Here is a 114,819-nt window from a genome sequence, read left to right on the forward strand (position 1 = left end):
CTGCGTGAGCGCGCGCTGGCGGTGTAATGCTTGACAGGTACGGCGCCACCTCAAGGCTGGCGCCGCACCCTGGAGCGGCTTGCGCTCCCGCCTTCCGTTCAGTAAACCCTTCTCTCAGCGATCAACCAGGGCCTGCAGACTGGTCAGGATGCTGTTCGCGTCATAGGGCTTGCGGGTTACGGGCACATCCTTCAGATGCTCGGGAATGCTGATGCCGTCACCATAGCCGGTAGCGAACAGAAACGGAATTTGCCGGCGCTGCAGTTCATCGGCGACGGAAATCGACGTCCCTGTTCCCAGGTTCACATCCAGTATCGCGGCGTCCGGTGTGCGGCTGCTAATCAAACGCATGGCCTCATCCTCGGAGCTGGCGGTCATCACGTCCTTGATCTGTGCATCGTTGAGAATCTGCTCAAGGCCAACCGCGATCACCAACTGGTCCTCAAGGATCAGCACGCACAAGCCCGTCCGGGCGGCAAAGGCATCGGCTGCACGGGTAACCGGCGCGGCCGTGCTCGCAGGCTCGGCCGCTTCGGCCACGGACAGGTGTTTTGCAGGAATTCTGAACAACCCTTGCACGCCTTCGGGGTGATATTCCACTGCGCTGGTGCCACCCAGATCAAACGGAATACTGCGTTCTATCAGCACCGAGCCAAAGCCATTGCGGCTGGGCGGGCGCACCGTTGGTCCGCCGCTTTCACGCCAGGTAATGCTGCAGCCGTTGCTGGCGTCGATGGCCCAGCTCACGGCAAGCTTGCCGCTCGCCCACGACAGCGCGCCGTATTTGGCAGCATTGGTTGCCAGTTCGTGCAGCACCAAGGCCATGACCGAATAGGCGCGGGCATCCAGGATAACGTTCGGGCCTTGCAGTTCAATCACTCCGGCGGCGGTGCGGTAGGGTGAAAGCTCTGCCTCCAGCAGCTTGGCCAGTCGCCCGCCACCGTCACCGCGTACCACCTGGTCGTGAGCGAGGGAGAGCGCATGGATGCGCCCCTTCAATGTCGCCACGTAGTCCTGCAGTGTCTGGCTCTCCGAGGTCGGGTGGGCAACCAGCGCGCCAATCAACGACAGGATGTTCTTGACCCTGTGGTTGAGCTCTTCATTGAGGATGCGCTGGCGCACTTCTGCCTTCGAACGCTCGCTGGCCAGCAACTCGCTGTTATGCAGCACCACCTCGACAATCGCGGTACGGATGGCGTCGCCAAACTGGCGGTCCTGCTCGGTCCAGGGTAGTGACTGCTGGTGAACGGTTTCTTTCCAGATCGCGAAGCTCTTGCGTGGTGTCAGGCGGTCGCCCAGTGCGCCGCTGTCATAGGTCTTGTTCGGGTCCCCGGCCCAGTCGAGTGTCTCGACCACTTCCTTGCGGAAGAAGATCAGGTAATCCCTCGGCTGCTGCGACATCGGTATGATCAGCACACCCGACACATCGGTAAAGTACGCGTGGGCCGCAGGCAGTACCATCGACAGGCGGTTGGACGCCCAGGTGCGGCCAGAGCTGACGATATCTGCCAGGCGCAGCAGGTCGGGCACCGCCGAGTTGGGCGGCGTCAGCCCGCCGGATGACCAGCGGCCTTGCAGCGACATGCCGATGCCGTCGCAGGGGATCAGCGACATAAGCTGGGGCAGGCGCGCACGGAAGAACCCATCGATGTCTGCAGCCTGGTTGGCGTCAAGCAGCATACTGTCCAGCGCTTTGTGAACGTGCACGGCGGCTTCAAGCTTTTGCCGGCTGCGCAGGGTCTCGATATGCAGCGAGAAGAATTCGCCGAACATTTCCGCCGCCACACGTTGCCCCATGGCCAGTGTGCGCGGTGCGTAGTGGTGGCAGGCGATCATCCCCCATAGCTCCCCATTGACGATGACCGAAATCGACATGGAGGCCCCCACGCCCATGTTGCACAGGTATTCGCAATGGATCGGCGAGACGCTGCGCAAGTGCGCATAGGAAAGGTCTAGCGGCTCGCCCGAGGGGTCGAGCACGGGGTCGATGGCGACCGTCTTGAACTGGGCATCCGAGATCACCCGGATGGGGTTGCGCAGGTAAAGTGCGCGGGCCTGCTGGGGGATGTCGGAGGCCGGGAAGTATTGGCCCATGAAGCTTTCAAGGTCGCTGCGCCTGGCCTCTGCAACCACTTTGCCGGCGCCGTCGGTACCCAATTGGTAGATCATCACCCGGTCGTAACCGAGCACGGCCCGGACATAGCGGGCAGCATCGCGGAACAGCTTGCTGGTCTGGTCGATTTCGCGCAGTTGGGCGATCAGCGTGCGGGCCAGTTCGATCGGCTCGGCAATGCTCGCACCAGCGGGTTCGAACTCGAGGATAGCCGTGCCTTTGAACAAGTGGGCGGCAATGTCGACAGCCTCGCCGCTGGGCAGCTTCACACCGAAGCTGAGCGCCGGTCGCGAGGCCTCCCGGGTGCGGGCCAGCGCGTTGCGCAGGGTGTGCGCCACCTCATCCCCGAGCACCGCATGCAGCTTCTGGCCGTTGATGTCGCTTGCTACGCCCAGCATTTGTGAAGCATTGGCCGAATGACGCAAAACGACGGTGGCTGAGGCATCACAGGCCAGCAGGCAGCCATGGGGCTGGATACTGCCGGGTATCTGAATAGGCTCGCGGTCGCAGTTGGTCAGGTTTACTTGGGGGTTGAATGTCATTGGCCGTGCCTGTGGGGGATGAGGAGGCTGCCAGCAGGGCCGCCAACGTCAGCCTAGCAGGCAGCCGGCCTTTGGCATAGCGAAGCGAATGGGCTGGAAAGCCCAGGGTTGATGCCTACGTAGGCAGTCGCCAGGAAAGGACGAGAAGGCGGCATGTGCCGCCTTTTACCTGTGGAGTACAGATGTGCTCTTGTCGATAGGCCTTGAAGGCAAGCGGCGATCAATGGTCTCATCCGCACCTGAGCCAACTGGTATTGAACGATGACCCGCCCGCTGTTTGTTTCCATCGATGGGCCTAAAGGCACCGGCAAGACCACGCTGCTGGAGGCCGTCACCCAAGCCCTGAGGGTGGACGGGAAAAAGGTGATTCGCCTTTGCGAAAAAAAGAGCGATCCCTACCGGGGCGAAACCATGGCGCTGGTCAACAAGCTTGCCAGAACCCCGTGCCGGGATCTGGAATTCAAGGTGTGCGAGCGCTTCGCTGAAAGCCGCGCCTGGATTTCTCGGCACGTACTGCCCAAGCAGCCAGCAGACAGCATCGTCCTGATTGATCGCTGGTACCCCTCTGACGCCGCGTTTCGCCGCACGGTGCCGTTTGACCAGATCTTGCGATTGAACCTCGACCTCAGCGTGCAAGTGCCAGATTTGCATGTCGGGGTTGTCACTGCCCCTGAAACCTCGTGGGCAAGGGCTGCGGCACGCACGCGTGGCCTGGGCAGTACGGTGATACACAACCTGGATGAACAGGTGGCCTGCACCGAGGCTTTCGAGCGGGCGCTGGTAAAGCACGGCTGGGTGTTGTGCCGTAATGAAGGGGCCATGGAAGACGCAACGCGGCAGGTGGTTGGCGAGATTGACCGCGTACTGCTAACGCGTTGAGCGCTCGTGCGACCGCAAGCTGGCTTGCCGGCGCAAAGGCCGGCCTGGACAATCATGCGTGGATGATCAGGCGCCCTGGCGGTCGATATCACGGCGCAGGACGACCGACGTGGTAATGTCATCCACCGATTCGTGACGTGCCACGTTGTCGCGTACCTGATTGAGGTCGTCGATTGTCCGGGTTTCTACCTCAACCACCAGATCAAGCTGCCCACTCACCGAGGAAACCCGCCGCACGCGTGCGTCCGTCGCCAACTGGTCGAGCAGCCCCATGGCAGGGGTGCGCTGCAAGGTCACCAGCAGTATCGCGCGTATGACATTGGCGTCTATTTCGCCGATATCTGCACGGTATCCACGAATGATTCCGCTGCGCTCAAGGTTGGCCACACGTTCGGTCGTGGCGCTTCTGGAAAGGCCTATGCGGCCGGCTAACGCCTTCAGCGCAATGCGCGCGTCCTTCGAAAGTACTTCAAGAATCTCACGATCTTTTGCGTCCAGTTCACGCATTGCACCACCTGATAAGCTCGCCGTCTTTATGCCGGTCGGTACCGGCATAATGCCTGTCGATCCCGACCGTATGCAGGGTGTCGGTTTCGGCAGTGCATGACAAGCTATTGAAAAACAATTTGCTCGCTCGGAACGTGATGATATGACAGACCTTTCCCACCCGGCACCTCGGTTTTCGGCAAGCGATGCAGAGGGCCTCGCAAAAGATTTCTTCAATGTCACCGCTACGGCAACCCCCCTGGACGGGGAGCGTGACCGCAATTACCGGTTGGATACGGGCGTCGATGCGGGCTGGATACTGAAAATCGTCAATGCCAGTGAGCCCCGGGTAGAAAGCGAGTTTCAAACCGCGCTGCTCGATCATCTGGCCGTGCATGGCGCGCACCTGGGTGTGCCTCACCTTCGGGCCAGTGTGGCGGGTGACTACCTGCCATCCGTGGCCAGCGCCACAGGTGAGCAGCATGCTGTGCGCCTGGTCAGCTGGTTGGCCGGCACGCCGCTTGCCGAGGCCAAGCGCTCTTTCGCGCTGATGAGCAACTTTGGCCGGGCACTCGGTGAACTTGACCGCGCCCTGCAGGGGTTCATGCACCCGGGTGCCGTCCGTGACCTGGACTGGGACTTGCGCCATGCCGCACGCTCCCGTACGCGTTTGCACCACATTAAAAGCCCCGAGCGCCGGGCCATTGTCGAGCGTTTCATCACCCGGTTCGAACACACTGTACAGCCCAGGCTGGCATCACTCAGGGCGCAGGTGATCCACAATGACGCCAACGACTGGAACATCCTGGTCGATGCCGAAACCACCCGCCATGTGACCGGCTTCATCGACTTTGGCGATGCCGTACACACCGTGCTGATTGCCGAGGTCGCGATCGCCAGTGCGTACGCCATTCTCGACATGGACGACCCGATCGGCGCTGCCGCAGCGCTGGTGGCCGGATTCCATGAAAAGTACCCATTGCAAGCGCAAGAGCTTGACGTGCTGTTCAACCTGATTGCCATGCGCCTGGTCATCAGCGTTACTTTCTCCGCTTCCCGGCACGATCAGACAGAAGACAACCCCTACCTGGCGATCAGTGAAGCGCCAGCCTGGCGCCTGCTGGAACAGCTTGATTCGATGAATCCACGGCTGGCTACAGGCATCCTGCGCAAAGCCTGTGGTTTCGATGCCGTCGAGGGGGCGGGTGCAGTGCGCCGCTGGATCGCCGAAAACCACACATCATTTGCCGACCTGGTGCGCCCGTCAGCCGCCATCCTCAACAAGGTGATCGCGCCGTTTGGCGACGCCAGCCACGAAATGACCATCGCCTCAGCCGAGCAGCGGCCTGCCGATGCGACGCGCTGGTGGGATGCGTTCTCTACCGCGCACAACGTGCCGCTGGCCATTGGGCCATGGGGTGAGTTGCGTACCATTTATACGGACAGTGCCTTCGAGTCGCGCTTCATCAAGGGGCGGCGCCGTACCCTGCATGTGGGGGTCGATCTGGTGATGCCTGCCGGTACGCCGTTGTACGCTCCGGTCGCCGGTACCGTCAAAAGCGTTGAGGTTGAACCCGACCCGCTGGGCTATGGTGGGCTGGTGATGATCGAGCACAGCCCGCCAGGTTGCCCGCCATTTCTGACCCTGTGGGGGCACATGGCCCACGAGGCGCTCGACCGCTTGAAGGCCGGTGACAAGCTCGAAGCCGGCGACCTGGTGGGCTACATGGGCACCGATACTGAAAACGGCGGCTGGATTCCCCACCTGCACCTGCAGATGACCACCGATACGCAGCTGAGCGCGAGTGAGGTCATTGGCGTTGGAGAGCCCGAATACCGCGAGGTGTGGGCTGACCTGTTCCCTGATGCCTCGACCTTGGCCGGCATCCCGCCAGAAACCTACAACCAGCAGGGAATGACCAAGGCCCAGATCATTGCCAAGCGTAAAGCGCTGCTGCTACCGAATTTGTCAATTTCGTACACTGACCCGATCAAGTTCGTCCGCGGCGATGGCGTATGGCTGATCGACAACTTCGGGCGGGCCTACCTGGACTGCTTCAACAACGTGTGCCACCTGGGCCATAGCCATCCCGACGTGGTCGACGCCTTGACCCGCCAGGCTGCACTGCTTAACACCAACACCCGATACCTGCACGACAACATCGTCGAGTACGCCGAGCGGCTGACCGGCACGTTGCCCGAGGGCCTTTGTGTGGCGTCATTCGGCTGCTCGGGCAGTGAAGCCAACAGCCTCATGCTGCGCATGGCACGCAACTACACCGGTAGCGACCAGGCGATCGTGCTGGACTGGGCTTACCATGGCACCACGCAAGAGCTCATCGACCTGAGCCCTTACAAGTACAAGCGCAAAGCCGGCAAGGGCAGGGCGGCGCACGTATACGAGGCGATGGTTCCAGACAGCTACTACGCGCCCGAGCACTGGCCATTGGAGGAACACGGCAAACGGTTTGCCGAGTCGGTAGCAGAGCAGCTGGACGCCATGCGCAAAGCCGGCAAGGGCCCCGGCTACTTCCTTGCCGAGTCGATCCCCAGCGTGGCGGGGCAGGTGTTTCTGCCCGAGCATTACCTCAAGGAGGTATACGCCATGGTTCGCGCCGAAGGTGGGCTGTGCCTGGCCGATGAGGTACAGGTCGGGTTTGGCCGCGTCGGTAGCCACTGGTGGGCGTTCGAGACCCAAGGGGTAGTGCCAGATGCTGTCACCATGGGCAAACCGATTGGTAACGGCCACCCGATGTCGGCGGTGGTGACCACGCGTGAAGTTGCCGATGCTTTCAACAACGGCATGGAGTATTTCAATACGTTCGCCGGCAACCCCGTGTCGTGTGCGGTGGGCCTGGCGGTGCTCAATGCCATCGAGCGCGACCAGCTGAAAGAGAACGCCTTGAGCATCGGCAATTACCTGCTTGAGGGTTTCCGCAAGCTTCAGCAGCAATTCGATGTGATTGGTGATGTACGCGGGTTGGGCCTGTTCCTCGGCATTGTGTTGGTCACGGACCGCTCCTCGAAGGCTCCGGCCACGGCCTTGGCCAGAAAAGTTGCCGATGGCGCCAGAGAACGCGGCGTGTTGATCGGTACCGAAGGCCCGCATGACAACGTGCTGAAAATGCGTCCTTCCATGATTTTCAGCCGGGCCAATGCGGACTTCCTGCTTGATGTGCTGCAAGACAGCTTCACTGCGGCGCTGAAGTAACGCGTTTCAACCGGGCAGGGCGTGCCGATCGGCAAGTCCTGCCCGTGCGTTCAGGCTTTTTGGCGGTCGATATCGCGCCGCAGCACCACTGCAGTCGTGATGTCATCCACTGAATCGTGGCACGCCACGGCGTCGCGCACCCGGTTCAAGTCATCAATCGTTCGTGCCTCGACCTCTACAACCAGGTCGAGTTGGCCGCTGACCGAGGATACCCGTTTCACTTGGGCGTTCTGTGCCAGCAGGTCCAGCAGGCCAAGCGCCGGTGTGCGTTTCAGCGAGACCAGAATGATTGCCCGTATTACGTTGGCATCAATTTCGCCAATGTCCGCGCGATATCCCCGAATGATTCCGCTGCGCTCCAGGTGTAAAACCCGTTCGCTGGTCGCGCTTCTTGACAGGCCGATTCTTGCCGCAAGTGCCTTGAGTGCGACACGTGCTTCCTTGGAGAGTATTTCGAGGATTTCCCGATCTTTGACGTCTAATTCGCGCAATGCTGACACTCCTGTCTGATCGCCGGTAAAGGGCCGTCCGCCCCAATAAAGAGCAGGGAATAGTTAGCCATTTGCTCCTTTTTTGTGCATTGGAAGACACTACTCCAGTTTCTCCCAGGATCGAAGTGGCGCCGGCATTATGTCGGTCGATTCCGGCAATGTGCCAGTCCGACACGCACTTTGCAGGGTGATTTCAAGGTTTCAGTGTGCAAAGCTTTCTGTGAAGGATGGGGCCTAAGAGCCCGGAACAATAAGAAATACAAACTTCCAAGGAGTGCCTCGATGCTGGCAAGAAAAACCAGAATGCTACTGGCTTCCACCGCAGTAGCGGCTGTCGCCTTGTGCTCTAAAGGTGTGGCATACGCCGACGACTTGCAGGCTGTTCAAGCGTCGAACGTGTTACGGGTGGCAATGAGCGGGCAGTATTCTCCCTTTAGTTTTGCTAATGAAAAGAATGAAATTGTCGGTTTCGACGCCTCCATCGGAGAAGCACTTGCCCAGCGCCTGGGCGTGAATATAAAAATCATCACCACACCGTTTGACGGCATTATTGCAGGGTTACTGGCCAAGAAGTATGACGCTGTCATCGCCTCGATGACCATTACCCCCGAGCGCCTTAGAGCCGTTGACTTCGTCGGACCGTATTACCATGCGGGCCGTACCATTGGTGTCAAGGAAAGCTCTCCGATTAAAGAACTTGATGACCTCAAGGATGTTACCGTCGGCGTCACGTTGGGTGATTCGCATGACAAATGGGCGCGTGCGCGCGGCAATCTCAAAGTGCGCACTTATAAAGGCCTGCCTGAAATGCTGGTCGACCTGGATGCCGGCCGTATCGATGCGGTGGTGATGGACAGCATCCCGGTCATGGTTGCGGTAAAGGAAACCGGGCAAAAAGTGCGGATCATCAGTTTGCCGGACGAGCAGGGTGGCCGCGAGGGTCTGGGCATCGCCATTCGCAGAAACAACCCTGAATTCAAGGCCCAGTTGCAGAAGGCTCTGGACGAGATTCTGGCAGATGGCACGTACAAGGAAATTTCAATGAAATGGGTGGGCAGCGACATTCGCTGAAGCGCACCAGGAATGGCCTGGCCGGCAGGCTGGGCCGGGTTGGCAGACTTTTTGTGAGTGGTTTCATGGACCTGTCATTAATCCATCGCACTTACCCCTTTTTTCTGGAAGCCGCTTGGGTCACCGTGCAGATCTCATTGCTTTCATTACTACTTGGCCTGGTTATCGCCATTGCGCTGGTGACCTGCAGGTTATCGCCGTTCATTATCCTGCGGTGGGCGGCAAGTCTGTACGTCAGCGTGTTTCGCGGCACACCCTGCCTGGTGCAGTTGTTCATCATCTATTTTGGCGGACCACAAATAGGCATAGAACTGGAGCCGTTCGCTGCTGCGGTAATCGGTTTGGGCATGAACATCGCGGCCTATATGTCAGAGTCCATTCGAGGTGCAATCGTCAACGTTGATCCAGGCCAGGAGGAGGGTGCACGGTCGATTGGATTCAGCCGTAGGCAAACATTGTTATTCATCATCGTTCCCCAGGCACTGAAACTCATGATCCGGCCGCTTGGCGTCAATGCCATTGGCCTGATCAAAGGCTCCGCCTTGGTGTCGGCCATTTCGGTGGTTGAACTGACATACACCGCACAGCGCTTCATCAGTTCAACGTACAAACCATTCGAAATATTCATGGTGTCGGCGTTGCTTTATATCGTCATGGTCTACGCGGTCAAGTATCTGGTGGAAGTGCTGGACAAGCGATACGCGACCAAGTGAGGGGTTGGCAGTGGAAGGATTAAACCTGAGTGTCATCGCACCTTATTACGACATGCTGGCGACCGGGCTGTGGTGGACGGTTGTCATGTTTCTCTGCAGCAGTGTCATCAGCCTGGTCGTGGGTGTGCTAATTGCGCTGATCGACTTGTATGCGCCTCACGTCATGGCGCTGCCTGTGCGTTTCATGACCTGGCTGTTGATGGGCACGCCATTGCTGTTGCAACTCTATTTGATCTACTACGGGCTGGTTCAGGTGGGTATCGATATTCCGGCGCTGGCTGCGGGAATCATCGGGCTCAGCCTGCATTTTGCCGTGTACAACGCCGACGTGATCAAGTCCGGTATCGAGGCGGTTGACCCGGGCCAGATAGAAGGCGCGCGTTCAATCGGCCTGAGCAAGGCCATGACCCAGCGCTACATTATTGTCCCGCAGGCGCTCAGAAAAACCATCGCGCCATTGGGAAACAACCTCATCGTGTTGCTGAAGGACACGTCGCTGGTATCGATCATCGGTATTGCCGAACTCGTCTACAGCGCCCAGCTGGCCGTCAGCGAAACGTACAGCCCGTTTGAGTTCTACATCGCCGTCGCGGTGATCTACTACATGGCCAACCTGGCGCTCGAAGCCGGGTTGCATCTTATTGAAGCAAAGGTCGAGATGTCACGATGAACAACAACGCTATGGTAGAAGTGAAGGGCGCTCGTAAAGCCTACGGTACCCTTGAGGTACTCAAGGGGATCGATCTGTCGGTATCGCGTGGGCAGATTTTCGCCATCATCGGCCCAAGCGGTTCGGGCAAAAGTACCTTGCTACGCTCGATCAATCATCTCGAAGTGCTTAATGGTGGTGAAATCTGGCTTGACGGCGCTCAGGTCAATCAACCCTTGAAAGGCCGCGCCTTTGAGCAGCATATCAACAAGGTGCGCCAGCAGATGGGCATGGTGTTTCAGCACTTCAATCTGTTTCCGCACCTCACGGTCTGTGAAAACATCGCGATAGGGCCTGTGAAGCTCAAAGGCTATTCGAAACGTGCGGCCAGGGAGCTGGCCCTGGAGTACCTGCAGAAAGTCGGGCTGGGCAACAAGATCGACGAGTTCCCGTCCCGGTTGTCCGGCGGGCAAAAACAGCGCGTGGCCATTGCCCGGGCCTTGGCCATGCAACCCAAAGTGATGTTGTTCGATGAAGCAACCTCGGCACTGGACCCTGAGCTTGTGGAAGAAGTGAACCTGGTAATGAAACAGCTGGCGGCCGAACACATGACCATGCTGATCGTCACGCATGAAATGCGCTTTGCCGGTGAAGTGGCCGATCAGATCGTGTTCATGGATGGCGGGGTTGTTGTAGAGCAAGGTGCACCCAGTGAGATGCTGAGAAATCCCGTTCAAGACCGCACCCGGGCTTTTCTGAAAAAGCACCTGCATAACGACTGATGTTCAGGTGCTGACGTGCATTTCAGGCGGAGGTTAGCGCCGGCGAAGTGTTACAGAGCGGAAGCATAATATATTATTTAACAAGTGGGCGATGTCATATGTTCATAACACGCTCGCACACCCATCACGGCCGGCTCAAAAAGCTCAAAATGAATGTGCTTGTTTATCGATTAATGTTCACGAGGTTTTCCGCTCGTCTGGTCGATTCGACTTTTGGCAGCTACCTAAGCGATGGCTGGCGGCTAGGGCCTGAACGGCGGCCCTTTTCTATAACGTGCGAGCAGCCTTAGCCAAGTACGTGATCCAGGCGTTTCGCGCAGCAGTTGATCCGGGGCGGGAGCGAGCACCAGAATATGTGCTTATGCTGCAGCAGCCTGTTGACTTGCCCGTAGGCGCGCAGTGGAGGAGCGAGGGGCAGAGCGCCCCGTCGTTCGACGAGAGTGATCGTCCAATCGCCTGTTAAGCCTTTGACCCCGCCGGGTACCTCAGTGCTAATACTCCAATTGGACACTGTGGCAGATCTCAGTGAGGGTCGTAGTCAAAGCGGCAAGCAGCTAGTGATTCGGTCGGACCATACTCACCATAACGTCCTCTGCTTCGCCCCTTTTCCGAGATCAGATGCAGGTGCTTACGAGCGCGAGAGCTCAATACATACAGGAGCTTGTTCGCCGCAATTTGTCCATTCGGGTCATTGAAGTGCGGCACCATACCTTCCAGCAGTCCAAACGCGATGACAACGTCGAACTCGGCACCTTTGACACCATGGATGGTGGAAACCGTGATACCAGTTCGTTCACGAAACACTTTCTTGAAGAATGAAACGTGGTTGATAAAGCTCGCTCCGTCCTTCTGAAGCCTCTCTATTCTAGCGGCCGAACTACTGAAAAATGCCTCTCGGTGAGTCGAGAGCGCAGGGAAGGCGTACTGAGAAATATCGAGTCTCTTGAGCAGATCGGTGAAAGCCTGGTCCAGATAGCGAAGTCCATCCGTTTCATCAACTGAGAGCGCATTGCTTTCCCGCAGCAAGGCGCGTGGTGTTAGCCGTGTGGTGTCGACGCCAAAGCTATCGAGGTCTTTGATTACGTCGCTTGCCCAGCGCAATCGCCTAATGAGCAGGCTCGGAGAGGACTCCGTCAGCACGATCTTGGAGAGCTTGAACCAGAAGTTATCGATGTTGTTGCTGAAAGGGACAAGACCTGGGCCGTCGAACTGCTGGTCGGGTAGCATCGCCACCAGCTTGCGCGTCGTTGAGGCCAGCAAGACCCATTGTGGAGCGAGAACGCAAATATTTTCGGGTGTGTTGCCGTCGGAGAGGCTTGCCTGAATCAACCTGACAATCTCGTCATGCACGTCGCTTCGTGTCGCATCCTGATTGTAGGTCACCTGGCTGCGAAACGTGGCATGTTTGCCTGCGCCGTTGATACTTGTCTCATGCACCTTAAAGTTCGAAAAGTAGTTGATGATTCGATTGCTGGACCGGTAATTGAGGCTGAGAGCCAACTCCTTGATCGGGATCCCAGCTCGGGTACGGAACTCCTCCACCGGCATCGCGTAGCCACCCAGTGTGCCGTAGATGGCCTGATTCGGATCGCCTACGATGAGCGTCTTGGTATGTCCGCAGCCTGCACGAAGAATGGACGCCACGAGACTGTACTGGATCTGTTTGGTGTCCTGATATTCATCCACGAGGATGTGGGAAAACACTCGTGACAGCAGAACTGCGATATGGGTTCTGTCCCGCACCAAGGTGTAGGCGTGCCAAAGAATCAGTTCGAAGTCGATCTGTCGATTCGCTGAAAGCTCATCGAAGTATGCATTCAGAACCTGTTGAATAATAGGGTGCTTTCGACTGTCTGGACAGCCAAGCTGATACCCCGTCTCGGTGACGTAATAATCGCAATCCCAGTGAGTGACACCTTTATATGGTGCGCATAGCCTCTCCAGTAGGCGCTCGCGATCATGCGTGTCGATCACGCGATAACCCTGAGCCAGGTCGGATGAATAGATGCCGTATGGTTTGAGGATCCACTCGAGGCAGAACGCATGGATCGTACCGATCCATAGGCCCGAGGTGTCGACTCCCAGGTCCTCGATACGTTCTTGTATCTCATCGGCGGCGCGATGGGTGTAGGTAATGGCTACAACGATGCGCTTGTCAGTACGGCGAGATAGCTCGTAGGCAATCTTGTAGGTCAGGGTGCGTGTTTTACCGCTGCCAGGGCATGCAATCAGGAAGATGCTCGACGGCTCGATCACAGCCGCCGCCTGCTCAGGATTGAGGTCCTTCGGATCCCAAGTGAACATCACTGCATTCCCGCAAGGAAGTCGTTGACGGCATCCCCAGGTAGCATGAGGTTGATCGACGCTTTGAGTGTTTCCAAGTTTATATGCCCGTGTACAAAGCGATCCACATCATACAGAAATGCCTTTTTCATCGAAGGATCCACTGGGTTGGATCCGAACCGACACTCCGCGCGATATTGGAAGACTCGGCCAAGAAGGGGGAGGGGGAACGTTCCATGTGCGAAATGAATGGCTTGCAGGATGTAGCCCGGGATCTGGACTTCGGGAGTAATGTATTCAGCGAGCAAGAGAGCGAACCATCCTTTGCCCTCCTGTTTGGCCATTGTCAACGTCCGGCTGCCCATTTGGCTCAACTGCCCTGATTGGAGCTGCTGCTTCGCTAGCGCCCTGGTGTCATCGTCTTTGTAGACTTCTGGAAGGGTTTGAACGACGGCTTCATGGTTACCGGCAGCGACAAAGTCGACCTCGAAGGTGTGTTTGGCGTAAAAGGTTTCGAGCCATGGATTTCCCGCAGTGAATGCCGTCAAATCGGCCTGCCGTTCTAAACCGGCTTTCTGTGATCCAGCGGCTTTGGCTTTTCTCTTCGTCATGGCCTCTGTATCAGTTGCCTGAATGGTGATGTCGAAGAACGCCTGGTCCAGGTCCGTGACGATGGCGCATCGCTTTCGAATGCGCAGGTTGTGGAACAGGACGGCTACGTTTTTGAAGCCTGTACTACGAATGTTGATGACGCTAATGCCCAACTCGTCAACGCTTACCCCCAGCACTTGCTTAAGGAGGATTGGTATCAGAATTTCCTCCACATCACCTTCGACGAGTATCACGCTTTTGGCGAAGAGCAGGTTGCTACGCACCGCATCCAGGTAGCGGTGGATGCTGTTGATCTGAGCGGGCTCCAGCCCTTTGGCAGGCTGGTAGGCCTCACAGAGCGCACCATGACGTCCCAGGATGTTGACGTTGCTGACATTGCACACTTCGGAGATGTGAGTGGAGTGGGTGGTGTAGATGATCTGCGCGTCGCTGTACGCGATGCGGTCGAACAGAGTTTTCTGGATGTGGGTATGGATGTGCGCTTCTGGTTCCTCGATCAGGAGGAAGTTAGCCATAGCCATCTTTTCGCGCTGGTATTTGAACTCGAGCAGCTTGAGCGTCAGGTAGATGAGGTTGGCACCGCCCAGGCTCAACTCATGAATCGCGCCCTCATACCCCTCTTCTGATTCGCCCACGAAAAGCCGAAGAGACTGGAAAAGCTTGTCGGCTTCTTCCGGCAGGTCGGATTTGATCGAGAGTGACGCTGGTGAGTAGGTTTCACCCGCGGCGTCCTTGATGGTCTCGCGAATATGATTACGAACCGACTGAACGTCCTCCAGATCCTCGATGGAGGTGTTGAGTTCGCGGACCATCTCGGTGATGGGCTCCATCGAGGCGGGGTTGATCTGCCCACTCTTGCTCTTGAGCAGGGTAAGCAACGGGTTCGTACGGTTGTTGTGGAACTCGGCAACCACGTCTCGCAAAGCCTGGATGAAGGTCAGCGATACCTCTTTGGTAACGGAGAGAAAGCCCGGCACCTTCGACCCGATTTCCGGAAACTCCGTTTCTGATGAGAAGTCACACAGCTCGAAATCGCCAACGAGTTCTTTGTAGACTTTGGGGTCGCTGAAGTCCGCCTCGCTTCGTCCTGTGAAAAGCGTTTCGTAGTCGTTGGTCGTAATCGTGCTGCGGATTTGCGCTAGCTCGTCTTTATCCCAGATATTGAGCGCAGCGAACTTCGATCGTATTTCTTTCTTCGGGCGGAAAATGAGGTTGTAGGTCGCCTTACGAACGGTGGGCTCGTCCAGCACTGCTGCACCGTGGAGGAACAGCGCCTGCACGGACTCGTCGGTACTGATCTCCTCAAACTCCACACTAATAATGATCCAGTGACCCTGCCATTGGCCAAGGGAGCGGCTGAAATCAGACTCTTCCAGACGGTAGGCAGCCCGCACCATCGTGTCGTCTAGCAGGAGGCGGATTGCCCTCAGGATGTTCGACTTACCGGAGCCATTCTCTCCGATGATGGTGTTCACTCCCTTGTGAAACCGGAGAGACGTGTTCTTGAAGTTCCTGTAGTTGACCAGGGTTAGTTTGGAAATGTGCATGTTTCTCCGGCCTGCCGCTCCTTGAGCAGCCATGGTTAATTGCTGGCGATCATAGCGCACTGGATCCAATGCCACGACTGGTGTGATGACTTGGGTGGCCTACGCTTGGATCGGAATAGGGCGGGACGGTTTGGTAATCTGCTTCAACTCTTGCAAGCCATCACGTCATCTGGTGATGAGCTTCACTAATGAGGTCTGTGTCTTGTCCGTCGGGCGGCTACACTGTTTTGAACCAAGAGAGTTCAAAGGCGGAGGAAAAGCGCTACACAGCAAGCTTGGAGAGTGTCTAGAAAGCCCGGGGCGATTCAGGTCACGGGTGTGCGGATCTATCGGTGGCAGAGATGCCGTTGCAGTTGTGCCGATTCGGGCGACCAGATTATCCGCCTGGCGACCGCTTTGGAGCCAGAGGGTGTAACCGTCCAGCAGTGCCAAAATCGTCTCGAAGTGACAGGCCATGATGGCCTCATCGATATCAAGCTCCCGGCTTTCGGCATAGGTGTAGAAAGCCTGGATCGCACGCAGGTGCGCTGCGACGGTGTTGTAGGCACGATGCTTGAATCTGAGCTGGACGTAGATAAATGGGACCAGCTTGGGCAAGGGCGCCGCTGAACCATCCTGCACAAGCACTGGCACGCGCTGGCCTGACGAGAAATGAGACTGAACCAGCTTCATTGGCAGACACCTCATTCAAGGTCTCGCCATGAACAAGAAATACATGGCCCGTTGCAAGACTAGTCATCCAAACCGAATTCGTCGAATCAGTACCTTACAAGGCTCATGAACATTTATCACATAGCCTGTCGTTTAACATAATATGCATTATGGGGCTATTTGATATTTCAAGCGGCACCGTGGAGTGCCAGATGCTAAGCCAGCTCAAGCGCCTGGATTATCCTTGCCGGCGAATTCGTTGACCCAGGTTAAGGTTGGGTACCTGTGCCTTGATTAAAATCCGGGCTACGCACCCTTACGGGGAATCTGGCATGACGATTATCGTAACCGGCGCTGCAGGCTTCATCGGCAGCAATCTCGTCCAGGCACTTAACCGGCGTAACGAAACGGAGATCATCGCCGTCGACGACCTGACCGATGGCGACAAATTCCGTAACCTGGCCGACAGTGAAATCGCTGATTACCTGGACAAGGACGATTTTCTCGATCGTTTTGCCCGTGGTCAGTTTGGCAAGGTTCGCGCGGTGCTGCACCAAGGCGCATGTTCGAGCACCGTCGAGGCTGATGGTCGTTTCATGATGGACAACAACTACCGGTACAGCCACGAATTGCTTGTATCTGCGCAGCACCAGCAAACGCCGTTCTTATATGCGTCGTCGGCAGCTGTGTACGGTGCAGGACGAGATTTTCGCGAACAGCGCGAATGCGAGCGACCGCTGAACGTTTATGGCTATTCCAAATTCCTGTTCGATCAACAGGTACGCCGTCAATTGACTACAGCACGCAGCCAGATCGTCGGTTTGCGTTATTTCAACGTGTACGGCCCCCAGGAACAGCATAAAGGCGCCATGGCGTCAGTGGCCCTGCACTGCTTCAACCAGTACCAGGCCCAAGGAAAAGTGACGCTGTTTGGCCGTTATGGTGATTATCCCAGCAGTGGCCACCTGCGTGATTTCGTCTCGGTGGATGATGTGGTCAAGGTCAACATGTTCTTCCTTGATCACCCGCAATCAAGCGGCATCTTCAATGTCGGCAGCGGTCGCGCCCAGCCTTTCAATGACGTTGCGTTGGCTGTAATCAATCGGCTGCGTGAGCAACAAGACCAACCCCCGTTGTCACTTGAGACGGCCTTGCTCGAAGGTGTACTGGAGTACTGCGAGTTTCCGGATCATTTGCGTGGCAAATACCAGTGTTTTACCTGTGCCGACCTCGAGCGCTTGCGCGCTGCCGGGTACAAGGCACAAACGTTGACAGTCCAGCAAGGCGTGGCCCGCTACTGCGACTGGTTGTTGGGTGTCCAGCGCCCGCCGCCTGCTCCATTCAAGCAAGCGGCGGAAGCTTAACATTGCGAGAAAGTTGGATTGGGCGGCGATTTCTTCTAATGTATAGGTAGAAATTGGCTGGTAATGACCGTTAACTACACTAAATAGTCATTTAGCGTAGTTATATAAAAGGGCGCATAACTGCCCTCTCTTTGCCCTTACGCCAATCCACCAAAACGCTTGTAAAAGCTTTCGTTAACATCCGGCAATGGTCCGTCTGCCGTCTCCAACGCTGCATTCAGCCATTCCTCTGCTTTGGCAAACACCAACCGGTAGAGGTTACGGCACAGCTGTCGTGCGGCCCTTCCCTCCCAGTCCCCTGGCAGTAACTCCTCTGGCAGTTGCGGGTCGCGCAACAGCAACCGGCGGTACTCGTGAATCAGCAGCGTGCGTGCCAGGAAGCAATCTTGCGCATCAAGCACCGTCTGCTCTTTCAACCCCTGCCACAGCGGCCTGAACAGCTGGATGAATTCGCTGTACTGCTGCCCCAGCTCTTCGATACGCCAGCTCTCCCGCACCTGGGCGCGCATGGCTTTTGACGCGAGTACTTCCTGTGTGTGGGTTTCAAAGACGATGCTGTCGTCGCTGGCCTCGAGTTCGCGCAACGTGGCAGCCAGGTCGGCACGGTCTGCCCGTGGGCAACCCAACAGGTTCGGCGCCATTACGCCAAACCCCTGCCACTCCAGTTCTTCACGCAAGGCCTTGCGTTTACCTGCCTCCAGTTGCGACAGCAGCACCAGCGTCCACGCCCCGTCCCAAGCGGGTTGGCTTGGGCTGTAGACGCGTTTGAAGGCTTTCTCGAAGCGCCTGCGACCCGTGCCCGTCAGGCTGTAGTAGCTGCGCCGGCCAACCTTTTCAGCCTTGAGCCAGCCTTCTTTGGTCAGGCGAAAGATCGATGTGCGAATCAGCCGTTCATTGATGCCGATTGGCTCCAGCAGGTTGATCAGGCTACCTAGCCAAACGGTACCGCCGTGGGGCTCGATGGCATCGCCATACAAGGTGATGATCAGGGAACTGGCGCGGATCGGCGTCTGCTCCTGGAAGCGAGTGATCAAGTTGTTCAGTGGGGCGAGATTGCTCATGGGCGAACTGTGCGCGGATAAAGCACCGACTATACCTGTGCGGCGGGCCGCCTGGCCATTGCGTGACGCAACCAGGCTCATGCCGTCGCCTGGCCTTTGGGCCTGATACCTGTGTCTTCCATACGCAGCCGCCCTGCTTCAACCTCGGCCAGTGGCGGGCATTCGACCATGGTGTTCATGCAACGCTGCGCCAGTTGCTGGTATTGCGCAGTGCCGCGCTGCTTCCAGGCCAGCTCCTGCTCGCTCAGGCGCCGTTTCATCTGGGCTGGCGAGCCCATTACAAGGCTTTGAGCTTCGCACTCGAAGCCGGCTTTGACGAAGCTGGTAGCCGCTACGATGCAGCGTGGTGCGATATGTGCACCATCCATCACCACCGCATTCATCCCGATCAAGGTGTCCTGGCCCACTCGGCACCCGTGCAACACGGCGCCATGTCCGATATGCCCGTTGCGTTCTACCACGGTATCGCCGCCCGGAAAGCCATGCATTACGCAGGTGTCCTGCAGGTTGGCACCCTCCTCCAGCACGATACGGCCGAAATCACCCCGTAGCGATGCCAATGGGCCTATGTAGCAACCAGGGCCGACGATGACATCGCCGATCAGCACTGCACTGGGGTGTACGTAGGCTGATGGATGCACCACGGGCGTCAGGCCGTCCAGTCGATAGCAAGGCATGGGAAAACTCCTGAAATTATTTGAAATGCTGTTAGAGCTTGTATCACAAGCAGCTTGGTCGTCAATCGTGTATCGGTTCTCTGATGGGTGGAAAATTGGGGGTAACCTAGGCGATAACGATGACCAATAGTCAGATGAAACGTTTTACCGGAAGGTTATCGATGCCCGTTTTTGAGCTTTAGAAACGAGCAAAGAGATACATAATAGTATTTTTGCCGTTGCACATCGGTATCGCATTATGCATATACTGGCTGCACCTGGTCGTGATCCAGCATCACGCCTTGCAAAAAATAATTCCAAGAAATGCCGGCGCCACGATGTGCCGTGCGTGTAGCCAGAGGAACCCGACATGCCGCGATATCTCGATGTGCAGGCGCCCGAACGTGGCGTTCAGCTCATCACCTTGCAACGGCCTGAGGCCCTGAATGCCCTGTGCACCGAGCTACTGGCAGAACTGGCTGCGGCCTTGCAGCTTGCCGAGGGCGACGAGCAGATACGCGCCGTAGTGATTACCGGCAGCCCCAAGGCATTTGCCGCAGGGGCCGACATCCGTGAGATGGCCGAGCGCAATCTGGTCGGCATTCTCAACGACCCTCGTGTAGCCCATTGGCAAACGATCGCCGCATTCGCCAAGCCGCTGATTGCCGCCGTGAACGGCTATGCACTGGGTGGCGGTTGCGAGCTGGTGATGTGTGCCGACATCGTCATTGCCGGTACCGACGCCCGTTTCGGTCAGCCGGAAATCAACCTCGGCATCATCCCCGGCGCCGGCGGCACTCAGCGGCTGTTGCGCGCTGTCGGCAAGCCGTTGGCCATGCAGATGGTGTTGACAGGTGAAGCGATCACCGCCCGCCACGCCCAGCAGGCCGGCCTGGTCAGCGAAACCACTCAACCGGAATTCACCGTGGAGCGCGCCCTGCAGGTTGCCCGCAGCATTGCCGCCAAGGCGCCCCTGGCTGTGCGCCTGGGCAAGGAGGCGTTACTGAAAGCCGGCGACACCGACCTGGCCAGCGGCCTGCGTTTCGAACGGCATGCGTTCACCCTGCTTGCCGGTACCGCCGACCGCGATGAAGGCATCCGGGCATTCCAGGAAAAGCGCCAGGCCCGCTTCCAGGGCCGCTGACCATTTTTCCCTCGACTGACGGAGTGAGTCTGTCATGACTTACCAGCACATCCTGTTTTCCATCGAGGACGGCGTCGCCCTCCTCTCGCTTAACCGCCCCGAGCAACTGAACAGCTTCAACACCGCCATGCACCTGGAAGTGCGCGAGGCACTTAAGCAAGTACGCCAGAGCAGTGATGCGCGAGTACTGCTGCTGACAGGCGAAGGCCGTGGCTTCTGCGCCGGCCAGGACCTGTCCGACCGCAACGTTGCCCCAGGTGCCGAAATGCCAGACCTGGGCGAGTCCATCGACAAGTTTTACAACCCGCTGGTGCGCACATTGCGCGACCTGCCGCTGCCGGTGATCTGTGCGGTCAACGGCGTGGCCGCTGGCGCCGGTGCCAACATACCGCTGGCCTGCGACCTGGTACTGGCTGCCCGCTCTGCAAGCTTCATTCAGGCGTTCTGCAAGATCGGCCTGGTGCCAGACTCTGGTGGTACCTGGCTGCTGCCGCGCCTGGTCGGCATGGCACGGGCCAAGGCCCTGGCCATGCTGGGCGAACGCCTTGGCGCCGAGCAGGCCCTGCAGTGGGGGCTGATCCATCGCGTAGTGGACGATGCCGCACTGCGTGATGAGGCCCTCACCCTCGCCCGCCAGCTTGCCACCCAGCCCACTTACGGTCTGGCCCTGATCAAACGCGGCCTCAATGCCAGCTTCGACAATGGCTTCGATGAACAGCTGGAGCTGGAACGCGATCTGCAGCGCCTGGCCGGGCGCAGCGAAGACTACCGCGAAGGTGTGAGCGCCTTCATGAACAAGCGCACGCCAGATTTCAAGGGGTGCTGAACATGAGTGCACTCGCAAGCGATGTGCAGGTGGCGGTGATCGGTGCGGGTGCCATGGGGGCCGGCATCGCCCAGGTCGCGGCCCAGGCCGGTCACCCGGTGAAACTGTACGATAACCGCCCAGGCGCTGCTGCCCACGCGGTGGCGGGCATTGATCGGCAACTCACCCGGCTGGTGGAAAAAGGCAAGTTGCAGGCAGCCGAGCACGAAATGATCCGCCTGCGGCTATGCCCGGTCGACACCCTTGAAGCATTGGCTGATGCCGGCTTGGTGATCGAAGCCATCGTCGAGAACCTGCAGGTCAAGCAGACGCTATTGCGTCAGCTCGAAGCCCTGTGCGCCGACGATTGCATACTCGCCAGCAACACCTCGTCGTTGTCCATCACCAGCCTGGCCGCCGGCCTTGCACGCCCGCAACAGGTAGTTGGCATGCATTTCTTCAATCCGGCGCCGCTGATGGCGTTAGTCGAAGTGGTGTCGGGCCTGGCAACCGAACCGGCAGTGGCCTCCTGCATCTACGATACCGCCCAGGCCTGGGGTAAACAGCCAGTGCACACGCGCTCGACACCGGGTTTTATCGTCAACCGTGTGGCGCGGCCTTTCTATGCCGAAAGCCTGCGCCTGTTGCAGGAAGGTGCAGCCGACTGCGCCAGCCTCGATGCACTGTTGCGCGATGCGGGTGGTTTCCGCATGGGGGCGTTCGAGCTCACCGACCTGATAGGGCACGACGTCAACTACGCCGTCACCTGCTCGGTGTTCGATGCGTTCTATGGAGATTTCCGCTTCCAGCCTTCGCTGGTGCAAAAAGAACTCGTGGATGCCGGACGCCTTGGCCGCAAGACTGGCGAAGGCTTTTATAGCTACGTCGAAGGCGCCGAACGGCCAGCACCTGCTGAACTGTGCAGCCTCACCAGCGCCGAAGCCTGCGTCATCGAGGGACACTTGGGTGTCATGCAGCCACTGGTCGAGCGCCTGAGCCTCAACGGCATCGCCGTCACCCGGCGTGCAGGTAGCGGTGTGATCCGGGTCGGCGATGCCACCCTGGCACTGTCCGATGGCCGGCTCGCCAGCCAGCGCGCCCGTGAAGATGGCCTGCGCAACCTGGTTCTGCTCGACCTCGCACTGGACTACAGCACTGCCACGCGAATAGCCATCAGCTGGTCGGCGGACATCACCGAAAGCGCACGCGACCACGCCGTGGCCCTGCTGCAGCGCGCCGGGCTCAAGGTCACGGCGGTCGCCGACCTGCCTGGCCTGGTGGTGCTGCGCACCGTGGCAATGCTTGCGAACGAAGCCGCCGATGCCGTGCTGCAAGGTGTCGGCAGCGCCGCCGACATCGACCTCGCCATGCGCGCCGGCGTCAATTACCCCTGCGGCCCGCTGGCTTGGGCCGGGAATATAGGTATTGCCCACACCCTGCGCGTGCTCGACAACCTGCAGCGAAGCTACGGCGAGAGCCGTTACCGCCCTTCCCTGTTGTTACGCCGCTGCGAAGCCAAAGGAGGCACCCTGCATGACTGAAGTGGAACTGGCACACGCCTGTGCCGACGCCATGTACGCCCGCGACCAAGCCACCCAGAGCCTGGGCATCACCCTGCTGGATGCCGGCCCAGGCAGCGCCAGCCTGCGCATGCCGGTACGTGCCGACATGATCCAGGGTCATGGCACCTGCCATGGCGGCTTCCTGTTCGCGCTGGCCGACTCGGCATTTGCCTTCGCCTGTAACAGCTACGATGAGGCCACCGTGGCGCTGGGCTGCAGCATCGACTACCTGGCCCCGGCGTTGCGCGATGACGTGCTCACCGCCAACGCCAGCGAGGTCAGCCGCAAGGGCCGTACTGGCCTGTACGACGTGCGCATCGATAACCAGCGCGGTGAGCTGGTGGCGATGTTCCATGGCAAATCCTACAAAGTGCGCGGCACCGTGCTCGCGCAGGAGACGCAAGATGAATGAACACAGTCTGCCCGATGCCTTGATCATCGACGCCGTGCGCACCCCTATTGGCCGCTACGCCGGCGCCTTGAGCGGCGTGCGGGCCGATGACCTCGCCGCAATCCCGCTCAAGGCGTTGATCCAGCGTCACCCCGAACTGGACTGGAAAGCCGTCGATGACGTCATGCTCGGGTGCGCCAACCAGGCCGGTGAAGACAACCGCAACGTGGCGCACATGGCCAGCCTGCTGGCCGGGCTGCCACTTGAAGTGCCTGGGACCACCATCAACCGCCTGTGCGGTTCCGGCCTGGATGCCATCGGCAATGCAGCCCGCGCCCTGCGCTGTGGTGAAGCCGGGCTGATGCTGGCGGGTGGCGTGGAATCAATGTCCCGTGCGCCATTTGTGATGGGCAAGTCAGAGCAGGCATTCGGTCGTGCCGCCGAGCTGTTCGACACCACCATCGGCTGGCGTTTCGTCAACCCGCTCATGAATGCTGCCTACGGTACCGATTCGATGCCGGAAACGGCCGAGAATGTGGCGGAACAGTTCGGTATTTCGCGCACCGACCAGGATGCTTTCGCCCTGCGTAGCCAGCACAAGGCAGCGCAGGCTCAGGCCCGCGGCCGCCTGGCCCGGGAAATCGTGCCGGTCGAAATCCCGCAGCGCAAAGGCCCGCCCAAAATGATCGAGCACGACGAGCACCCTCGTGGCGATACCACGCTCGAGCAACTGGCCCGGCTCGGGACGCCTTTCCGTGAAGGCGGCAGCGTAACAGCGGGCAACGCCTCCGGGGTCAATGACGGCGCCTGCGCCCTGCTGCTGGCCAGTAGCGCGGCTGCCCGCCAACACGGCCTCAAGGCGCGCGGCCGTATCGTCGGCATGGCCGTGGCCGGGGTCGAGCCCCGGCTGATGGGCATCGGTCCGGTACCGGCAACCCGCAAGGTGCTGGAATTGACGGGTTTGTCGCTGTCCGACCTCGACGTCATCGAGCTTAACGAGGCCTTTGCGGCCCAGGGCCTGGCGGTGTTGCGCGAACTGGGCCTGGCCGATGACGACCCGAGGGTGAACCGCAACGGCGGTGCCATTGCGCTGGGTCACCCGCTGGGCATGAGCGGTGCACGCCTGGTGACCACTGCCTTGCATGAGCTGGAAGAAACCGCCGGCCGCTACGCCCTGTGCACCATGTGCATCGGCGTTGGCCAGGGCATTGCGATGGTCATCGAGCGCCTCTGAGCGGATCAGACCATCTGCCTGTTACCCAACCGAACGCAGCCGTATATGCTGCGCTCATGACACTCACCGCGCGGCCTGCAACCGGTGCCGCGCGGCGTACAAGAACAATTCGAGTGAAGCCATGAACATGTACCATGATGCCGATCGTGCCCTGCTGGACCCGATGGAAACCGCCAGCGTCGATGCCCTGCGTCAGCACCAGCTGGAGCGGCTGCGCTGGAGCCTGAAGCACGCCTACGACAATGTGCCGTTGTACCGCAAGCGTTTTGCCGAGTGCGGCGCCCACCCCGACGACCTCAAAAGCCTTGAAGACCTGGCGAAGTTCCCCTTCACCGGCAAGAACGACCTGCGTGACAACTACCCCTACGGGATGTTCGCCGTGCCTCAGGAAGAGGTGGTGCGCCTGCACGCCTCAAGCGGCACTACAGGCAAGCCGACGGTGGTTGGCTATACGCAGAATGACATCGACACCTGGGCCAATGTCGTCGCCCGCTCGATCCGCGCGGCCGGAGGGCGTAAAGGTGACAAGGTGCATGTTTCCTACGGCTATGGCCTTTTCACGGGTGGCCTTGGCGCGCATTACGGCGCCGAGCGCCTGGGTTGCACGGTAATCCCGATGTCTGGCGGCCAGACCGAGAAGCAGGTGCAGCTGATTCGCGACTTCCAGCCTGACATCATCATGGTCACCCCCTCCTACATGCTCAACCTGGCTGACGAGATCGAGCGCCAGGGTATCGACCCGCACGACCTCAAGCTGCGGCTGGGCATTTTCGGTGCTGAACCCTGGACCGACGAGCTGCGCCGCTCCATCGAAGGGCGGCTGGGCATCAATGCCCTCGACATCTATGGTCTGTCGGAAATCATGGGCCCTGGGGTGGCGATGGAGTGCATCGAAACCAAGGACGGCCCGACCATCTGGGAGGACCACTTCTACCCCGAGATCATCGACCCGGTCACCGGCGCAGTGCTGCCAGACGGCCAGCTCGGCGAGCTGGTGTTCACCTCGCTGAGCAAAGAGGCGTTGCCGATGGTGCGCTACCGCACCCGCGACCTCACCCGGCTGCTACCGGGCACCGCTCGCCCTATGCGGCGGATCGGCAAGATTACCGGTCGCAGCGACGACATGCTGATCATTCGCGGGGTCAACGTGTTCCCGACCCAAATCGAGGAGCAGGTACTTAAAATAAAACAACTCTCAGAGCTCTATGAGATCCATATGTATCGTAATGGGAACTTGGACAGTGTCGAGGTGCACGTGGAGTTGCGCGGGGAGTGCCAGCACCTTGATGACGGCCAGCGCAAGCAGGTGATCGGTGAGCTGAGCAAGCAGATCAAGACCTACATTGGCATCAGCACCCAGGTGCACCTGCAGCCTTGCGGCACGCTAAAGCGCTCCGAGGGCAAGGCCTGCCACGTGTTTGATAAACGGTTGGCCAGCTGATTCATTCGGCTGCCTTTTCGGCCCCGGCTCAGTCCGGGGCTTTTTTTTGCGTGTTGCACGCCCTCACAGGGGCTGCAAGATCCCTTCGGGGACGGTTTTGCCCGCGAAGAGGCCTGAAAGCGATACAGAAATCTTATTTGATACACACAAAACAGTTTGACGTTATGTTTTGTATCGCTTACAAATGACTCATGCCTTAGCAGGAGTCGCAGCACATGTACGCACAGCTAGTGGAAACCGGAGTCAAGCGCGTCAAGTCGCTGGAAGAGATGTCGCCCGAAGAGCGCAACTTCCAGGAAAAGATCGATGCAGAAATCAAGATCGAAGCCAAGAACTGGATGCCCGAGGCCTACCGCCAGACCTTGATCCGGCAGATCTCCCAGCACGCCCATTCGGAAATCGTCGGCATGCTGCCCGAAGGCAACTGGGTCACCCGCGCCCCCAGCCTCAAGCGCAAGCTGCAACTGATGGCCAAGATCCAGGACGAAGCCGGCCACGGCCTCTACCTGTACAGCGCCATGGAAACCCTGGGCGCCGACCGCGATGAAGAAATCGCCAAGCTGCACAGCGGCAAGGCCAAGTATTCGAGCATCTTCAACTACCCCACGCTCAGCTGGGCCGACATGGGCGCAGTGGGCTGGCTGGTGGATGGCGCCGCCATCGTCAACCAGGTGGTCTTGCAGCGCACCTCCTACGGCCCCTACTCCCGCGCGATGATCCGTATCTGCAAGGAAGAAAGCTTCCACCAGCGCCAGGGCTACGAAATTCTCCTGACCATGATGCGCCACGGTACCCAGGCCCAGCGCGACATGGTGCAGGACGCCATCAACCGCTTGTGGTGGCCCTCGCTGATGATGTTTGGCCCCAGCGACGAACATTCCCCGAACAGCGCCCAGTCCATGGCCTGGAAGATCAAGCGCCAGACCAACGATGAGCTGCGCCAGCGCTTCATCGACCAGACCGTGCCGCAGCTCGAACTGCTCGGCTGCACCGCCCCCGACCCGGAGCTGAAGTGGAACGCCGAACGGGGTCACTACGACTTTGGCGAAATCCAGTGGGACGAGTTCTACGAAGTGATCAAGGGCAATGGCCCGTGCAACCAGGAACGTGTCGCCACCCGGCGCAAGGCCATCGAGGACGGTGCCTGGGTACGCGAGGCTGCCGTGGCCTACGCGCGCAAGCAACAGAACAAGAACGCCGCCTGAGCGGCGATTGATGCGGAGATCGAAAATGTCTGTCTGGACCCTCTACGAAGTGTTCGTGCGCAGCAAGCACGGCCTTAACCACAAGCACGTCGGCAGTGTGCATGCCGCCGATGCCGCCATGGCCATCGAGAACGCCCGCGAGCTTTACACCCGCCGCAGCGAAGGCGTCAGCCTGTGGGTGGTGCCCTCGGCGCTGATCACCGCATCGTCCCCCGACGAGAAAGACCCGCTGTTCGCCCCTTCGGACGACAAGGTCTACCGCCATGCCAGCTTTTACGAACTGCCCGACGAAGTCGGACACATGTGAGGTTGGCCATGCACAACGAAGCCCTTATCCCCTACCTGCTGCTGCTTGGCGACAGTGCCCTGGTACAAGGCCAGCGCCTTTGCGAGTGGTGTGGCCACGCCCCGGCCATCGAAGAAGAACTGGCCCTGATGAACGTCGGCCTCGACCTGGTCGGCCAGGCGCGCAATTGGCTGGAGTACGCCGCTGAGCTGCTGGATGACGGCCTCGACGCCGATGCCCTGGCCTTCCGCCGTGACGAGCGAGCCTACCGCAACCTGCTGCTGGTCGAGCAGCCTAACGGCGATTACGCCGTGACCATGACCAAACAGTTTCTCTACGACGCCTGGCACTTCGCCCTGCTGAAAGGGTTGGCTGGCTCCAGCGATGAACGTATCGCCGGTATCGCCGCCAAGGCCTTGAAGGAGGTTACCTACCACCTGCGCCGCTCCAGTGAGTGGGTACAGCGTTTGGGTGGCGGCACGGAAGAAAGCCGCCAGCGCATGCTCGCCGCCATTGCGGCACTGTGGCGTTTCACGGTCGAGCTGACGGCTGGCAGTGACAATGAAGTGCAGCTGGCCAAAGCGGGTATCGCTGCCGACACCGTTGCCGTGGGTGCTGCCTGGCTCAAGCAGGTGAGCGAAACCTTCAGCTCGGTCGACCTGCCGCTGCCAAAGCCTGCCAGCCACTTCTACCTAGACGGTCGCAAAGGCTTGCACACCGAGCACCTGGGCCTGCTGCTGGCCGAAATGCAGTTCCTGCCAAGGGCCTACCCCGATGCAACCTGGTGAGCTGATTGCCGGCGACCGGGGTGCACGGGCGCTGCAAGGTGACGACCTGGCCCGGGCATGGGCGGTGCTTGGCCAGGTCATGGACCCGGAAGTACCCGTGGTCAGCGTGGTCGACCTGGGGATCGTTCGCGACCTCGACTGGCGCGCCGGCCACCTGCACCTGGTGGTTACCCCGACCTACTCCGGTTGCCCGGCCACCGAGGTGATCGAAGGTGATATCCGCCAGGCGCTGGAACAGGCCGGTTTTGCCGCGCCAGACCTTGAGCGCCGGCTGACACCGGCATGGAGCACTGACTGGATCAGCGAACTGGGCCGCGAGCGCCTGCGGGCTTACGGCATCGCGCCCCCCCAAGGCAGCGCCAGCAAGCGCAGCCTGCTGGGCGAGGTGCCCCAAGTGTGCTGCCCACAATGCGGCAGCGCCCATACCGAATTGCTCAGCCAGTTCGGCTCCACCGCGTGCAAGGCGCTGTACCGCTGCCGCGAGTGCCTGGAGCCGTTCGACTATTTCAAATGCATTTGAGCCGTGGAGAATGCCATGAGCCAGTTTCACAGCCTGACCATCAAGCAAGTGCGCAACGAGACCCGTGACGCGGTGTCGATTGCCTTCGACGTGCCCGAGCACCTGCAGGCGCAGTTCCGTTTCACCCAGGGCCAATACCTGGTCATGCGTACCCGGCTGGACAACGAAGAAGTCCGCCGTTCCTACTCCATCTGCAGCGCTGTCCAGGACGGTGAGCTGCGCGTGGCCGTAAAACGCGTGCCAGGCGGGCGTTTCTCGGCGTTTGCCAATGATGTACTCAAAGCCGGCCAGCAACTGGACGTGATGCCGCCGTCGGGCAGCTTCTTCGTGCCGCTGGACCCTGCCCGCCACGGCAATTACCTGGGCGTGGCCGCCGGCAGCGGCATAACCCCGATCCTGTCGATCATTGGCACCACCCTGGACCGTGAGCCGCACAGCCGCTTCACCTTGCTGTACGGCAACCGCTCCAGCTCTGGCGCGCTGTTCCGCGACAAGCTCGAAGACCTGAAAAACCGGTACCTCGACCGCCTGAACCTGATTTTCGTGTTCAGCCGCGAGCAGCAGGATGTCGACCTGTACAACGGTCGCATCGACGCTGACAAGTGCGGCCAGCTGTTTTCGCGCTGGCTGGACGTTCCTGGCTTGAACGCGGCCTTCATCTGTGGCCCCCAAGCGATGACCGAGACCGTACGCGACAGCTTGCAGGCCAACGGCCTGGGCAAGGAGCGCATCCATTTCGAGCTGTTCGCCGCTGCCGGGAACGAAGCACGACGTGAAGCCCGCGAAGCGGCGCGCCAGGTGGACGCGGCGCTCAGCCACATCACCGTGATCAGCGACGGCCGCGCGCTCACCTTCGACTTGCCACGCAACACCCAGAACGTGCTGGACGCCGGCAATGCCATCGGCGCCGAGCTGCCCTACTCCTGCAAGGCCGGTGTGTGCTCTACCTGCAAGTGCCGGGTGATCGAAGGCGAAGTGGAAATGGACAGCAACCACGCACTGGAAGACTACGAAGTGGCGGCCGGGTATGTGCTGTCGTGCCAGACCTACCCGGTGAGCGACAAAGTGGTCCTCGATTTCGACCAGCTTTGAGACCAAGTCGCTTGCTTCGCGGGCAAGCCCGCGAAGAGGCCATCAGCGACACCGCAACACCCGCGTGACCTCAACAAAACAATTACAACACCCAGAGATCGCAACCCATGACACCCGAACGCATAGAAAGCATCGCCAACCACCCCGACTTCCAGCACCTGGTACGGCGCAAACGCCGCCTCAACGGCAGCCTGACCTTGGCCATGCTGGTAATTTACTACGGCTTCGTCCTGCTGGTGGCGTTCTCGCCCACCACCCTCGGCCAGTCCCTCAGCGGCGGCGTAACCACCGTGGGCATGCTGGTGGGTGTGCTGATGGTGCTGCTGTCCTTCGCCCTGACCGGCATCTACGTGCACCGCGCCAACAATGTGCTCGACCCGCTCAACGATAAGGTCAAGCAGGAGTGCGCACAATGAACTGGACTGCCATCTCGATGTTCATGGTGTTCGTCTGCTTCACCCTGCTGGTCACCCGCTGGGCGGCCCTGCGCACCCGTTCGGCCAGCGACTTCTATACCGCTGGCGGGGGGCTGACCGGCATGCAGAACGGCCTGGCGATCGCTGGCGACATGATCAGTGCCGCTTCCTTCCTGGGCATCTCGGCCATGATGTTCATGAACGGCTACGACGGCCTGCTGTATGCCCTTGGCGTGCTGGCCGGCTGGCCAATCATCCTGTTCCTGATCGCCGAGCGCCTGCGCAACCTGGGCAAGTACACGTTCGCCGACGTGGTCAGCTACCGCCTGGCACAAACGCCGGTACGCCTCACATCGGCGTTCGGCACCTTGGTCGTCGCATTGATGTATCTGGTCGCGCAGATGGTCGGCGCTGGCAAGCTGATCGAGCTGCTGTTCGGCATCAGCTACCTGTACGCGGTCATGCTGGTTGGCGTGTTGATGGTGGCCTACGTCACCTTCGGCGGCATGCTCGCCACCACCTGGGTGCAGATCATCAAGGCCGTCATGCTGCTGTCGGGCACCAGCTTCATGGCCTTCATGGTGCTCAGGCATTTTGGCTTCAGCACCGAAGCCATGTTCGCCAGCGCCGTGGCCGTGCATGCCAAGGGGCAGGCGATCATGGCCCCGGGTGGCTTGCTGTCCAACCCGATTGATGCCATTTCCCTTGGCCTGGGCATGATGTTCGGCACCGCTGGCCTGCCGCATATCCTGATGCGCTTCTTCACCGTGAGCGACGCCAAGGAAGCACGCAAGAGCGTGTTCTATGCCACCGGCTTTATCGGCTACTTCTACCTGCTGCTGATCGTCATTGGCTTTGGCGCCATCGTCATGGTCGGTACCGAGCCGTCCTACCGCGATGCCACCGGCGCCATCATCGGCGGCGGCAACATGGTCGCCGTGCACCTGGCCCAGGCCGTGGGCGGCAACCTGTTCCTTGGTTTCATCTCTGCCGTGGCCTTCGCCACCATCCTGGCCGTGGTTGCCGGCCTGGCGCTGTCTGGCGCATCGGCCGTGTCCCACGATCTGTACGCCTGCGTGTTCCGTCAAGGCAAGGCCACCGAGCAGGAAGAAATGCGTGTGTCGCGTATCGCCACCCTGCTGATCGGCCTGCTGGCGGTGATCCTCGGCCTGATGTTCGAGTCGCAGAACATCGCCTTCCTCTCCGGCCTGGTACTGGCAGTGGCGGCCTCGGTCAATTTCCCGGTGCTGCTGCTCTCGATGTTCTGGAAGGGGCTGACCACCCGTGGCGCGGTATGCGGCAGCATGGCTGGCCTGGTTTCGGCCGTGCTGCTGGTGGTGCTTGGCCCGGCGGTGTGGGTCAACGTGCTGCACAATGAAGCAGCAGTGTTCCCTTACAGAAACCCGGCGTTGTTCTCCATGAGCCTGGCGTTCCTTAGCGCCTGGGTGTTCTCGGTCACCGACAGCTCCGAGCGTGCCACTGAAGAGCGTGGCCGCTACCTGGCCCAGTTCATCCGCTCCATGACCGGTATCGGCGCCGCCGGCGCTAGCAAGCACTGACTTCAAGGACGAACAACCATGTCGGGTAAAACAACAACAATGAACCGCACGCACTTCATGTCAGCTGCCTGGCTGGCCACCCTCGCATTACCATTGCCAGCGATGGCAGACTTTATCAGCGACAGCCACGCACGGTTGGAGCTGCGTAACCACTACATCAACCGCGACTTCCGCCAAAGCAATGCCCCGCAGGCCAAGGCCGAGGAATGGGGCCAGGGCTTGACCGCGAAGCTGGAGTCGGGCTTCACCGAAGGCCCGGTCGGTTTTGGTGTTGATGCCATGGACCAGCTGGGTATCAAACTCGACTCCAGTCGCGATCGCCGCAACACCGGCCTGCTGCCCTTTGGCCCGAACAGCCATGAACCGGTCGACGACTACAGCGAACTGGGCCTGACCGGCAAAGTACGCGTGTCCAAAAGCACACTGCGCCTGGGCACGCTGCAACCCATCTTGCCGGTGGTGGTCTACAACGACACCCGCCTGTTGGCGTCCACCTTCCAGGGTGGCCTGTTGACCAGCCAGGACCTTGATGGCCTCACCTTCAACGCCGGCCGCCTGACCAAGGCCAACCTGCGCGATTCCTCGGGCCGGGACGACATCGGCTATGGCGCTGCCACCAGCGATCACCTGGACTTCGGCGGTGGCAGCTATGCCATCACCCCGCAAACCAGCGTCAGCTACTACTACGCCAAACTCGAAGACATCTACCGCCAGCAATTCGTGGGCCTGATCGATACACGCCCATTGAGCGAAGGTGTGAGCCTGCGCAGCGACCTGCGGTACTTCGACAGCCGCAACGACGGCGCCGAGCGTGCCGGCAACATCGACAACCGCAACTTCAACGCCATGTTCACCCTCGGTGTGCGGGCGCACAAGTTCACCACCACCTGGCAGCAGATGTCCGGCAACAGCGCTTTCCCGTTCGTCAACGGCGGCGACCCGTTCACGGTCAACCTGGTCACCTACAACACCTTCACCCGTGCCGGGCTGGACTCATGGCAAGTGCGCTATGACTACGACTTTGTGGCGATGGGTATCCCCGGCCTGAGTTTCATGACCCGCTACACCGACGGCCGCCACGCCGAAACCGCCACCGTCAGCAATGGCCGCGAGCGCGAACGCGACACCGACATCACCTACGTCATCCAGAGCGGCCCGTTCAAGGACGTGAGCCTGCGCTGGCGCAATGTCACTTTCCGTTCCGGCAACGGCCTGACCAATGCCGTGGACGAAAACCGCCTGATCATCGGCTACACCCTGGCGCTGTGGTAACAGCGCGCCCCTACATTTGAACAGCATGGAGAACAGCATGTCTGCCGCCCCTACCCTGCAAAGCTTCATTGCCGGCCGTTGGCTGGGCCAGCATGGCGCTCAGGCCTTGCGCAGTGCCCTCGACGGCCACGTGCTTGCCTACAGCCATGAAGAGCGCCCGGACTTCGCCGAAGCCGTGGACTATGCCCGAGCCCGTGGCCTTTCCAGCTTGATGTCCATGGACTTCCAGCAACGCGCCCAGCGCCTCAAAGCCCTGGCCTTGTACCTGGCCGAACGCAAAGAACAGCTTTACGCCCTGTCCCACCACAGCGGCGCTACCCGTGCCGACAGCTGGATCGACATCGAGGGCGGTAACGCCACGTTGTTCTCGTACGCGGGCATTGGCAGCCGTGAGTTGCCGTCGGGCAACCTGGTGCACGAAGGCCCTGCCATTGCGCTGGGGAAACAAGGCCACTTCGCCGGCAGCCACATCCTGGTGCCGCGTGCAGGCGTTGCGGTGCACATCAACGCGTTCAACTTCCCCATCTGGGGCATGCTGGAAAAATTCGCGCCGACCTTCCTGGCCGGCATGCCTTGTATCGTCAAGCCTGCGACCTCCACCAGCTACCTGACCGAAGCCGTCGTACGCCTGATGAACGCCTCCGGCCTGCTGCCGGAAGGTAGCCTGCAACTGGTGATCGGCAGCACAGGCGACTTGCTCGACCGCCTGCAAGGTCAGGATGTGGTGACCTTCACCGGCTCTGCCGATACCGCTGCCAAATTGCGCGTCACGCCGAACCTGATACGTAACTCGGTACCTTTCACCGCAGAGGCGGACTCGCTGAACTGTGCCATCCTCGGGCCGGACGTCAGCCCGGACAGCGAAGAGTTCGATCTGTATATCAAAGAGGTGGTACGTGAAATGACCACCAAGGCCGGGCAGAAATGCACGGCCATCCGCCGGGCCATTGTGCCGGCCAGGCACATCGACGCCGTTGCAACACGCTTGCGCGAGCGCCTGAGCAAAGTCGTGGTTGGCGACCCCTCGCTGGAAGGTGTGCGCATGGGTGCCCTGGCCTCCCACGACCAGCAGCACGACGTGGCCGAGCGGGTACGCAGCCTGCTGCAAAGCTGTGACCAGCTGTTCGGCGCCAGCGATGGCTTTGCCCCGCGCGGCGAAGGTGTGGCCGAGGGCGCGTTCTTCGCACCGACCCTGCTGCAAGCCCGCGACCCGCACGCCGAAGGCGGCGCGCACGACATCGAAGCGTTTGGCCCGGTCAGCACGCTGATGGCCTACGATGACCTTGACGAAGCCTTGGCGCTGGCCGCTCGGGGCAAAGGCAGCCTGGTGGCAACCCTGGTCACCGCCGACCGTAGCGTGGCTGCCAAGGCCATTCCGGTGGCGGCTGCCTGGCATGGTCGCCTGCTGGTGCTCGACAGCGAGGCCGCAAAGGAGTCCACCGGCCACGGTTCGCCACTGCCGCAACTCAAGCACGGCGGCCCTGGCCGGGCCGGTGGTGGTGAAGAGCTGGGTGGCCTGCGTGCGGTCAAGCACTACCTGCAGCGTGCCGCTGTCCAGGGCTCGCCGAGCATGCTCACGGCAATCACCGGCGAATACGTACGCGGTGGCGAAGTGATCGAAACCGAAGTCCACCCGTTCCGCCGCTACTTCCAGCAGCTGCGCATCGGCGAGTCGCTGCTGACCCACCGCCGCACGGTGACCGAAGCCGACCTGGTCAACTTCGGCTGCCTCTCGGGTGACCACTTCTACATGCATTTCGACGAAATCGCGGCCAAGGAATCGCAGTTTGGCAAGCGCATTGCCCATGGCTACTTCGTGCTGTCGGCGGCAGCCGGCCTGTTCGTGTCGCCAGGTGCCGGGCCGGTGTTGGCCAACTATGGCCTGGACACCCTGCGCTTCATCAACCCAGTGGGCATCGGCGACACCATCCAGGCGCGCTTGACCTGCAAGCGCAAGATCGACCAGGGCAAGACCAGCCCGCTGGGCCAGCCGCAGGGTGTGGTGGCGTGGGATGTTGAAGTCACGAACCAGCTGGGTGAGCTGGTGGCCAGTTATGACATCCTGACCCTGGTGTTGAAGCAGCCGGAGTGATGGCTTGACCTCCCCGGCCACTTCACCGGTTCAACCGCGAAGTGGCCGGCAGCTTCAGGTGTGGCCTCAACGCATTGCCGCCGGGTCGACCACCGACGGGTTCGGCTTGCTCCCCGAAATCCGCCACGTCACGGCGGTAATGCCGTAGCGCTCGGCCATGGGTCGGCTGATCTTTCTGATCTTCTCGCGGCCGAACTTGGGAATGATGCCAATGCCCGCATCGCAACTTGCCCAATGCCAGGCCTCGGCATTGTCCAACCGCTCCAGACGAATGATGAAACTGCGCGGCTGGCCATGCAGTTGGTAATCGATGATGTACAGTTGTGGGCTAGGCATCGCAGGGGGCCTCCTCTTCTCCATGGATGACAACCTGATTGATTCGGGCAGGGCCAGATAATTCAAAAAATTGTCGAACAATTAGAACCCGTTACCCTACGGTGGGGATATTCAGTCACTGGCTGCGGCTACGCCCATGACTGTTCTGCCCCCCTTTGCGGCCCGCTTCCGATGCCCGCTGGCGGTCATTGGCAAAATTGCCGCCAGAAGCCTGCCCTCCCTTTTGTCCGGCGCGGGAGGCGCGCTCCCTGTCGTTGGCGAAGTTGCCTGGGTTGGTTTCCTTGGTGCCACCACGTTGGCCGGTTTGCGCTTGATCCAGTGCCATGTCATTACTCCTTGCGAGGAATTGGCGGTTGCATGGCCTGTACCATGCCCTACTTCCGAGCCGCCAATTGCAAGGTCTGCTCAATCGTTTTGCCCGCAGGTGACGAGCGGCACGAAACTCCCACGGGCAAAATTTTTGCGCGGCAAAGCTGCCGGCTTTTGACCGTCAAGCATGAACACTCCACTGGACCGCATCCACATCGATCGGCATTTCATCAATGGCATGGATCATCCCGTTCTCCAGCGCCTCCCGTGGCCCCAAGATGCGCGGATAGGCCATCAGATACCGCGGCACATCCAGTACCTCAGCGGCGCCTTCGGTTCGTTCGGCGACGATCTGCGCATACAAGCGCAAATCGTAATCCAGGCTCATGGCATATTCTGCCATCCGTGAATGGTCCACCGAGCCATGCAAGGTCCAATGAAACGGGTGGAACAGGAACTTGCTGTAACTGCATGCCGTACGCCGCTCCCCGGCCAAGAACAGAATATTACCCATGGACTCCACCGTGCCCAGGTTGTGCGTCTGCACCTGGACCGGTAACGCCCGCAGGAAGTTGTACAGGGTAAACCCGTAGCTGCACTCGCCCCCCATGGTGGCGATGTTCAATTGCAGTACATCGGCCCCCTGCTGCAACGCCCGTGAACAGGTATTGACCAGGTTGCCGCAGGTTGACGAGTTGATAGGCCCGGTGAAATGGATGATATGTCGTGCCATGTTTGCCTCCAGGGTTGGCAGGTCACTCCTTGGACTTGGCGTGTATGCGGTGGAAACGTCAACCGCCGCAAAGTTCAACCCGACCTCACCCTGTTGGTGCAACGCCCTGCAGCGGCCGTCTGGCCTGGCGTTGCGACGCAGGTCACACGCGGCTGAACAACACCCGCTTGAACGCCTCAGCCGCCAGATGCACCTGCACCGCCCAGTCATCTGCAGCTTCGCTGCCGGCATCGTCGGAAATGTACTTAAGGCATACAAACGGAATGCGTTCGTCGCGTGCGATCAACGCCAGCACATAGGCTTCCATGTCGACCACGTCATAAGGCGCATCGCCATGGTTTATCTCGAAGTTGTCACCGCTACCACAGGTTTCCAGCGTCAGGCCCGGGATTGCGGTGCCGTGCTCCAGAACCACCGGGATGTCCGACAGCGGTGTTTCATAACGGGCAAAGCCCAGTGGGGTCACGTCCATATCGCGTTGCACGAAGCGGTTACAGCACACCACTTCGCCCTTGCCATGGCGCTGGCTGCCCGCCGAGCCCAGGTTCACGATCAGCTTTGGGCGGTGCGCGGCAATGGCTTTGGTCAGGGCGATGGCAGCATTCACTTTGCCAATACCGGTGAATACGGTACGCACCTCGCTGAATACATTGCCAGCCTCGGCCTCGAGGGCGAAGACGAATAGCGTGTCATCCAGTGAAATGTCAGGGAATTGCTTGATCAGCATCATGGAGCAGATGATTCCGGGTGGCTGCAAAGGGCGCCGCCATTGTCGGCCAACCCTGGCTAATTGCAAACCCCCGGTTCATTGCAGTGCCAGGTCGCCCCGGCACTGCCATCAGGTCACTTACGAGCGGCCGCCCTTACGGCCCGACTCGCTATCGTGGGGCATGTTGCCGCCCGAAGACTGGCCGCCCTTGCGCCCGGCTTCGGAAGCCTTTTCACGGTCGTTGGCGAAGTTGCCCGGGTTCTTGCTACCACCCTGACTGCCTTGTTGATTGCCAGTACGGCTGTTTTCTTTGTTGGCCATGGTCTTGAAACCTCGTATGACTTGGATGTGCACGGCACGTTGCCGTACACAGGTTGTGAGTACGGCCCCCTCGGGGGATTCGGTTTATTGCGAAGGGTTCGGACCGGTGGCGTTAAATAAGCGACAACGCCATATTTGGGGCGCCTGTCAGTCGTGCGGCGGGCTATCCAGGCGTGCTTGTCGGCGGCCAAGCCAGCCGCCGGTCACTGCCCAGCCTAGGGCAATCAATGCGCCGGTCAGCATCGCCAGTTGCGGGTGCTCGCCCATCACGTCCAGTGCCCGCTTGACCCATCCGCTCAAGGCATCGCCACCCCGGTAGACCACCGTATCGATGAAGTTCTTGGCCTTGTACTTGTCCTCGGCCGGCAGCACCGTGAACAGCATCTCCCGCCCAGGCCGCACCAGTGCGTATTCGCCAGCTCGGCGCACCACCATGACCACCACGAATACTGCGAACACCGGTGCCAGCGCCAGCCACACAAAGCCCACAGCCATCACCAGCGGCACCGCTACCAGCAATACCCCCACGCCCAACCGACGCGCCAGGCGGCCCGTGAGGAATACCTGGGTAAGGATGGCCAATGCCTGCACGACGGTGTCGATCACGCCGAATACCTGGGTTTGCCGGGTGCGATCGGCAAATGTTTCGCTGACGATGCGTGCCTGCTCGAAATACAAGAAGGTGCTGACGCTGGCCAGCAACACGACGAACAGTGCGATACCCAGCAGATACGGCGAGCACAGTACCGCGGTGGCACCGGCAAACGGGTTACCGCCCAAAGGTCGCGATCCCGAGCGTTGGGGTTGTTCCGGAAGACGTTGGCGTGCTCGCCAGCGTTGCAGGAACAGGGCCGCGCCACTGCTGCCCAGCAACAATACCGCCGCCAGCACCAGCAGCCCGGCATGGCCTAGCGGCGCCACCAGCAACGTGCTCAGCAGGGGGCCACTCAGCCCGCCCAGGCTGGCCCCAGCGGCCAACAGGCCGAACAAACGCTTGCCCTGGGCGGTGGAAAACAGATCAGCAAGTACGCTCCAGGCCAGGGAGATGGTCAGCAGGTTGAATACCGACAGCCAGATGTAGAAGCCCCGAGCCGCCCACAAGTCGTCAGGGGCGACTGCGAACAGGACGGCGAACAGCAGCAGGTTGCTGGCAAAGAAGCCATAGGTCCACGGCAGGATGAGCCTGCGTTGCACCCTGGACGCCAGCCAGCCGAACAGTGGCAGGCACGCCAGGGTGGCGATGAAGGTGCCGGTGAACAGCCACTGCAGGTTGTCCACCCCACCGGCAATACCCATGGTTTCGCGCACAGGGCGCAGCATGAAGTAGCCGGTGAACAGCAGGTAGAACAGCAGCAAGCCGGCGATGACCGCCGGCCCTTCGCCGGGCTTGATGTTCAGGCCTTGATCGAGCCGCCGCCGCCACGCTTGCATGGAGTCAGGCAAACTGCTTGATCAGCGCCTGTTGCTGCGCCTGGCTAAGCAGGGGTTCATGCCCGGCCTTGAGTTGGTCGAGCTGGCGTTCGGGCCGGCCGGTGGCAGGGATGACCGTGGTCACCGCAGGATGGCTGATGGCAAATTTCAGAAACAGCTGCGCCCAGCTACCGATGCCTGCTTCTGCGGACCAGCCGGGCAACGCCCGGTCCTTGACCCTGGCAAACAGGCGGCCATCGTCGAAAGCGCGGTTGATCAGCACCGCAATACCTTTGTCCTGGCAAAGCGGCAGCAGTTCGCGGGCTGCGTCGGGGGCGTTGACCGAGTAGTTGATCTGGATGAAGTCCAGCGGCTCGCTTCGCACGATGTGGGCGACTTCGTCCTGGCCACTGTTCAGGTAATGGGTGATGCCGACGTAACGGGTCTTGCCCTGCTGCTTCAGCTCACGGGCATAGGGCAGCTGGGTCTGCCACTCACGCAGATTGTGAATTTGCAGCAAGTCGACTTTGTCGGTACGCAGGCTCTTCAGGCTGCCGGCCCACTGTGCTCCGGCCTCGGACCGGCTGTTGGCCGCGATTTTGGTGGCTATGAAGCACTGCCGGTGCCAGCCACCCTCCTCGAGCAACTGGCCAAGTACGCTGTCGGCACCCCCATAATTGGGCGACGTATCGATCACCCGGCCACCGCCTTCGAAAAAGGCCTTGAGCACGATTTTGAGCTGCTCGTACTGAGCCGAGCCAGCGTGCACTTCGAAGCTGCCCGAGGTACCGGCACCGATCACCGGCAACGCTTCACCGGAGGACGGCACTTTACGGGTCAGCAAGCCGGCCGGGCTGGCAGCATGCAGCCAAGGGGCCGCCGCCAGCAAGCTCAAGGCGGCACTGGCGCGTAGGACATCACGACGTGCGTACATGGAAAGCTCCCGTCATGAATCGGAAACTTTCAAGGCTAGTCGCTCTGCTCCGCGCCAGCGGGTGTTTCTGTATCTGGATGTTTAGTGATTAGGCCTGCAGCAGCTGGCTCAGGTCGACACCCGCGTCACCCATCGGCGGGCACCAGTAATAGCCACCGGTCAGTGGCCGGCTGAAGCGGTACAGGCCGTCGATGATGCCGTCCTCCAGGCCGCTCATGCGCCGCAGTTGTACCTCGAATGCATCGAAGCTGTGGCCCAGGGCGACAAAGGCCAGGCCGGCACCGCGCTGGTCGGCCCAGGCGACCGAGCGACGCACCATGAACGCCTCGGGCTCGAAGCTTTCCTGGGCGGTGCGCTTGACGTGTGCGGACTCGGGCGCATCGTCGAGCTCTTCGTTGTCGCTCAGGCGGCGGCCGATAATGTTGTCCTGGTCGGCCTGGGGCAGCGACTTGAAGTAGTCAAGGTCGTGCTTCCACAGCTGGAACGCGGCAAAGCTGGAACCATCGCTGGTAATGGCCGCCTGCACCGCATCTTCGTCCACCGGGTTTTCGGTGCCGTCTTCGTAGCCTGTCAGGTCATGGCCGCCACGGTGCAGGAAGCCATCAACGCTGTCCGCCAGGCGCAGGGCCGGTGCCAGCACCTGCTCCAGGGCGTTGGCGCGCAGCAGCAGGTCGCCGCGCTCGTTCCCGCGCAACCACAGCCACAGGGCGTGCTGAGTGCTCGGGTTTTCAACGGCGGCGTCCAGCAGCGGGAAGGCGCGCAGGCCCGGCACTTCGCGGCCCAGGGCCTTGGCCAGCGGGGCGCCGACACCGAGCAGCAGCTGTTCGCCATCGACCTGCGGCAGCAAGGCATCGAGCGCAGCTGGCAACGCTTCGGGCGACTGCAGGGTGAAGAACAGGTGACGGGCATGGGCCGGCACAGGGTTGGCAAGCAGACCTTGCTGGAACGGCATGACAGGCTAATCCTTGGTAAAAACAGGAATGCTACTGCGCCTGCAGGCCTACTGCAACGCGGCATGCAGCCCGGCCAGCCGCTGCGCTTGGTAACAAATGGTTACCAATAGCGGGCCCTTTGCGATTAGCTATCAATCCGCGCCTGCCTACACTCCTCGAGATCCTTCGCCCAAGAGATTGCCCATGACAGCCTCGCCCTTGCTCACCGCCGTTCTGCCGCTCGCCTTGGGCATCATCATGCTCGGCCTTGGGTTGTCGTTGACCCTGGCGGACTTCGCTCGCGTCGTGAAGTACCCCAAACCGGTGATGGTGGGCCTGGCCTGCCAGATCCTGCTGCTGCCGCTGGTGTGTTTCCTGATCGCCAACGGTTTTGGCCTGGAGTCGGCCCTGGCGGTAGGGCTGATGCTGTTGGCGGCCTCGCCAGGCGGCACCACGGCCAACCTGTTCAGCCACCTTGCCCATGGCGATGTGGCGCTGAACATCACCCTCACGGCGGTCAATTCGCTGATCGCAATCCTGACCATGCCATTGCTCGTGAACCTGTCGTTGAGCTGGTTCATGGCTTCGGATCAAGCCATTCCGCTGCAGTTTGCCAAAGTGATGCAGGTGTTTGCCATTGTGCTGCTGCCGGTGGCACTGGGCATGCTGATTCGCCATTTCGCCCCGGTTTTCGCCGCGCGTATGGAAAAACCGATGAAGCTGGTGGCCGCGCTGTTCCTCGCCTTCACCATCGTCCTGGCCCTGGCCAAGGACTGGCAGACCGTGGTCGAGTATGCGCCGGTGGTGGGCCTGGCGGCGCTGCTGTTCAACCTGTTGAGCCTGGCAGTGGGTTACTGGGTGCCGCGCCTGTTGAATATTCCCAAACGCCAGGCCATTGCCATTGGCATGGAAATCGGCATCCATAACGGGACCTTGGCCATTGCCTTGGCGTTGAGCCCTTCGCTGCTGAACAACGCGACCATGGCGGTACCGGCGGCGCTGTATAGCCTGATCATGTTCTTTACGGCAGCGGGGTTTGGCTGGTGGGTAAGCCGTGGGCATGTGGCGGCTCAACCCGAAGGCGAAACGGTGAATTGAGGCCCGTTCAGGTAGTTACCGCTGGTTGCGTTTGCTGCGCAGCTGCTGCTTCAACACCTTCAATGGGGGCGCATAGAAGAAACCGAACGAGACACTTCCCGTGCGCCCCTTCACCGCATGGTGCAACCGATGCGCCCGGTGCAAGCGTTTGAGGTAGCGGTTGACCGGCCGAGGCTTGCGCGGCCAGTGCCGGTGATAAAAACCGTCATGGGCCACCACGTACAGCACCCCGTACCCTGCCACCCCACCGCCCACCCACTGCAACGGTGCATAACCGCTTTTGCCCAGCGCTACCAGTCCCGTGGCGATCAGGCTCAGGGCCACGAGGTACAGGTCATTGGTTTCAAGCATGCCCAGCTGAGGCTCATGGTGTGAACGGTGCAGCCACCAGCCCCAGCCATGCATGATGTACTTGTGAGCCAGCGTGCCAACGCCCTCCATGGCCACCAGGGTGCCGAACAGTACGGCGAGATTGAACAGCATGGAACGGTCCGGGTGATGGCAAAGAGAGGCGCAAGGTTAACGGCTGCCCAAGTTTTTTTCCATGCGGGCGTGACCGGCTGCAGGCCATTCAAGGATGAAGCCCTTGTCATGTTTTCGCCCTTGACCTGCTCTGCCCCGGGGCGTATGGTCCGCGACGCAATTTTGCCTTCCTCAACAGGAGACCTGCCTTGGACAGTAGCCCCAGTCGCTTGCGACAGGCCCGCGTGGCGCACTAGCCCGGCAGTGTCCTGCACTGTCTGGCCGCCCTGGCAAGACGGTGGTTTCCTGTAACCCCCGCTTTTCCTCCCTTCCTCGTGGTCCTGCGCATTGTTCTGGTTTTTCAACCGCGCCAACTGATGGCGTTCATGCGGGTGTATGCCTGCGCAAGAGGTTTGCTATGGATTGGAAAGTATTTCTGCTGCGCGTCAGCATTGCCTTGCTGTTGGGGGCGTTGATCGGTGCCGAACGGCAATTGCGCCAACGCCTGACCGGGCTGCGCACCAATGCGCTGGTCAGCACCGGTGCTTGCCTGTTCGTGCTGATGACCCAGGCGGTGCCAGGCATGGCTCCTACCGATGCATCGCGCGTCGCCGCCTATGTGGTGTCGGGCATCGGCTTTCTCGGGGGTGGAGTGATCATGCGTGACGGCTTCAACGTACGAGGCCTGAACACTGCAGCCACCTTGTGGTGCACGGCGGCAGTGGGTGTGCTGTGCAGCCTTGGGCTGCTGTTGGAGGCGGCATTGGGTAGCCTGGTGGTGCTATGTGCCAATATCCTGCTGCGTGATATCGCCCAGCGCCTGGACCGTCAGGACGTGGTGCCGGCCAGCGAGGTGGAGCAGCACTTCGAAGTGCGAATCGTCTGCCGTGCCGAGGACGAAATCCAGGTGCGCAGCCTGATGCTGCATAGCCTGGGCGATCCGCAACTGCGGCTGCAGTCACTGCAAAGCCAGGACCTGGACAGCCCGCCGCGCCTGGAAGTACGCGCCGAGCTGTTGGGCACCGCGCAGGCACCCGCGCAACTGGAGCGGCTGGTCAGCCGGGTGAGCCTGGAGAAAGGTGTAAGCTCGGTGCGCTGGCAATTACAGCCGCAGGCACTGGCGGCGGATTACTGAAACAGGAGTGATTCATGCGTATCCGCCCTACCCTCAAGCGCGATATTCAACACCTGCCGGACGTAGAGCGTTCGGCAGCCCAGGCGTTTGCCGGCTGGCCAACGCTGGCCTGGCTGGCGCAAGGTGATGTGATGGATTGCGTTGCGCACAGGGCTTTCGTCGACGCGGGCGGTAGCTGGGTGGCCGAGGACGATAATGGGTGGCTTGCCGGTTTTGCTTGTGCCCGGCGTGAAGGGCAGGCTCTGCACCTTTATGAAATATCGGTGCGCCAGGAGGTTCAAGGGCAAGGCGTGGGGCGGCGTTTGCTGCAGCAAGTGGCTGATGCCGCGCGTGACGCAGGCCTGCGCGAGCTCACGTTGACCACCTTTGCCAAGGTGCCCTGGAATGCGCCCTTCTATGCACGGTTCGGGTTCGAGGTGCTCGATGAGCGGCTGCTGAGCCCCCGGTTACGGGAAATCCTGGCCAATGAACGTGCGCACGGCCTCACTGAGCGTTGTGCAATGCGCCGTTACGTCGAACATTAGACGGCCCGTCACTCTGCATGTGCCGGCAGCTGTGCCCTGCATTGCGCCAACGCCGCATCGCGTTCTTTTAACTGCTCTTCATACCGCAGCAACTGCCGCGCCTGTTCCGCGCACACGTCGCGCCTGGTTTCCAGGTGCTGCGCTTGCATATCCAGCTGCCGGCGCATTTCTTCGCTGGCACCTTGTGCCTGGGCCAGGATCGTCCGCAAGCCCTGGATCTGCGCATCGCGTTGCTCCAGCAACTCGTCCTGCGCCCGGCACTCGCTGGCGGCCTGGCGGTGCTCACCCAGCAAACGCTCATTATCGCGGTGCAAGCGGGTCAGCTCGTCCTGCTTGACGATCATGCCCTGCTGCAGTTGGCGCACTTCCACCTGCATCTGCTGCAGTTGTGCTTCATGACGGCGCTGTTCCTGCTCGCGCTGTTCACGGCTGGCATTGCGGTAATGCTCCAGAGCATCGCGGGCATGGCAGTGTTTGTCCTCCAGTGACTTCACCTGTTCGTCCTTGTCGGCAAGGCGCACCTGCAACTCACCCAGTGACTGGTTGAGGCTGGCGCTGCGCAGCTGTTCGGCTTGCAGCGTGCTTTGCGTGGTCAACCGCTTTTCCGTCTCGTCGGCCAAGGCCGCTGCATCGATCTGATGCTGCTGCTGCGCTGCCGCCAGGGCCTGACGGACGATTTCCAGCTGGGCCTCAAGCTGCTCTCGCTGTTGGGTGAAGGTGCTTTCGGCCTGTTCGATCTTCAGGTCGGCCTCATCTTGTAGCTGCGTGGCCAATTGCCCGACCAGGCGGCTTAGCACATCGCTTAGCGCCGCGCCGCCTTCGGATGCCACGGGTTGCTGGCCGTTCAATTCCTTCAGGTAGCGGTGAATCGTGGTTTTCGAGCCGGTATTGCCCAGCTCGATACGTATGGCATCGATGCTGGGGTTCTCGCCGCGGGCAATCAACGCCTGACGTGCCTGCTGAACCACCACCTTGTTGATACCGCCCCGGGCCATGCGTGCTCCTACGATTTTGTACTGTGTTATGTAGCATGTAATTACGTACTGATTATGTCCATAACAACGCTCACCTGCAAACGTTTCCTAAGGAAGAATAATCACGGCTTATCGAATGTGATAGATGAAACAGCCGCCAATCAGCTGTACGCAGGCACCTGTCATTTCTGCCAGTTGTGCGAACCCATACCACTTGCTCAAATCCAGTTTCGTGCAAGTCAACTGGGCAGGAGGTAGTAAATGAAGCACACCATTGAAAACGAGCAAGACCCTGATGGGGCGGCGGATCACCAATCGCTCAGCAATCCGCCGTTTTTTGGTTTGTTCAGCAAGGAAACGCTCAACCTTCACTGGGACCGCTATCACAGCAGTCACACCGGCAAGGTCAGTGACAAGGTCAGTTATGAGGAAGCCACCGAAAACGGCTACTGGAAATTTGGGGCCATCGACCTCGGCAGTGCCTCGATGCGTTTTCAGGAGCGTGATCTGCTCGTCAACGTGCCTGTGCTCTATGATTTAGGTTTTAAAACCCGCAGGCAGCCTGGTTCTTCCAGTCAGCGCGTGTGGGACGCTCACCAACGTTACCCTTCGACGGATGCGCAACTGACCGTCAAACTGCCGTTTTTTGATAATCCTGCTCAATTCCATATTGCCGATGACGGCAAACTCATGCTGCGGCTGTCCAAGGGCACCTGTATTGAAACCGTGGGCAGTGGCTACGACAGCGCGCTGCTTCTAGAAGAGCTGACAAAGCGAAATGGGGTTCGCCTGCCTGATACTTCCCCCCCAAGAGGAACGCTGCGCGGCGAGCTGACCGGTCAGTTCTCAGACGCAGGTAGCGCCGTGATGTACACCGCAGCCGAATCGTCGATGGCCGACGGTGCCAAAGCACACCCCATTGCCAGCGAGCCAGTGCCTTTCGCCATCTATTTTCACGACACGGCGTTCCCTGAGGTCGCTCAAAGCAAGCCTCCCCAGGACATGAACTGCGTGGTGTCCCTATTTGCGCCAAATGAAACCGTTACATTCCGGTACGGGGTTTACGACTCGCAAAGCGGTTACTATGGCGCTCAGTTCGGCATGGCCAGCGTATTCAGCGCCCCAGTTTCTGTCTCTCTGGCGGCACAAAAACCATCGATTACACCCTTGCTGCGGCAGGTAAATCCAGGCGACGAGAAGCAGGCACTCACCCTTGAACCCTCGAGCGCCAACGCACAATGGGCATTCGAGGGCTCACCCGTAGGTAAGCTTGAGAACGAGAGCGGCAACCGGTTCTATTACCCGCCGCCCCGGTTAACGCCAGCTGTCACGCTTAACGAAAACAACAAAACCAATGTACCTGCGGCATTGAAGGCAGATCTGGAGCACCCTCTTTATGCCGACGTGATCAATGCTACTGCAGCCGGTCAAACGGCAACGTCGACATTCCTGACCCAGTACGCTCCTGAAACGCACTTTTTCAAGGCGCACCTGGCTTCAGGCAAAGTGCGCCTGGCAATGTGGTATACCAAATGGGGCGCTACCACGCCCGTCGAGGTGAGTGCCGCGAAAACCCAGTGGGTTCGCATTGCGGGCAATGGCAATATTGATAGCAACGGTGTGTTCTCTCCGGCCTCAAGCCAGCCAACTCCGTTCACTGTCCTGCTGGCTAAAGATGTGACGGAAGACGACGGGTACTACTATTGGGCCTACATCGTATTACCGCTGCCGACACTGGAGCCCGAAAAGGTGCTGGAGTTGATCAACGGCTGACTCAAACCCTCGAGCGGATTGCTCGGCCCAGCACCCTGGGCCGAGGCTGAAGCAACGTCAGAGAAAACGTTGCACTTGCGCCGGCGTGCGCCGCATCAGTACCTTGCCATTGCGCACAGACACCAGCGCATGCCCCTGGCTACGCACCATTTCGTAGTCGTCAGGCGCCGACAGCAGTAACAGGTTGGCCGGCCGCCCCACCTCAATTCCGTAGCGTTCGCCCAGGTTCAGCGTGCGGGCGCTGTTGTCAGTGATCAGGTCCAGGCAGCGCTGCAGGTCTTCGTAACCGAGCATGTGGCAGATGTGCAGCCCGGCTTCGAGAATGCGCAGGATGTTGCCATTACCGAGCGGGTACCAAGGGTCGACGATGGAGTCCTGGCCAAAGCACACGTTCATGCCGGCGCGGTCGATCTCGGCCACGCGAGTGACGCCGCGGCGTTTCGGGTAGTTGTCGAAGCGCCCTTGCAGGTGAATGCTCTCGGTCGGGCAAGACACGAAGTTGATGCCCGACAGTTTCAGCAGGCGGAACAGCTTGTAGCAGTAGGCATTGTCATACGAACCCATGGCCACGGTATGGCTGGCGGTTACCCGGGCGCCCATACCGCGCACCCTGGCTTCTTCGGCCAGCACTTCAAGGAAGCGCGACTGCGGGTCGTCGGTCTCGTCGCAGTGCACGTCCACCAGGCAGCCGGTACGTTCGGCCAGGTCCATCAGGAACTTCACCGACGACACGCCCTGGTCGCGGGTGTTCTCGAAATGCGGAATGCCGCCCACCACATCGGCACCGATGGCCACGGCTTCTGTCATCAGCGCCCGCCCATTGGCATACGACTCGATACCCTCCTGAGGGAAGGCGACGATCTGCAAGTCGATCAACTCGCGCACGTCGTCACGCACCTCGACCATGGCCTTAAGTGCGGTAAGGCTCGGGTCGGTGACATCGACATGGGTCCGTACATGCTGGATTCCGTGGTCCACCAGCATGCCGATGGTTTTTCTCGCGCGGACCTTGATGTCGTCGTGGGTGGTGATTTCCTTACGCTCGGCCCAACGCTCGATGCCTTCGAACAACGTGCCGCTCATATTCCACTTCGGCTCGCCGGCGGTCAGGGTGGCATCCAGATGAATGTGCGGTTCCACAAAGGGTGCCACCACCAGGTTTTGACCGGCATCAAGGTCATCGATAGAAACGGGTGCCACCACCTCGGCCTGGGGCACGATGGTGGCAATGCGCTCGCCGCTCAGTTCGATGCGGTACAAACCGGGCTTGCCGCGCAAGCGTGCATTGATAATGTTCATGCTGTTACTCCTTGGGCTCGCTTATCGCCGCTACCTGCATAGTGGTCGAGCCCAAGGGGATCCGCCAGTGCCTGGCGCAGGTATCGATTTACTGGCTGTCCAGCCCCATCTGCCAGAAATCAGCCTCCAGGCTGGAAGCTTGCCCAAAAATCCCCGCCAGGTCTGCGAAGCGCTGTTCGGTCATGCTCCGCGCTGCCAGTTCATCCAGGTGCTTACGCGCTGCCGCCGCCACGCCTTGATAGCCTTCCCCGGCATATTCACCAATCCACTCGCGGTACGGGTGGTTGCTCAAATCGCCGATCCGTTCCGCCAGGGTCCGGCCGATTTCGGCATAGCCGATCACGCAAGGCGCCAGCGCCACATGCAGTTCCAGCAGGTCGCCGGCGGCACCGCAGTCCAGTACATAGCGGGTATAGGCCACCGTGGCCTGGTGCTCGGGCGCAGCTTCGATATCGGCCTGGGTCAACCCCCAGCGCGCGCACAGGCGCAGGTGCAGTTCGGTTTCATCCAGGATCGCTGCCAGCCCGGCCTGCGCGGCGCGTATGTCCGCCGGGCGGCGGCTTTTATAGGCGGCCAACGCCCAGGCACGGGCGAACTGGATAAGGAACAGGTAATCCTGCACCAGGTAAGTCCGGAACGCGTCCTCACTCAACGTGCCCTCGCCCATCTGCCGCACAAAGTCATGGTCGACGTAGCTGTTCCACTGTTGGGTCGCGACAGCCTTGAGGCGCTCGAAGATATCCATGCTCACTTGCCCTCCGGGTAGACGGCATCGAAGAATGCCAGCTCCAGCTCGACGGTGCGTTGGTAGAAATCACTGGCCAGTGCGGCTTCCTGCGGGCCAACGCGGTCCAGCTCGGCTTGCAGGAAGGCAACGAAGGCCTGGAAGTCCGGGTTGTCGTGAAGGGTGATCCACTCGGCATGAACGAAGTTGTCCGGCATCGGTTTCGGCGCCTTCAGTGCCCAGTCCAGGTACAGGCCTTCGGCAACATTGAGCACCGCCAGCGCCGCCGCATAGGAGCGGGTAGCTGCCGCTTCGCGCATGATCGCCTTGAAACCTGCGGTTGGCGCAGTGTCGGCAGGTTCAGTGCGCTGCGCCGGGCTTACCTCCAGGGCCTCGAAGGCGCGCAGGAAGTAGGTATTCTCATCACTGGAGATCATCCCGGCGAAACGGCCGAAGCGCAGGCGGGCCTCGAACGTGTCGGCGGTGGCGATGGCCGCGCCCAGCAAGGTCAGGAAGCTGTCGAGGAAACGGTGGTCCTGCACCAGGTAGTCGACCATGATCGGGGCCGGCAGGCTGCCGTCGCACAATTGGGTCACGAAACGGTGGCCAACGGCCGCCGACCAAGTCGGCTCGCTTTGGCGGCGCAGGTACTGGCTGAAACGTTCGGTCATGTTGCTGTCCTTGACGGGGGTGACAGCGAGACCTTGGTGGTGAGCATGGACGGGCCTCGCAGTGAGGCCGGCAAAAAGGCAGGTTACGAATCCCATCCCTTCGCCGGCATGATCCGGATCAGGTTCGAAGGGTCACCGCGCTGCAACGTTCAGCGGTTTCTCAGCCCGTTGCCGGGCTCCCCTTGGTGGCGTTCAGGTATACCCCAGTGAGTCGGTGCTGTCACTACCCAACCCCCAAAGCCTGGGCACCGGGTGACCCGCTAGTGGGGACATATCCCCATCTTTGACGCCCTGTTATTTAGCGCACATCAGACGCCACAAGGATTTGTTTAACAAAGCATTACTGAAATAGATGTTGGCACAGCCGTTGCTCAGGGCATTTTACCGGGCAAAACGCCTTTGATGGCTCTAAGCCATACAGCCGCGAGCGAGGCATAAGGCAATGAAAACACCTGTCGTGATCCACCCAGCCAGGCATGCATTCCAGCTGTCCACCGTCACCGCGCTGATGCTCAGCCTCGGGCTGATCACGGCTACAGCGGCCCCCCTCGACGATAACAGCCCGCCGCCGCCAACCGATCCCTCCGCCTACACCGACCAACCGGCTGATCCGACCCCGGCCTTGTTGAACCTCAATACATTGCCTGAAGCCAACCAAGGTTCGCTGGAGCTGACCAATGGTGTGTATGGCGACCGCGATACGGTGCGCACCGACAACGTACTACCGCCTGCCCTGCAAACGTCGGACAGGTACCCTACCAACGGCAAGCCCAGCCCGCTGTTTGGTGCGCAGCCGTTCACCCAGCAGCTGTTGCTGTTTGAAGAATTCGGCACAGAAAAGCTCGACCCCACCCTGCCACCGCCCAGCCTGACCTTCCCGGTTCCCACCCTGGGGGCCGCCCCGGCGCAGGACCCCAATGTCGTAGCCCGCAGCAGCCCCAGTGGCACTGCGCTGGAGGCTTTCCTCAAGCAACCCGGGCTTTACCCGTTCCCGACCCAGTACGCCAACGTGCTCGACCGCAACCCGTGGAAGGCGCAGATCGAGATGTTCCTGAACCGCCAGCCGGTCGGCTCCCCGGCTGAAGGCCGTCCACCAGGAAAAAGCTGGTCACACCAGCGCTGGAACGAGTTTTACCCGCAAGCTGCGTTCAAGACCGCGCAAGCCGGTGCGCGCATCAACCAGGGCCTGCGCGACCGCAATCAACTGCACAACTATGCGGTCGGTGAATTTGCCCCGGGCGGGCTGTACTACCAGACCTCCGACATCCCGACCACGCTGGGCACCACCAAGGGTATCGACACCCGCTTCCACCCGAATATGCCGCTGCAGAACCACAAGTCGCTGTGGACGTTCGATGGCACCTTCCCGGTCAAATTGCTGATGGTGCGCTATGGCCAGCCGGTGCTGATGCGTCATTACAACGCCCTGCCGATCGACCCTTCGGCCAACGGCGGTTTTGGCTTGCACACCATCTCGACCCACGAGCACAACGGCCACTCCCCGGCCGAAAGCGACGGCTTTGCCAACGCTTACTTCTTCCCCGGCCAGTACTATGACTACCGTTGGCCGGTGCAGCTGGCCGGCTACGACACCATCAACACCCGCGCACAAGACCCGCGTGCCGCGTTCCCTTGCTCACCGGGTGAAACCCTGTTCGTCAATGACGGCTCGCCAGGGCTGAAAACCTGTCAGAACGGCAGCATAAAGATCCGTGGCGACTGGCGCGAAACCATGAGTACCCACTGGTTCCACGACCACATGATGGATTTCACGGCGCAGAACGTCTACAAGGGCAACGCCGTGATGATGAACTACTACAGCGCCCTGGACCGCGGCAACGAGGCCCTGCAGGATGGCGTGAACCTGCGCTTCCCCAGCGGTTCGGGCATGCCTTGGGGCAACCGCGACTACGACGTCAACCTGGTGATGGCCGACAAGGCCTGGGATGCCAACGGCCAGCTGTGGTTCAACCCGTTCAACACCGATGGCTTCCTTGGCGACCAGATGCTGGTCAACTGGCAGTACCAGCCCAAGCTCAAGGTGCGCGCGCGCAGTTACCGCTTCCGTCTGCTCAATGGCTCGGTATCCCGCTACTTCAAGTTCGCCGTCGTGCGTGAAATCGCCGGGACCAGCGGCGAATTCAAGGGGCCATCCGGCTCCAACGTCTCCTATGCGCGGGTGCCGTTCCACATGATCGCCAACGACGGCAACATCATGGAGCACGCCGTGCCATTCGACGGCACCATGGACCTCAACGGTGACGGCAACCTGCAGGACAACAACGGTATCCTGCCGCTGCAAGGTATCGCCGAGCGCTACGACATCATCATCAACTTCGCCAAGAACGGCATCAAGGTGGGCGACAAGCTGTACTTCGTCAACCTGGAGGAACACCGCACCGGCAAGGGCCCGGAAGGTGCCATTTCGCTGGCCGACGTGCTGTCGGAGAAATACAAGGCCGTCATCAAGCAGACCAGCAAAGGCCCACAGTGGGATAACGGCGACCCGCTGGTCGGCAAGTTCCTGCAGTTGATCGTGCAGCCCTATAGCGGCCAGGACGTGAGCATGGACCCGGTGGTTTATGAGCCGGCAAAACCGGGCAAAGCCGAAGGCCTGAAGATGCTGCCGCTGCCCATTGACCGCAACTCGACCGCCGACCAGGCCAAGATCAAGGATGCCCGCCACCGCGAGTTCATCTTTGGTCGCTCCGACGGCACCGACACCACCCCCTGGACCATCAAGACCGATGGTGGCTTCGGCTACAGCATGGACCCACGGCGCATCAGTGCTGCGCCACAACTGGCCCAGCAGTCCACCGATGGCGGCTTCAGCGGCGACGGCACGCTGGAAGTGTGGAAGATCGTCAACGGCGGCAATGGCTGGAGCCATCCGGTGCATGTGCACTTCGAGGAAGGTGTGATTCTTAGCCGCGACGGCAAGGCGCCGCCAGAATGGGAGAAATGGGCACGCAAGGACGTCTACCGCATCGGGCCAGATGCCGATTCGTCGGAAGAAGTGGAAATGGCTATTCGCTTGCGCGAGTTCGCCGGTACCTACATGGAGCACTGCCACAACACCCAGCACGAAGACTCCTCGATGCTGCTGCGCTGGGACATTGAACACCCAGGGCAGTTCCAGGTGATGCCGACCCCGCTGCCAGGTTGGGATGGCGTGCAATACATGGCGTCGGTGGGCCTGCCGACCTTCCGCACCAAAGGCAAGGACGACAACGATGATGCTGCCAACAAGCCACCGGTCGCGGCCAACGACAGTGCGGCAACCACAGCGGGCAAGCCGATCACCCTGAACGTGCTGGCCAACGACACCGACCCGGAAGGTAACCTGCCATTGACTGTCGTTGGCCTCAGCCAGCCAGACTCCGGTCAGGGTAGCGTCAGCACCAATGGCACCACGGTGACCTACACCCCGCCGGCCACGGTCGCCACACCGTTCACCGCCAGCTTCAACTACACGGCGCGGGATTCCAAAGGGGCCGAGTCGGTGAACCCGGCCACGGTCAACATCGCGGTGAGCCAGGCGGCAGCGGTCGATCAGGTCCAGGTCGCCAGTGCTTCGGTCCAGGTACGCAGTGGCAACCGCTACACCTGGGAAGTGGCGGGCGCCACCACGGTGGCGACCGGCAACAGCATTACCGTGACCGCTGCCTCTACCAGCGGCCCGCTGAGCCTGGGCAATGCCACCCTGACTGCGGCCACCACCGGCGCTCGCTGGAAGCTGTCGGTGACCACTACCGGTACTGGCCCGGCAACACCGGCCACAGTAACCGTGAAATCGGCGTTGGGGCAGAGTGTGACCGTGCCCATCAGTATCAAGTGACTGCAAAGCGGGGCCGCCTCGCGGCCCCAGCCAGCCAACCGACGAGGACTGCATCATGCCCGGCTCATGGCGTTTCCTGCTGGTGCTCGCGCTGTTCGCCGCCAGCATCCCGTTGTGGCCGTTGCAGCCGCAACAACCGGTGGCCAAAGAAGCTGAAAGCCCTTGGGGTGCCGACTACTTTCCCAACATCCCCCTGCTCACCCAGGACGGTGAGCAAGTGCATTTCTTCGATGACCTGATCAAAGACAAGGTTGTCGCCATCAACTTCATCTTCACCGGCTGTTCCGATTCCTGTCCGGTAGAGACCGCACGCCTGCGCCAGGTGCAGAAGATTCTTGGTGACCGGGTCGGCAAGGACATTTTCCTGTACTCCATCAGCATCGACCCTTACAACGACACGCCCGCCACCCTCGAACGTTACGCTGAAAAGTTCGGTATCGGCCCCGGCTGGACACTGCTCACCGGTGAACCTGACGACATCGAACGGTTGCGCCGCAGCCTGGGGCTGTGGATTGACGGCCTGGAAAACGGCCGTTCCAAGGACCACAACCTGAGCCTGATCATCGGTAACCAAGCCACCGGCCGCTGGATGAAGGCTTCACCCTTCGAAAGCCCGTACATCCTCGCCGATCGCCTGGGCAACAGCCTGCACAACTGGAAGCAGGCCAGTGCCCTGAACAATGACTACGCCCAAGCCCCGGAAGTACGCCCGCCAAGCAGTGGCGAGCAGATCTTCCGCACCCGTTGCTCATCCTGCCACACGCTGGGCAATACCGAGTTGGGGCAACCCGGTATAGGTCCCGACCTGCTGGGCGTGACCCGCCAGCGTGATGCCAACTGGCTGACCCGCTGGTTGAAAGAACCCGACCGCATGCTGGCAGAAAAAGACCCCCTGGCCATGCTGCTGTACGAGCAGTACAACCGCCTGGCGATGCCCAACATGCGCCTGGGTGATGCCGAAGTCAGCGCCTTGATGACCTACATGGAAGAGGAAACCGCACGCCTTCAGGCGCCCTTGGCGGATACGGGAAACCCTTAACGGCGATTAGCTATCAGTCATCAGCCTGTCACCTTATTGTCGTATTTTTCGAGCATCACCCAGGGTCGGGAACTATCAGCAGTGATTCGCCGTTCGCTTTCATCCACCCGCCTTCTGCGGCTGCTGATCCTGATGCTGTGTGCAGCCACTTTGGCCTTTCTTTGGGGGCTGCACATCCTCTCCGTAACCGCCGCCCACCCGGCGTGCGGCCTTGGCCTGTATACACCCTCGGCATTGCCCTATTCGCGGCAGTTCTGGCTGAACCTGGGCATGACCCTGCTGATCCTCGGCAGTTTGTTGTGCACCTTGCGCCTGCTGCGCAAGCACCAGGAGGCTTTCAACGCACTGGAGCAGGCCCAACAGGTCAACCAGCAACTGATCGGGCGCCTTGAGGACGAACACCGGCGCAGCAGCCACGCCGCCGCCACCGACCACCTCAGCGGGTTGCACAACCGTCGCCAGTTTGTCGAGGTGGCGGGCCACGCGCTTACCCGGCAACGGGGCAAGCGCCGGCTGATGGCGATACTGTTCATCGACATGGACCGCTTCAAGTCGATCAACGACTCGCTCGGGCACAAGATCGGCGACCTGCTGCTGCAGGCTGTGGCCGGGCGCATCCAGCGCCTTCTGGACCCCGGCGACGAGGCTTCGCGCTTTGGCGGCGACGAATTCGTGGTGCTGCTGGCAGGCGAACGCAGCGAGGAACAGATCAATACCTGGGTTCGCGAACTGGTCCAGCGGTTGTCGGCCACCTATGCCCTGGATGGCCAGGAGGTCAATACCAGCCCCAGCGTGGGCGTAAGCATCTGCCCTCGCGACGGCCAGGACATCGACAGCCTGATCCGCAGTGCCGACGCGGCGATGTATTCGGCCAAACAGGCCGGGCGCGCGCAATATCGCTTCTTCGACCCCTCACTGAACCTGGCCGACATTCAGGCCTTCACCCTCGAACAGGCGTTCGGCAGTGCCTTGGCCGAGCGCCAGTTCGTGCTGCACTACCAGCCACAGATTCGCCTCGACACCCAGCAAGTGATGGGCTACGAAGCGCTGGTGCGCTGGGATCACCCCGAATTCGGCCTGCTGTACCCGGACCGCTTCATCGACCTGGCCGAACGCAGTGGCTTCATTGTCGAGCTGGGTTGGGAGGTGTTGCGCCTGGCGTGCGAGGCATTATCGGGGTGGGATGCCCTGGGCCGAGAGACGCGGCTGGCGGTCAATGTCTCCGCCCTGCAACTGCGCCAGGACGACTTCGCTACGCGGTTGCTGAACGAACTGCAACAGTATGCAATTGCGCCGCAGCGGCTTGAGCTGGAAATCACTGAAACCACCATCCTCGACCCGGAAAGTACCGCCGTGGCGCACTTGCACACCCTGCGCAGCGCGGGCCTGGGCATCAGCCTGGACGATTTCGGCCGCGGTTACGCCGGCTTCGCCCACCTGCATTCGCTGCCGCTAAGCAAGCTGAAAATCGACCGCTCGCTGATCGCCCCCTTGTCCAACAGCCATGACGACAGCCCGATCGTGACCTCCACCATCATCCTGGCCAAACGGCTGGGCCTTGAAGTGGTGGCCGAAGGTGTGGAAACCCGTGAGCAGGTGGTGTGCCTGAAACTGGCGGGTTGCGATATTGCCCAGGGCTATCACTTCAGCCGACCGCTGTCGCCGGCACAGTTGCGCGACTACCCGCACTTCAACGGCATCGAGGCCTCGCACGATACCATGGGGCTGGTGCCGGCCCGGCAGGATGGTGTTGCCCCGACGCCGCATTAGGTGCTTGTCCTGGGATTTCGGTTTATCGTGTGCCCATCACCCACCGACAGCCGCACCATGACCGATATCGAGCGCTACCTTCGCGCCGCCACCCGTGACAACACCCGGCGCAGCTACCAGGCCGCCATCGAGCACTTCGAAAGCCACTGGGGCGGCTTTCTCCCGGCCACCGCCGAGAGCATCGCCCGCTACCTGGTCGAACATGCCGAACACCACGCCGTCAGTACCCTGCGTCAGCGCCTGGCCGCGCTCAGTCAATGGCACGTCGCCCAAGGTTTCCCCGACCCGACCAAGGCACCGCTGGTACGTCAGGTTCTACGCGGCATCCGCACCCTGCACCCGACGCCGCCCAGGCAGGCCGCCCCGCTGTTGCTGCAACACCTGCAAACCGCCGTGGCATGTTTTGAAGAGGAGGCTCGCCAGGCCCGCGAACACCACGACCTGGCCGCCCTGCGCCGGGCACGCCGCGACACTGCGTTGCTGTTGCTGGGCTTCTGGCGAGGTTTTCGCGGTGATGAACTGGCACGCTTGCGCATCGAACATATCCAGGCCGAAGCCGGTGTCGGCATCACGCTGTTCCTGCCGCGCAGCAAAGGTGACCGCGAAGCCTTGGGCGTGCAGCACCGCACCCCTGCCCTCAAGGCCCTGTGCCCGGTAACGGCCTACCTGCAATGGCTGGAAGTTGCCGGCATTGCCCATGGGCCGGTGTTTCGCAAGCTTGACCGCTGGGGCAACCTCGGTGAAAGCGCGCTCAACAGCAACAGCCTGGTCGGCCTGTTGCGGCGCATGCTGGAACGTGCCGGGGTACCGGCGGCGCTGTATACCGGCCACTCGCTACGGCGTGGCTTTGCCACCTGGGCCACAGCCAATGGCTGGGAACTAAAATCACTGATGAGCTACGTGGGCTGGAAAGACGCCAAGTCGGCGCTGCGCTACATCGACTCGGCGCAGCGTTTTGGCGAGCTGGCCGTGTTGCCGGCCAGCCAGGCCCAAGCGCTTATTCCTTGAAGCTGTGCCGGGCGACACCGCCAATTGTCGGGTGGACGGCATACAGGTCGCCAGCATCCGGATAATGGAGCAGGTCTTCAGGGCTCATGTCGAAACGCGCGGTGCTGATGAACAAGGTATTCATGCCGGGCCCGCCAAAGCAGCAACTGGTGGGGCACGGTACCGGCATCAGTACCTGATCGGTCAGGTGGCCGTGGCGGTCGTAGCGCAGCAGGCAGCTGCCATGGTACTGGCACACCCACAGCCCGCCTTCGCGGTCCAGCGCCAGGCCATCTGGCCGCCCCAGTTCGGCAGGGGTTTCGGCAAACAGCGTAACAGCGCCCAGCCGGCCCTCCATGAGGTACTCGGCACGGTAGATGGCGCGCGCCGCCGAATCGACGAAGTATACCGTCTGGCCGTCTTGCGACCAGGCAACCCCAGTGGGCAAGGCCATGTCATCGTGGATGACCTCGTCGCTCAACTGCCCGTCAAAACGGAACAGCGCCCCGGTATTGCCGCTAAGGGCATCGTCCATCAAGCCGGTAACGAAGCGCCCTTGCGGGTCACAGGCGCCGTCGTTGAAGCGGAAGGTGGAGCGTGGATGGACCGATGCCGAATGCTGGCATACCTTGCGCGCCGCCACATCGAAGATGGCCACGCTGGCATCTTCGGTGAAAATCAGGTTGCCCCGGTCGGTCAGCGCAAGGGCGCCAATGCGCGCGGCTGACGCGTAAAGGTTCTCGACTTCGCCGTTTGGCGTCAGGCAGTTGATGCGCCCGCCAGAAATATCGATGAAGTACAACGCGCCGTTACGCTCATCCCAGACCAGGCTTTCGCCCAGGTCGGCGCGGGTATTGGCGACCTTGACTGGCACGCCGCTGCATTCCTTGATGCGGGGCGATCGTCCGGCCTGCCCCATGCCATAGACCAAGCCCAGGCCCTGTGCGGCATCGGTGACGGCCGCACCTTCGTTGTGGAAAGGCTCTGTAACGGGCATTTCTGGCTACCTTCGATTCTCCTTTTTACGATAACAACAAAAAATTCAATGACTTAATATTAAAAGCATGCAACTTTGATATCTCAGGGATATCACCACCGAGTCGCCACGCTGAAGGAATGCTTGATTGATCGAAACACGCTTGCTCAGGCAGTTCATCGCCGTGGCCGAAGAGCTTCATTTTCACAAGGCTGCCGAGCGCCTGCACATGGCACAGCCGCCGCTGAGCCAGGCGATCAGCCGCCTGGAAGAAAAACTCGGTTTCAGCTTGTTCTTGCGCAATACGCGCGGGGTGCGTCTGACCCCGGCTGGCACAGCCTTTCGCGATACGGCTTACCGCGTGCTTGCCGAGCTGGAACAGGGCATCGAGTACGCCCGTAATGTCTCTGCGGGTGTCAGCGGGAAACTGACCATCACGGCCATTTCCATCGCCTATTACGACTCGCTGCTCAACCGCTTGCGGCGCTATCGTGAGACTTACCCGAACGTGCAGCTGACCCTGCGCGAGATGCCATCGGCGACGCAGGCCAAGGCGCTGCTGGCCGGCGAGGCGGATATCGGCTTCATGCGCAGGCTACCGCTGCCGGTGGGTACGCTGGAGTCACGGCTGCTGCTTGACGAGCAGATAGTCATGGCGCTGCCCGCCAGCCATGTGAAAGCGCAGCAAGGCGATGTCGACCTGCGCGAGTTTGCCAATGAGGACTTTGTGTTTACCCCGCAAGCGTTGGGCGGCGGCTACCATGCCCAGCTGGTTGCCCTGTGCGAGTCGGCCGGCTTCTACCCTCGGGTGGTGCAGGAAGCCGCACAGATTCATACCCTGCTGGGACTGGTCGCCTGTGGTTTCGGTGTGGCCCTGGTGCCGGCTTCATTCGCCCGATCGACTCCGCGCGAGCGCGTACAGTTCTGTGCGATCCGCCCGATAGACGAGCAATCCACCCCAGGCATCGGCCTGTACATGAAATGGAACGCCCAGAATGCCTCGCCTGCGCTGGCCAATTTCATCGCCCTGTTCGAAGACGCAAAAACGCGTTGATCAGGCGCGCGCGGCGCAGCGCCATAACCGGCCCACGTCACAAGCCCGAGCCTGCAGCAGTTCTGCCGCGTTGGCACACGCTTGCTCCAGGCTCATCGGCCCGCTGGCCAACGCAAATGCAGCATCGACCCCATGGGCATACAACTGCTGGTAGCCCTCACCCAGTGTCCCGGCCAGCACCACCACCGGCACACCGTGGCGCTTGGCGACCCGGGCAACCCCCATCGGCGTCTTGCCGCGCAGTGTCTGGGCATCGAAACGCCCCTCACCCGTCACCACCAGGTCCGCGCCCTGCACCAAGGCGTCAAGGCCGGCCAGTTCGGCCACCACATCTACCCCCGGGCGGAACTGTGCCCCCATGAACGCACGGGCGGCGAAGCCCATACCACCGGCAGCGCCGCACCCAGGGTAGTCGCGCACATCGTCGCCCAGCAGCTGTGCACAATGGTCGGCAAAATGCCCCAGCGCCTGGTCCAACGCCTGCACCTGCTGCGGGTTAGCGCCCTTCTGCGGGCCGAAAATCGCCGATGCGCCGTTGGCGCCGCACAGCGGGTTGTCGACGTCCGCCGCGACTTCGAATTGCACCTCGGCCAGGCGCGGGTCGAGGTGACTGGCGTCGATCCGCGCCAGCTTCGCCAGTGCCAGGCCACCTTCCTCCAGCGCTTGCCCCTCGGCATCCAGCAGGCGCAGGCCCAGCGCGCGCAGCATGCCGCTGCCTGCATCGTTGGTGGCGCTACCACCGATGGCCAGTACCACCCGCTGTGCGCCGGCGGCCAAGGCGGCGGCAATCAGCTCGCCGGTGCCCCAGGTGCTGCTGCGGCACGCATCACGCTGGTCGGTTGGCACCAGCTGCAAGCCACTGGCCTGGGCCATTTCGATGATGGCCGTGCGGCTTTGTGGCAGCCACCCCCAACCGGCTTCGACGCTGTGCCCCAGTGGCCCACGTACCGCTTGGAGGCGCAGTTCGCCGTGGCTGGCCGCCAGGATCGCCTCCATGGTGCCTTCGCCGCCGTCGGCCATTGGGCACTCGACCAAGGCTGCGTCCGGCCACGCCCGGCTCAGGCCAGCAGCGATGGCACGGGCGACACCGGCAGCATCGAGGCTGTCCTTGAACGAGTCGGGGGCAATGACGATCTTCATGGGGATTCTCCTGTCCTGATGAGCGGCATGCTGACAGGTGCCCGCCAGGCTGGCCTCGGTCAAATGCACAAACCGCCGGGCGGGTTGTTTGGGCAGATGCCTTCGTGGCGGCGCCTGCAGGCGCCGCGTCAGTCAGCAGGCAACAGCTGCAACCCCAGGTACAAGCTCAGCATCCCCTCCATGCGCAGCGGGTCGACCTCACCCAGTTCGGCAATCCGTTCCAGCCGATAGCGCAGGCTGTTGCGGTGGATGCCCAAGGCATCGGCACAGGCCTGGCTCTGGCCGTCATGGGCACACCACGCGCGCAGGGTGGTGAGCAACTGCCCACTGTTGTCCTTGGCGCGAATGCGCTGCAACGGTTCCAGCAGTTCATCCAGCGCATCGTCGTTGCGATGCCGCCACAGCAGTGCCGGTAGCCGGTAGCGATGCAGGCTCAGCAAGCGCTCGGCGGGGAGTACCTCGCGCCCGTAGGCCAGCAAGTCTCGCACTCGGCGATAACCTCGGCGCAGTTGTTCCAAGCTCTGCGCGGTACTGCCCAAAGCCAGGCGCTCCACGCCCCAGCCATGGCGTTGCAGCCGCTCGAGCAGGCGTGGCTCATCCAGCTTCACACCTGCGGGCCGACACCACAGCAACGACCGCCGCGCCGGGCTGACACACCAGCTGTCCGGGTAGCGGCTCAGCAACCACGCGGCAAGCGCCTCGGCGGGCGGCCCCGAGGCCAGCTCGAACAGGCAAGGCACCCGTGGCAACTGCGGCTTCAGGCCCAGTTGCCGGGCTTCGTCGAGCAAGCGTGGCGAGTCGCCGCTGCCGCCTAGCAACAGCGCCAGCAGGTCATCACAACGCTGGCGTCGCCATTGCTGGTCGGCTTGCAAATGGCGCTGGGCCAGCAGCATCTCGGCGGTCATCCGTACCAGTTCACCATAGGTGCGCACCTGTTGCGGGTCACCCGTCAGGCCCAGTACGCCCATCAGCCGGCCATCGAGCATCAGCGGCAGGTTCACCCCGGGCTGCACGCCCTTCAGGCATTTGGCCGCATCAGTATCCAGCTCGACGATACGGCCATTGGCCAGGACCAGTTGCGCGCCTTCATGGCGGGTGTTGATACGCTCCGGTTCACCGCTGCCCAGGATCAACCCCTGGCTGTCCATGACATTGACGTTGCACGGCAGAATGGCCATCGCCCGGTCAACGATATCCTGCGCCAGGTCATGGTCGAGTTCGAACATTGCGGGGTCCTTTAGGTGTCAGGCTTTTGGGCTCGGGCACAGCAGCCTGGGCCAGGCACTGTGCAAAAGCACAAAGACAGGCCGACTGCAGTCCCCGAGACTCGTCAGGGCGAGCGCCGGCACAGGCGACGCGGCGACAACCATAACAACAGAGAACCCGATCATGGCACACAGCCTCGCCCCTGACCAAGGCACGGACACCACCCGCAACGCGCTGTATCGGCGCATCACCCTGCGGCTGATTCCGTTCATTTTCATCTGCTACCTGTTCAACTACCTGGACCGCGTCAACGTCGGCTTTGCCAAGTTGCAGATGCTCGACGCCCTGAAGTTCAGCGAAACGGTGTACGGCCTAGGCGCCGGCATCTTCTTCATCGGTTACGTACTGTGCGGTTTGCCAAGCAACCTGGCGCTCAACCGGTTTGGCCCTCGGCGCTGGATTGCACTGATGATGATCGCCTGGGGCAGCCTCTCCACCTGCCTGCTGTTCGTCACCACCCCCACCGAGTTCTACACCTTGCGCCTGTTCACCGGCGCCGCCGAAGCCGGCTTCTTCCCAGGTGTGGTGCTGTACCTCTCGCGCTGGTTCCCGGCGGCCCGTCGCGGGCGCATCATGGCCCTGTTCATGTCGGCGATCCCGGTGTCGGGCTTGCTCGGTGGGCCGTTCTCCGGCTGGATCCTGCAGCACTTCGCCGCTGGCCAACACGGCCTGGCCGGCTGGCAGTGGATGTTCCTGATCCAGGGCCTGCCGACCGTTGCCCTGGGCATACTGGCGGTGTTTTTGCTCAGTGACGGCTACCAGAAAGCGCCTTGGCTGAGTACGGCGGAACGCCAGCTGATCGCAACCGACCTGGAAGCCGATGCTGCCAGCAAACCAAGCACTGCCGGCGACAGCGTACTGGCCGTTTTGACCAACCCGCTGATCTGGACCTTCGGTTTCGTCTACTTCTGCATCCAGAGCGGTGTGTACGCGATCAACTTCTGGCTGCCATCGATCATCAAGAACATGGGCTTCGACAACCCGCTGCTGATCGGCTGGCTCAGCGCCGTTCCGTACCTGCTGGCGGGTGTGTTCATGATCCTGTGCGGGCGCTCGGCCGACCTGCGCAACGAACGGCGCTGGCACCTTGTGGTGCCGATGCTGATGGGTGCGATCGGCCTGCTGATTGCGGTGAACTTCGCGGGTAACCCGACCATTGCCATTCTTGGCCTGTCGATTGCCACCATGGGCGCGCTCACCGGCCTGCCGATGTTCTGGCCAATGCCCACCGCGCTGCTCAGTGCCGGTGCCGCTGTGGCCGGTTTGGCCATCATCAACTCGGTGGGCCAGATGGCGGGGTTCCTCAGCCCGTACTTGGTGGGGTTCATTAAGGACCAGACCGGTTCCACCGATGCCGCACTGTATTCGCTGGCGGCGCTGATCGTGCTGGGTAGCCTGGTAGCCTTGCGGGTAACGCGGGCAGGTGCGCTGAGTACTGCAAAGGCCAGTTGAGCCCATTCGCGGGCTCGCCCGCTCCCACAGGACCGCCACAGTGTTCGAGCTCGTGGTGATCCTGTGGAAGCGGGCAAGCCCGCGAAAAGGCCAGCCCAGGCCACGCACAATCCACACCCTCCACCGATCGTCAGCTCAACGCATCCCCTGCCCGACCCAGGCGTCAAATGGTTCCAAAGACCCCTTTGGAGAACCTCATGACCCAGCACGCCGTCGCCCTCCTGAGCGAGCTCGACGAACACCGTCCTCTGCGTGTTCAGGCCGGTAGCGAAGAACTTGTCCTCATCCGCCAGGGCGACCAGGTTCGGGCCTACCAAGGCCATTGCCCCCACGCAGGCGCCCCGCTCGACGAAGGTGTGGTTTGCGGTGGCCTGTTGGTGTGCCCTTGGCATAAAGCGGCCTTCGCGGTTGACGATGGCGTGGTCTGCGAGCCCCCGGCGCTGGCCGACCTGCGTCGCTACAAAGCCTGGGTCAAGGGCGATGAAGTCTGGGTCGATGACCAGCCCCTGCCAGCCATCGAGCCGCCACGCCACAGCGATGCCCGCTGCTTCGTCGTGGTGGGTGCTGGCGCCGCTGGCAGCGCTGCAGTCGCTACGTTGCTGGCCCACGGCTTCGCCGGCCGGCTGGTGTGGGTCGATCAGGAACGCCAGCCCGCCTACGACCGCACGGCCCTGAGCAAATTCGTGATTGCCGGGCAGATGCCGCCCGATGAAGTCCCCGCCCTGCTTGATGCCGACGCCTTGCGCAAGGGCCAGTTGGAGCGCAAGCACGGCAAGGTGCGCACACTCAACAGCCAGAAACGCCAGCTGACGCTCGCCGACGGCCAACAGATCGATTACGACGCCTGCCTGCTGGCCACCGGCGGGAAAGCACTGCGCCCGGACATCCCCGGCGCCGAGCTGCCCGGGGTGTTCACCCTGCGCTCACGGGAGGATGCCGCCCAGTTGCTCGATGCCGCCGAACCCGGCCAACCGGTGGTCATCATCGGTGACGGTTTCATCGGCCTCGAAGCCGCCTCGGCATTGCGCAAGTACGGCCTACAGGTGCACGTGGTCACCCGCCACGAAGTCCCCCTGGCCCGGCAGCTGGGTGAACGCATCGGCCGCAGCATCCGTGAGCTGCATGAGCGCAAGGGTGTTACCTTCCACGGCCCTACTGAAGTTCAGCGCATCGAGGGGCAGGACAACGTCGAAGCCGTGCAACTGGCCAACGGAGAACGGCTTCAAACACCCTTGGTGCTGCTCGGCACGGGGGTAAAACCGGCCACTGCCTTCCTCCAGGGCGTGCCGCTGACCGAGGACAAGTCCGTGAGGGTCGACGCAGAACTGCGCGCTGCCGATGGCCTGTGGGCGGCGGGGGATATCGCCACCTTCCCGCTCACCGGTCGACCTGTGCGCATCGAGCACTGGCGTCTGGCCCAGCAACACGGGGTGATCGCTGCAGCCAACATGCTTGGCGAGCAGCGCCGCTATGCCGATGTGCCGTTCTTCTGGACTTTCCAGCACGGCCGCACTTACGAAGTGCTTGGCCACCCCCGGGACTGGAACCGGATCGAGTTCGTCGGTGAGCCGGAAAAAGGCGATTTCATTGCGCTGCAGTGTGTGGATGAACGGGTTGAAGCCGTGGTCGCCAAGGGTTATTCCGATGCCATGGCAACGCTGTCGCAACGCATGAAACGCCCGTTAAGCCTACAAGAGGCTTTGGCGCTAATTGGCTGAGGTCCGCCTTTCAATGCGCCCCGGTTGTGTGTAAAACAGCGGGATCAGCCGACTGAAAAGGACCCAAGCGCATGATCTACCGCCCCCTCGGCCGCAGTGGCCTGCAGGTATCCGCCCTCACCCTGGGTAGCATGATGTTCGGCGAGCAGACCAGTACCGAAGACGCCCTGCGCATCATCGACAAGGCCTGGGACCAGGGCATCAATTTCATCGACACTGCGGACGTTTACAACGCCGGGCGCTCGGAAGAAATCGTCGGTGAAGCGGTGGCACGCCACCGTCAGGACTGGATCGTCGCCAGCAAGGTCGGCTTCGGCCCGGCCGATGGCCTGCCCAACCGCAGCGGGCTGTCGCGCAAACACATCTTCAATGCCCTGCAGGCCACCCTCACCCGCATGGGCATGGACTACCTGGACATCTACTACCTGCACCGTGAAGACCACAAGGTGCCGCTGGAAGAGACCGTGCTGGCCATCGGCGACTTGCTGCGCCAGGGCAAGATCCGCTACTGGGGCGTGTCCAACTTCCGTGGCTGGCGCATTGCCGAGGTCTGCCACATTGCCGAGCGCCTCGGGGTGCCCAGGCCGGTGGTGAGCCAGCCGCTGTACAACATCGTCAACCGTCAGGCCGAGCCCGAGCAACTCACTGCCGCCGCCGCCCATGGCCTGGGCGTCGTGCCGTTCAGCCCGTTGGCGCGTGGCGTACTCAGTGGCAAGTACGCGCCGGGGGCGGTGCCGGATGCCGGCAGCCGCGCAGGGCGCCAGGACAAGCGCATCATGGAAGTGGAGTGGCGCCAGGAGTCGCTGGCCATCGCCCGGCAGATCCAGGCTTACGTTGAGGCCAAGGGCGTGGGAATGGTTGAGTTCGCCATTGCCTGGGTGCTGAATAACCAGCTGGTGAGCTCGGCGATTGTCGGGCCGCGTACCGAAGCGCAGTGGGACACCTATGGCGGTGCATTGGCGGTGAAGATCACGGCGGAGGATGAAGCGTTCATCGACTCGCTGGTAACGCCGGGGCATGCATCCACGCCGGGGTTCAATGATGTGGCGCATTATGTGAGCGGGCGCTTGGCGCGCAGCTGACGCATTGGGGAGCCCTGCGCCGGGCTCCCGGTCCTCCCTTTCCCCAATCACCCCGGTATTGTGCGATGGCGGCCACAGCGAGGTCACGCGCTGCTGCCAGGCCACCGTGCGGGTCAACAACTGTGAGTCTTCCTTGGGTGCGCCAATAGGCACCGCAACGTCTACGCCCTCCTCGACCAGGTCGACGAAGCGGTCGGTGAAACGATGAGTCATCGAACCGGCATAAATGGGGCCGAAGCCAGCTAATGCAAGGCCACAGGCTGGCTAGGGCGTGTTCGGGGCTTGCCTCATGTACGCGTCTGTCCAGGCGGCCAACGGCAGTGGTGGCTGCTGGTCGACAATACGCCGCCAGATCAAACGCAGGTCATTACCGTTGAACATCGAGCCAGGCCCACTGCCTTGCCACCGCGAAGGTACGTCGGCAACCCAGTGCCCCTGGCGGTCACGGTGGGCCATGTTGAAACGGAAGGTGTAGTTGCCAGGGATGCCCATGCGCAAGTCGGTCACCACCAGCGCGTCGCCCACCTGGTCGTAGCGCAGCCAGTCATCGGTAAACCAGCGCAAACGCTGGTGCAAAGGGCTTCCTGCCAGTGCTTTCGCCAGCTGCAGATTACGCGGCAAACGCTGCATTTCAGGCGCTTGCCGGTCAAACCCGCTGCTGATGCCCTCGTAGTAATCACCTTCCTGGGTCTTGGCCAGTACGCGCCAGACCAGACTGTTGAAAGCGAACGGCACGGCGCGCACTTCACTGGCGACAATGCCTTGCTGATCCAGTGCCGCCTGGAAGCGCTGCTCTGCCGCCATACGCCCGGCAAGGCCGAAACCCAGGTAAGCGGTACTGAACACCAGCGCCAAGGTCAGCAGACGTGTCGCCTTTGCAGTCACTCCCTTGAAGATGGCGTAGATAACCGCCGCCAGCAGCGGCAAGGTGTAGACCGGGTCGATGATGAACACCGCCGCCCAGCTTTGCGGGGTGGCCTGCAAAGGCCAGAACAACTGCGTACCGTAGACCGTGAAGGCATCTAGCAACGGATGAGTAACCAGTACCAGCCAGAACGCCACAAACAACCTGGACAAGGTGTAACCCTTGCCAGGCCAGCATTTGTGGACCAGCCAGGCCAGTAGCAAGGCCAGCCCGGTAAGCACGAACAGCGAGTGGGAGAACCCGCGGTGGTAGGTCATCTGCGACACCGGGTCGGCGTAGCGGATGATCACGTCCAGGTCGGGCAGCGTGCCCAGCGCAGCGCCATACAGCAACGCGCGCCGCCCCTGGATGCGGCCAAGCACGGTACCCTGCAGGGCCGCGCCGAGTAAGGCTTGGGTGATGGAGTCCAAGGGTCGCGCTCCTGAAAGGGATATTTGCGCAAGCTACCTTCATACGACCTCGGTGCACAATTCCCTTGGCTGGCTCAGAACAGCTGCCAGGTGTACACCAACGTCAGGCGGTTTTCGTCGATGTCACTGCGGTAATTGGAGCGCGCCATGGCGTTCCTCACCCGAATCCCCAGCCCCTTCAGCACGCCGCTCTGCACCGCATAGCCAATGTCCAGGTCACGTTCGCGATCCCGCCCTTCGTAACCCAGCCCGGTATCGACATTGTTACCGGTTATGTACCGCACAGTCGCCGTCAGGCCCGGTACGCCCAGGGCGGCGAAGTTGTAGTCGTAGCGCACCTGGTACGAGCGCTCATCGGTGTAGGCAAACTCATACGTCGGCACCTCGTTACCCAACGGCGAAATGTTGGCGAATACCCGAGGGAACGGGCTGTCGCCATAGATGCCCTGGTAGCCGGCATGGAAGCTGTGCCCGCCATGCCGGGCGGTGAACATCGAGAAGAATGCCTGGTTGTCGATATTGCCCAGCAGCGCATCGCCATCCTCACGCGCGGTGAAATAGCCCAGGTTTGCGCTAAGCACCCAGTCCCCTACTGGCTTGCTGTGCTTCAGGCCGACAAAGCCTTGTTCATAGATGTCTTCCAACTGCCCGTACCACAGGCTGACGCTGCTCTGGTTGGCGTTGAACGCATAGTCCCCGCCCACGTAGTTGAAGGCATCGCTTTCAGCCTGGCGCATCGGCACATGGCCGAGCATGGCGTTCATCTTGCCGTCGCCGCCTTCGTTACGCAGGTGAGTGCTTTTCAGGTGGCCGGCCTGCAAGGTCAGCCCGTCGATTTCCGACGAACTCAAACTGGCGCCCTGGTAAGTCGGCGGCAACAGGCGGATATCACTGAATGTCAGTACCGGCAGGTTGGGTTGCAGTTCACCGATGCGCACTTCGGTCTTCGACAGGCGGGCCTTGAAGGTAGGCGCCAGGCGGCTGTACTCGTCGGCGGCACGGCCATCGCCATGCACCGGCAGCAGGCCGGTATTGGCCCGGTCGGGGCTGCTGTCGAGCTTAATACCCAGCAGGCCCAGCGCGTCCACGCCAAAACCGACGGTACCGGGGGTGTAGCCCGACTTGAAGTCGAGGATGAAGCCCTGGGCCCACTCCTCGGCCTTGGACTGCTTGTTGGCCCCGACGATGTCAGAGAAATCGCGGCTGAAATAGTAGTTGCGGGCACTCAGGGTGGCCTTCGAGTCCTCGAAAAAGCCGCCTTCGGCAGCCAGCAGTGGTTGGCTGAGCAAAGTCAGGCCCAGGGCGACACAAGGGGTGTGATTCATTCCGAAGCTCTCTTGATCTTGTTTTTATGGGTAAAGCGTTGGGAACACTGCAGTTCATGGGGTACGGCGCAGCACCTCCCGGGCACGTGGCCGATGCAACCTGAGCAGCGCATGGGCCAGCAGGCCGAACAGCAGCCCCCAGAACGCCGCCGACAACCCCAGGAACGCCACCCCCGAAGCGGTGACCAGGAAGGTGAACAGCCCGGCGTCGCGCTCGGCCGGCTCTGCCAGGCTGCGGGCCAGGGCCTCGCTGATGGCACCATACAGGGCCAAGCCGGCCAGGGCAGCGATCAGCGCAGCAGGAAAGGCGGCGAACAGCGACATCAACGTGGCGCCGGCAATGCCCAGCAGCAGGTACAGCGCACTGCCAGCCACCGCCGCCACATAACGCCGCCGCGGGTTTTCATGGGCTTCATGGCCGGTGCACAGGCTGGCGGTAACCGCCGCCAGGTTCAGCCCGTGGCAGCCGAACGGCGCCAGCAGCGCTCCAGCCAGGGCACTGGCGCTGATCAACGGGCTGGCGGGTGTGGCGTACCCGGCGTTGCGCAGTACCGCCATGCCTGGCATGAACTGCCCGGTGAGCGCCACCAGCACCATTGGCAAGGCCAGGCTGAATACCGCCGAAAGGCTGAACTGCGGCGTGACCCACTGTGGCGAAGCCAGTTCCAGCACCAGCGCCTCACTGCGAAACGCCCCGCTGGCAACGGTCACCAGGGTTCCCACGCACAGCACCGCCGCCACCGCATAGCGTGGCTGTAGCCGGCGCATCAGCACGTAGGTAACGAACATCGCCAGCACCAGTAGCGGCTGCACTGGCAGGGCGCGGAACACGTCGATGCCGAAGCTGAACAGAATGCCCGCCTGCACGCCGGCAGCGATGGACCCCGGCAGGCGCCCGATAATGCGGTCGAAGGCCCCGCTGATGCCGATCATCAGCAGAACCAGATTGGCCACCAGGTAAGCCCCCACGGCTTGCTCCAGGCCGAGTTGCGGCAAGGCGGTGACCAACAGCGCGGAACCTGGAATCGACCAGGCGATCACCACAGGTACCCGGTAGTGCAGGCTGAGCAGCGCACCGAGCACGGCACTGCCCATGGACACGGCCCAGACCCAGGATGACAACTGCTGGTGGGACAGGCCGGCGGCTTCGGCGGCGTGGAAGATGATCACCAACGGGCCTGCGTAGGAGATCATCGTGGCGATGCAGCCAGCGACGATGGCGGACAGCGAGCTGTCCTTGATCAGGGTTTTCATGGCACCTCTGGCGCGGCATTGGCCGGGCGCGGTGCCCGGCGCTTGTTCTTCGGGTCACGCCTGCGTCGCAAGGGCCTGGGCGTGCCGACGGCCACTGGCCAGGTGCACGGCCATGGCCAGCGCAGCGATTGCGCCAGGGATGGCGAACGCGATGAAGTTAAGTTGCAGCGGCAGGTTGATGCCCATCAGCGCGCCGCCCAGCAGCGGGCCGACGATGGCGCCGTTACGCCCAATGCCCGAGGCCCAGCCCAGGCCGGTGGAGCGCACCGACAGCCCATACATCTGCGCGGCGCCGGCATACAGCAGGATCTGCGTGCCGATGGTGGTGGCGCCGGCAATGAAGATCAGCAGGTAAAGCACCGGCATCGGGCTGTTCACCCCCAGCAGGCTGATCGACAGCGCAGCGGCAATGAAGAACGCCATCTTCACCTTGACCAGGTTGTAGCGGTCGCCCAGCCAGCCGCCCAGAATTGCCCCGGCCATGCCGCCAAAGTTCAGCGCCAGCAGGAACGACAGGCTCGAACCCAGGCTGTAGCCCGCGTTGGCCATCAGTTTCGGCAGCCAGGAACTGAGTGCATAGACCATCAGCAGGCAGCAGAAGAACGCCAGCCACAGCGCCAGTGTCCGTATGGCCAGGCCATTACGGAACAGCTCCAGCACCGATGCCCCGCTGCCTTTGCGGTCAGCGGCCTGCAACACGTCATCCGCCTGTACATCGCATTCCGGGTCCAGCCGCTTCAACAGTTTGCGAGCTTCTTCGGTGCGGCCCTGGTGCACCAGGAAGCCGATCGACTCAGGCAGGTAGTAGAGGATCACCGGCAACAGCAGCAGTGGCACGGCAGCGGCGAAGAACATCGACTCCCAGCCAAAGCGCGGCAGCATGAAGATACCCACACCTGCCGACAGCATGCCGCCCAGCGAATAGCCGCTGAACATGATTGCCACCAGCGTGCTGCGCAAGCGCTTGGGCGCATATTCGTTCATCAGTGCCACAGCGTTGGGCATCAGGCCGCCACAGCCCAGGCCGGCAATGAAACGGTAGATGCCGAACTCGCTCGGGCTGCTGGCAAAGCCATTGAGAATGGTTGCCCCCGAGAACAAGGCGAAACAGATGGCAATGCCCTTCTTGCGCCCGATACGGTCGGCCAGGCTGCCGAATGCCAAGGCGCCGAACATCATGCCGAACAGCGCGTAGCTGCCCAGCGCACCGGCCTGCAACGGGGTAAGCCCCCACTCTTTCATGATGACCGGCAGTACCACGCCGTAGATGAACAGGTCATAGCCGTCGAAGATCAGCAGCAGGCCGCACCAGGCCATGACCATCCAGTGGAACGGGGTAAAGCGCGCGTTATCGATGATCGGGTGTACGTCAAGGGTTCGCATGGCATCTGTCGCTCTTGTTTTTGTTGTGAGGGAAAACTGTTGCCTGGAAGTTGCTGCTCAGCCGAGGTCGCCGCCTCCTACCGGCAAGGTCACGCCGGTGATGTATGAGGCTTCGTCAGAGGCAAGGAACAGAATCGCGCCCACTTGCTCGTCGATGCTGCCGTAGCGGTGCATCAGGCTGCTGTCGAGGGTCTGGTCGACGATCTGCTGGTACCAGTGTTTTTCCTGTTCGCTTTGCTCGGCGCTGTTGCGTGGCACGCGACGGGGTGGCGCTTCGGTGCCGCCGGGTGCGGTGGCGTTGACGCGGATACCACGGCCAGCGGTTTCAAAGGCCAGGCACGCGGTGAGCGCGTTGACGCCGCCTTTGGCCGCGCCATAAGGCACGCGGTTGACGCCACGGGTGGCGATGGACGAGACGTTGACGATGGCGCCGCTACCGCGCTCGAGCATGTAGGGCAGCGCGGCATGGCAGCACCACAGGGTGGGGAACAGCGAGCGGCGCACCTCGGCTTCGATCTGCGCCACCTCATAGTGTTCAAAAGGCTTGGCCCAGATGGTGCCGCCGACGTTGTTGACCAGGATGTCGAGGCGGCCGAAGGTTTCCACTGCACTGGCCATGACACGGGCGCAGTCGGCGTGTTGTTCGAGGTCGGCGGTGAGGGTGAGCATGCCCTCGCCGGCCAGCTCGTGGACCAGTTCGGAACGGTCTACCGCGACCACTTGCGCGCCTTCGGCCTTCAGCCGCCAGCACACGCCCCGTCCGATGCCCTGTGCGGCACCGGTGACCAGGGCGACCTTGCCTTGGAATCGGTTGTTCATACGCAAATCTCCGGTTCGCAATAGCCCCTGAGGGAGCAACTGTCTTGCTCCAATCTGAAGCCCGCGCGATCATTGTGGGAGCGGGCTCGTCCGCGAACACGGGCAGAGCCCGTGCCATCCACCGCGCTGCCTGCTTCGCGGGCAAGCCCGCTCCCGCAGGGTCGGCGTATTGCTTGGAATAATTGGGAGTTGTCAGGCCGCTGCCGCGAACTTCTCGTAGTAGAAATTGGCCGGGGTAATGCCCTGCTCGCGCACGTACTGGCTCACCGCCTCGACCATCGGTGGCGGCCCGCACAGGTACAGGTCCACATCGCCATCGTTCAGGTGGCGCGGCTCGATGTGCTGGGTCACATAGCCCTTCTGCGGGTACTGGCTGTCCGGGTTGGCTACGCAGGCGCTGAAGGTGAAGTTGGGGATACGCGCTGCAAAGTCTTGCAGCCGATCCAGCTCGACCAGGTCGAAGTCATTGGTCACGCCATAGATCAGATGCAGCGGGTGTTCACTGCCCTGCTCGGCGATCTTTTCCAGCATCGCGGTGAACGGGGCCAGACCAGTGCCGCCAGCCAGCAGCAACAGCGGGCGCTGGATAGGCCGCAGGTAGAAGCTGCCCAACGGCCCCGCCAGGCTCATGCTGTCGCCGGCCTTGGCCAGGTTGGTGAGGAAGCTGCTCATCAAACCGCCCGGCACGTTGCGGATCAGGAAGCTGACTTCGCCGTCCTTCTGCAACGAACTGAACGAATAGGCACGGCTCTGCTCGCTGCCCGGCACCTTGAGGTTGACGTACTGCCCCGGCAGGAAGGCCAGGCGGCTGAGGGCCTCGCCCTTGATCGACAGGGCGATGGTGCTGGCCGACAGCTGGCGTACATCGCTGATGGCCGCCTCGAAGCTGGCCTGTTCGGTCTTGCACAGCTGCGACGAAGCCGGAATGCGGATCACGCAGTCGCTTTCGGCGCGCATCTGGCAGGTGAGCACATAGCCTTCAGCGATTTCGTCTTCGCTCAGGGCGTCTTCGATGAAGTTGTCGCCCAGCTCGTAACGCCCGGATTCGGCCTTGCATTTGCAGGTACCGCAGGCGCCATCGCGGCAGTCCAGCGGGATGTTGATGCCTTGGCGGTAGGCCGCGTCGGCCACGGTTTCATAGCCGGTGGCTTCAATGAAACGGGTAACCCCGTCTTCGAAATTCAGTGCGATCTGGTAGCTCATGTTGCACCTCGCGGGCGAGCCGGCCCACGGCGCGTCGCAGGACGCACCGGGCAATGCTCGTAAAACCCTGTATCAGATGTGGTAGATGTCGATGACCTGGCGCACGTAGTCGTTCTTCAGCACCACCTTCTTGGCCTTGATCAGCGGCTGCTCGCCGCGCAGGTCGAGGGTGTAGAAGCTGGTACCGAAGTAACTGTCGGTGGTCTTGTAGCGGAAGCTCAGGGTGTGCCAGTTGAAACGCACCTGGCAGCTGCCCTCGCCTTGCTCGACGATCTCGATGTTGCTGATGTTGTGCGAGGTGCGGGTGTCGGGCACGGTCGCACTGGAGCGCTCGGTCTTGATACGGAACACGCGGTCTTCCAGGCCGCCACGGTTGCCGTACCAGATCAGCGAGATTTCGCTTTGTGGGTCTTCGGTGAGGGCGTCATCGTCATCCCAGCTCGGCATCCAGAAGCTGGCGTCGCTGGCGTACAGCTCCAGCCACTCGTCCCACTGGGCGTCATCCAGGTAGCGCGCTTCGCGGTAGAGGAAGTCGCGCACGGTTTCATACAGGCTCATTGCACGGCCTCCACAGGGATCAGCTGCTGCTCGTCCTTCAGGGCCTGGATCATGGTGTCCTGCCAGTATTTGTGTTGCAGCACGAACAGGCCTTCGTCCTCGGTGCGCACGCCAGACAGCAGCGGATGGAGCTCGATCTCTTTAGCCGCTTCATCGGCGCCTTCGACCCAGTGCTTCGCGCCACGGGACATGTCGTTCCAGCCAGAGCCGCCGCCGTAGCCGGTCTGGCAGGAGCGGAACTCTTCCAGGTCGTCCGGGGTGGCCATGCCGCTGACGTTGAAGAAGTCTTCGTACTGGCGAATGCGCTTGGCGCGGGCATCGGCGCTCTCGCCTTTGGGCGCGATGCAGTAGATGGTGATTTCAGTCTTGTTCACCGAAATCGGCCGGGCAACGCGGATCTGCGAGCTGAACTGGTCCATCAGGTACACGTTCGGGTACAGGCACAGGTTGCGCGAGTTCTCGATCATCCAGTCGGCACGGGCCTGGCCGAAGTCGGCAGCCAGCTGGTCACGGCGCTCGTAGGCGGGGCGGTCTTCCGGGTTGGCCCAGCGGGTCCAGAGCAGCAGGTGGCCATGGTCGAAGGAATAGAAGCCCCCGCCCTGCTTGGCCCAGGAGCCGGCGCTCATGGTCTTGATCTCGTCACCGGCCTCACGCTGCTTGCGCTGGTTCTGGGTGGCGGCGTAGTTCCAGTGCACAGAGCTGACGTGGTAGCCGTCGGCGCCGTTTTCGGCGGTGAGCTTCCAGTTGCCTTCGTAGATGTACGAGCTGGCACCGCGCAGCACTTCCAGGCCTTCTGGCGACTGGTCGACGATCATGTCGATGATTTTGGCCGACTCGCCCAGGTGCTCGACCAGCGGTTTCACATCGGCATTCAGGCTGCCGAACAAAAAGCCCCGGTACGACTCGAAGCGCGCCACCTTGGTCAGGTCGTGGGAGCCGTCGCAGTTGAAGCTGTCGGGGTAGCCGGCGTTGCTTGGGTCTTTCACCTTCAGCAGTTTGCCGCTGTTGTTGAACGTCCAGCCGTGGAACGGGCAGGTGTAGCTGGACCGGTTGCCGCGCTTGTGCCGGCACAGCATGGCGCCTCGGTGGCTGCAGGCATTGAGGAAGGCATTGAGCTCACCGTCCTTGTTACGCGCGATGAAAATCGGCTGGCGCCCCATGGTCAGGGTGAGGAAGTCGTTTTTTTCGGGGATCTGGCTTTCGTGCGCCAGGTAGATCCAGTTGCCCTCGAAGATGTGTTTCATCTCCAGGTCGAACAGGCGTGGGTCGGTGAACATCTCCCGCTTGCAGCGGTAGATGCCCTTTTCACGGTCGTCCTCGAGCATGGCATTGAGGTAGTCGAATCCCAGGGACATGGCCAGGGTCTCCCTTGTTATTGTTTAGACCTGGTCAGTTTGGGCGCTGGTATTAGGCGGGAGTATCCGGTTTGTGCGCAGTGATATCCGTTTTGTGCATGTTGAGGCGTCTGGCTTGAGAGCCTCTTCGCGGGCTTGCCCGCTGCCACAGGATTACCACTGTCCCCAAGCTTGTGGAATACCTGTGGGAGCGGTCGAGCCCGCGAAGAGGCCGGCGCGGTTCAGCGCCGATTGCGGAAGGTTTCGGAAGGCAATTCGCCAAACTGCTGCCGGTACACCTCGGAAAACCGCCCAAGGTGCAGGAAGCCATAATCCATGGCCAGTTCCGTCACACTGCGCACCGCGCAACTGGAGTCGCCCAGGCAGGCACGCACCTGCTCCAGCTTGCGCTGGCGCACATACTGCTTGGGTGTGATGCCCAGATGCCGGTCAAACAGGGCATATAACGAACGCAGGCTCATGCACGCTTGTTCCGCCAGCGCCTCGGCCGTCAGTTCAAGCTTCAGGTTACGGTCGATGTGGTCAATGATTCGCTCAAGGTTTGCCCCTGGCGAACCCAGGCTTTCACGACGAATATTGGTATTCATCAGGGTCAACAGCTTGCTGGCGACAATCTGGCTGTAGTGCCCCTGCACGCGCGGCAGCGAATCACTCACTTCCGCTTCGTGGCAAACCATGGCCAGCAGGTTGACGAACCCTTCCAGTTCATCCAGCCGGTAATGGTTGCGCAAGAACCGCACGCCACCTTCTGGCCGGTGCCAGCGCTGCTCATCGCAAATCGAGTCCAGCAACCGGGTGGGCACCTTGAGGATGAACTTCTCGCAGTCTTCCGAATAGGTCAGGTCAACCGGGTCATCCGGGTTGATCAGCAGCAACTCGCCCGGTACCAGGTGCTGCTCGCGCTTATGCCCCCGCCAAAGGCAGTTGCCGTTGAGCAACACTTGCAGGTGGTAGATGGTTTCCAGCGCTGGCGAGGTAACGCGCACACTGCCACCGTAGCTGATGCGGCACAGGTCGAGTTCGGCAAATTTGCGATGGCTGAGGCTGGCCTGAGGGTGCGTGGTGCGCGACAGTCCGATGCAATGCTGGCCTACATGCTGGTTCACATAATCGGACACAGCATAAGGGTCGGCGTGATGAAACACGCTACTGCGCTCGCTCAGCAGGCGGCTTTCCATAGGCAAGGCACTCGGTATCGTTATTGTTCTGGTCGCCGCTTCCTACACCCTTGTGGGCAGTGGTTGCGGTCGTCACGGTCATTCTATCGGGCCGGTTGTGGGGTGATGAGGGCAGGTGACAACCGGCGGATAGGCACACTACAGCAAAAAGGCGGGGGTTGGGCAATGCGGCTTTGGCAATGGATGGGCGGATACAGGACAAGAATGATGATTCACATGTTCGGTGATCGAACAGTTGTTCCTATGCTGGCCTCTTCGCGGTTAAACCTGCTCGTACACCGGCCTATGGTGCTCCTTCGATCAGTGTTGGAGCGGGTTTACCCGCGAAGAGGCCGGCATAGGCAGTAACGAATGCAGCGTACAACCGCTTCCTGTCGCCCTACCCATCCTTGGCTCCGCGCCCGGAATTGGCGCGGGGCAATGGAAAACAGCTCACGAAAGCGCCGACAAAAATGCGGGAAGCTAACAAACCCGCTGGCCACAGCCACCTCGGTCAACGACGTGCTGGTGTGCTGCAGCAACTGCCGCGCATGGGACAATCGCAGCTCCAGATAATACCGTGGCGGCGTGGCCTGTACATGGCGGCGGAACAACCTTTCCAGGTACCGACGGGACAACCCTGCGTGCTTGGCGATTTCATCGATGCCAATCGGGTCTTCTATATTGGCGTGCATCAGCTCCAGCGCTAGGCGCAGCGGCGCGCCGCCGCAGTGTTCGAGCAGCGCCAGCATCATGTTCAGCGCACTGCTGGCACCTGCGCAGCTAATGCGGCGACAGTCAAGCACGTGGGCCTGGCGGCTAGGCAGCCAAGGGGTGGCGTTGGGCTGCTGGTGCGGCCTGTGGAGCAAGAACTGGTGTTGAAAGATACCTTCCACTTCCTGGCGTTCAATGAAGACAAGAAACATGACTCCACTTGCCGGCGGTTGCGGGACTGGTTGCTGGACGAGTTTCAGCCGCTGCTGGAGTCGTTGCGTAATCAATGAACGCGCTGACGGTGTTGCCTTGGTCACTGCACGGGCAGAAAGTTCATTAGCAGCAGGCTTTGAGCGTAGTTCAAACCAATCCGCCGATAACGTTCATCCAGCAACTCCGCCAGCAGATCCAGCCGCGCAACGATTTTGCCGAACTCCACGGCAAAACTCAGGTTACTGCCCTCTTCCGAGATCTCGTTGGAGAACAGCAACAGCACCCCATTGGCGTCCTGCCGCTGGCTGAGCATCCAAGTAGCCTTCTCGATATTACGCGCTGCGTTGTTGACGAACAGCGGGTCGATGGTATCGGTCATGTAGAACTCGGTACGCCCACCATGCGCGGTAATCAGCATGCTGCCGATGGCGTAAATGAAGGCACCAACGCGATCACCGCGAAACTCCGGGCTCAGGGCGTAGCTCAATGCCGCCAGGTCGCGGCGGTTGCCCAGTTGCGGCAATGGCTGGCGTTGCTCGATGGCCATGCGAATCTGTCGCTCGGCGGTGGCGGCGTCGATGTAGCCAGACATTTTCCACTGGTTGGGATTGCGCTGGTACAGTTTGTTCATCAGCAGGTACAGGCTTTGCAAGTTGTCGCGCATGGACAGCGTGGCCATGCGGTCGACGCTGGTCTGGAACAGCTCGCTGGGCTTGCCGTTGCCGAACTGATTAACGATGTCACGGCCTTGCTCCTGGGTGCAGGCGCACAGGCATGTGAGGGCGCCTGCCAGTAGCAGGCGGGAGAAGAAACTTGGGTAGCTTGCAACCATCGGCACCGGGTCGATATTCGGCGGCTGCATTGGGGATCAGAGCAGCCTAGCCAAGCATAGAGCCCGGAAATCGGAAAAAGTGCGGAGGCTGGGATTAGCGGCAACCTGTGCGGGCCTCTTCGCGGGCAAGCCCGCTCCCACAGGAGTACCGCAGACTCTGATAACTGTACAGTACCTGTGGGCGCGGGCTTGCCCGCGAAGAGGCCCGCACAGGCGACGCATCAATCACAGGGCGTGGCGCAACATCTCCACCACCTGCGCATGCAGCGCCGGGTCCCCACATGCCACCACGCAACCACCATTCTGCGCCGAGCTGCCATCCCACGCAGTGATCACACCACCCGCCCCTTCAATGATCGGCATCAGTGCCTGCACGTCATACGGCTGCAGGCTGGCCTCCACGATCACATCGACAAAGCCCGAAGCCAGCATGCAGTAGGCATAGCAATCACCGCCATAACGCATCAACCGCGCCTGACCGGCAACGGCCTCGAACGCAGCCTTGCGCTCGGCGGTATCGAACATGTCGGGAGTGGTGCACATCAGCGTGGCCGAGGCCAGGTCGGCGCAGGCACGGGTTTGCAACGGCGTACCGCTGCGCCAGGCACCTTCAGGGGTGCCGACAAAGCGTTCGCCGGTGAATGGCTGGTTCATCACACCTACAACCGGCCGTTCGCCGTCATTCAGGGCGATCAACGTCCCCCACAACGGCAGGCCGGTGATGAAGGCACGGGTGCCATCAATCGGGTCAAGCACCCAGGTCAGCGGGCTGCTGCCGACCGCGACACCCGCTTCCTCACCCAGAATACCGTGGTCGGGGTAGCGGGCCTGGATCAGCTCGCGCATGGTGTCCTCGGCCGCCTTGTCAGCCACGGTGACCGGGTCGTACAACCGCCCCCCCTTGTCCTCGACAGCCAGGCTGGCACGGAAATAAGGCTTGATCGCCACCGCGGCGGCATCGGCCAGCTGCTCGGCGAAGGTGCGGAATTCACCGATCTGTTCAGCACTCAGGGACATGGGACGGCCTCAGGACAATGATTAGGGGCAGCATCATACCCGACACAACGAGCATCGCCAGCCTGCCGCTCATGCAGCCTGAGGCGAACTAGACTGAACAAGACCAGATCACCGGGGGGCTGCCACACGTGGAGGTGTGAGATGAGCCAGTTCAAGCGTTTGTTCGTCATGCTTGGCCCGCAAATGCGCCATACACCCGCGCTGCAGCGCGCAGCGGGCCGCGTTCAACCGCCTGGGTGACCATCATCAGATTCCGCTGGAGCGCAGGCACTTCCTGGAAGGGGCAGCGATCAGGGCGATAGCCCAGTTTGTCGGCCACAGCCGGGCCGATGTGATTGTCATGGGCAGCCACCGGCATGACGCGATGCAGACGTTCCTGGGCGGAACCACGGCCCATGTACTGGAGCATCCGTTGTGTAATGTGCTGGCGATCAAGGCCGTTCACTGAGCTCTGGCATACCTGAACCGGCCGCTTCGTGGGCAAACCCGCTCCGTCAGGGATATCAACGGTGGGAGCGGGTTACCCGCGTAGAGGTCGGTGTGTATTTCACTGGTTGATATTTGGTACACCAGTACCATACAAAAAGAATGCATTTGATAATGATTCGTAGTAATTTCGCGACGCTTACCCACCCGCTCCCTCAGCGCCTTACTCCAGGATCGTACCGTCGATGCGTCGCACGTTCGTTTCGCTTTGTGTGCTTCATGCTGTCTCCCCGCTGGCCTTTGCCGAGCCCGAACCGCTCAGCGACCCTGCCCAGATTGAACTCCAGGCTTTAAACATCACCAGCAACGCCGACAGCGAACGCGCCGATGGCCCGGTCTTTGGCTACAAGGCCACCCGCTCGTCCAGCGCCACCCGCACCGACACGGCGCTGCACGAAACGCCGCAGTCGGTCAGCGTGGTGCCCAAGGATGTGTTGACCGATACGGCCAGCACCCGCCTGCAAGACGCCCTGGATTATGCCGGTGGTGTGGGCCGCGCCAACAACTTTGGCGGGCAGGGCCTGACCACGGTCACTGTCCGCGGTTTCACCACTGGCGAGTACTACCGCAACGGCTTCCCGATGAACCGCGGTTACCCGAATGCGCCTGATGCCAACAACGTCGAGCGTCTGGAAGTGATCCGCGGCCCGGCCAGCAGCCTGTACGGCCGTGGCGACCCCGGCGGCACCTTCAATGTGGTTACCAAGCAGCCGCAGGCTGAACAACAGGTCACCCTGGGTAGCCAGTTCGACGATCAAGGCATGCACCGCGCCACCCTCGACGCCACCGGTGCCTTGAACCAGGACGGCAGCCTGGCCTATCGCCTGAATGTGTTGGGCGAAGGTGGCGACAGCTTCCGCGACAACATCGAAAGCGAACGCTACAACGTCGCGCCGGTGCTGAGCTGGCAGGTGAACGATGCGACCAAAATCGTCTTTGAAGGCGACTTCATGCGTAACAACCACCCGCTTGACCGCGGGCTGACGCGTTACACCAACCAAGCTGGGAGCGCCTCGCGCGATACCAACATCTGGGGCAAAGGCAGCGACAACAGGCTGCACAACGATAACAACATGGCGCAGTTGCGTTTCGAGCATGCGCTCAATGATGACTGGACCTTGGGCGGCGGCATGCAGTGGCTGGACGGTACCCTCAAGGGCAACGCCATCGAAGCCAACACCCTGCAGGCCGATGGCCGTACCCTGGGGCGTAACTTCAACTACCGCAAGCTGGAATGGCGTGACCGCGACTACCAGTTGAACCTGACCGGACACTTCGACACCGGCGGTTTCAGCCATACCCTGCTGACCGGTGTCGAGTATGAAGACTACGATTACAATTCGATCATCCAGCGCTCAGGCGGCAGCGCGACTGATTACACCATCGACTTGTTCGACCCGGTGTACAACCAGGCGCGCCCGGCCCTGAACCGCACCACCACGCATGACAAGGAAAACCTCAAGACCTGGGCATTCTTCGTTCAGGACCAAGTTGCCTTGACCGAGCGCCTTAAAGCCTTGGCGGGCGTGCGCTTCGAACGCTTTGAACATGACTACGTCAACAAGCTCAACAGTGCGGGGGACTTCGATAAAGGCGAGAACGGTGTAACCCCGCGGTTCGGCCTGCTGTATGACCTGACCGATACCGTCGCGGTCTATGCCAACACCGCACGCTCATTCAAGCCCAATAGTGGCGCTCCTGCCGGTGCAACAGGGCGTGGTTTCGACCCCGAGAAAGGCAAGTCCTACGAGCTGGGTGTGAAATGGGAGGCACTTGATCGCCAGTTGAGCGTTGACGCGGCGATCTACCACATCGTCAAGGAAAACGTGCTGACTCGCGACCCGAACAATCTGAACTACAGCATTGCCGCCGGTGAGGTGCGCAGCCGCGGAGTGGATATCAACGTCGCCGGCAACATCACGCCTGAATGGCGCGTCATCGGTGGCTACTCGTATGTCGATGCCGAAGTTACCAAGGACAACCGCCTGCCCACCGGCACGCGCCTGGCCAACATTCCGCGCAACAGCTTCAGCTTGCTCAATACCTACGAGTTCCAGGACGGCTTCGCGAAGGGGCTGGGGTTGGGGGTAGGCGTCAAGTACGTGGATGACCGTAGCGGTCAGACTGAAGCAGTCACCTACAACATGGACAATTACACCGTGGTTGACCTGCTCAGCTTCTACCAGCTCAACGAGCATGTGCGCCTCAATCTAGATGTGAAGAATGTCTTCAACAAGGAGTACGACGAAGGGGCATTCAACACCTATGCCTACCCAGGCAACCCTCGCACGGTACAGGCAGGGGTTTCCTACACATTCTGAGTAGCCGGGGCTGCTTTGCAGCCCTTCGCCGGCAAGCCAGCTCCCACAGGTACTGCATATGACTTCAGTGCAGTCCACGGCGTGGGAGCTGGCTTGCCGGCGAAGGGCCGCACAGCGGCCGCTTGCGTCAGAATCCCTTGCTGTAGAACAGCGAGTACGACTCGATCCCGTCGTTAGGCTGCTTGATGCCCGCATTGGAGTAATGCATCGCACGGATCCCCACCCTCTGCTCCCCCGGCAACTTCAAGCCAAAACCGATGCGGTCTTCGAAGTTGACCGAAGAACCCAGACGCTGATCGCCCACGTCGGTCTTGGAAAACGCCGCCAGGCCAATGCCGGCCTCGATGTACGGCGTGTAGGTGAAACCGCTGAACTCATAGGTGAACACCGGGCTGAACGACAGCGAATGTGCGCCACTGGCGTCCCCGCCCTCCCAGTAGGTGTACGCAGCGTCCCAATACCCGCTCAGATAACCGGTGTTGCTTTCCAGCCATTTCTTGTCCCAGTCGAACGACATGCCAATACGGTAGGTCATGTCACCTTGGCCTGTGGCGCCAACGGCACCGGACACCTGCGCGGCCTGGGCCAGATTGGCCCCTGCAAAGGCCAGCACTGCGGCGGCCAGCGATGCTGCCAGACGGGTTTTCATCAACGACTCTCCTGATGGTCTACACGGCAAGTGGGGGCTTGAGCCCCTCGATTTTATGCGGTGCCCGGCACTTCCAGGCCGGTCACACGAAGTAATAGTTTTTGATTATTGTCCAGATAATCAGAAAGTTGAAAGTGAATTGCCACTATTGGCTAATTCGCTTCTTCAAGATGTGCCTTGCCGTGCGCAGGGCTTCAGTCGTATTCCGCCTCAGGGGTTCGAGCACATCCCGGACCAATACCTAACCCTGCTCGTCCAACATCTCCAGTTGAAGGCTCAGGCTCATGGCGATGTGCTCCGACTCGGCAGGAGTACATGCGTACTCCCGCCCGTTATCCATTAACGCCAGTTAAGGCTCACCGTCGCAGGGGCCTTTCCGTTAACAGTCACCATTTGCTGCACTGTCTGCCCTTGAGCGTTACCGGTGACTTCGTATTTGCCAGGCGGCAACTGCACATACAGCAGTGGCCCGGCATCCATGACGCTGAGCACGGGCTGCCCCTGGGCGCTCTGGATATCGACATTGGCACCGCTCTGGAACTTGCCTTCCGGCCCTGTAGAAAGCTCTACGTGCAAGTCGTAACCCGCGGTCTTGCGCAGGGCGTTGGCCTCATCCTGGCCGATGCCTCCCTGGAGAAAGCGCACGCCGTTCTGTTCCTGTGGTTGTAACTGAACGGCCTGTATATCGATGGGGGCATTGAGGTTGGCGGCGACTGCCAAGGTCCATGGCATGGCCAAAGCGACCAGCAGTGCCGCACCGAGGGCATAGTGATGGTTACGCATGGTACGACCCTCCTTCAGAGGATGGCTTACCTAGTATCTGATCCTTCAGGCGTACCGGTGTTCGTGCCGATGTCTGGTTACCGTCGTGATATTCGGCACTAACGCATGAAACGAACGTAAATTTATATGAATATCAGGATGTTGTGCGTGCTTCTTCAAGCAGCTTCACAAACATGCTCAAGCTGCGCGATACCGTGCCCCGACGCCACACCAGCCAGGTTTTCAGGTAGCGGAAATCCTCCGACATCGGCCACGCACTGACGGTGCTGCACCCGGGCATATTGTCGAGCATGCTGCGCGGCATCATGGCCAGGCCTGCGCCAGCGCTGACGCAGGCCAGCATGCCGTGGTAAGACTCCATCTCGTGGATCTTGCCCGGCACCGCCTGGTCCTGCACGAACCAGTTTTCAAAGTGATGGCGGTAGGAGCAGTTGGCGCGGAAGGCGTAGATGCTCTCCCCGTTCACGTCCTGTGCACGGGTGACCGGGGCATGGTTGAGCGGCGCGATCACCATCATCTCTTCCTCGAACACGGGCATGCCCTCCAGTGTCGGGTGCAGCACCGGGCCATCGACGAACGCTGCCACCAGGCGACCCGACAACACGCCTTCCAACATCGTGCCCGAAGGGCCGGTAGACAGGTCCAGGTCGACCTTGGGATAGCGCTGGTTGTAGGCCGCCAGCAGTGCCGGGATGCGCACGGCTGCGGTGCTTTCCAGTGAGCCCAGGGCGAAGGTGCCCTGCGGGTCTTCACCGGCCACGGTCAACCGGGCCTCGTGAACCAGGTCGAGAATGCGCCGGGTGTATTCGAGAAAATTCCAACCCGCAGGCGACAGGCGCAGGCGGCTCTTTTCGCGAATGAACAGTTCAACGCCGAGGTCTTCCTCCAGCTGCTTGATGCGCGTGGTCAGGTTCGACGGCACCCGATGGATGTGCTGCGCGGCGGCACTGATGCTGCCCTGCTCTGCCACGGCCTTGAAGATCTCCAGTTGCACCAGGTCCACAGCCTTTCTCCAAACGTGAATGTTTCGCTCATTATTATTCAGTTTTCATTAAAGCCATAGCCCACTAGTCTGGCGTCACTGATTAACAACAACGAGAGTGTCCGCCATGAGCGCGATCAGCAGCCTGACCCACGCCATCTCCCTCGACCCGTACAGCGGCGAGCAGATCGGCGCCTACCCGTTCGACACCGACGCCGCACTGGAAGCGGCGCTGCAACGTGCCAAGGTTGGCTACCGCCAGTGGCGCCAAGTGTCGCTGGGGCAGCGCAGCGAGTACCTGCTCGCTCTGGCCGGCACCCTCGAAGCCAAGGCCGAAGCCTTCGCCCAGATGATCAGCCGCGAAATCGGCAAGCCAGTCGCCCAGGCCCGTGGCGAAGTCAGCAAGTGCGTTGGCCTGTGCCGCTGGTACGCCGAGCACGGTCCGGCCATGCTCGCGCCGGAGCCGACCCAGGTTGAAAAAGCCCGTATCGAATACCGCCCGCTTGGCCCGATCCTGGCCGTGATGCCCTGGAACTTCCCGGTCTGGCAGGTATTGCGCGGCGCCGTGCCGGCGATCCTTGCGGGTAACACGTATGTACTCAAGCATGCGCCGAACGTGATGGGCAGCGCCTACCTGCTGGGCGAGCTGTTCAAGGATGCCGGGCTGCCAGAGGGCGTGTTCGAAGTGCTGAACGTGACCCCGGATGGCGTCACCCGCGCCATCAACGACACGCGCATTGCTGCCGTGACCTTGACCGGCAGCGTACGTGCCGGCATGGCGATAGGTGCCCAGGCCGGTGCCGCGCTGAAGAAGTGCGTGCTGGAGCTGGGTGGTTCCGACCCGTTCATCGTGTTGGCCGACGCTGACCTGGATGCCGCCGTCAAGGCTGCGGTCATCGGCCGCTACCAGAACACCGGCCAGGTCTGCGCCGCGGCCAAGCGCCTGATCGTCGAAGAAAGCATCGTTGACGAATTCACCCGCAAGTTCGTTGAAGCCACCCGTGAACTGAAAGTGGGCAACCCACTGGACGACGACACCTACATTGGCCCGATGGCCCGTTACGACCTGCGCGATGAGCTGGACGGCCAGGTGCAAGCGACCCTCGCCGAAGGCGCCACCCTGCTGCTGGGCGGCAACAAGGTCGAGGGTGTGGCCAACTTCTACGCGCCGACCGTGTTCGCCAACGTCACGCCGGACATGACGGCGTTCAAGCAGGAGCTGTTCGGGCCGGTGGCCGCAATCATCACTGCCCGTGATGCCGACCATGCGGTGGAGCTGGCCAACGACAGCGAGTTCGGCCTGGCCGCAACGATCTATACCGCCGACTATGCGCTGGCCGAGCGCATGACCACAGCACTGGATACCGGTGGCGTGTTCATCAACGGTTACTGCGCTTCCGACCCCCGTGTGGCGTTTGGCGGCGTGAAGAAGAGCGGTTTCGGGCGTGAGCTGTCGCACTTTGGTGTGCGCGAGTTCACCAATGCCCAGACTGTCTGGCTGGACCGCAACTGATTCAGAACCTTTGGGGCTGCTTAGCAGCCCCAAAGGCTTCAATCGCGAACCTGGTCCTTGACCCAGTCCAGCATCCCTCCCGGCACGATCAATTCATGCCGCGCCCGCGAACAGGCGGTGTACAACCCCGCCAGCATCCGCGCACGCTCATTGCGGTTGCCCGCCACCTGAGGCGCCACCATCAGCTCCGGTGACACCATCACCCGGGCGAATTCCATGTTCTTTACATCCCTTACCCGCCCCAGGAACAACTTGGGTGCCTTGTCCCAACGGTAACGGCTCTTGGCCTTGGCAAAGTGCTCCGGCGTGTAGCCCTTGCGCAGCATGTTGGCCACGGCAACGAACGCCTTGTCATCGCCCTTGTCCTGCTCCAACGCCTGCCAGCTGGCATAGCGGAACAGCATCGGGTGCCGGGGCCGTGTGCCGTAACGGTACAACTCGATGCAGTCTTCGACGAACAATTCGAAGTCCTTGCGCGCGCTTTTGAGCAGCACGAACGGCACGCCCTGGTGAGTCAGACGCTGGAACCAGCCAAACAGGCCCCATTCGTCATCGACGATCAGCGCCGTGGGTTGTTCCGGCACCGTCACGGCATCGAAGAAACTGACCCGCGTGTAGTGCTCGGCACTGCCACTGAAAGCGGCCTGAATCGCGGCCGGGTGCGCCTGAATCAGCGGGTTCAGCACGTTGTCCATCGCCGGCCCGGCACGCAGCGAATGGTCGATACAGCGCTGGCGAATGAAACCGCCATGGTGCGGGCTGAGGCCGTTGAGGTTCTGCAGCTCGTCCCCCAGGGCAATGATCGACTGCGGGCTGCGATCAAGCACGGCAAGCATCGGTGCGGACAACTCATGGGCTTCGTCGACGATGACGTGGGTATAACGGCTGTCGATCACATAGTCGGTCAGCGACAGCAGCTTTACCCGGTGGTAGTCGCGCACCGGTAGCTGGATTTCTCGTGCCGACGGGCGAATCAGTTCCTGCCAGTACGACCTCGCCTTTTCCAGCAGCACCTCCTGGTCCAGCGGCGAGGTGCCCGGCCCGGCCCAGGGCAAATGGTGCAATTGCAGCTGGGTGTCGGCACTGTGGCAGAACGTGCGCACGGCGCGCACGCACAAGGCAACCACATCGCGTGCGGCAACCGGGCCGATGTCGGGAATGGCCAGCCAGCGCACCACCTGCGCGTCCTGCGGGCGCCACGACAGCTTGGTACGGTACGGGTCGCGCAAGCGCCAGCCATTGCTGGTGAGGTCGCGGTTCAGCAGCTCGTCCGCCAGCTGGCCGAAGGTCATAGCGGTGTAGGCGGCAGGGTCCTTCACCCGCGCTTGCAGGGCGCGCAACTGGCCCTCGGTCAATGCCAGCAGCAACGTGCGCTGTGGCTCCAGCAGCCGGGCGAACTGGTGAATCAGGAAGGTCTTGCCGGTGCCGGCGAAGCCCTGCACGGCCACCGACTCGTCTATGCCACTGAGAAACTCGCGCAGCAGGCGGTTTTGCTGATCGCTGAGCATCAGGTCACTGGCCAGGGACGGCAAGTACACCGGGTGCAGCGGTGTGGCCCGCTGGCGGTAGGTGTCGGCGAACAGGAAGCTCCACTGGCCTTCGGCATCCAGCAGCTCGTCTACGGTGTACTCCACCTCGGCCGACAACAGGGCAATGCCGTTTTCACCCAGCATGCCAAGGCCCATGGCAAAGGCTTCGCGATCGAAGTGCTGCGCCACCTGGCCCTGGAAACGCCCGGGCGCAGCGCTTTCGACTTCGTTGGCGATGCGCACGATTTCGGCGAAACGGCGCTCTTGTGCGTCGGCCGATGCGGTGCCGGGCTGGCGTGGGAGGTTTTGCACGAACAACACTGCGGCGGCGTCGAGCACGCTGGCAGTGGTGAAAAATTCGGTGTTGAGTTTGCTGGCGAGGCGGTCGGCCTGGTCGCTGGGCAAAGGCAGGTAAAACATCGGTACCTCGGGTGGAAACAGGGCGGCACGATAGCAACTTTCAGTAGGGAATGCTGGGTTTAACCCCTGCCCCGCTTCAATGTCTCGCTGGGAAACTCTTGGAACAACTGTTTGTAACGCTCTGAAAACCTTCCCAAATGCCAGAATGACCAGCGCATCGCTACTTCGGCGACCGTCACGCCACCACCGCGCAACAAGTCGCGCCGCGCACCGTTCAGCCTGCGCAAACGCAGCCACTGCGCCGGTGGCATGCCGGTAAATGCCTTGAACGCCTGCTGCAACTGGCGCAGGGAAACCCCGGCAACCCCTGCCAACTCCACCAGGTTCAGCGTCTCTTCCGGGCAGTCGGCTGCCCACTCGCTCACCCGGCGCATGATCGCCCGCTCTTCGTCACGGCGCCCCAGCGCCACACCCTGCAAGCGTTGGCAGGCATTGTCGAGTATAAACAGGCAGTCCTCCAGCAATTGCTCCGCCAGGGCCTGCCCTTGCAGCGGGCAATCCGCCTCGCCCAGGCGCGTCAGCGTGGCGCTCAGCCAGCTACCGAACAGGGCATTCTGCCCGCTGCCCAACGGCACCATGAACAAACCCTCGAGGCGCTGTGGGTCCAGCCCGTGCTGGGCCAGAAAGGCCTGGTCGAACACCACCGCCACTTCCTGGTAGTTCTCCGGCGTGATCCAGATATTGCGGCTTTGCTCGTTGAGCAGGTACAGGCTGTTCTCGCTGCGGTCGAAGCAGAACGCCAGCGAACCGCTCGGTGCGCGGAAAAACTGCTCCACCCGGGTGTTCAGCCGCTCTTCGTACACCTCCACACCATCGAGCCCCAGGCAGCGCAGTTCACCGCTGAAATGCCCGGGTGACATCTGCCGATACTGTTGCTGCCAGCCAGGGGTGGCGCGCACTTGCTCGGTAACGTCGGTGGTATGAAAAGCCTGGACCTGCAACGCATTGGCGGTTGTCACGCATTGTCCTGTATGCACTCTTTTGGTGCATTCATTACTGAAGAAAGTGGATAGATTGCCCCGGGGGGCTACGACCAAGATAGTCTCCAGCGCGTCACCTGGGAAGCGTGATGCCCCGCAAACCCTGCGACGGCTTTCTCGGGCTTACACGTTCCCACACTAAAACCCAACCAAGAGGTCTGTATGAACGCCCCCTTCGATCAGCTGTACACCTGGCTGAAAGAACACCGCATCACCGAAGTCGAATGCGTGATCAGCGACTTGACCGGCATTGCCCGTGGCAAGATCGCGCCCACCGCCAAGTTCCTCCACGAACGTGGCATGCGCCTGCCGGAAAGCGTGCTGCTGCAGACGGTCACCGGCGACTACGTTGACGATGACATCTACTACAACCTGCTCGACGCCGCCGACATCGACATGGTCTGCCGCCCCGACCCGAGCGCTGTGTACCAGATCCCGTGGGCGATCGAGCCGACTGCGATCGTGATCCACGACACCTTCGACAAACAAGGCAACCCCATTGAGCTGTCGCCGCGCAACGTGCTGAAGAAGGTGCTCAAGCTGTACGCCGACAAAGGCTGGCAGCCGATCGTCGCACCGGAAATGGAGTTTTACCTGACCAAGCGCTGCGAAGACCCGGACTTGCCGCTGCAGGTACCGCTGGGGCGCTCAGGCCGTGCCGAAAGCGGCCGTCAGTCGTTCTCGATCGATGCCGCCAACGAATTCGACCCGCTGTTCGAAGACGTCTACGACTGGTGCGAGATCCAGGGCCTGGACCTGGATACGCTGATTCACGAAGACGGCCCGGCGCAGATGGAGATCAACTTCCGCCACGGAGACGCGCTGGACCTGGCCGACCAGATCACCGTGTTCAAACGCACCATGCGTGAGGCAGCCCTCAAGCACAACGTCGCCGCTACCTTCATGGCCAAGCCGATCACCGACGAGCCGGGCAGCGCCATGCACCTGCACCAAAGCGTGGTGGACATCGCCACCGGCAAGCCGATTTTCGCCAATGAAGACGGCAGCATGAGCCCGCTGTTCCTGCACCACATCGGCGGCTTGCAGAAGTACATCCCCAAGCTGCTGCCGATGTTCGCCCCCAACGTCAACTCGTTCCGCCGCTTCCTGCCGGACACTTCGGCGCCAGTGAACGTCGAGTGGGGGGAAGAAAACCGTACCGCCGGCCTGCGTGTGCCTACTTCCGGCCCCGAGGCGATGCGCGTGGAAAACCGCCTGCCGGGTGCAGATGCCAACCCGTACCTGGCGATTGCCGCCAGCCTGCTGTGCGGCTACCTGGGCATGGTCGAGCAAATCGACCCCAGCGCACCGGTACAAGGCCGTGCCTACGAACGGCGCAACCTGCGCTTGCCGATCACCATCGAGGATGCGCTGCAGCACATGGAAGACTGCGAAACCGTGCAGCAGTACCTGGGCAAGCAGTTCGTCCAGGGCTACGTGGCGGTCAAGCGGGCCGAGCACGAGAACTACAAGCGCGTGATCAGCTCGTGGGAGCGCGAGTTCCTGATGCTCAGCGTCTGACCCACCTTGGGGGGCTTAAAGCCCCCTGCACCGAACTCGAAGAACAAGACCTACGAGGTGTCCCATGCGTCATCTGCAAGCCCTGATACCCGCTGCATTCACCCTGCTGTTCGCCACCACCGCCCACGCCACCCCTTCGGTCAGCGTGTACAACTGGACCGACTACATTGGTGACACCACCCTGGCCGATTTTCAGGCCAGCAGCGGGATCAAGGTGGTGTATGACGTGTTCGACTCCAACGAAACCCTCGAAGGCAAACTGCTGGCCGGGCGCACCGGTTATGACGTGGTAGTGCCGTCGAACCACTTCCTCGCCCGCCAGGCCCAGGCTGGTGCTTTCCTGCCGCTGGACCGCAGCAAGCTGCCGAACTGGCAGCACCTTGACCCCAAGCTGCTCAAGCAGCTTGAACAGAACGACCCCGGTAACCAGTACGCGGTGCCGTACCTGTGGGGTACCAATGGCATCGGCTACAATGTCGACAAGGTCAAGGCGGCACTGGGCGTGGACCATATCGACTCGTGGGCGGTGCTGTTCGAGCCGGAAAACCTGAAAAAGCTCAAACAGTGCGGCGTGGCCTTCATGGACTCGCCCGATGAACTGTTCCCGGCTGTCCTCAATTACCTGGGCATGGACCCGCGCAGCGAAAAGCCGGCCGACTACGCCAAGGCCGAAGCCCGCCTGCTGGAGCTGCGCCCCTACATCACCTACTTCCATTCATCCAAATACGTCTCCGACCTGGCCAATGGCGATGTCTGCGTGGCCTTCGGCTACTCCGGCGACGTGTTCCAGGCCGCCAACCGTGCCGTGGAAGCGAAGAACGGCGTAAAAGTGGCCTACAGCATTCCCAAGGAAGGCAGCAACCTGTGGTTCGACCTGCTGGCCATCCCCAAGGACGCCAGCAACCCCGAGCAGGCTCTGGCATTCATCAACTACCTGCTCGACCCCAAAGTGATCGCCAAGGTCAGCGCAACCGTCGGCTATGCCAATGCCAACCCGGACGCCAAGGCCTACATGGATGCATCGCTGGTCAACAACCCTGAGATCTACCCACCCCAGGACGTGCTGGACAAACTGTACATCTCCAGCACCCCGAGCCCGAAGATCATGCGCGTCATGACCCGCTCCTGGAGCAAGATCAAGTCCAACCGCTGAGTCGAGAACGCCCATGTCTTTCAATACTCAACACGCCGCTTCGTACTACGCCGCCACGGCGCGCGATGCGGCACCCTACCCCAGCCTGGACGGCGAACTGACGGCTGACGTGTGCGTGGTCGGCGGCGGGCTGACCGGGGTCAATACCGCCCTGGAGCTGGCCGAACGTGGCCTTTCGGTGGTGCTGCTGGAAGGCCGGCGCATCGGCTGGGGCGCCAGTGGGCGCAATGGCGGCCAGCTGATTCGCGGTATTGGCCACGATGTCAGCGGATTCGCCCGGCATGTGGGCCAGGACGGCGTGCGTTACCTGAAGCAGGCCGGCATCGATTCAGTGGCGCTGGTGGCCGAGCGTATCGCCCGCTACGGTATTGCCTGCGACCTGCGTTGGGGTTTCTGCGAACTGGCCAATACACCGGCCCAGTTCGCTGCTTTCAAGGATGAACAGGACGACCTCGCTGCGCTGGGTTATCGCCATGCAACACGCCTGGTCGGTGCCGGGCAGTTGAACGAGATTGTCGCCAGCGACCAGTACGCCGGCGGTCTGGTCGACATGGGCTCGGGCCACTTGCACCCGCTCGACCTGGTGCAGGGCGAGGCCCGTGCCGCGCACGGCCTGGGTGTGCGCATTTTCGAGCAAAGCCCGGTAGTGCGCATCGAGCACGGGCCTTGCGTCACCCTGCACACGGCTCGCGGCAAGGTGCGGGCCAGTAGCCTGGTACTCGGGTGCAACGCTCACCTCGACGAGCTGGAGCCACGCCTGAGCGGCAAGGTGCTACCAGCCGGCAGTTACGTGGTGGCCACCGAACCATTGCCCGAAGCACTGGCCAGCAGCCTGATTCCGCAGAGCATGGCGCTGTGCGACCAGAAGGTCGGCCTGGACTACTACCGCCTCACCGCCGACCGCCGCCTGCTGTTTGGCGGCGCCTGCCACTATTCCGGGCGCGACCCCAAGGACATCGCGGCCTATATGCGGCCCAAGGTACTGAAGGTATTCCCCCAGCTGGCCAATGTACGCATCGATTTCCAGTGGGGCGGCATGATCGGCATCACCGCCAACCGCTTCCCCCAGGTTGGGCGCCTGAGCCAGTACCCGAACGTGTACTACGCCCAAGGCTACTCCGGGCATGGGCTGAACGTGACTCACTGGACGGCGAAGCTGCTGGCCGAGAGCATTGCCCTCGGCCATAGCCATGGCCTGGATGTGTTCAGCGCCGTGCCGCACTTGACCTTCCCCGGCGGCAAGGCTTTGCGCTCGCCACTGCTCGCTCTTGGCATGCTGTGGTACCGGTTGCGCGAAGCACTGGGGTGATGAAGATACGAAGGCATGAAGATTTTACTTAAAGAATAACCTGCAAACCTTTGTTTTTGATTAGGTTCAACAACTTCAGAGCCGGTCCTGAGGGGTGGGTTTCGCCCTGCTCCCATTTACGCACCGTTGACGCACTAGTATGCAGATGCATCGCGAAGACCGGCTGGCTGAAATTGAGTGCCTCACGCAAGCGACGTATCTCTAGTGCACTGAAGTCCAGCACCGGCGCGGGGCACAGTGCTTCGTAGTCCCGAAGGGTTATCTTGCCGACTGCCCCTGCCTCATGAAGGGCAACAAGATCCTCACGTAATGATTCAACCAGCTTGCTGCTCACAACAGATCTCCATTAATACCCCCGCGCGCAGCGCACGGCAAAGCTCCAGTGGTGATAAATTCAGAAGAACCTTACCTGCAAATCGCAACGCATTCTGTTCTTCAAGCGTGATGTTTGCCTTGTCGCTCTTGGCAAAACCATGCAAGAAAACACATCGATTGCCGATTCGGGCGGAAAGCAAGGTTCGATAACCACCGCGTTTTCCCATGCCCTGCGCCGCTACGCGCTTCTTGTACAATGCACCACCCAGGTTTGCATCGACCAAGCCTCTTTGCATCTCGTCTACTGCCTGACACAACAACTCATCATCAAGTCTTTGGGCCGCCTGCAAGCGCGCGAAGTCCTTGCGCTTGAAAATCTCCATGATCCACCTCTAACCATACCCGTAGCGGGCATAGTTTTCCAAGAGTGGTTGCAGATTCAAAGCCAGCCACTTCCGATGGCACTGTAGGAATTCGCACTGTTACCAGTACCCGCTATCACGGTGCTGCCACCACAGATTGATTACTCCACTGGCCAACTGCCTCGCACCTGCTAGCGTTGTTCTGACCGACCTCTCATGGACGCGTCTCCATCATGAAATCACTGCCTCGCATTACCCTGTTGTGCGCCGCGCTGCTTGCCGTGGCCGCCTGCTCCAGCAAAAGCGTGGACCCCAAGGATTATTCCGGCTTCCTCAAGGACTACAGCCGCCTGCAGGAAGCCAAGAGCCCTTCGGGTGACCCGGTGATGCGCTGGATCGACCCCAACGTTAACATCAACCAGTACAGTCAGGTGTTCATCGAGCCCAGCCAGTATTACCCCAAACCACAGCCAACGGCGGTGATTTCGCAGCAGACGCTGCAAGAAATCACGCGGTACTTCAATGAAGCCTTGCGCCGTGAAATGGGCAGCGTGATGCCGCTGGCCAAGGGGCCAGGCCCGGGAGTGATCGTGGTGCGCCCCGCCATTACAGCGGTGTCGACCAGCAACGAAGGCCTGAAGCCTTACGAAGTCATCCCTATCGCACTGATTTCGGCGGGTGTGAACACTGCCATGGGCGGCCGTGATCAAGAAGTGGATGTCGGCGTGGAGGCAGCGTTCCTTGATGGTGCCAGCCAGAAGGTGCTGGCCCAGGTGGTGCGCAAAGGCACGGGGCAGGAACTGGAGAACGATACCCAGAAGCTGACCTTGAATGACGTAAAGCCAGTGCTGGATGGTTGGGCCAAGGACATGCGCGCCAGTTTTACTTCTGTTAAGCAGAAATCGCGCTAGTGCTTGCCGTGTTGAAGGAAACGCTAATTGTCAGTTTGACCGCTTCGCAGAGCACGCACGGCTGACGGTGACAACGGAGGGGCGCTGGGAGTGGCAGGTTCGCGAATTGCATCGCCACTTCCAGCCGGCTGTGATAGCCAAGAAGGAGCACTGGGCGACACGGGTACGTAGTTAGCCTTAGTGCCGGTTACATGGTGACTTGAACTCACCATTTCTGCCGGCGTAAACCTGTAGCGATTGCCCCTGTAGGTGAAGGTATTACTTTCATCCTTTCTAGCCGGCACGATAATTAGCGAGGGAGAATTGGCTCTTCCACTCGCGAATTCCGACGATAGATCATGCATCAAAGAGTCCCTGACAGATCGCTTCGATAGCGTGGGGAGATCGTTTGCTCTCAATGCCTTACCTAATCCTGATGAAACCCTCAAAGGTAGCTTGACGCCTAAAATTTTGACATGCGCTTCCCCGGAAGGATCATGGAAGTTGATGGGATCTGCAGAGCAGTAGCAATAGGCATTCATACCCCCACGGTCAAAAGGGCTCTGCGAGTCAGGAGCAAGGAACCGCATGAGCCTTGGCCTATAAAGACGTTTACCTTGACCCAGCGGGTAACTGTCCATCAACACGTCGCGCCACTGCCCATTGAACCCCACCGGCGTCAGCGCTTGTCCCGACGACGACGCACCATATGGGGAATAAGCCTCCCGAGTTAAAATGCCTGACTCCCATACAGCGACCACAGAATTGCGCCCGATGGTTTGAACCAGCCCTGCTCTCTCTCGCTGCTGCGACAACAGCCGATCGTTTGCGTAGAGCAGCCGTGTGTGAGCAGTACCGACCTGACACACCAAAGACCGCCCCTCATAAAAAAGCTTTTCGACGTATTTCTTCATTTGTGTAATTCCCATACACAGCAATCCGAATGTCTGTTGCTTCATTATCCGGATATACTTGAGCATGTGGAACTAGCAGTTTTATCAGGCCCACTAACACTCTACGAATGCAACCGCCAAACCGCCGCGCGAAGTTTCCTTGTAATTGGCATGCATGTCCGCCCCGGTATCACGCATGGTGCGGATTACCCGGTCAAGTGAGATGAAGTGCTCGCCATCCCCACGCAACGCCATCTGTACGGCATTGATCGCCTTTACCGCAGCAATCGCATTGCGCTCGATGCACGGCACTTGCACCAGGCCACCGACCGGGTCGCAGGTCAGCCCGAGGTTGTGCTCCAGCGCAATCTCGGCGGCGTTCTCAAGTTGTGGCGGTGTTGCACCCAGCACTTGCGCCAGGCCGGCAGCGGCCATCGAACACGCTGAGCCCACCTCGCCCTGGCAACCGACTTCGGCCCCCGAAATCGACGCGTTTTTCTTGCACAAAATACCGACCGCTGCGGCGCCGAGCAGGAAGTCCACCACATCCGCGTCATTGGCACTGGGGTTGAACTTCATATAGTAGTGCAGCACCGCCGGGATAATACCGGCCGCACCGTTGGTTGGTGCAGTGACCATGCGCCCACCGGCAGCATTCTCTTCATTGACCGCCAGGGCGAACAGGTTCACCCACTCCATGGCGCTGAGGGTCGAGCCAATCACGTTGGGCTTGCCCAGTTCCTGCAAGCTGCGGTGCAGCCGCGCGGCGCGGCGTTTGACGTGCAGCCCACCCGGCAGGATGCCTTCGTTGCGCAGGCCGTTCTGAACGCACGCCTGCATGGCGGCCCAGATACGCAGCAAACCTTCACGCACTTCGGCTTCCGGGCGCCAGGCACGTTCGTTGGCCATCATCAGTTGCGCAACGCTCAAACCGTGCGTTTTGCACAAGGCCAGCAGCTGGGCCGCACTGTCGAATTCGTAGGCCAGGACCACTGCGTTGCTTTCGGCGGCAGGGGCATCGATTTCGGCCTGCTCGACGATAAATCCACCGCCCACTGAATAGTAGGTCTGGCACAGCAGGCTGCCCTGCCCGTCCAGCGCCTCCAGGCTCATGGCATTGGGGTGATAAGGCAGGTTTTCGTCGAGCAGCAACATGTCACGGCCATACTCGAAGGTCATCGGGTGGCTGCCATCCAATATCAGGCAATGCTCCTGCAGCACCTGGCTGATACGCGAATCGATGGTGGTCGGATCGATCCGGTCTGGCCATTGGCCCATCAGGCCCAGCAGGCAGGCGCGATCGGTGGCATGGCCAACCCCGGTAGCCGACAGCGAGCCATACAACCGCACTTCAACGCGCGTGACCCGCGTCAGCACCCCCAGCTCACGCAGGGCCTGGGCGAACGTCGCGGCTGCCCGCATCGGGCCGACGGTGTGAGAGCTGGACGGCCCGATGCCGATTTTGAAAAGGTCGAAAACACTGATAGCCATGCTAATGCCTGACCATGCCCTGAGATGAATCCACGGCACGGTTATCTGAAGAAATTGAGCGGTATTGCGATTTTGCGCGATACTGACGCGCTCATTCACGAATGACCAACGAATCTTTCTAAGCAAGGCTTTAGTGGTGCTAAACGATGCGACGACAACTCAATGGTCAGGTGTTCGTCTGGCTGCATGTATTCGCCTGCGCAGCCCGGCACCTGTCCTTCACCCGCTGCGCCGAAGAGCTGCACATTACCCCAGGTGCTGTCAGCCAGCAGATGCGCCAGCTGGAAGAACGCCTGGGTTACCGGCTGTTCCTGCGTCGGGCACGCGGTGTGGAGCTGAGTGCCGAAGGGCAACGCCTGGCCCAGACGGTGGCAGAAGCCTACGGCAGCATCGAGGCCGAATTGTTGCGCCTGGATGCCGGTGAAATCCGCGGCACTTTGCGCGTGCGCTCGATCCCGTCTTTTTTGGCCAAATGGCTCACCCCGCGCCTGCCGCGTTTTCAGCAGCGTTACCCGGACATCGAGCTGCGCCTGGTGGCCGAGGACAGTGCCCAGGCATTGACCCCAGGCGATTTCGACCTGGCTATCGACCTGAACGATGGCAGCTACCCAGGCATGCTCTCGACACCGCTGCTGGACGAGCAGATCTTTCCGGTGTGCTCACCTACCCTGCTACGCGGGCGCCCGCCGCTGCATGGGCCGGCGGACCTGGCGCACTACCCGCTGCTGCACGACATCACGGCATGGCGTGGCAGTTCGGAGTATGCGGAGTGGGAGTTCTACCTGGAGGGTATTGGCGCCGCCGGCCTGGATGTGCGGCGTGGGCACACCTTCAACCGCAACCACCTGACCATCGAAGCGGCCATCGCCGGCATCGGCGTAGCGATCGCCCGTCGCACACTGTTGAATGACGAACTGGAGCGCGGCGCATTGATCGTGCCGTTCGGCGTGCCGATCGCCAACCACAAACGCTACGTGGTGCATTACCCGCCAGGCGGGTTGAACCAGCCTGGGGCCCGGGCGGTGCATGACTGGCTGGTGGAGGAAGCGCGAGGATTCCGGGAATTGCACCCGCTGAACAAGGAATAGCAGCCTGTACACGGCCGCTCCTACAGGGATCTCGCCAGCTTTCAATAACTAGTAAGCCTGCTTGCCGGTAAAGGCATTAAGGGTGCGCACCAGAATCACGAAGTCCAGCCACAGCGACCAGTTGTTGATGTACTCGATGTCAGAGTCCACCCGCTGGATCATCTGCTCGATATCCTTGGTCTCTCCCCTGAAGCCACGTACCTGGGCCAAGCCGGTCATGCCCGGCTTGATGTTGTGGCGGGCAAAGTAATCAACGATGTCCTGGGAATACAAGGTGTCATGCTGCAGCGCATGCGGTCGCGGCCCGACCAGCGACATTTCCCCGGTCAGCACATTGAACAGCTGTGGCAATTCATCCAGGCTGGTGCGACGAATGAAGGCGCCAATCCGGGTAAGCCGCGGGTCATTCTTCTGTGCCTGCTTGACCACATCACCTTCGGGCTGGTGGACATGCATGCTCCTGAATTTCCAGATCCTGAACGACTCCCCGGTCCAGCCCGTGCGTTCCTGGCGGAAGAACACCGGGCCGGGGCTGGTGAGTTTGATGGCCAGCGCAACCGTCAGCAATACAGGCGAAGCGCACAGTAGAATGACTGCTGCCAGCACCCTGTCCTCAAGGTTTTTTAGAAAAAGGCTCATGCCCGTCAGGGGTGTTTCCGACAAGGTCAGCACAGGAATCCCGGCAATTTCCCGCACACTGTGGTTGATCAGGCGCAACGAAAAGATATCCGGCACCCAGTTCACCGCGATGCACTTGTCGAGCAACTTGAAGTACACATCGTTGATGACCTCGGAGCCACCGAGCGGCGTAACCAGGTAGACGGTGCGTATACCATGCTGGGCGACGATTTCATCCAGGTCTGCAATGTGCCCCAGCACAGGCAGGCGCTGCTTGCCCTCGCCGTTGTCACGCCCCTGCCCATCGCCCTTGCCGAGCAGTACGCACCCCAATACCCGTTCACCAAACCAGGGGTTGTTGCTGATTTTCTGATAAAGAAAATTCGCCAGGTCGCCGTCGCCGATAATCAGCGCGTTATCCAGGCGTGCATGGGCAGTAAAACGCTTTTGCAATTCACGAACGGCAAAGTGCAGGAACAACTGCGCGATGTAGCCAATGATGAACAACTGCACCACCAACAACCGCGAGTACGTTTCACTCTGCTTGGTCAGGAAGGCCATGACCACGAGAAAACAGAACGTTGCCGACCAGGCCTTGAACAGGCGGAAGGCTTTGATCGAAAGCCCGACATTGGTGCGGTAGATCGCATAATGGTCGTAAATGACGGCCAGTGCGCCAATCAGCAACAGCAGCATGATTACATAATCGGAGGTAATGTAACCAAACTGATCGTAGATGAGATACCAGGCAATACTGGTGACTGCAATGCCATCGAGCCCTGCCTGAATGGCGTTACTTACGCTGCTTCTTCTTTGGAGTAAGGAACGACTGCTTCTGGGTTCGAAAACCATTTCAGACCTCATGTGTGTGAGCGTAGCCAGTGCCTTCCATCAAGCATCAAGTCTTGAAAACAGCGTGTACAACGGCAGATAAGCAAGATCGTGCAGCCCCCAAGCCACTGCTCTCACTGTAGCAGCCACCCGCCATCAGCGCGGATTTTGGCCGATTCACACAGTGCCACTGGCCGAATCGGCGGCCTTGCGGTAAAGCAGGGTGCGCAGCAGGAACAGCGGGTTGCCCACCACATAGCGCATGAACAGGCGTTTTGGCTCGCGCAACAGCCGGTACGCCCACTCTCCCCCCAGCCGCCTTAGCCAATGCGGTGCCCGGCTGACCTTGCCGCCGAGAAAGTCCAGGATTGCCCCACCACACACGATCAGGCACGGCCCGCCAACGGCTGCCAACCTGGCCGCCACCGCCTCCTGCTTGGGCATGCCCATGCCCAGCACGATCAGTTCGGGCTGCTGTTCACGGGCCAGCTGCAGGTAGGTTTCGAGGCTGGCGAAACCGTCATGTACCGACACGGGTACTACACCAAACTCGGCTTCACACCGCTGCACGGCCTGGTTCAGGTAAGGTTGTCGGGTGCCCCAGAATGCGACCTTGCGCCCACGGTATGCGGCCATGAGCCTGGGAATGAAGTCAGTCCCGTTCATGTTAAGCCCGGGTGCTAGGCCCAGGCGCCGATACAGGATGGCCATGCCGGAGCCGTCCCGCAGCAGCACGTCGGCCGCCGACAGTGCCTGGCAGTAGGCGCCGTCACGGACCACCAGGTTCATCGCATGGGCATTGACGAAGCCCAGCACGGTCGCGGCTTGCGGGGCAGCCAGCCTGTCGAGCAGGCGCTGTGCCGCGCCGCTGTCGGGCACCACCTCTAGCGCGTCGATTATGCGTTGCCAGCGATTCTGCCATTGCCACAGTGCCATCACTCGTCATCCCGTTTTGAGCGCACCCACTCGACCTGGCGCTTGATCAGGAACCCCAGGTACAAAGGGATTTTCTTTGCTGCGTAGAACGGTGCGTAAAGCAAGACGGAAAACGGGATCAACTCACGGCAGAAGCGCGCCCAGGCCAGCAATACCGCAAGGCTGAGCATGGCCAACGCTATCAGGGCGATCCACGCTGGCGCGGCAACATCGAACAGCAAGTACGCAAGCCAGGCCACCATATTGAGCCCCAGCAGGGTCAGTACCAACAACGCCAAAGGCGGTACCAGCAAGTCGAGGGTCATCGCCAGCAAGCTGCCATTGCCTTGGCTCACGGCGGCCAACGCACGCTTGGGTGCATCGGCCAGCATCAAGCCCAGGTGACCATGCTCCCAGCGGGTGCGCTGGCTGTTCAGGCCTTGCTGGCTGGCAGGAAACTGGCTGGTGACCAATGCCTCAGGGCAGAACACGGGAGGCTTGCCCTGCTGACACAGGTCCAGGCCCAGTTTCACGTCCTCTACCAGGTGCCCATTGGCAAGGTTGATCAAGCTCAGGTCGTGCCAACCGAATGCCATGCCCGCACCCATCAATTGGCAGGGTAACCCCAGCCGCGCCCAGCCACGCGGGCGCACCAGGTTTTTTACCCGCCAGGCAAACTCGGCGACCTGCACTTTCAGCCCGGCCCCCCCGGGCGCACGCATCAGGTACAGCGCCTGTACCGGGCGCTGGGTCTGGTGATAGCGACGCGCGAGGCAGTCAATCGCCCCCTCACCCACCTGGCAATCGGCATCCACCACTATCACCACCTCGGGAGGCTGTTCAGCCAGGTGACGCACGCCGAAGTCCAGCGCATAGCCTTTGCCACGCAACACCGAGTCGAAGCGTTCCACCACCTCGGCGCCGGCGTCGCGGGCCAGCTGCGCGGTGTCATCGGTGCAGTTGTCTGCCACCACCAGCAAGCGGTCACCCTCAAGCAATTGCGGGGCAATGCTCGCCAGCGTTGCGCGAATGATCGCAGCCTCATCGTGGGCAGGTACCAGCACCGCTACCCGGGGGCGCCGACTATGACCCAGATACTGCGAGCGTGGTGGCAGACATGCCAGCAGCATCTGTACAAAAAAAATCGACACAGGCACAAGGACGATGACCGTCAGCAGGCCCAGTAACCAACTCAATACACTTATCATGCGGATGCCTTGAAGTAAGCGGCCAGCCGGGCTGCTTCGGTGTCGATATCATGCCGCTGCAGCACACGCTGGTAGGCGGCCTCGCCCATGCGCTGCAGCACGTCGGCCGGTTGGCACAGGCAATCCGCCATGGCTTCAGCCAGCTCGTCGACAGCGCCAGCGGGGAACAGCCAGCCGTTCTCACCCGGGCGCACCAGTTCGGGGATGCCCGCCACATAGGTGGTCAGCACGGGCCGGCGCAAGGCCATGGCCTCCATGATCACTACCGGCAGGCCTTCGGCGAAGCTGGGCAATACCAGCGCGCGGGCGCCAAGGATTTCTTCGCGCACCTGTGCACTGCTGATCCAGCCAGTGATGCGTACGCGCTGCTGCAGGCCATGCCGGGCAATCAGGGCCTCGATCTGCTGGCGCATTTCACCGTCACCCGCCAACACCAGTTCGAAGTCAATCGACTGTGCAGCAAGCTGACGCGCCGCCTCAAGCAACAGCAGCTGGCCTTTCTGCTCACACAGGCGCCCCACGCAAACAAGCCGTGGTACCGACGGCACATCGACCGGCGCCACCTCATGGAAACCCCGCTCCAGGCCGCAATGCACCACCTTTACCTTGGGCCAATGCTCGTGCGCCACCCAGCGGAACAGTTGGCTGCGCCCGTACGAACTGACCGCTGCGACAAAGGCGGCTCGCCGCACCTTTTCACCCATGTGCAGGAACTGTGGTTTGTCGAACTCTTCCGGCCCATGCACGGTAAAACTGTAAGCCGGCCCGCCCAGTTGGTTGGTCAGCATGACCACCTCGGTGGAGTTGGTGCCGAAATGGGCATGCACGTGTTTCGCCTCACTGGCCTGCAGCCACTGCAGCACCTGGCAAGCTTCGGCCAGGTAGACCAAGTGGTAGGGCCAGGCGCGGTCGGCGCGAAGGCCAAGGCGCATGGCCAGCCACAGGGCCTGGAAAAACCGCCCGGGCTGTGCTCGCAGCACCTGTAACGTGGGCCTGAGCAAGCCCTTTACACCAGCCCGCAGCACATAACGGGTCTTTTCGCGCTCGGCCGTATCCTCGGCATCCTGCAACTCGGCGTCCCATCCCCGCAGGGCGATGCGTTGCACCTCTACACCCTGACGCTCCAGCGCCAGGATCTCGCGGCGGATGAAACTGTGGCTGACCTTCGGGTACTGATTGATGAAGTAAGCAATGCGCATACGAATCCAGATCCCAACCCGCTTGATGACCGGCCTCCCCTGGCAACCTTCACTTCAGGCTGTCGACTACGGGTGGTCTGTCTACTGCCGATGCACTCACAGCAAATGCATCCCCCTGTTTTCCTTGTAGTCCAAGGTTGTGACTGCTGCCCGGCAATGCGGCCTGCAGGCGGATAAAAACATCGTCGAGCAGCGCCTGGCGGCGGCGGTACATCGCACGCTTTTTGGCCGGGATGTCTTGCTCGGCCCGTTGTGCCGGTGCCAGGGTGATAGTGAAGAAGTCGTCGCGGTTCGACGCCGTAGCGCCATTTTCCTGCCAGATGACGTCGTAGTTGGCCGCCAGATCGTGGGCCTTGTCGCTGCCAAAGTACGGGTGGCGATGGTGCCGGCAGGCATCGCTGACGGCATACAGGTGCGCAACGCCCAGCATGCGGGCCAGGCATTTCAACGCTTCGAGCAGCAGGCTGCGCGGGCGCAGCCCTTCAAAGTCCTTGGTCAGGTCACGGTAGATGGCCAGCGAGGTTTCACTGTCGATGCCCTTGTGAATGCCCTGGACGGCACCGATGAACATCGACAGCACCCCCTGATCGCGGCACAGGGTAAACGCCAACGATGCCACGCGCAGGTCGCCCTGGAACAGATTCAGTACCAGTTCACCTTCGCGCTTGAACCAGATCGGCCGGTCCAGCACCAGGCGGCAGCCCGGCGAATAACTAGCCAGTTCGCACAGCGTCAGGCTTTCGTCTCGCCCCAGTAGCAACAGCGCCGGAAACTGCCCGGCCAGCACTTCGAAGTGCGAAGCCACCACCTCCATGCGCTGCGGGGCCTCCCAGCATTTGCTGAGGTAAGGCCACTGCACCACGCCGATGCAATCCACACCCAGCCGCTGCAGCCCCTGCTGACCCAGCGCCGCCGTCATGCGCTGCATGAAGGCGTTCAGCTCAGGCCATTGTCTGACAATCTCTCGGGTCAACTTGTACTTGTTGTTCAATGCCCGCAACGAGTAGCCCGGTTGCAGGGTAAACACGCTTTTCACGAGGGCGCCGAGCATCATGGGTCTCTCTCACTTGTACTCGATCAAAGCCGATTTGCCAGCCGCGAAGCGGTGGCGCATGAATTTCAGCTGGCCGAGCATTTCCGGGAACTTGCCCAGCACCAGGAATACCGCCTGCAGCCAGTTCTCGCGCGCCGATTTGCCACCACGCCGGGCCAGGCGCACAGCCTGCAGCGGATAAATCAATAGCAAAAGCAGGCACCAGCCACCCAACAGCAGGCAAGCCAGCACTATCACCACAGGAATGCCCAAGCCCCACAACCAGGCCCGGCGTGACTCGCGTAACCAGTGCTGCTCTGGCGGCTGCCCATGCAGGTAGGCCCCTTCGGCATAGGCATGGCCGGCACGCAGGCTGCGCCGCCACCATTGGCTGAAACGGGTCATGGCCGCGTCGTGCAGGGTCATCTCGGCGTCCAGGCGCCAGACTTTCCAGCCATGGCCTCGCAAGCGCACGCACAGCTCGGGCTCCTCGCCAGCGATCAGGTCAGCGTGGAAGCCGCCCGCGGCAGCGAAGGTATCTGCGCGCATCAACGCATCGCCGCCACAGGCCTTGGCTTCACCGATGGGGGTGTCCCATTCCAGATCGCACAACAGGTTGTACACCGATCGTTCCGGGAAGCGCTCACGGCGGCGGCCGCACACCACTGCCACCTCGGGGTGCTGATCGAGAAATGCCTGCGCCGTGGCCAGCCAGCGGGCATCCACCTCGCAGTCACCATCGACGAACTGTACCAGCTGCATCGACGGCAACAGCCGCTGCAAGGCGCTAAAGCCTTCGTTGCGGGCGCGCGCGGCAGTGAACGGAACACGCATGTCCAACGCCAGTACCTCCACACCCAGGCTGCGGGCCAGCTGCGGCGAACCGTCGGTGGAACCCGAGTCGACGTACACGACCTTGCCCACACCTTGCATCAGCGAACGCAGGCATCGCTCCAGGCGTACGCCTTCGTTGCGGCCGATGACCACCACACCGATTACCGTTGCCATAAGCCTCACTCAACGGGCGCCGTGCCAGCCGGCTGCCTGGTCTTGATGGTGGCCGGCACCCCTACCGCCAACGCGTTGTCCGGCACATCCACCAGTACCACGGCATTGGCGCCGATGATCACGTTGTTGCCTATGCGAATACTGCCCAGCACCTTGGCCCCGGTGCCGATATCGACGTTGTTGCCGAACACCGGGGCAATCGGCTCGTCGACATTCTTCAGGCCCACCACCACGCCGTTGCGGATGCGGCAGTCATCGCCAAAGCGGGCATAGCCGCTGACAACGATGCCGCCAAAATGGTCGATGACGAAGTTGCGGCCAATCACCACTTCGCACGGCAGTTCGATGCCGGTGATGATTTGCACGAATTTGAACAGCACCTTATAGATCAACGAGCACAGCTTGCGCAGCAGCGCCGGGCGCACGGTATAGCGCCAGCGGCCAAAGCGATACACCAGCAGTACCCAGAACCCCTGGGCGCCCCAGTCACCGCCGTGGGCCCGCAGGTCAGCACGAATATTCTCGAACATGGCTCCACCTACCTTGTCGCCTGGCTGGCGTACCGGGTCTTGAACAACAATGACCAGGTTGCCTGGCAATGACGCCAGCAGGCCTGTATCGCGCCCCAGCCGCGTCGTTTCAACAGCGCCTTGAGTGCCAGCACCAGGTCACCCAAGGTGACCAGCAGCATGTGCAGGGCCAGCCCCGCCACGCCGTGGTGCTTGCGGAAGTACAGCAACTCGCTTTCGATCTGGTACGCTGAGATCTGTCGGCTTGCCGCCTCCAGCTCGGCCACCGATTTGGAGCTTTCACCGCCGATGTGCACCACGGTTGTATGCGGATAGAACACCACCTTCCAGCCCGCCGCCTTCACCCGCTTGCAGTGGTCCACCTCTTCGTAATAAAGGAAGTAGCGAGGGTCGAACAGGCCCACCTTGTCCAGCACTTCGCGGCGTACCAGGTAGAAGCAGCCGGGCAACCAGTCACATTCGCGAACCGATGCGTGGTCCCAGTTCATTTCGTCGACCATTTTCAGCCCCGGGAAAAACCGCCCCAACCCGGTACGCCCGACAAAAACATTGAGCGGCGTGGGGAAGTAGCGGCAACTGGGCTGCAGGTCACCGTCTCGGCCCTCAAGGCGCACTCCCAGCACGCCGCACTCCGGGTGGGCCTCCATGTAGTCCAGGGTTTTCTGCAAGGAGTCGGCGGCGACAAAGGCATCGGTATTGAGCAGCAACGCGTACTTGCCCTTCAGGTGTGCCAGCAGCTGGTTGTTGGCCCGGCCGAACCCCACATTCTGTTGGTTGCTCAGCAGCAGTGCTTCGGGACACACCTGGGCCATGCGCTGCACCGAGTCATCGCGTGATGCGTTGTCCACCACCAGGTAGCTGGCCAGCCGCTCGCCGTCGGCGCGGCGCAGGGCATCGAACATCGGCTGCAGCAGCCCGGCGGTATTGAAGTTGACCACCATGACATCCACAGGTTTGCTAGCCATTTTTGCTGTCTCCGAAGAAATACTGACGCCTTTGCGCCATCAGCAGCGGCTCCACTTCCGGGTCGTAGGCGCCATTGCGCTGCTTGACCAGGTCGATCCACGGGTAGGCTTCGCAACGCGCTTCCACCCGTTGGATCAGCTGTTCGGTGGTACAGATGAATTCAGCCGGGTTGCCGCCGTAGACAGTGCCTGGCGGTACATCCTTAGTCACTACCGCGCCGGCAGCCACGATCGATTCCGGCCCGATGGTCACACGGGGCATGATGATCGCACCGTGGCCGATGAAGCAGTTGTCCTTGATATCGATGAACCCGACTGAATCCAGGTGCTTGCCGAAGCGATGCTCGATCAGCAATACCACCCCGTCATGACCGATCAGCGTGCAGTCGGAAAGGCCCACACTATTGCCAATGCGTACCAGCGACGGGTCGAGGAACTTGCAGCCTGTATTGACAAAGAAGTTGGTGCCGACCGAGTGAAAGTTGCCCCAGCGGGCGAGGTAAGCGCCCCATTCAAGCCCTGAAGGCCTGCAGAACCGCCTGTAGAACGTGCCGCCCCGCCCGGTTGCATGGGCATAATGCGCCACTGCCTTGCGTATCCATCCCTTCATACTGCCTGGCCTCGCAATCAAATCCGTCTGGAATGTCCCTGAGGCGTTCCGGTCTCGTTCTTCTGGTTGCTGACCGCAGCGCTCTCAACCCGTGTACAACTAGCGTCACGCCACGGCGCCTCTGGCCGCCGTCATCTTGGCATTGAGGTGGTCGGCCAGCCGCACGGCAAACTGCAGCAGCGGCATGGTCGGGTTGGAGGCGCCGCCCTTGGCGAAAATACTGCTGCCGGCGATGTACAGGTTTTCGGTACCGAACACCTTGCAGTTGGTATCGACCACACCGTACTGCGGCGACGCGGCCATGCGCGTGGTGCCCATGTGATGGGCATGCGGGGCCATTTTCAGCGCGATCGACGTGTCGTAGACAAAGTCGTTGAGCTTGACGAAGCCCAGGTCCATGTCGGCGAACTGCTTGGCCAGCTCGCTGCCAATGCACTTGATGGTGTGCCGGTCATCGGCAGTCAGTGCCCAGTTGACATTGACCTTGGCAACGCCCAGTGCGTCCTTCTCGTCCAGCAGCGAAATACGGCTGTGCAGGTTGGGGAATTGCTCGATCATCGTACTGATCACGCCATCACCGGGGCAGCTGAACTTGGCAACGAACGCTACCTTGCTGGCGAAGCCCCAGTCACAGGCCAGGTTTTCGAGAAAATGTTTAACCTCGGCGGTACGCCCATAGGTTTGCACATCGGCCAGCAAGGCGGCGGTGACGTTGCCTTTGCCGGCCTTGTACTCATCGACGAAGGCATCGGTGGTGTAGTACTGGCGTGGCTCCGGGTCCTGCCCGGACTTGAGGATGAAGGTCCCCAGGTCGATGTTCAGGTGCTCCATGAAGCACCCACCAACCAGCCCGTCCTTGTTCACCACGCCCGCGCCCACCAAGGTTTCACTGTTGAGCAACTGCCGGGCATTCTCGATGGCACCGGTGGCCAGAATGAAGTTGCTTGCCACCAGGCGCTGCCGATTGCGTTCGTAGTCGGACAGGATCACGGCGGCCAGGTGCCCGGACCCCTTGTCGAACTCCAGGTCCACGCAGTTGCAATTGATGAACACGTCCAGGCCTTTGGTCTGTTCAAGGGCCGTGGCGTATTTCTGCGCAAAGCGCGTGGGTGTGCTCAGCAGGAAACGATCGGGTTCGAAATCGCCACCGTTGAGGCCGGTATTCATGGCACGAAAATCCGCCCCGGCCGGCAGGTCGACGATATCCATGGCCGCAGGCAGGTAGCCTTCGATCTCCGAATAGGCGATGGGCCAGCCAGGCAGGTCGCCTGGCGGGGGGATAGAAAAGTCGGAGGGCGTAAAAGGACGACAGCGGCCAGCCCAATGGTTGGATGTACCGCCCAGGTAACGCAGGCGGGTTTCCTCGGCGTACAGTTCAAGGCCCGTGGACGCGCAGGCATACAAGCCTTGCGAGTGCGGCGCATACTCACGCCCGCCGCCCTCGGCGAGCAACACGCTCCAGCCCGCGGCGGCCAGGCGCAGGCCCAGGGTAATACCTGCCGGGCCGGCGCCGATGATGCAAAAATCGTAATGATCGCGCAGCACCTTCTGCTGCTGATAGTCCTTGATCATGCTGGCTCGTTCCGGAAGTAACGGGACGGCAATACCCAGCCGTTGATCACCACGAACCCCGGCTTTTCGACAGGTTTGCCAGCAACGGCTGCAGAAGCGCCGAATACGGCGCCACCGACGCCCAGCAAGACACAACTCTGGAGAAAGCCCCTACGCCCCAGTTGCGCATTACAAAAAATAAGCTTCCCCATGATCCCGTGACCTGTACCCATTGAATTTACATCCAGCACGCTGCATCACAGCCAGTTGAAAAAGGCCGTCAACAGCGCCCCGCACAGTGCCCCGACCAGTAGCATCGGCAGCACCACCAGCTCACGTTTGAGACTGAAGATACCTAGCTTGCAATTCACGTACACAACCAGCACCAGCGTGGGCACGGTATGTAGGGCAACACCCCAGATGGCCCATTCCACACCGCCAATCGCCAACAGCAACGGTAGCAGCCCCCACAGCGAGACTAGGCGGATGATGTTGTCCATGGCCTGATACTTGGTCAGGCCCAAGGCGATCCACACCTGATGAGCCAAGGTATAGCGCAATACGATGAACGACAGCGAAAGAATCGCCAGCATCGAGCCTGCCTCACTGTATCGCTCGTCGTACATCCAGCCGATCAGCAGAGGGCTGGCGGTCAGGAAGCCACCGCAGATGAACAGCACCAGCAGGTCGACCAGCAGGCGGAAGCGGTGATACAGCGCTTTAAGCCGCTCTTTGTCAGCGGCCCGGGCCGCTTCGCTGAAGGCAGGAAGCGCCACGGCGCCGACAATCTTCATCAGTGCGGTCTGCACCGCGCCCAGGATCAGCACGGCAATCGAATACACCCCCAGCTGCGCCGCCGACATGCTCGCACCAAACAGGATGCGGTCGCCGTACATGGCCAGCACGCCCACCATCGACGACAGCAGGATCCAGCGGCCAAACACGATCAGTTCGGTAAGCGCCGTACGGTCCCAGCGCAGGTGGTTGTTCGGCCCCTCCAACGCCGTGTGCCCCAGCACGGTCCAGGCCACGGCAGACACCAGGCCGGCAATGACCAACGCCCAGATGGAATGGGTCAGCAAGCCCAGCACCAGCATCACCACCAAGCCGGCTGCTTGGGACGCCAGGTCTACCAGTACCACACGCTTCTGTTGGAAAGTGCGTACCGCCACGTCTATCTTGGTGGACTGGAACCCCCAGATGACCGCCGACAGCCCGGTAACCGCCAGCACCATCGGCAACACGGGCGCGGCATAGGTGGAATCTGCCGGCCACAGTTCTTCGACCTGCGCCACCCAGGCACACAAAGCCAGCAACAGGGTCAGGCCGAACAGTACGAAGCCGCGGATGATCTGCACGGTCCATGCGGTATTGAGAAAGTCCGGGTCGTCACCCCGTTGGCTCTGGATGATGTTCTGGCGCAGGCCGACATCGGACAGCAGGTGCAGCAGTACCGAAACGGTGGTGGCAATGACCATCACCCCGAACATTTCCGGCAGCAGCAAGCGGGCCATGATCAGGTTGCCGCCAAGACGCATGACCTGTGACGCCACCTGCGACACCAGGTTCCAGGACCCGGCCCTCATGGCCCGCTGACGCAGGCTTGCGGTGGCTGACACATCAATCGACGGCATGACTTCAATCTCTGACTGATTGGCTAAAAGTCACTATAGTTTCAATTAGCCACGATGCTAGCCGTTGCCCACCGAGGGAAAGGTGTACATAGCCGATGCCTGAACATTTTCGTGCGTTGATCGTCATCCTGTTTTTGGCGAGCGTGGTCTTCCTGCTTGCGCGGCGCCCTGCCACCGACCTGATTCCGCTCGCGGATTTCAAGCGCCGGCGCAACTTGTGGTTCCTGCTGACTGTGCTGGCTTTCGTCTCGCACAGCTTCTGGCTGTATTTGGGCGCGGGCGCGGTCATCCTGCTGATTGCCGGGCGCCGCGAACACAACCCCATGGCACTGTTCTACATGCTGTTGTTCCTCATCCCGCCTGCGTCAGTGCAGGTGCCCGGATTCGGCGTGGTCAACTACCTGGTCGACCTGAACCACATCCGCCTGCTCACCCTGTGCGTGCTGCTGCCCGCCGCGCTGCAGCTAAGCCGCCAGGCAGGCACCCTGCGCTTTGGCCGCACCTGGGCCGACAAGCTGCTGGCGGCTGGCCTGGTGCTGATGAGCGTGCTGTATTTGCGCGAAACCACCCCCACCGACACCCTGCGCCAGGCGCTGTACTTGTATGTCGACGTCCTCCTGCCGTATTACGTGGCCAGCCGCGGCCTGCGCCAGATAAGCGACTTCAAGGACGCCATGCTGGCCTTCGTGCTCACGTCCTTCGTCATGGCACTGATCGCCGTGGCCGAATATGTACGCCACTGGCTGCTGTACAGCGCCCTGGTCGATGCCATGGGCGTGCCTTGGAGCATGTCGGGTTACCTCAGCCGCGGCGGCGCACTGCGGGCCAGCGTCACCACCGGCCAGGCGATTGCCCTGGGCTATGTGATGAGTGTGGCGATCGGCCTGTTCCTGTTCGTCCAGGGCTATGTGCAACGCCCGCTGCACAAAGCCATGGGCGCCCTGCTACTGGCCGCCGGGCTGTTCGCACCGTTGTCACGCGGCCCGTGGATCGGCGTCGTGGTCATCGTGGTGGTGTTCATTGCCCTGGGCAAAGGTGCCGTCAAGCGCCTGGCGCTACTGGGCGCAGCCGGCATGCTGGCCCTGCCCTTGCTCACCATCGTGCCCGGCGGCGAAAAGGTGCTGGACTTGCTGCCCTTCATTGGCAACCTGGAAAAAGAAAACATCACCTACCGCGAGCGGCTGATGGACAACGCCTGGATCGTTATCCAGCGCAACCCGCTGTTCGGCTCGTTCGACTTCCGCAACACCCCGGAAATGCAGTCGATGATCCAGGGCGAAGGCATCATCGACATCGTCAACACCTACATCAACCTGGCGCTGCGGGTCGGGCTGGTGGGGCTCGGGCTGTTCGTGGCGTTCTTTGCCGTGGTACTGCGCGGGATCCGCAGGGCCATGCTCAGCTTCGCCGACAAGGATGATGAACGACGACAGCTCGGCCGGGTGTTGCTGGCGACACTGATCGGCATTCTGGTGATCATCTTCACCGTCAGCAGCATCACCTTCATCCCGGTGGTGTACTGGTCCATCGCCGGGCTGGGCGTGGCTTACATCCAGATGGTTCGCCGGCTGCACGACAGCCAGGCCATGGAACTGGCCGAACCCGGCCTACAACCCAGGTAATGTTCATGAACGTGCTTTCCCTGCGTCCTATCGTACGCCTTTCTGCCATTGCCGGCCTGGTCTTGCTGCCATTGGCCGGCTGGGGCTCCGGCTGGCAGGTCAGTGTCGACGAACAGAATGGGCTGCCCACCGTGACACACGGCGGTGGCCCGGTGATGAAGGCCAAGTTCGACTTCTGGGCCGCCAACTGGAGCTGGACCGGCTTCTATACCGACTTCAAGGTCAGTGGCCCCTATCAGTACACGCTGCGGGGCAAGAACAAAGAGCTGGACTTCGACCTGGCGGCTGATATCCGCAAGGAGCAAGCACAAACCCTGAGCTGGGCCTTCGACCTGGATGCCCATAGCCGGCAGACCGGGGTGATGGGTGGCGGCATGGTGTTCCAGTTCGACCCGGCGCAAATCGCCGGCGATATGGGTGCGCCCCAACTGCTGGCCGACAACCGCGGCTGGTCCTGGGGCAAGGCTGACCAAGGCCGGCGCATCGAGATGCGCTTCGACCCGCCGCTGGCCAAGGTGTATTTCGAGCGTGGCAACCCGTCCGAATTGCGTGCGTTCCTGTACAAAGACCTGATCAGCGCCGGCAAGCAACAACTCAAGGCTGTACTCAACGTGACCGGCGACATCGAGCTGGGGCCCACGCCCACTGAGCGCTTCGGCCTGGCCGACCCTGCCAGTTGGCCGGATGACCAGCTGGACTGGCGCACCTCGCCGGTGGACCTGTCGTTCCTCAACGCGGCGGAAAAACCCGCAGGCAAACATGGGTTCGTCAAGGCCGTGGGTGAACAACTGATGTTCGAAGACAACACCCCCGTGCGTTTCTGGGGCACCAACCTGTCTGCCTATTCGCTGTTCAAAAGCCCCGACGACGAAATTCGCCAACAGGCCAAGCGCCTGTCCGCCCTGGGGTTCAACCTGGTGCGCCTGCACCACCACGACTCGCCCTGGGTCAGCCCGAACGTGTTCGGCGACGGCACCCTGGTGCGCGACACCCAGCAGCTCAGCGCCGAGTCACTGCGCAAGCTCGACCTGTGGATCAAGGCGCTCAAGGACGAAGGCATCTACATCTGGCTGGACATGCACGTACAGCGCGCACTTACCGCCAACGACAACATTGACGATTTCGATGAGCTGCCCAAGAAGGATGACCGCGTCGACCTGAAGGGCTATGCCTATGTGAACAACAGTATTCAAGCGGCGATGAAGCGCTTTGCCGAGCAGTACCTGACCCATGTGAACGCGTACACGGGCCTTGCCTACAAGGACGACCCGGCCATCGCCGCCGTGCTGATCACCAACGAGAACGACCTTACCCAACACTACGGCAACGCCCTGATGCCGAACAAGGATGTACCGCGCCACAGCGAGCGCTACATGGCAGCGGCCAAAGCCTTCGCCAGGCAGTACAACCTGCCCGTCGACCAAACCTGGCACGCGTGGGAGCACGGCCCGTCGAAGCTGCTCCTCAACGACCTGGAACAGCGCTTCAACGCCGACATGATCGCTCACCTGCGCAGTGTGGGGGTAAAGGTGCCGATCGCCACCACCAGCACCTGGGGCGGCAATGGCCTGAGCGCATTGCCGGCCCTGACCGCAGGCGACGTCGTCGATGCCCACAGCTACGGCGCCATCGGCCAACTGGAGAAGAACCCGTTGACCAGCGACGGCATGATCGACTGGATCGCCGCCGCCCAGGTCGTGGGCAAACCACTGACCGTCACCGAATGGAACGCCGAGCCTTTCCCACTGCCCGACCGCCACTCGCTGCCGCTGTACGTGGCCGGCACTGCCAGCCACCAGGGCTGGGACGCGCTGATGCAATATGCCTACAGCCAGCAGGCCTTCAACCCGGGCTGGCGCACAGCGGACAACTGGCACGCCTACAACGACCCCGCGATGATCGCCACGCTGCCCGCTGCCGCCCTGCTCTATCGCCGTGCCGATGTGAAGCCTGCCACCACCCATTACGTATTCGCCCCGACGCCCGCCACCCTTTACAACCAAGAGATCACCCCACGAAACTCGCCTTTGTTGCGCACAGCCATGGAGAAGGGCCAACTGCAGATTGCCCTGCCGCAAACCCCGGAGTTGCCGTGGTTGAAACCGGCCGCAATTCCCGCAGGTGCGCAAGTGCTGCAAGACCCGGGTCAATCGCTGCTGGCCACCGATGCTACCGAGTCGGTAACCGACACCGGCGAGCTCAAGCGCAACTGGCAACAAGGCATCTACACCATCGATACACCACTGACCCAGGCCGCCACCGGCTGGCTGGGTGGCCGCTCGATCAGCCTGGGGGCCATTCAGGTGCAAACGAAAACGCCTTACGCCAGCGTCGCGGTACAGAGCCTGGACGGCAAACCGCTGGGCCAGTCACGGGAGCTGCTGCTGTCATTGGGTACCCGCGCCATGCCCAAGGCCGATGACAAGACGCCATTCAATGTCGAACCCTTCGAGGGCAGCCTGACCATCAAGGCGCCCGCCGGGCTGAAGCTGTTCGCGCATGATGCGCAGATCCAACTCAAGCCGCTGCCGGCAACGTACAACGACGGGCATTACGTCATTACGCTCGACGGCAACTACATGTCCAACTGGCTGTTCTTGAAATAGGGCATCTGGCCATCTACGCTCAAGTCACCTGTAGCTGGCCAATTCACCTGTACTGTTCAGGGACGGTTCACTGCGTCTGTAAATCAGCGGGTCACAGGAGGTGCGGATGAAGTTCCTGGTTGTCGGTGGCGCCGGCTACATTGGCTCGCACATGGTCAAGCACTTGATCGCTGCAGGCCACGAGGTGGTGGTGGCTGACCTGGTTGCACCTGCACCTGGCGTCCAATGGGCCAAGCTGGATATCGCCGACGAGGCCGCACTGGATGTGTTGTTTGGCGTGTGCCGCTTTGATGCTGTCTTTCACTTTGCCTCGTTCATCCAGGTAGGTGAGTCGGTCAGCGCGCCTGGCAAGTACTACCAGAATAATGTCGCGGCCACCCTTAGCCTGCTGCAGGCCATGGTGAATGCCGGCATCAAGCATCTGGTGTTTTCTTCCAGCGCGGCCGTTTACGGTAACCCGCTCTATATTCCAATCGATGAAGCGCATACCAAGGGACCAATCAACCCGTATGGGCTGAGCAAATGGATGGTCGAGCAGATTCTCGAGGACTTCGACCGGGCCTATGGCTTGAAATCGGTTTGCCTGCGCTATTTCAATGCGGCAGGCGCTGACCCGGAGGGCCAGCTGGGAGAGCGCCACGAACCGGAAACCCACCTGATCCCGCTGATCCTTCAGGCTGCCTCAGGCCGACGTGAGGCGGTGACAGTGTTTGGCCGGGATTACGACACGCCGGATGGCACCTGTATACGCGACTACATCCATGTGGCCGACCTGGCGACGGCGCATGCACTGGCGGTGGACTATCTATTGGCGGGTGGCGATCGTACGGCGTTCAACCTCGGCAATGGCCATGGTTTTTCAGTGCAGGAAGTGATCGATACTGCCCGTGCGGTGACTGGGCGTGAAATCCACGTAATAGACGCCCCGCGTCGCGCCGGCGACCCGCCCCGGCTGGTGGCGGATGCCAGCAAGGCAATGAACGTATTGGGTTGGCGGCCGGAGTTTGTATCGCTGGAGCAGATTGTGCGGCATGCGTGGCAGTGGGAGTTGCAGC

General features: G+C 61.3%; 97 protein-coding genes, 6 pseudogenes and 1 riboswitch (1 of these 104 only partly in view). Of the genes and pseudogenes, 46 read left to right on the top strand and 57 right to left on the bottom strand.

The window, feature by feature from the left end; all coding sequences use genetic code 11:
* Nucleotides 1-114: 114 nt before the first annotated feature.
* Nucleotides 115-2,655, bottom strand: coding sequence for an HWE histidine kinase domain-containing protein (locus tag ACF8MI_RS16285; protein WP_060499924.1), 2,541 nt, complete (start codon nucleotides 2,653-2,655; stop codon nucleotides 115-117).
* Nucleotides 2,656-2,916: 261 nt separating this feature from the next.
* Here ACF8MI_RS16285 and ACF8MI_RS16290 point away from each other — a divergent pair, with 261 nt between their 5' ends.
* Entirely contained in the window at nucleotides 2,917-3,534 is a 618-nt protein-coding gene (locus ACF8MI_RS16290; protein ID WP_060499925.1) for a dTMP kinase, read from the top strand.
* A gap of 66 nt (nucleotides 3,535-3,600) precedes the next feature.
* Here the strand turns inward: ACF8MI_RS16290 and ACF8MI_RS16295 are convergent, their stop codons facing one another.
* On the bottom strand, nucleotides 3,601-4,041 hold the full coding sequence (locus ACF8MI_RS16295; protein ID WP_016714074.1) for an Lrp/AsnC family transcriptional regulator: 441 nt from the start codon (nucleotides 4,039-4,041) through the stop codon (nucleotides 3,601-3,603).
* Nucleotides 4,042-4,183: 142 nt separating this feature from the next.
* Here ACF8MI_RS16295 and ACF8MI_RS16300 point away from each other — a divergent pair, with 142 nt between their 5' ends.
* The gene (locus tag ACF8MI_RS16300; protein ID WP_200929368.1) at nucleotides 4,184-7,231 is read left to right on the top strand and encodes an aminotransferase class III-fold pyridoxal phosphate-dependent enzyme; all 3,048 of its coding nucleotides are present in this window, start codon (nucleotides 4,184-4,186) and stop codon (nucleotides 7,229-7,231) included.
* 50 nt (nucleotides 7,232-7,281) lie between these two features.
* On the opposite strand, the gene ACF8MI_RS16305 is transcribed toward ACF8MI_RS16300, so the two are convergent.
* Complete coding sequence (locus ACF8MI_RS16305) at nucleotides 7,282-7,722, bottom strand: Lrp/AsnC family transcriptional regulator (RefSeq protein WP_060499927.1); 441 nt, start codon at nucleotides 7,720-7,722, stop codon at nucleotides 7,282-7,284.
* 282 nt (nucleotides 7,723-8,004) lie between these two features.
* Here ACF8MI_RS16305 and ACF8MI_RS16310 point away from each other — a divergent pair, with 282 nt between their 5' ends.
* From ACF8MI_RS16310 to ACF8MI_RS16325, 4 genes are all read left to right on the top strand, one after another.
* Nucleotides 8,005-8,793, top strand: coding sequence for an ABC transporter substrate-binding protein (locus ACF8MI_RS16310; protein ID WP_060499928.1), 789 nt, complete (start codon nucleotides 8,005-8,007; stop codon nucleotides 8,791-8,793).
* Nucleotides 8,794-8,858: 65 nt separating this feature from the next.
* The gene (locus ACF8MI_RS16315; RefSeq protein ID WP_060499942.1) at nucleotides 8,859-9,506 is read left to right on the top strand and encodes an amino acid ABC transporter permease; all 648 of its coding nucleotides are present in this window, start codon (nucleotides 8,859-8,861) and stop codon (nucleotides 9,504-9,506) included.
* Nucleotides 9,507-9,516: 10 nt separating this feature from the next.
* Entirely contained in the window at nucleotides 9,517-10,176 is a 660-nt protein-coding gene (locus ACF8MI_RS16320) for an amino acid ABC transporter permease (protein ID WP_060499929.1), read from the top strand.
* A gap of 11 nt (nucleotides 10,177-10,187) precedes the next feature.
* On the top strand, nucleotides 10,188-10,937 hold the full coding sequence (locus ACF8MI_RS16325; protein WP_082426424.1) for an amino acid ABC transporter ATP-binding protein: 750 nt from the start codon (nucleotides 10,188-10,190) through the stop codon (nucleotides 10,935-10,937).
* 522 nt (nucleotides 10,938-11,459) lie between these two features.
* On the opposite strand, the gene ACF8MI_RS16330 is transcribed toward ACF8MI_RS16325, so the two are convergent.
* The 3 genes from ACF8MI_RS16330 to ACF8MI_RS16340 all read right to left on the bottom strand — a co-directional run bounded on the left by ACF8MI_RS16330 (nucleotide 11,460) and on the right by ACF8MI_RS16340 (nucleotide 16,051).
* Nucleotides 11,460-13,241, bottom strand: coding sequence for a UvrD-helicase domain-containing protein (locus tag ACF8MI_RS16330; RefSeq protein WP_200929367.1), 1,782 nt, complete (start codon nucleotides 13,239-13,241; stop codon nucleotides 11,460-11,462).
* Nucleotides 13,241-15,379, bottom strand: a complete 2,139-nt coding sequence (locus ACF8MI_RS16335) for an AAA family ATPase (RefSeq protein WP_200929366.1) — start codon at nucleotides 15,377-15,379, stop codon at nucleotides 13,241-13,243. The genes ACF8MI_RS16330 and ACF8MI_RS16335 overlap by 1 nt, the downstream gene beginning before the upstream one ends.
* Before the next feature lie 165 nt (nucleotides 15,380-15,544).
* Complete coding sequence (locus ACF8MI_RS16340; RefSeq protein WP_233458222.1) at nucleotides 15,545-16,051, bottom strand: hypothetical protein; 507 nt, start codon at nucleotides 16,049-16,051, stop codon at nucleotides 15,545-15,547.
* Between the two features lie 311 nt (nucleotides 16,052-16,362).
* On the opposite strand from ACF8MI_RS16340, the gene rfaD reads away from it, so the two are divergent.
* Nucleotides 16,363-17,394 (top strand): ADP-glyceromanno-heptose 6-epimerase, encoded by a 1,032-nt coding sequence (rfaD, locus tag ACF8MI_RS16345; protein WP_200929365.1) that lies wholly within the window; start codon nucleotides 16,363-16,365, stop codon nucleotides 17,392-17,394.
* 137 nt (nucleotides 17,395-17,531) lie between these two features.
* Here rfaD and paaX read toward each other — a convergent pair whose 3' ends face one another.
* Entirely contained in the window at nucleotides 17,532-18,455 is a 924-nt protein-coding gene (gene paaX / locus ACF8MI_RS16350; RefSeq protein WP_200929364.1) for a phenylacetic acid degradation operon negative regulatory protein PaaX, read from the bottom strand.
* Between the two features lie 77 nt (nucleotides 18,456-18,532).
* Entirely contained in the window at nucleotides 18,533-19,132 is a 600-nt protein-coding gene (gene paaY, locus ACF8MI_RS16355) for a phenylacetic acid degradation protein PaaY (RefSeq protein ID WP_060499418.1), read from the bottom strand.
* A gap of 349 nt (nucleotides 19,133-19,481) precedes the next feature.
* Between paaY and paaF the strand changes: the two genes are divergently transcribed.
* The 15 genes and pseudogenes from paaF (at nucleotide 19,482) to paaZ (ending at nucleotide 34,918) form a co-directional block, all read left to right on the top strand.
* Nucleotides 19,482-20,255: a 2,3-dehydroadipyl-CoA hydratase PaaF gene (gene paaF / locus ACF8MI_RS16360; RefSeq protein WP_060499417.1), complete on the top strand. Its 774-nt coding sequence runs from the start codon at nucleotides 19,482-19,484 to the stop codon at nucleotides 20,253-20,255.
* 34 nt (nucleotides 20,256-20,289) lie between these two features.
* Nucleotides 20,290-21,081, top strand: coding sequence for a 2-(1,2-epoxy-1,2-dihydrophenyl)acetyl-CoA isomerase PaaG (paaG, locus tag ACF8MI_RS16365; protein ID WP_060499416.1), 792 nt, complete (start codon nucleotides 20,290-20,292; stop codon nucleotides 21,079-21,081).
* Nucleotides 21,082-21,083: 2 nt separating this feature from the next.
* Nucleotides 21,084-22,601, top strand: a complete 1,518-nt coding sequence (gene paaH / locus ACF8MI_RS16370) for a 3-hydroxyacyl-CoA dehydrogenase PaaH (RefSeq protein ID WP_200929363.1) — start codon at nucleotides 21,084-21,086, stop codon at nucleotides 22,599-22,601.
* Nucleotides 22,594-23,034 (top strand): hydroxyphenylacetyl-CoA thioesterase PaaI, encoded by a 441-nt coding sequence (gene paaI / locus ACF8MI_RS16375; protein ID WP_060499414.1) that lies wholly within the window; start codon nucleotides 22,594-22,596, stop codon nucleotides 23,032-23,034. The genes paaH and paaI overlap by 8 nt, the downstream gene beginning before the upstream one ends.
* The gene (pcaF, locus tag ACF8MI_RS16380) at nucleotides 23,027-24,247 is read left to right on the top strand and encodes a 3-oxoadipyl-CoA thiolase (protein WP_200929362.1); all 1,221 of its coding nucleotides are present in this window, start codon (nucleotides 23,027-23,029) and stop codon (nucleotides 24,245-24,247) included. The genes paaI and pcaF overlap by 8 nt, the downstream gene beginning before the upstream one ends.
* 121 nt (nucleotides 24,248-24,368) lie before the next feature.
* Nucleotides 24,369-25,688 (top strand): phenylacetate--CoA ligase PaaK, encoded by a 1,320-nt coding sequence (gene paaK / locus ACF8MI_RS16385; RefSeq protein WP_200929361.1) that lies wholly within the window; start codon nucleotides 24,369-24,371, stop codon nucleotides 25,686-25,688.
* Nucleotides 25,689-25,903: 215 nt separating this feature from the next.
* Nucleotides 25,904-26,893 (top strand): 1,2-phenylacetyl-CoA epoxidase subunit PaaA, encoded by a 990-nt coding sequence (gene paaA, locus ACF8MI_RS16390; protein WP_025754119.1) that lies wholly within the window; start codon nucleotides 25,904-25,906, stop codon nucleotides 26,891-26,893.
* A 25-nt stretch (nucleotides 26,894-26,918) separates the two neighbouring features.
* Nucleotides 26,919-27,200, top strand: coding sequence for a 1,2-phenylacetyl-CoA epoxidase subunit PaaB (gene paaB, locus ACF8MI_RS16395; protein WP_004374528.1), 282 nt, complete (start codon nucleotides 26,919-26,921; stop codon nucleotides 27,198-27,200).
* A gap of 8 nt (nucleotides 27,201-27,208) precedes the next feature.
* Complete coding sequence (gene paaC / locus ACF8MI_RS16400; RefSeq protein ID WP_200929360.1) at nucleotides 27,209-27,967, top strand: 1,2-phenylacetyl-CoA epoxidase subunit PaaC; 759 nt, start codon at nucleotides 27,209-27,211, stop codon at nucleotides 27,965-27,967.
* The gene (gene paaD, locus ACF8MI_RS16405; protein WP_016715219.1) at nucleotides 27,954-28,487 is read left to right on the top strand and encodes a 1,2-phenylacetyl-CoA epoxidase subunit PaaD; all 534 of its coding nucleotides are present in this window, start codon (nucleotides 27,954-27,956) and stop codon (nucleotides 28,485-28,487) included. The genes paaC and paaD overlap by 14 nt, the downstream gene beginning before the upstream one ends.
* A gap of 15 nt (nucleotides 28,488-28,502) precedes the next feature.
* Complete coding sequence (gene paaE, locus ACF8MI_RS16410; RefSeq protein ID WP_200929359.1) at nucleotides 28,503-29,579, top strand: 1,2-phenylacetyl-CoA epoxidase subunit PaaE; 1,077 nt, start codon at nucleotides 28,503-28,505, stop codon at nucleotides 29,577-29,579.
* 107 nt (nucleotides 29,580-29,686) lie between these two features.
* Nucleotides 29,687-29,995, top strand: a complete 309-nt coding sequence (locus ACF8MI_RS16415) for a DUF485 domain-containing protein (RefSeq protein WP_104834710.1) — start codon at nucleotides 29,687-29,689, stop codon at nucleotides 29,993-29,995.
* Nucleotides 29,986-31,554: pseudogene (locus ACF8MI_RS16420) on the top strand (cation acetate symporter); the annotation flags it as partial. The gene ACF8MI_RS16415 and the pseudogene ACF8MI_RS16420, both read left to right, overlap by 10 nt.
* 39 nt (nucleotides 31,555-31,593) lie before the next feature.
* Complete coding sequence (locus tag ACF8MI_RS16425) at nucleotides 31,594-32,826, top strand: OprD family porin (RefSeq protein WP_200929461.1); 1,233 nt, start codon at nucleotides 31,594-31,596, stop codon at nucleotides 32,824-32,826.
* Nucleotides 32,827-32,863: 37 nt separating this feature from the next.
* On the top strand, nucleotides 32,864-34,918 hold the full coding sequence (paaZ, locus tag ACF8MI_RS16430; RefSeq protein ID WP_104834712.1) for a phenylacetic acid degradation bifunctional protein PaaZ: 2,055 nt from the start codon (nucleotides 32,864-32,866) through the stop codon (nucleotides 34,916-34,918).
* Nucleotides 34,919-34,984: 66 nt separating this feature from the next.
* On the opposite strand, the gene ACF8MI_RS16435 is transcribed toward paaZ, so the two are convergent.
* From ACF8MI_RS16435 to ACF8MI_RS16470, 8 genes and pseudogenes are all read right to left on the bottom strand, one after another.
* The gene (locus ACF8MI_RS16435) at nucleotides 34,985-35,254 is read right to left on the bottom strand and encodes a DUF6555 family protein (protein ID WP_060499404.1); all 270 of its coding nucleotides are present in this window, start codon (nucleotides 35,252-35,254) and stop codon (nucleotides 34,985-34,987) included.
* 115 nt (nucleotides 35,255-35,369) lie between these two features.
* On the bottom strand, nucleotides 35,370-35,579 hold the full coding sequence (locus ACF8MI_RS16440) for a general stress protein (protein WP_060499403.1): 210 nt from the start codon (nucleotides 35,577-35,579) through the stop codon (nucleotides 35,370-35,372).
* A gap of 165 nt (nucleotides 35,580-35,744) precedes the next feature.
* Nucleotides 35,745-36,296 (bottom strand): ATP-dependent Clp protease proteolytic subunit, encoded by a 552-nt coding sequence (locus ACF8MI_RS16445; RefSeq protein WP_060499402.1) that lies wholly within the window; start codon nucleotides 36,294-36,296, stop codon nucleotides 35,745-35,747.
* A 142-nt stretch (nucleotides 36,297-36,438) separates the two neighbouring features.
* A complete protein-coding gene (locus ACF8MI_RS16450; protein ID WP_060499401.1) occupies nucleotides 36,439-37,026 on the bottom strand; it encodes a nucleosidase in 588 nt (195 codons plus the stop codon).
* 117 nt (nucleotides 37,027-37,143) lie between these two features.
* Nucleotides 37,144-37,269, bottom strand: a pseudogene (locus ACF8MI_RS16455) (general stress protein); the annotation flags it as partial.
* A gap of 204 nt (nucleotides 37,270-37,473) precedes the next feature.
* Nucleotides 37,474-38,757: an NTP/NDP exchange transporter gene (locus tag ACF8MI_RS16460; RefSeq protein ID WP_164524540.1), complete on the bottom strand. Its 1,284-nt coding sequence runs from the start codon at nucleotides 38,755-38,757 to the stop codon at nucleotides 37,474-37,476.
* Between the two features lie 4 nt (nucleotides 38,758-38,761).
* Entirely contained in the window at nucleotides 38,762-39,670 is a 909-nt protein-coding gene (locus ACF8MI_RS16465) for an aldo/keto reductase (protein WP_200929357.1), read from the bottom strand.
* Nucleotides 39,671-39,758: 88 nt separating this feature from the next.
* Nucleotides 39,759-40,622: a Dyp-type peroxidase gene (locus ACF8MI_RS16470; RefSeq protein WP_060499398.1), complete on the bottom strand. Its 864-nt coding sequence runs from the start codon at nucleotides 40,620-40,622 to the stop codon at nucleotides 39,759-39,761.
* A gap of 184 nt (nucleotides 40,623-40,806) precedes the next feature.
* Between ACF8MI_RS16470 and ACF8MI_RS16475 the strand changes: the two genes are divergently transcribed.
* Nucleotides 40,807-41,700 (top strand): bile acid:sodium symporter family protein, encoded by an 894-nt coding sequence (locus tag ACF8MI_RS16475; protein WP_060499397.1) that lies wholly within the window; start codon nucleotides 40,807-40,809, stop codon nucleotides 41,698-41,700.
* A 15-nt stretch (nucleotides 41,701-41,715) separates the two neighbouring features.
* Here the strand turns inward: ACF8MI_RS16475 and ACF8MI_RS16480 are convergent, their stop codons facing one another.
* Complete coding sequence (locus tag ACF8MI_RS16480) at nucleotides 41,716-42,183, bottom strand: sterol desaturase family protein (RefSeq protein ID WP_200929356.1); 468 nt, start codon at nucleotides 42,181-42,183, stop codon at nucleotides 41,716-41,718.
* 397 nt (nucleotides 42,184-42,580) lie between these two features.
* Between ACF8MI_RS16480 and ACF8MI_RS16485 the strand changes: the two genes are divergently transcribed.
* Together ACF8MI_RS16485 and ACF8MI_RS16490 are read left to right on the top strand one after the other, a co-directional pair.
* Nucleotides 42,581-43,297: an MgtC/SapB family protein gene (locus ACF8MI_RS16485; protein WP_060499395.1), complete on the top strand. Its 717-nt coding sequence runs from the start codon at nucleotides 42,581-42,583 to the stop codon at nucleotides 43,295-43,297.
* A gap of 14 nt (nucleotides 43,298-43,311) precedes the next feature.
* Nucleotides 43,312-43,821, top strand: a complete 510-nt coding sequence (locus tag ACF8MI_RS16490) for a GNAT family N-acetyltransferase (protein ID WP_060499394.1) — start codon at nucleotides 43,312-43,314, stop codon at nucleotides 43,819-43,821.
* Between the two features lie 8 nt (nucleotides 43,822-43,829).
* Here the strand turns inward: ACF8MI_RS16490 and ACF8MI_RS16495 are convergent, their stop codons facing one another.
* On the bottom strand, nucleotides 43,830-44,816 hold the full coding sequence (locus tag ACF8MI_RS16495) for a DNA-binding protein (protein ID WP_060499393.1): 987 nt from the start codon (nucleotides 44,814-44,816) through the stop codon (nucleotides 43,830-43,832).
* A gap of 240 nt (nucleotides 44,817-45,056) precedes the next feature.
* Here ACF8MI_RS16495 and ACF8MI_RS16500 point away from each other — a divergent pair, with 240 nt between their 5' ends.
* A complete protein-coding gene (locus ACF8MI_RS16500; RefSeq protein WP_104834717.1) occupies nucleotides 45,057-46,568 on the top strand; it encodes a hypothetical protein in 1,512 nt (503 codons plus the stop codon).
* 57 nt (nucleotides 46,569-46,625) lie between these two features.
* On the opposite strand, the gene codA is transcribed toward ACF8MI_RS16500, so the two are convergent.
* The 3 genes from codA to ACF8MI_RS16515 all read right to left on the bottom strand — a co-directional run bounded on the left by codA (nucleotide 46,626) and on the right by ACF8MI_RS16515 (nucleotide 49,262).
* Complete coding sequence (codA, locus tag ACF8MI_RS16505; RefSeq protein WP_060499391.1) at nucleotides 46,626-47,867, bottom strand: cytosine deaminase; 1,242 nt, start codon at nucleotides 47,865-47,867, stop codon at nucleotides 46,626-46,628.
* Nucleotides 47,868-47,955: 88 nt separating this feature from the next.
* The gene (gene tenA, locus ACF8MI_RS16510) at nucleotides 47,956-48,618 is read right to left on the bottom strand and encodes a thiaminase II (RefSeq protein ID WP_186723301.1); all 663 of its coding nucleotides are present in this window, start codon (nucleotides 48,616-48,618) and stop codon (nucleotides 47,956-47,958) included.
* Nucleotides 48,615-49,262 carry a TenA family protein gene (locus ACF8MI_RS16515; protein ID WP_060499389.1) on the bottom strand — a complete coding sequence of 216 codons (648 nt, stop codon included), beginning with the start codon at nucleotides 49,260-49,262 and terminating at the stop codon, nucleotides 48,615-48,617. The genes tenA and ACF8MI_RS16515 overlap by 4 nt, the downstream gene beginning before the upstream one ends.
* Before the next feature lie 78 nt (nucleotides 49,263-49,340).
* A riboswitch (TPP riboswitch) is annotated at nucleotides 49,341-49,455 on the bottom strand.
* 249 nt (nucleotides 49,456-49,704) lie between these two features.
* Between ACF8MI_RS16515 and ACF8MI_RS16520 the strand changes: the two genes are divergently transcribed.
* From ACF8MI_RS16520 to ACF8MI_RS16535, 4 genes and pseudogenes are all read left to right on the top strand, one after another.
* Nucleotides 49,705-53,100, top strand: coding sequence for an Ig-like domain-containing protein (locus ACF8MI_RS16520; protein WP_200929355.1), 3,396 nt, complete (start codon nucleotides 49,705-49,707; stop codon nucleotides 53,098-53,100).
* Between the two features lie 55 nt (nucleotides 53,101-53,155).
* On the top strand, nucleotides 53,156-54,139 hold the full coding sequence (locus ACF8MI_RS16525; protein WP_156866945.1) for an SCO family protein: 984 nt from the start codon (nucleotides 53,156-53,158) through the stop codon (nucleotides 54,137-54,139).
* Between the two features lie 216 nt (nucleotides 54,140-54,355).
* Nucleotides 54,356-55,909, top strand: a pseudogene (locus ACF8MI_RS16530) (putative bifunctional diguanylate cyclase/phosphodiesterase); the annotation flags it as partial.
* Nucleotides 55,910-55,966: 57 nt separating this feature from the next.
* Nucleotides 55,967-56,917, top strand: coding sequence for a site-specific integrase (locus ACF8MI_RS16535; RefSeq protein WP_016715244.1), 951 nt, complete (start codon nucleotides 55,967-55,969; stop codon nucleotides 56,915-56,917).
* On the opposite strand, the gene ACF8MI_RS16540 is transcribed toward ACF8MI_RS16535, so the two are convergent.
* The gene (locus ACF8MI_RS16540) at nucleotides 56,907-57,815 is read right to left on the bottom strand and encodes an SMP-30/gluconolactonase/LRE family protein (RefSeq protein ID WP_233458228.1); all 909 of its coding nucleotides are present in this window, start codon (nucleotides 57,813-57,815) and stop codon (nucleotides 56,907-56,909) included. The genes ACF8MI_RS16535 and ACF8MI_RS16540 overlap by 11 nt on opposite strands.
* Before the next feature lie 205 nt (nucleotides 57,816-58,020).
* Here ACF8MI_RS16540 and ACF8MI_RS16545 point away from each other — a divergent pair, with 205 nt between their 5' ends.
* Nucleotides 58,021-58,926, top strand: a complete 906-nt coding sequence (locus ACF8MI_RS16545; RefSeq protein WP_060499383.1) for a LysR substrate-binding domain-containing protein — start codon at nucleotides 58,021-58,023, stop codon at nucleotides 58,924-58,926.
* On the opposite strand, the gene ACF8MI_RS16550 is transcribed toward ACF8MI_RS16545, so the two are convergent.
* Nucleotides 58,927-60,066 (bottom strand): glycerate kinase, encoded by a 1,140-nt coding sequence (locus tag ACF8MI_RS16550; protein ID WP_200929354.1) that lies wholly within the window; start codon nucleotides 60,064-60,066, stop codon nucleotides 58,927-58,929. It abuts the gene before it with no gap.
* Nucleotides 60,067-60,194: 128 nt separating this feature from the next.
* A complete protein-coding gene (locus ACF8MI_RS16555; protein WP_104834725.1) occupies nucleotides 60,195-61,292 on the bottom strand; it encodes a sugar diacid recognition domain-containing protein in 1,098 nt (365 codons plus the stop codon).
* Nucleotides 61,293-61,455: 163 nt separating this feature from the next.
* Here ACF8MI_RS16555 and ACF8MI_RS16560 point away from each other — a divergent pair, with 163 nt between their 5' ends.
* The 3 genes from ACF8MI_RS16560 to ACF8MI_RS16570 all read left to right on the top strand — a co-directional run bounded on the left by ACF8MI_RS16560 (nucleotide 61,456) and on the right by ACF8MI_RS16570 (nucleotide 65,584).
* Entirely contained in the window at nucleotides 61,456-62,784 is a 1,329-nt protein-coding gene (locus ACF8MI_RS16560; protein WP_104834727.1) for an MFS transporter, read from the top strand.
* 197 nt (nucleotides 62,785-62,981) lie between these two features.
* Nucleotides 62,982-64,502 carry an apoptosis inducing factor family protein gene (locus ACF8MI_RS16565; protein WP_156866948.1) on the top strand — a complete coding sequence of 507 codons (1,521 nt, stop codon included), beginning with the start codon at nucleotides 62,982-62,984 and terminating at the stop codon, nucleotides 64,500-64,502.
* A gap of 71 nt (nucleotides 64,503-64,573) precedes the next feature.
* On the top strand, nucleotides 64,574-65,584 hold the full coding sequence (locus ACF8MI_RS16570; RefSeq protein WP_060499378.1) for an aldo/keto reductase: 1,011 nt from the start codon (nucleotides 64,574-64,576) through the stop codon (nucleotides 65,582-65,584).
* 69 nt (nucleotides 65,585-65,653) lie between these two features.
* On the opposite strand, the pseudogene ACF8MI_RS16575 reads toward ACF8MI_RS16570, so the two are convergent.
* The 11 genes and pseudogenes from ACF8MI_RS16575 to ACF8MI_RS16625 all read right to left on the bottom strand — a co-directional run.
* Nucleotides 65,654-65,788 (bottom strand): annotated as a pseudogene (locus ACF8MI_RS16575) (LysR family transcriptional regulator); the annotation flags it as partial.
* 60 nt (nucleotides 65,789-65,848) lie between these two features.
* On the bottom strand, nucleotides 65,849-66,919 hold the full coding sequence (locus ACF8MI_RS16580) for a metal-dependent hydrolase (protein ID WP_060499377.1): 1,071 nt from the start codon (nucleotides 66,917-66,919) through the stop codon (nucleotides 65,849-65,851).
* A 74-nt stretch (nucleotides 66,920-66,993) separates the two neighbouring features.
* Nucleotides 66,994-68,244, bottom strand: a complete 1,251-nt coding sequence (locus ACF8MI_RS16585) for an OprD family porin (protein WP_060499376.1) — start codon at nucleotides 68,242-68,244, stop codon at nucleotides 66,994-66,996.
* A 54-nt stretch (nucleotides 68,245-68,298) separates the two neighbouring features.
* Nucleotides 68,299-69,498, bottom strand: coding sequence for a benzoate/H(+) symporter BenE family transporter (locus tag ACF8MI_RS16590; RefSeq protein ID WP_200929352.1), 1,200 nt, complete (start codon nucleotides 69,496-69,498; stop codon nucleotides 68,299-68,301).
* A gap of 54 nt (nucleotides 69,499-69,552) precedes the next feature.
* Nucleotides 69,553-70,881, bottom strand: a complete 1,329-nt coding sequence (locus ACF8MI_RS16595; protein ID WP_200929351.1) for an aromatic acid/H+ symport family MFS transporter — start codon at nucleotides 70,879-70,881, stop codon at nucleotides 69,553-69,555.
* 57 nt (nucleotides 70,882-70,938) lie between these two features.
* Complete coding sequence (locus ACF8MI_RS16600) at nucleotides 70,939-71,700, bottom strand: 1,6-dihydroxycyclohexa-2,4-diene-1-carboxylate dehydrogenase (RefSeq protein WP_200929350.1); 762 nt, start codon at nucleotides 71,698-71,700, stop codon at nucleotides 70,939-70,941.
* A gap of 192 nt (nucleotides 71,701-71,892) precedes the next feature.
* Nucleotides 71,893-72,903: a benzoate 1,2-dioxygenase electron transfer component BenC gene (gene benC / locus ACF8MI_RS16605; RefSeq protein ID WP_060499372.1), complete on the bottom strand. Its 1,011-nt coding sequence runs from the start codon at nucleotides 72,901-72,903 to the stop codon at nucleotides 71,893-71,895.
* 72 nt (nucleotides 72,904-72,975) lie between these two features.
* Nucleotides 72,976-73,461, bottom strand: a complete 486-nt coding sequence (benB, locus tag ACF8MI_RS16610; RefSeq protein ID WP_060499371.1) for a benzoate 1,2-dioxygenase small subunit — start codon at nucleotides 73,459-73,461, stop codon at nucleotides 72,976-72,978.
* Nucleotides 73,458-74,816, bottom strand: a complete 1,359-nt coding sequence (gene benA / locus ACF8MI_RS16615) for a benzoate 1,2-dioxygenase large subunit (protein WP_200929349.1) — start codon at nucleotides 74,814-74,816, stop codon at nucleotides 73,458-73,460. Before benA ends, benB begins: the two co-directional genes overlap by 4 nt.
* 221 nt (nucleotides 74,817-75,037) lie before the next feature.
* Nucleotides 75,038-75,994 (bottom strand): AraC family transcriptional regulator, encoded by a 957-nt coding sequence (locus ACF8MI_RS16620; protein WP_104834731.1) that lies wholly within the window; start codon nucleotides 75,992-75,994, stop codon nucleotides 75,038-75,040.
* A 317-nt stretch (nucleotides 75,995-76,311) separates the two neighbouring features.
* Nucleotides 76,312-76,794: pseudogene (locus ACF8MI_RS16625) on the bottom strand (helix-turn-helix domain-containing protein); the annotation flags it as partial.
* 39 nt (nucleotides 76,795-76,833) lie between these two features.
* Between ACF8MI_RS16625 and ACF8MI_RS16630 the strand changes: the two are divergent.
* Entirely contained in the window at nucleotides 76,834-76,977 is a 144-nt protein-coding gene (locus tag ACF8MI_RS16630) for a hypothetical protein (RefSeq protein WP_225850719.1), read from the top strand.
* 23 nt (nucleotides 76,978-77,000) lie between these two features.
* Here the strand turns inward: ACF8MI_RS16630 and ACF8MI_RS16635 are convergent, their stop codons facing one another.
* Both ACF8MI_RS16635 and hisN read right to left on the bottom strand, forming a co-directional pair.
* Entirely contained in the window at nucleotides 77,001-77,732 is a 732-nt protein-coding gene (locus ACF8MI_RS16635) for a hypothetical protein (protein ID WP_060499426.1), read from the bottom strand.
* Nucleotides 77,733-77,957: 225 nt separating this feature from the next.
* Nucleotides 77,958-78,749 carry a histidinol-phosphatase gene (gene hisN, locus ACF8MI_RS16640; protein ID WP_164524530.1) on the bottom strand — a complete coding sequence of 264 codons (792 nt, stop codon included), beginning with the start codon at nucleotides 78,747-78,749 and terminating at the stop codon, nucleotides 77,958-77,960.
* Between the two features lie 205 nt (nucleotides 78,750-78,954).
* Here hisN and ACF8MI_RS16645 point away from each other — a divergent pair.
* Together ACF8MI_RS16645 and ACF8MI_RS16650 are read left to right on the top strand one after the other, a co-directional pair.
* Nucleotides 78,955-79,197: pseudogene (locus tag ACF8MI_RS16645) on the top strand (universal stress protein); the annotation flags it as partial.
* Between the two features lie 223 nt (nucleotides 79,198-79,420).
* Complete coding sequence (locus tag ACF8MI_RS16650) at nucleotides 79,421-81,556, top strand: TonB-dependent siderophore receptor (protein ID WP_156866951.1); 2,136 nt, start codon at nucleotides 79,421-79,423, stop codon at nucleotides 81,554-81,556.
* A gap of 127 nt (nucleotides 81,557-81,683) precedes the next feature.
* On the opposite strand, the gene ACF8MI_RS16655 is transcribed toward ACF8MI_RS16650, so the two are convergent.
* From ACF8MI_RS16655 to ACF8MI_RS16665, 3 genes are all read right to left on the bottom strand, one after another.
* Nucleotides 81,684-82,205 carry an acyloxyacyl hydrolase gene (locus ACF8MI_RS16655; protein ID WP_200929348.1) on the bottom strand — a complete coding sequence of 174 codons (522 nt, stop codon included), beginning with the start codon at nucleotides 82,203-82,205 and terminating at the stop codon, nucleotides 81,684-81,686.
* Nucleotides 82,206-82,544: 339 nt separating this feature from the next.
* Complete coding sequence (locus tag ACF8MI_RS16660; protein WP_200929347.1) at nucleotides 82,545-82,988, bottom strand: carboxypeptidase regulatory-like domain-containing protein; 444 nt, start codon at nucleotides 82,986-82,988, stop codon at nucleotides 82,545-82,547.
* A 133-nt stretch (nucleotides 82,989-83,121) separates the two neighbouring features.
* Nucleotides 83,122-83,991, bottom strand: coding sequence for a LysR family transcriptional regulator (locus ACF8MI_RS16665; protein ID WP_060499365.1), 870 nt, complete (start codon nucleotides 83,989-83,991; stop codon nucleotides 83,122-83,124).
* A gap of 106 nt (nucleotides 83,992-84,097) precedes the next feature.
* Here ACF8MI_RS16665 and ACF8MI_RS16670 point away from each other — a divergent pair, with 106 nt between their 5' ends.
* On the top strand, nucleotides 84,098-85,483 hold the full coding sequence (locus ACF8MI_RS16670; RefSeq protein ID WP_156866954.1) for an aldehyde dehydrogenase family protein: 1,386 nt from the start codon (nucleotides 84,098-84,100) through the stop codon (nucleotides 85,481-85,483).
* Between the two features lie 38 nt (nucleotides 85,484-85,521).
* Here the strand turns inward: ACF8MI_RS16670 and ACF8MI_RS16675 are convergent, their stop codons facing one another.
* Together ACF8MI_RS16675 and ACF8MI_RS16680 are read right to left on the bottom strand one after the other, a co-directional pair.
* A complete protein-coding gene (locus ACF8MI_RS16675; RefSeq protein WP_104834733.1) occupies nucleotides 85,522-87,432 on the bottom strand; it encodes an AAA family ATPase in 1,911 nt (636 codons plus the stop codon).
* A 59-nt stretch (nucleotides 87,433-87,491) separates the two neighbouring features.
* Nucleotides 87,492-88,391, bottom strand: a complete 900-nt coding sequence (locus ACF8MI_RS16680; RefSeq protein ID WP_060499362.1) for a helix-turn-helix domain-containing protein — start codon at nucleotides 88,389-88,391, stop codon at nucleotides 87,492-87,494.
* Between the two features lie 183 nt (nucleotides 88,392-88,574).
* On the opposite strand from ACF8MI_RS16680, the gene ACF8MI_RS16685 reads away from it, so the two are divergent.
* From ACF8MI_RS16685 to ACF8MI_RS16695, 3 genes are all read left to right on the top strand, one after another.
* Nucleotides 88,575-89,933: a glutamine synthetase family protein gene (locus tag ACF8MI_RS16685; RefSeq protein ID WP_060499361.1), complete on the top strand. Its 1,359-nt coding sequence runs from the start codon at nucleotides 88,575-88,577 to the stop codon at nucleotides 89,931-89,933.
* 64 nt (nucleotides 89,934-89,997) lie between these two features.
* Entirely contained in the window at nucleotides 89,998-91,086 is a 1,089-nt protein-coding gene (locus ACF8MI_RS16690; protein WP_060499360.1) for a polyamine ABC transporter substrate-binding protein, read from the top strand.
* 13 nt (nucleotides 91,087-91,099) lie between these two features.
* A complete protein-coding gene (locus ACF8MI_RS16695) occupies nucleotides 91,100-92,395 on the top strand; it encodes an FAD-binding oxidoreductase (RefSeq protein WP_200929346.1) in 1,296 nt (431 codons plus the stop codon).
* A gap of 28 nt (nucleotides 92,396-92,423) precedes the next feature.
* Here ACF8MI_RS16695 and ACF8MI_RS16700 read toward each other — a convergent pair whose 3' ends face one another.
* Nucleotides 92,424-92,729: a DNA-binding transcriptional regulator gene (locus tag ACF8MI_RS16700; RefSeq protein ID WP_104834736.1), complete on the bottom strand. Its 306-nt coding sequence runs from the start codon at nucleotides 92,727-92,729 to the stop codon at nucleotides 92,424-92,426.
* Nucleotides 92,710-93,093, bottom strand: coding sequence for a type II toxin-antitoxin system RelE/ParE family toxin (locus ACF8MI_RS16705; protein WP_104834737.1), 384 nt, complete (start codon nucleotides 93,091-93,093; stop codon nucleotides 92,710-92,712). Before ACF8MI_RS16705 ends, ACF8MI_RS16700 begins: the two co-directional genes overlap by 20 nt.
* Before the next feature lie 212 nt (nucleotides 93,094-93,305).
* Here ACF8MI_RS16705 and ACF8MI_RS16710 point away from each other — a divergent pair, with 212 nt between their 5' ends.
* Nucleotides 93,306-93,983: a DUF3313 domain-containing protein gene (locus ACF8MI_RS16710; protein WP_104834739.1), complete on the top strand. Its 678-nt coding sequence runs from the start codon at nucleotides 93,306-93,308 to the stop codon at nucleotides 93,981-93,983.
* Between the two features lie 23 nt (nucleotides 93,984-94,006).
* On the opposite strand, the gene ACF8MI_RS16715 is transcribed toward ACF8MI_RS16710, so the two are convergent.
* On the bottom strand, nucleotides 94,007-94,942 hold the full coding sequence (locus tag ACF8MI_RS16715; protein ID WP_082426402.1) for an RHS repeat-associated core domain-containing protein: 936 nt from the start codon (nucleotides 94,940-94,942) through the stop codon (nucleotides 94,007-94,009).
* Nucleotides 94,943-94,969: 27 nt separating this feature from the next.
* Complete coding sequence (locus ACF8MI_RS16720) at nucleotides 94,970-96,346, bottom strand: L-serine ammonia-lyase (protein ID WP_200929345.1); 1,377 nt, start codon at nucleotides 96,344-96,346, stop codon at nucleotides 94,970-94,972.
* A gap of 146 nt (nucleotides 96,347-96,492) precedes the next feature.
* Between ACF8MI_RS16720 and ACF8MI_RS16725 the strand changes: the two genes are divergently transcribed.
* A complete protein-coding gene (locus ACF8MI_RS16725; protein WP_016715280.1) occupies nucleotides 96,493-97,434 on the top strand; it encodes a LysR substrate-binding domain-containing protein in 942 nt (313 codons plus the stop codon).
* 48 nt (nucleotides 97,435-97,482) lie between these two features.
* Here the strand turns inward: ACF8MI_RS16725 and ACF8MI_RS16730 are convergent, their stop codons facing one another.
* The 11 genes from ACF8MI_RS16730 to ACF8MI_RS16780 form a co-directional block, all read right to left on the bottom strand.
* Nucleotides 97,483-98,904 carry an undecaprenyl-phosphate glucose phosphotransferase gene (locus tag ACF8MI_RS16730; RefSeq protein ID WP_060499354.1) on the bottom strand — a complete coding sequence of 474 codons (1,422 nt, stop codon included), beginning with the start codon at nucleotides 98,902-98,904 and terminating at the stop codon, nucleotides 97,483-97,485.
* A gap of 156 nt (nucleotides 98,905-99,060) precedes the next feature.
* The gene (locus ACF8MI_RS16735) at nucleotides 99,061-99,819 is read right to left on the bottom strand and encodes a WecB/TagA/CpsF family glycosyltransferase (protein ID WP_374754799.1); all 759 of its coding nucleotides are present in this window, start codon (nucleotides 99,817-99,819) and stop codon (nucleotides 99,061-99,063) included.
* Nucleotides 99,819-101,006: a glycosyltransferase family 2 protein gene (locus ACF8MI_RS16740; protein ID WP_200929344.1), complete on the bottom strand. Its 1,188-nt coding sequence runs from the start codon at nucleotides 101,004-101,006 to the stop codon at nucleotides 99,819-99,821. The genes ACF8MI_RS16735 and ACF8MI_RS16740 overlap by 1 nt, the downstream gene beginning before the upstream one ends.
* Complete coding sequence (locus ACF8MI_RS16745) at nucleotides 101,003-102,205, bottom strand: glycosyltransferase (RefSeq protein WP_200929343.1); 1,203 nt, start codon at nucleotides 102,203-102,205, stop codon at nucleotides 101,003-101,005. Before ACF8MI_RS16745 ends, ACF8MI_RS16740 begins: the two co-directional genes overlap by 4 nt.
* 49 nt (nucleotides 102,206-102,254) lie before the next feature.
* The gene (locus ACF8MI_RS16750) at nucleotides 102,255-103,259 is read right to left on the bottom strand and encodes a VirK/YbjX family protein (protein ID WP_060499351.1); all 1,005 of its coding nucleotides are present in this window, start codon (nucleotides 103,257-103,259) and stop codon (nucleotides 102,255-102,257) included.
* A 9-nt stretch (nucleotides 103,260-103,268) separates the two neighbouring features.
* Nucleotides 103,269-104,246: a glycosyltransferase family 2 protein gene (locus ACF8MI_RS16755; RefSeq protein ID WP_392517608.1), complete on the bottom strand. Its 978-nt coding sequence runs from the start codon at nucleotides 104,244-104,246 to the stop codon at nucleotides 103,269-103,271.
* Nucleotides 104,247-104,251: 5 nt separating this feature from the next.
* The gene (locus tag ACF8MI_RS16760) at nucleotides 104,252-104,776 is read right to left on the bottom strand and encodes a serine O-acetyltransferase (RefSeq protein ID WP_060499349.1); all 525 of its coding nucleotides are present in this window, start codon (nucleotides 104,774-104,776) and stop codon (nucleotides 104,252-104,254) included.
* Nucleotides 104,777-104,784: 8 nt separating this feature from the next.
* A complete protein-coding gene (locus tag ACF8MI_RS16765) occupies nucleotides 104,785-105,741 on the bottom strand; it encodes a glycosyltransferase family 2 protein (RefSeq protein WP_060499348.1) in 957 nt (318 codons plus the stop codon).
* Nucleotides 105,734-106,351 carry an acyltransferase gene (locus ACF8MI_RS16770; protein WP_060499347.1) on the bottom strand — a complete coding sequence of 206 codons (618 nt, stop codon included), beginning with the start codon at nucleotides 106,349-106,351 and terminating at the stop codon, nucleotides 105,734-105,736. Before ACF8MI_RS16770 ends, ACF8MI_RS16765 begins: the two co-directional genes overlap by 8 nt.
* A gap of 105 nt (nucleotides 106,352-106,456) precedes the next feature.
* Nucleotides 106,457-107,923 (bottom strand): FAD-dependent oxidoreductase, encoded by a 1,467-nt coding sequence (locus ACF8MI_RS16775; RefSeq protein WP_060499346.1) that lies wholly within the window; start codon nucleotides 107,921-107,923, stop codon nucleotides 106,457-106,459.
* Nucleotides 107,924-108,159: 236 nt separating this feature from the next.
* On the bottom strand, nucleotides 108,160-109,536 hold the full coding sequence (locus ACF8MI_RS16780; protein WP_060499344.1) for an oligosaccharide flippase family protein: 1,377 nt from the start codon (nucleotides 109,534-109,536) through the stop codon (nucleotides 108,160-108,162).
* A 95-nt stretch (nucleotides 109,537-109,631) separates the two neighbouring features.
* On the opposite strand from ACF8MI_RS16780, the gene ACF8MI_RS16785 reads away from it, so the two are divergent.
* From ACF8MI_RS16785 to galE, 3 genes are all read left to right on the top strand, one after another.
* Nucleotides 109,632-111,158, top strand: coding sequence for an O-antigen ligase (locus ACF8MI_RS16785; RefSeq protein WP_060499343.1), 1,527 nt, complete (start codon nucleotides 109,632-109,634; stop codon nucleotides 111,156-111,158).
* Between the two features lie 5 nt (nucleotides 111,159-111,163).
* Nucleotides 111,164-113,764, top strand: coding sequence for a cellulase family glycosylhydrolase (locus ACF8MI_RS16790; RefSeq protein WP_156866960.1), 2,601 nt, complete (start codon nucleotides 111,164-111,166; stop codon nucleotides 113,762-113,764).
* 106 nt (nucleotides 113,765-113,870) lie between these two features.
* Nucleotides 113,871-114,819: the 5' portion of a UDP-glucose 4-epimerase GalE gene (gene galE, locus ACF8MI_RS16795; RefSeq protein ID WP_156866961.1), read on the top strand. It continues 20 nt past the right edge of the window; only the first 949 of its 969 coding nucleotides appear in the window; the start codon lies at nucleotides 113,871-113,873; the stop codon falls past the right edge of the window.

This window comes from Pseudomonas sp. yb_9 (assembly GCF_043103635.1).
Classification (GTDB): Bacteria; Pseudomonadota; Gammaproteobacteria; order Pseudomonadales; family Pseudomonadaceae; genus Aquipseudomonas; species Aquipseudomonas monteilii.

Coding starts and splice junctions, on each gene's coding strand:
- ACF8MI_RS16285 (WP_060499924.1), bottom strand. CDS start 2,655: ATGACATTCAACCCCCAAGTAAACCTGACCAACTGCGACCGCGAGCCT.
- ACF8MI_RS16290 (WP_060499925.1), top strand. CDS start 2,917: ATGACCCGCCCGCTGTTTGTTTCCATCGATGGGCCTAAAGGCACCGGC.
- ACF8MI_RS16295 (WP_016714074.1), bottom strand. CDS start 4,041: ATGCGTGAACTGGACGCAAAAGATCGTGAGATTCTTGAAGTACTTTCG.
- ACF8MI_RS16300 (WP_200929368.1), top strand. CDS start 4,184: ATGACAGACCTTTCCCACCCGGCACCTCGGTTTTCGGCAAGCGATGCA.
- ACF8MI_RS16310 (WP_060499928.1), top strand. CDS start 8,005: ATGCTGGCAAGAAAAACCAGAATGCTACTGGCTTCCACCGCAGTAGCG.
- ACF8MI_RS16315 (WP_060499942.1), top strand. CDS start 8,859: ATGGACCTGTCATTAATCCATCGCACTTACCCCTTTTTTCTGGAAGCC.
- ACF8MI_RS16325 (WP_082426424.1), top strand. CDS start 10,188: ATGGTAGAAGTGAAGGGCGCTCGTAAAGCCTACGGTACCCTTGAGGTA.
- ACF8MI_RS16330 (WP_200929367.1), bottom strand. CDS start 13,241: ATGTTCACTTGGGATCCGAAGGACCTCAATCCTGAGCAGGCGGCGGCT.
- ACF8MI_RS16335 (WP_200929366.1), bottom strand. CDS start 15,379: ATGCACATTTCCAAACTAACCCTGGTCAACTACAGGAACTTCAAGAAC.
- ACF8MI_RS16340 (WP_233458222.1), bottom strand. CDS start 16,051: ATGAAGCTGGTTCAGTCTCATTTCTCGTCAGGCCAGCGCGTGCCAGTG.
- rfaD (WP_200929365.1), top strand. CDS start 16,363: ATGACGATTATCGTAACCGGCGCTGCAGGCTTCATCGGCAGCAATCTC.
- paaX (WP_200929364.1), bottom strand. CDS start 18,455: ATGAGCAATCTCGCCCCACTGAACAACTTGATCACTCGCTTCCAGGAG.
- paaY (WP_060499418.1), bottom strand. CDS start 19,132: ATGCCTTGCTATCGACTGGACGGCCTGACGCCCGTGGTGCATCCATCA.
- paaF (WP_060499417.1), top strand. CDS start 19,482: ATGCCGCGATATCTCGATGTGCAGGCGCCCGAACGTGGCGTTCAGCTC.
- paaG (WP_060499416.1), top strand. CDS start 20,290: ATGACTTACCAGCACATCCTGTTTTCCATCGAGGACGGCGTCGCCCTC.
- paaH (WP_200929363.1), top strand. CDS start 21,084: ATGAGTGCACTCGCAAGCGATGTGCAGGTGGCGGTGATCGGTGCGGGT.
- paaI (WP_060499414.1), top strand. CDS start 22,594: ATGACTGAAGTGGAACTGGCACACGCCTGTGCCGACGCCATGTACGCC.
- pcaF (WP_200929362.1), top strand. CDS start 23,027: ATGAATGAACACAGTCTGCCCGATGCCTTGATCATCGACGCCGTGCGC.
- paaK (WP_200929361.1), top strand. CDS start 24,369: ATGAACATGTACCATGATGCCGATCGTGCCCTGCTGGACCCGATGGAA.
- paaA (WP_025754119.1), top strand. CDS start 25,904: ATGTACGCACAGCTAGTGGAAACCGGAGTCAAGCGCGTCAAGTCGCTG.
- paaB (WP_004374528.1), top strand. CDS start 26,919: ATGTCTGTCTGGACCCTCTACGAAGTGTTCGTGCGCAGCAAGCACGGC.
- paaC (WP_200929360.1), top strand. CDS start 27,209: ATGCACAACGAAGCCCTTATCCCCTACCTGCTGCTGCTTGGCGACAGT.
- paaD (WP_016715219.1), top strand. CDS start 27,954: ATGCAACCTGGTGAGCTGATTGCCGGCGACCGGGGTGCACGGGCGCTG.
- paaE (WP_200929359.1), top strand. CDS start 28,503: ATGAGCCAGTTTCACAGCCTGACCATCAAGCAAGTGCGCAACGAGACC.
- ACF8MI_RS16415 (WP_104834710.1), top strand. CDS start 29,687: ATGACACCCGAACGCATAGAAAGCATCGCCAACCACCCCGACTTCCAG.
- ACF8MI_RS16425 (WP_200929461.1), top strand. CDS start 31,594: ATGAACCGCACGCACTTCATGTCAGCTGCCTGGCTGGCCACCCTCGCA.
- paaZ (WP_104834712.1), top strand. CDS start 32,864: ATGTCTGCCGCCCCTACCCTGCAAAGCTTCATTGCCGGCCGTTGGCTG.
- ACF8MI_RS16435 (WP_060499404.1), bottom strand. CDS start 35,254: ATGCCTAGCCCACAACTGTACATCATCGATTACCAACTGCATGGCCAG.
- ACF8MI_RS16440 (WP_060499403.1), bottom strand. CDS start 35,579: ATGGCACTGGATCAAGCGCAAACCGGCCAACGTGGTGGCACCAAGGAA.
- ACF8MI_RS16445 (WP_060499402.1), bottom strand. CDS start 36,296: ATGGCACGACATATCATCCATTTCACCGGGCCTATCAACTCGTCAACC.
- ACF8MI_RS16450 (WP_060499401.1), bottom strand. CDS start 37,026: ATGATGCTGATCAAGCAATTCCCTGACATTTCACTGGATGACACGCTA.
- ACF8MI_RS16460 (WP_164524540.1), bottom strand. CDS start 38,757: ATGCAAGCGTGGCGGCGGCGGCTCGATCAAGGCCTGAACATCAAGCCC.
- ACF8MI_RS16465 (WP_200929357.1), bottom strand. CDS start 39,670: ATGTACGCACGTCGTGATGTCCTACGCGCCAGTGCCGCCTTGAGCTTG.
- ACF8MI_RS16470 (WP_060499398.1), bottom strand. CDS start 40,622: ATGCCGTTCCAGCAAGGTCTGCTTGCCAACCCTGTGCCGGCCCATGCC.
- ACF8MI_RS16475 (WP_060499397.1), top strand. CDS start 40,807: ATGACAGCCTCGCCCTTGCTCACCGCCGTTCTGCCGCTCGCCTTGGGC.
- ACF8MI_RS16480 (WP_200929356.1), bottom strand. CDS start 42,183: ATGCTGTTCAATCTCGCCGTACTGTTCGGCACCCTGGTGGCCATGGAG.
- ACF8MI_RS16485 (WP_060499395.1), top strand. CDS start 42,581: ATGGATTGGAAAGTATTTCTGCTGCGCGTCAGCATTGCCTTGCTGTTG.
- ACF8MI_RS16490 (WP_060499394.1), top strand. CDS start 43,312: ATGCGTATCCGCCCTACCCTCAAGCGCGATATTCAACACCTGCCGGAC.
- ACF8MI_RS16495 (WP_060499393.1), bottom strand. CDS start 44,816: ATGGCCCGGGGCGGTATCAACAAGGTGGTGGTTCAGCAGGCACGTCAG.
- ACF8MI_RS16500 (WP_104834717.1), top strand. CDS start 45,057: ATGAAGCACACCATTGAAAACGAGCAAGACCCTGATGGGGCGGCGGAT.
- codA (WP_060499391.1), bottom strand. CDS start 47,867: ATGAACATTATCAATGCACGCTTGCGCGGCAAGCCCGGTTTGTACCGC.
- ACF8MI_RS16515 (WP_060499389.1), bottom strand. CDS start 49,262: ATGACCGAACGTTTCAGCCAGTACCTGCGCCGCCAAAGCGAGCCGACT.
- ACF8MI_RS16520 (WP_200929355.1), top strand. CDS start 49,705: ATGAAAACACCTGTCGTGATCCACCCAGCCAGGCATGCATTCCAGCTG.
- ACF8MI_RS16525 (WP_156866945.1), top strand. CDS start 53,156: ATGCCCGGCTCATGGCGTTTCCTGCTGGTGCTCGCGCTGTTCGCCGCC.
- ACF8MI_RS16535 (WP_016715244.1), top strand. CDS start 55,967: ATGACCGATATCGAGCGCTACCTTCGCGCCGCCACCCGTGACAACACC.
- ACF8MI_RS16540 (WP_233458228.1), bottom strand. CDS start 57,815: ATGGGGCAGGCCGGACGATCGCCCCGCATCAAGGAATGCAGCGGCGTG.
- ACF8MI_RS16550 (WP_200929354.1), bottom strand. CDS start 60,066: ATGAAGATCGTCATTGCCCCCGACTCGTTCAAGGACAGCCTCGATGCT.
- ACF8MI_RS16555 (WP_104834725.1), bottom strand. CDS start 61,292: ATGTTCGAACTCGACCATGACCTGGCGCAGGATATCGTTGACCGGGCG.
- ACF8MI_RS16560 (WP_104834727.1), top strand. CDS start 61,456: ATGGCACACAGCCTCGCCCCTGACCAAGGCACGGACACCACCCGCAAC.
- ACF8MI_RS16565 (WP_156866948.1), top strand. CDS start 62,982: ATGACCCAGCACGCCGTCGCCCTCCTGAGCGAGCTCGACGAACACCGT.
- ACF8MI_RS16570 (WP_060499378.1), top strand. CDS start 64,574: ATGATCTACCGCCCCCTCGGCCGCAGTGGCCTGCAGGTATCCGCCCTC.
- ACF8MI_RS16585 (WP_060499376.1), bottom strand. CDS start 68,244: ATGAATCACACCCCTTGTGTCGCCCTGGGCCTGACTTTGCTCAGCCAA.
- ACF8MI_RS16590 (WP_200929352.1), bottom strand. CDS start 69,498: ATGAAAACCCTGATCAAGGACAGCTCGCTGTCCGCCATCGTCGCTGGC.
- ACF8MI_RS16595 (WP_200929351.1), bottom strand. CDS start 70,881: ATGCGAACCCTTGACGTACACCCGATCATCGATAACGCGCGCTTTACC.
- ACF8MI_RS16600 (WP_200929350.1), bottom strand. CDS start 71,700: ATGAACAACCGATTCCAAGGCAAGGTCGCCCTGGTCACCGGTGCCGCA.
- benC (WP_060499372.1), bottom strand. CDS start 72,903: ATGAGCTACCAGATCGCACTGAATTTCGAAGACGGGGTTACCCGTTTC.
- benB (WP_060499371.1), bottom strand. CDS start 73,461: ATGAGCCTGTATGAAACCGTGCGCGACTTCCTCTACCGCGAAGCGCGC.
- benA (WP_200929349.1), bottom strand. CDS start 74,816: ATGTCCCTGGGATTCGACTACCTCAATGCCATGCTCGAGGACGACCGT.
- ACF8MI_RS16620 (WP_104834731.1), bottom strand. CDS start 75,994: ATGGAAAGCCGCCTGCTGAGCGAGCGCAGTAGCGTGTTTCATCACGCC.
- ACF8MI_RS16635 (WP_060499426.1), bottom strand. CDS start 77,732: ATGGTTGCAAGCTACCCAAGTTTCTTCTCCCGCCTGCTACTGGCAGGC.
- hisN (WP_164524530.1), bottom strand. CDS start 78,749: ATGTCCCTGAGTGCTGAACAGATCGGTGAATTCCGCACCTTCGCCGAG.
- ACF8MI_RS16650 (WP_156866951.1), top strand. CDS start 79,421: ATGCGTCGCACGTTCGTTTCGCTTTGTGTGCTTCATGCTGTCTCCCCG.
- ACF8MI_RS16655 (WP_200929348.1), bottom strand. CDS start 82,205: ATGAAAACCCGTCTGGCAGCATCGCTGGCCGCCGCAGTGCTGGCCTTT.
- ACF8MI_RS16660 (WP_200929347.1), bottom strand. CDS start 82,988: ATGCGTAACCATCACTATGCCCTCGGTGCGGCACTGCTGGTCGCTTTG.
- ACF8MI_RS16670 (WP_156866954.1), top strand. CDS start 84,098: ATGAGCGCGATCAGCAGCCTGACCCACGCCATCTCCCTCGACCCGTAC.
- ACF8MI_RS16675 (WP_104834733.1), bottom strand. CDS start 87,432: ATGTTTTACCTGCCTTTGCCCAGCGACCAGGCCGACCGCCTCGCCAGC.
- ACF8MI_RS16685 (WP_060499361.1), top strand. CDS start 88,575: ATGAACGCCCCCTTCGATCAGCTGTACACCTGGCTGAAAGAACACCGC.
- ACF8MI_RS16690 (WP_060499360.1), top strand. CDS start 89,998: ATGCGTCATCTGCAAGCCCTGATACCCGCTGCATTCACCCTGCTGTTC.
- ACF8MI_RS16695 (WP_200929346.1), top strand. CDS start 91,100: ATGTCTTTCAATACTCAACACGCCGCTTCGTACTACGCCGCCACGGCG.
- ACF8MI_RS16705 (WP_104834737.1), bottom strand. CDS start 93,093: ATGGAGATTTTCAAGCGCAAGGACTTCGCGCGCTTGCAGGCGGCCCAA.
- ACF8MI_RS16710 (WP_104834739.1), top strand. CDS start 93,306: ATGAAATCACTGCCTCGCATTACCCTGTTGTGCGCCGCGCTGCTTGCC.
- ACF8MI_RS16715 (WP_082426402.1), bottom strand. CDS start 94,942: ATGCTCAAGTATATCCGGATAATGAAGCAACAGACATTCGGATTGCTG.
- ACF8MI_RS16720 (WP_200929345.1), bottom strand. CDS start 96,346: ATGGCTATCAGTGTTTTCGACCTTTTCAAAATCGGCATCGGGCCGTCC.
- ACF8MI_RS16725 (WP_016715280.1), top strand. CDS start 96,493: ATGCGACGACAACTCAATGGTCAGGTGTTCGTCTGGCTGCATGTATTC.
- ACF8MI_RS16730 (WP_060499354.1), bottom strand. CDS start 98,904: ATGGTTTTCGAACCCAGAAGCAGTCGTTCCTTACTCCAAAGAAGAAGC.
- ACF8MI_RS16735 (WP_374754799.1), bottom strand. CDS start 99,819: ATGGCACTGTGGCAATGGCAGAATCGCTGGCAACGCATAATCGACGCG.
- ACF8MI_RS16740 (WP_200929344.1), bottom strand. CDS start 101,006: ATGATAAGTGTATTGAGTTGGTTACTGGGCCTGCTGACGGTCATCGTC.
- ACF8MI_RS16745 (WP_200929343.1), bottom strand. CDS start 102,205: ATGCGCATTGCTTACTTCATCAATCAGTACCCGAAGGTCAGCCACAGT.
- ACF8MI_RS16750 (WP_060499351.1), bottom strand. CDS start 103,259: ATGATGCTCGGCGCCCTCGTGAAAAGCGTGTTTACCCTGCAACCGGGC.
- ACF8MI_RS16755 (WP_392517608.1), bottom strand. CDS start 104,246: ATGGCAACGGTAATCGGTGTGGTGGTCATCGGCCGCAACGAAGGCGTA.
- ACF8MI_RS16760 (WP_060499349.1), bottom strand. CDS start 104,776: ATGTTCGAGAATATTCGTGCTGACCTGCGGGCCCACGGCGGTGACTGG.
- ACF8MI_RS16765 (WP_060499348.1), bottom strand. CDS start 105,741: ATGGCTAGCAAACCTGTGGATGTCATGGTGGTCAACTTCAATACCGCC.
- ACF8MI_RS16770 (WP_060499347.1), bottom strand. CDS start 106,351: ATGAAGGGATGGATACGCAAGGCAGTGGCGCATTATGCCCATGCAACC.
- ACF8MI_RS16775 (WP_060499346.1), bottom strand. CDS start 107,923: ATGATCAAGGACTATCAGCAGCAGAAGGTGCTGCGCGATCATTACGAT.
- ACF8MI_RS16780 (WP_060499344.1), bottom strand. CDS start 109,536: ATGCCGTCGATTGATGTGTCAGCCACCGCAAGCCTGCGTCAGCGGGCC.
- ACF8MI_RS16785 (WP_060499343.1), top strand. CDS start 109,632: ATGCCTGAACATTTTCGTGCGTTGATCGTCATCCTGTTTTTGGCGAGC.
- ACF8MI_RS16790 (WP_156866960.1), top strand. CDS start 111,164: ATGAACGTGCTTTCCCTGCGTCCTATCGTACGCCTTTCTGCCATTGCC.